The 115,089-nt window shown below is 51.3% G+C and carries 106 protein-coding genes and 3 pseudogenes (2 of these 109 only partly in view); 40 read left to right on the top strand and 69 right to left on the bottom strand.

What is annotated here, in order from left to right; translation table 11 throughout:
• Positions 1 to 55: pseudogene (locus OGX66_RS24660) on the bottom strand (LacI family DNA-binding transcriptional regulator); its annotated part reaches 32 nt to the left of the window's first position; the annotation flags it as partial.
• Between OGX66_RS24660 and OGX66_RS23170 the strand changes: the two are divergent.
• Positions 54 to 194: pseudogene (locus tag OGX66_RS23170) on the top strand (glucarate transporter); the annotation flags it as partial. The pseudogenes OGX66_RS24660 and OGX66_RS23170 overlap by 2 nt on opposite strands.
• Positions 195 to 244: 50 nt before the next feature.
• Here the strand turns inward: OGX66_RS23170 and OGX66_RS23165 are convergent.
• Positions 245 to 862 carry a glutathione S-transferase family protein gene (locus OGX66_RS23165; protein WP_003020128.1) on the bottom strand — a complete coding sequence of 206 codons (618 nt, stop codon included), beginning with the start codon at positions 860 to 862 and terminating at the stop codon, positions 245 to 247.
• A 112-nt stretch (positions 863 to 974) separates the two neighbouring features.
• Between OGX66_RS23165 and OGX66_RS23160 the strand changes: the two genes are divergently transcribed.
• Together OGX66_RS23160 and OGX66_RS23155 are read left to right on the top strand one after the other, a co-directional pair.
• On the top strand, positions 975 to 1,895 hold the full coding sequence (locus OGX66_RS23160) for a LysR family transcriptional regulator (RefSeq protein ID WP_270921818.1): 921 nt from the start codon (positions 975 to 977) through the stop codon (positions 1,893 to 1,895).
• Positions 1,896 to 1,993: 98 nt separating this feature from the next.
• Complete coding sequence (locus tag OGX66_RS23155) at positions 1,994 to 2,983, top strand: zinc-dependent alcohol dehydrogenase family protein (RefSeq protein ID WP_136345646.1); 990 nt, start codon at positions 1,994 to 1,996, stop codon at positions 2,981 to 2,983.
• A 331-nt stretch (positions 2,984 to 3,314) separates the two neighbouring features.
• On the opposite strand, the gene OGX66_RS23150 is transcribed toward OGX66_RS23155, so the two are convergent.
• The 10 genes from OGX66_RS23150 to OGX66_RS23110 form a co-directional block, all read right to left on the bottom strand.
• Positions 3,315 to 3,695: a hypothetical protein gene (locus tag OGX66_RS23150; protein ID WP_174500878.1), complete on the bottom strand. Its 381-nt coding sequence runs from the start codon at positions 3,693 to 3,695 to the stop codon at positions 3,315 to 3,317.
• Between the two features lie 15 nt (positions 3,696 to 3,710).
• On the bottom strand, positions 3,711 to 4,889 hold the full coding sequence (locus tag OGX66_RS23145; protein ID WP_136345648.1) for a hypothetical protein: 1,179 nt from the start codon (positions 4,887 to 4,889) through the stop codon (positions 3,711 to 3,713).
• A gap of 2 nt (positions 4,890 to 4,891) precedes the next feature.
• Entirely contained in the window at positions 4,892 to 5,245 is a 354-nt protein-coding gene (locus tag OGX66_RS23140; protein ID WP_229235644.1) for a hypothetical protein, read from the bottom strand.
• A gap of 331 nt (positions 5,246 to 5,576) precedes the next feature.
• Positions 5,577 to 6,350 carry an amino acid ABC transporter ATP-binding protein gene (locus OGX66_RS23135; protein ID WP_136345649.1) on the bottom strand — a complete coding sequence of 258 codons (774 nt, stop codon included), beginning with the start codon at positions 6,348 to 6,350 and terminating at the stop codon, positions 5,577 to 5,579.
• Positions 6,334 to 7,260 carry an amino acid ABC transporter permease gene (locus OGX66_RS23130; protein WP_003843709.1) on the bottom strand — a complete coding sequence of 309 codons (927 nt, stop codon included), beginning with the start codon at positions 7,258 to 7,260 and terminating at the stop codon, positions 6,334 to 6,336. The genes OGX66_RS23135 and OGX66_RS23130 overlap by 17 nt, the downstream gene beginning before the upstream one ends.
• A gap of 9 nt (positions 7,261 to 7,269) precedes the next feature.
• On the bottom strand, positions 7,270 to 7,779 hold the full coding sequence (locus OGX66_RS23125) for a GNAT family N-acetyltransferase (RefSeq protein WP_003843710.1): 510 nt from the start codon (positions 7,777 to 7,779) through the stop codon (positions 7,270 to 7,272).
• A 10-nt stretch (positions 7,780 to 7,789) separates the two neighbouring features.
• Positions 7,790 to 8,722, bottom strand: coding sequence for an ABC transporter substrate-binding protein (locus OGX66_RS24655; protein WP_136345650.1), 933 nt, complete (start codon positions 8,720 to 8,722; stop codon positions 7,790 to 7,792).
• A 12-nt stretch (positions 8,723 to 8,734) separates the two neighbouring features.
• Positions 8,735 to 10,048, bottom strand: a complete 1,314-nt coding sequence (locus tag OGX66_RS24650; protein ID WP_167736293.1) for an LLM class flavin-dependent oxidoreductase — start codon at positions 10,046 to 10,048, stop codon at positions 8,735 to 8,737.
• A gap of 25 nt (positions 10,049 to 10,073) precedes the next feature.
• Positions 10,074 to 11,195: an amidohydrolase gene (locus OGX66_RS23115; RefSeq protein WP_048232077.1), complete on the bottom strand. Its 1,122-nt coding sequence runs from the start codon at positions 11,193 to 11,195 to the stop codon at positions 10,074 to 10,076.
• The gene (locus tag OGX66_RS23110; RefSeq protein ID WP_136345652.1) at positions 11,195 to 12,193 is read right to left on the bottom strand and encodes an MsnO8 family LLM class oxidoreductase; all 999 of its coding nucleotides are present in this window, start codon (positions 12,191 to 12,193) and stop codon (positions 11,195 to 11,197) included. The genes OGX66_RS23115 and OGX66_RS23110 overlap by 1 nt, the downstream gene beginning before the upstream one ends.
• 507 nt (positions 12,194 to 12,700) lie before the next feature.
• Between OGX66_RS23110 and OGX66_RS23105 the strand changes: the two genes are divergently transcribed.
• Together OGX66_RS23105 and ansP are read left to right on the top strand one after the other, a co-directional pair.
• Positions 12,701 to 14,242, top strand: a complete 1,542-nt coding sequence (locus tag OGX66_RS23105) for a methyl-accepting chemotaxis protein (protein ID WP_136345653.1) — start codon at positions 12,701 to 12,703, stop codon at positions 14,240 to 14,242.
• Positions 14,243 to 14,521: 279 nt separating this feature from the next.
• Complete coding sequence (gene ansP, locus OGX66_RS23100; protein ID WP_003843715.1) at positions 14,522 to 15,964, top strand: L-asparagine permease; 1,443 nt, start codon at positions 14,522 to 14,524, stop codon at positions 15,962 to 15,964.
• A gap of 41 nt (positions 15,965 to 16,005) precedes the next feature.
• On the opposite strand, the gene OGX66_RS23095 is transcribed toward ansP, so the two are convergent.
• From OGX66_RS23095 to OGX66_RS23080, 4 genes are all read right to left on the bottom strand, one after another.
• Positions 16,006 to 16,227, bottom strand: coding sequence for a YgdI/YgdR family lipoprotein (locus OGX66_RS23095; protein ID WP_003843716.1), 222 nt, complete (start codon positions 16,225 to 16,227; stop codon positions 16,006 to 16,008).
• A 137-nt stretch (positions 16,228 to 16,364) separates the two neighbouring features.
• Positions 16,365 to 17,426, bottom strand: coding sequence for a 7-bladed beta-propeller protein YncE (yncE, locus tag OGX66_RS23090; protein ID WP_003020161.1), 1,062 nt, complete (start codon positions 17,424 to 17,426; stop codon positions 16,365 to 16,367).
• A 264-nt stretch (positions 17,427 to 17,690) separates the two neighbouring features.
• Positions 17,691 to 18,725: an NADPH-dependent curcumin/dihydrocurcumin reductase gene (gene curA, locus OGX66_RS23085; RefSeq protein WP_049015567.1), complete on the bottom strand. Its 1,035-nt coding sequence runs from the start codon at positions 18,723 to 18,725 to the stop codon at positions 17,691 to 17,693.
• Positions 18,726 to 18,783: 58 nt separating this feature from the next.
• Positions 18,784 to 19,359, bottom strand: coding sequence for a helix-turn-helix domain-containing protein (locus OGX66_RS23080; protein WP_003020168.1), 576 nt, complete (start codon positions 19,357 to 19,359; stop codon positions 18,784 to 18,786).
• Between the two features lie 37 nt (positions 19,360 to 19,396).
• On the opposite strand from OGX66_RS23080, the gene OGX66_RS23075 reads away from it, so the two are divergent.
• Positions 19,397 to 19,915 (top strand): GNAT family N-acetyltransferase, encoded by a 519-nt coding sequence (locus tag OGX66_RS23075; protein ID WP_088902240.1) that lies wholly within the window; start codon positions 19,397 to 19,399, stop codon positions 19,913 to 19,915.
• Positions 19,912 to 20,361, top strand: coding sequence for a DMT family transporter (locus OGX66_RS23070; RefSeq protein WP_286512303.1), 450 nt, complete (start codon positions 19,912 to 19,914; stop codon positions 20,359 to 20,361). The genes OGX66_RS23075 and OGX66_RS23070 overlap by 4 nt, the downstream gene beginning before the upstream one ends.
• Before the next feature lie 60 nt (positions 20,362 to 20,421).
• Here OGX66_RS23070 and OGX66_RS23065 read toward each other — a convergent pair whose 3' ends face one another.
• Together OGX66_RS23065 and OGX66_RS23060 are read right to left on the bottom strand one after the other, a co-directional pair.
• Positions 20,422 to 20,655, bottom strand: coding sequence for a YdcY family protein (locus OGX66_RS23065; protein ID WP_003020183.1), 234 nt, complete (start codon positions 20,653 to 20,655; stop codon positions 20,422 to 20,424).
• Positions 20,656 to 20,672: 17 nt separating this feature from the next.
• Positions 20,673 to 22,271 carry an ABC transporter substrate-binding protein gene (locus OGX66_RS23060; protein ID WP_103798224.1) on the bottom strand — a complete coding sequence of 533 codons (1,599 nt, stop codon included), beginning with the start codon at positions 22,269 to 22,271 and terminating at the stop codon, positions 20,673 to 20,675.
• 282 nt (positions 22,272 to 22,553) lie between these two features.
• Between OGX66_RS23060 and OGX66_RS23055 the strand changes: the two genes are divergently transcribed.
• From OGX66_RS23055 to OGX66_RS23045, 3 genes are read left to right on the top strand one after another with little or no spacing between them, the layout of a single operon-like run.
• The gene (locus tag OGX66_RS23055) at positions 22,554 to 23,861 is read left to right on the top strand and encodes an SrfA family protein (RefSeq protein WP_071696126.1); all 1,308 of its coding nucleotides are present in this window, start codon (positions 22,554 to 22,556) and stop codon (positions 23,859 to 23,861) included.
• Positions 23,862 to 23,865: 4 nt separating this feature from the next.
• Entirely contained in the window at positions 23,866 to 26,847 is a 2,982-nt protein-coding gene (locus OGX66_RS23050; RefSeq protein ID WP_032935685.1) for a virulence factor SrfB, read from the top strand.
• On the top strand, positions 26,844 to 29,006 hold the full coding sequence (locus OGX66_RS23045) for a virulence factor SrfC family protein (RefSeq protein WP_136345657.1): 2,163 nt from the start codon (positions 26,844 to 26,846) through the stop codon (positions 29,004 to 29,006). The genes OGX66_RS23050 and OGX66_RS23045 overlap by 4 nt, the downstream gene beginning before the upstream one ends.
• Positions 29,007 to 29,025: 19 nt before the next feature.
• Here the strand turns inward: OGX66_RS23045 and OGX66_RS23040 are convergent, their stop codons facing one another.
• Positions 29,026 to 29,199, bottom strand: coding sequence for a GhoT/OrtT family toxin (locus OGX66_RS23040; protein WP_003020198.1), 174 nt, complete (start codon positions 29,197 to 29,199; stop codon positions 29,026 to 29,028).
• Positions 29,200 to 29,391: 192 nt separating this feature from the next.
• Between OGX66_RS23040 and yncL the strand changes: the two genes are divergently transcribed.
• The gene (yncL, locus tag OGX66_RS23035; protein ID WP_071524268.1) at positions 29,392 to 29,487 is read left to right on the top strand and encodes a stress response membrane protein YncL; all 96 of its coding nucleotides are present in this window, start codon (positions 29,392 to 29,394) and stop codon (positions 29,485 to 29,487) included.
• A 120-nt stretch (positions 29,488 to 29,607) separates the two neighbouring features.
• Here the strand turns inward: yncL and OGX66_RS23030 are convergent, their stop codons facing one another.
• Positions 29,608 to 30,387, bottom strand: coding sequence for an AraC family transcriptional regulator (locus tag OGX66_RS23030; RefSeq protein WP_032939116.1), 780 nt, complete (start codon positions 30,385 to 30,387; stop codon positions 29,608 to 29,610).
• Between the two features lie 101 nt (positions 30,388 to 30,488).
• Here OGX66_RS23030 and OGX66_RS23025 point away from each other — a divergent pair, with 101 nt between their 5' ends.
• Positions 30,489 to 31,616, top strand: a complete 1,128-nt coding sequence (locus OGX66_RS23025; RefSeq protein WP_136345658.1) for a multidrug effflux MFS transporter — start codon at positions 30,489 to 30,491, stop codon at positions 31,614 to 31,616.
• A gap of 193 nt (positions 31,617 to 31,809) precedes the next feature.
• Here the strand turns inward: OGX66_RS23025 and patD are convergent, their stop codons facing one another.
• The 6 genes from patD to OGX66_RS22995 form a co-directional block, all read right to left on the bottom strand.
• The gene (gene patD, locus OGX66_RS23020; protein ID WP_003020201.1) at positions 31,810 to 33,237 is read right to left on the bottom strand and encodes an aminobutyraldehyde dehydrogenase; all 1,428 of its coding nucleotides are present in this window, start codon (positions 33,235 to 33,237) and stop codon (positions 31,810 to 31,812) included.
• 21 nt (positions 33,238 to 33,258) lie between these two features.
• Positions 33,259 to 34,065, bottom strand: coding sequence for an ABC transporter permease (locus tag OGX66_RS23015; RefSeq protein ID WP_003020204.1), 807 nt, complete (start codon positions 34,063 to 34,065; stop codon positions 33,259 to 33,261).
• Positions 34,055 to 34,999: an ABC transporter permease gene (locus tag OGX66_RS23010; RefSeq protein ID WP_270921819.1), complete on the bottom strand. Its 945-nt coding sequence runs from the start codon at positions 34,997 to 34,999 to the stop codon at positions 34,055 to 34,057. The genes OGX66_RS23015 and OGX66_RS23010 overlap by 11 nt, the downstream gene beginning before the upstream one ends.
• A complete protein-coding gene (locus tag OGX66_RS23005; protein WP_003020210.1) occupies positions 35,000 to 36,016 on the bottom strand; it encodes an ABC transporter ATP-binding protein in 1,017 nt (338 codons plus the stop codon).
• A gap of 16 nt (positions 36,017 to 36,032) precedes the next feature.
• On the bottom strand, positions 36,033 to 37,178 hold the full coding sequence (ydcS, locus tag OGX66_RS23000; RefSeq protein WP_003020212.1) for a putative ABC transporter substrate-binding protein YdcS: 1,146 nt from the start codon (positions 37,176 to 37,178) through the stop codon (positions 36,033 to 36,035).
• Positions 37,179 to 37,506: 328 nt separating this feature from the next.
• A complete protein-coding gene (locus OGX66_RS22995; protein WP_088902237.1) occupies positions 37,507 to 38,916 on the bottom strand; it encodes an aminotransferase-like domain-containing protein in 1,410 nt (469 codons plus the stop codon).
• A 408-nt stretch (positions 38,917 to 39,324) separates the two neighbouring features.
• Here OGX66_RS22995 and OGX66_RS22990 point away from each other — a divergent pair, with 408 nt between their 5' ends.
• The 4 genes from OGX66_RS22990 to OGX66_RS22975 all read left to right on the top strand — a co-directional run bounded on the left by OGX66_RS22990 (position 39,325) and on the right by OGX66_RS22975 (position 42,283).
• Positions 39,325 to 40,728, top strand: coding sequence for a cytochrome ubiquinol oxidase subunit I (locus tag OGX66_RS22990; RefSeq protein ID WP_061549145.1), 1,404 nt, complete (start codon positions 39,325 to 39,327; stop codon positions 40,726 to 40,728).
• The gene (cydB, locus tag OGX66_RS22985; RefSeq protein ID WP_270921820.1) at positions 40,728 to 41,738 is read left to right on the top strand and encodes a cytochrome d ubiquinol oxidase subunit II; all 1,011 of its coding nucleotides are present in this window, start codon (positions 40,728 to 40,730) and stop codon (positions 41,736 to 41,738) included. Before OGX66_RS22990 ends, cydB begins: the two co-directional genes overlap by 1 nt.
• On the top strand, positions 41,738 to 41,863 hold the full coding sequence (locus OGX66_RS22980; protein WP_003020230.1) for a DUF2474 domain-containing protein: 126 nt from the start codon (positions 41,738 to 41,740) through the stop codon (positions 41,861 to 41,863). Before cydB ends, OGX66_RS22980 begins: the two co-directional genes overlap by 1 nt.
• 189 nt (positions 41,864 to 42,052) lie before the next feature.
• A complete protein-coding gene (locus OGX66_RS22975; RefSeq protein ID WP_003020233.1) occupies positions 42,053 to 42,283 on the top strand; it encodes a DUF2554 family protein in 231 nt (76 codons plus the stop codon).
• Positions 42,284 to 42,286: 3 nt separating this feature from the next.
• On the opposite strand, the gene OGX66_RS22970 is transcribed toward OGX66_RS22975, so the two are convergent.
• Both OGX66_RS22970 and OGX66_RS22965 read right to left on the bottom strand, forming a co-directional pair.
• Positions 42,287 to 44,248, bottom strand: a complete 1,962-nt coding sequence (locus OGX66_RS22970) for a peptidase U32 family protein (RefSeq protein WP_088902236.1) — start codon at positions 44,246 to 44,248, stop codon at positions 42,287 to 42,289.
• Positions 44,249 to 44,327: 79 nt separating this feature from the next.
• The gene (locus OGX66_RS22965) at positions 44,328 to 44,864 is read right to left on the bottom strand and encodes a helix-turn-helix domain-containing protein (RefSeq protein ID WP_003836127.1); all 537 of its coding nucleotides are present in this window, start codon (positions 44,862 to 44,864) and stop codon (positions 44,328 to 44,330) included.
• A gap of 104 nt (positions 44,865 to 44,968) precedes the next feature.
• Here OGX66_RS22965 and OGX66_RS22960 point away from each other — a divergent pair, with 104 nt between their 5' ends.
• Positions 44,969 to 46,135, top strand: coding sequence for a benzoate/H(+) symporter BenE family transporter (locus OGX66_RS22960; protein ID WP_003020244.1), 1,167 nt, complete (start codon positions 44,969 to 44,971; stop codon positions 46,133 to 46,135).
• Here the strand turns inward: OGX66_RS22960 and OGX66_RS22955 are convergent.
• Positions 46,118 to 46,987 carry an AraC family transcriptional regulator gene (locus tag OGX66_RS22955; protein ID WP_003836123.1) on the bottom strand — a complete coding sequence of 290 codons (870 nt, stop codon included), beginning with the start codon at positions 46,985 to 46,987 and terminating at the stop codon, positions 46,118 to 46,120. The two genes, OGX66_RS22960 and OGX66_RS22955, sit on opposite strands and share 18 nt — an antisense overlap.
• Positions 46,988 to 47,172: 185 nt before the next feature.
• Between OGX66_RS22955 and OGX66_RS22950 the strand changes: the two genes are divergently transcribed.
• Entirely contained in the window at positions 47,173 to 48,081 is a 909-nt protein-coding gene (locus OGX66_RS22950; protein WP_088902235.1) for a DMT family transporter, read from the top strand.
• Positions 48,082 to 48,118: 37 nt separating this feature from the next.
• On the opposite strand, the gene OGX66_RS22945 is transcribed toward OGX66_RS22950, so the two are convergent.
• The 3 genes from OGX66_RS22945 to tehA form a co-directional block, all read right to left on the bottom strand.
• Positions 48,119 to 48,790, bottom strand: a complete 672-nt coding sequence (locus OGX66_RS22945) for a DUF3313 domain-containing protein (protein WP_003020253.1) — start codon at positions 48,788 to 48,790, stop codon at positions 48,119 to 48,121.
• 168 nt (positions 48,791 to 48,958) lie between these two features.
• On the bottom strand, positions 48,959 to 49,555 hold the full coding sequence (gene tehB / locus OGX66_RS22940) for a tellurite resistance methyltransferase TehB (RefSeq protein ID WP_003836119.1): 597 nt from the start codon (positions 49,553 to 49,555) through the stop codon (positions 48,959 to 48,961).
• A complete protein-coding gene (gene tehA, locus OGX66_RS22935) occupies positions 49,555 to 50,556 on the bottom strand; it encodes a dicarboxylate transporter/tellurite-resistance protein TehA (RefSeq protein WP_003020259.1) in 1,002 nt (333 codons plus the stop codon). The genes tehB and tehA overlap by 1 nt, the downstream gene beginning before the upstream one ends.
• 113 nt (positions 50,557 to 50,669) lie before the next feature.
• Here tehA and ydcK point away from each other — a divergent pair, with 113 nt between their 5' ends.
• Positions 50,670 to 51,650 (top strand): YdcK family protein, encoded by a 981-nt coding sequence (gene ydcK, locus OGX66_RS22930; RefSeq protein ID WP_049015549.1) that lies wholly within the window; start codon positions 50,670 to 50,672, stop codon positions 51,648 to 51,650.
• On the opposite strand, the gene rimL is transcribed toward ydcK, so the two are convergent.
• Positions 51,642 to 52,187 carry a 50S ribosomal protein L7/L12-serine acetyltransferase gene (rimL, locus tag OGX66_RS22925; RefSeq protein WP_057064305.1) on the bottom strand — a complete coding sequence of 182 codons (546 nt, stop codon included), beginning with the start codon at positions 52,185 to 52,187 and terminating at the stop codon, positions 51,642 to 51,644. The genes ydcK and rimL overlap by 9 nt on opposite strands.
• A 218-nt stretch (positions 52,188 to 52,405) precedes the next feature.
• On the opposite strand from rimL, the gene alr reads away from it, so the two are divergent.
• Entirely contained in the window at positions 52,406 to 53,632 is a 1,227-nt protein-coding gene (gene alr, locus OGX66_RS22920; protein ID WP_088902234.1) for an alanine racemase, read from the top strand.
• A 66-nt stretch (positions 53,633 to 53,698) separates the two neighbouring features.
• Here alr and OGX66_RS22915 read toward each other — a convergent pair whose 3' ends face one another.
• The 4 genes from OGX66_RS22915 to OGX66_RS22900 all read right to left on the bottom strand — a co-directional run bounded on the left by OGX66_RS22915 (position 53,699) and on the right by OGX66_RS22900 (position 58,306).
• Entirely contained in the window at positions 53,699 to 53,923 is a 225-nt protein-coding gene (locus tag OGX66_RS22915) for an HP1242/YdcH family protein (RefSeq protein WP_003020276.1), read from the bottom strand.
• Between the two features lie 167 nt (positions 53,924 to 54,090).
• Positions 54,091 to 55,746, bottom strand: coding sequence for a glucan biosynthesis protein D (locus tag OGX66_RS22910; RefSeq protein ID WP_003836107.1), 1,656 nt, complete (start codon positions 55,744 to 55,746; stop codon positions 54,091 to 54,093).
• Positions 55,747 to 55,939: 193 nt separating this feature from the next.
• Positions 55,940 to 57,283, bottom strand: coding sequence for a 2-oxoadipate dioxygenase/decarboxylase HglS (gene hglS / locus OGX66_RS22905; RefSeq protein ID WP_003020282.1), 1,344 nt, complete (start codon positions 57,281 to 57,283; stop codon positions 55,940 to 55,942).
• A gap of 120 nt (positions 57,284 to 57,403) precedes the next feature.
• Positions 57,404 to 58,306, bottom strand: a complete 903-nt coding sequence (locus OGX66_RS22900) for a manganese-dependent inorganic pyrophosphatase (protein ID WP_088902232.1) — start codon at positions 58,304 to 58,306, stop codon at positions 57,404 to 57,406.
• 231 nt (positions 58,307 to 58,537) lie between these two features.
• Between OGX66_RS22900 and pcaQ the strand changes: the two genes are divergently transcribed.
• Positions 58,538 to 59,461, top strand: coding sequence for a pca operon transcription factor PcaQ (pcaQ, locus tag OGX66_RS22895; RefSeq protein ID WP_088903348.1), 924 nt, complete (start codon positions 58,538 to 58,540; stop codon positions 59,459 to 59,461).
• A 40-nt stretch (positions 59,462 to 59,501) separates the two neighbouring features.
• On the opposite strand, the gene OGX66_RS22890 is transcribed toward pcaQ, so the two are convergent.
• The 6 genes and pseudogenes from OGX66_RS22890 to OGX66_RS22865 form a co-directional block, all read right to left on the bottom strand.
• Positions 59,502 to 61,190 carry a methyl-accepting chemotaxis protein gene (locus OGX66_RS22890; RefSeq protein WP_049000740.1) on the bottom strand — a complete coding sequence of 563 codons (1,689 nt, stop codon included), beginning with the start codon at positions 61,188 to 61,190 and terminating at the stop codon, positions 59,502 to 59,504.
• Between the two features lie 169 nt (positions 61,191 to 61,359).
• A complete protein-coding gene (locus OGX66_RS22885) occupies positions 61,360 to 62,478 on the bottom strand; it encodes an S-(hydroxymethyl)glutathione dehydrogenase/class III alcohol dehydrogenase (protein ID WP_003836086.1) in 1,119 nt (372 codons plus the stop codon).
• A 32-nt stretch (positions 62,479 to 62,510) separates the two neighbouring features.
• Entirely contained in the window at positions 62,511 to 62,786 is a 276-nt protein-coding gene (locus OGX66_RS22880; RefSeq protein ID WP_003020296.1) for a metal/formaldehyde-sensitive transcriptional repressor, read from the bottom strand.
• Between the two features lie 121 nt (positions 62,787 to 62,907).
• A complete protein-coding gene (locus OGX66_RS22875) occupies positions 62,908 to 63,366 on the bottom strand; it encodes a DUF302 domain-containing protein (protein ID WP_174329258.1) in 459 nt (152 codons plus the stop codon).
• Positions 63,367 to 63,400: 34 nt separating this feature from the next.
• Positions 63,401 to 64,000 carry a reactive chlorine resistance membrane protein RclC gene (gene rclC / locus OGX66_RS22870; RefSeq protein ID WP_071696153.1) on the bottom strand — a complete coding sequence of 200 codons (600 nt, stop codon included), beginning with the start codon at positions 63,998 to 64,000 and terminating at the stop codon, positions 63,401 to 63,403.
• 176 nt (positions 64,001 to 64,176) lie between these two features.
• Positions 64,177 to 64,352, bottom strand: a pseudogene (locus OGX66_RS22865) (DUF4113 domain-containing protein); the annotation flags it as partial.
• Positions 64,353 to 64,527: 175 nt separating this feature from the next.
• Here OGX66_RS22865 and fdnG point away from each other — a divergent pair.
• The 3 genes from fdnG to fdnI are packed head-to-tail and all read left to right on the top strand — an operon-like array spanning position 64,528 to position 69,124.
• Complete coding sequence (gene fdnG / locus OGX66_RS22860; RefSeq protein WP_270921821.1) at positions 64,528 to 67,578, top strand: formate dehydrogenase-N subunit alpha; 3,051 nt, start codon at positions 64,528 to 64,530, stop codon at positions 67,576 to 67,578.
• Between the two features lie 12 nt (positions 67,579 to 67,590).
• A complete protein-coding gene (gene fdxH, locus OGX66_RS22855; protein ID WP_003020306.1) occupies positions 67,591 to 68,478 on the top strand; it encodes a formate dehydrogenase subunit beta in 888 nt (295 codons plus the stop codon).
• Positions 68,471 to 69,124, top strand: a complete 654-nt coding sequence (fdnI, locus tag OGX66_RS22850; protein ID WP_003020312.1) for a formate dehydrogenase-N subunit gamma — start codon at positions 68,471 to 68,473, stop codon at positions 69,122 to 69,124. Before fdxH ends, fdnI begins: the two co-directional genes overlap by 8 nt.
• 109 nt (positions 69,125 to 69,233) lie before the next feature.
• Here the strand turns inward: fdnI and OGX66_RS22845 are convergent, their stop codons facing one another.
• The 3 genes from OGX66_RS22845 to cybB all read right to left on the bottom strand — a co-directional run bounded on the left by OGX66_RS22845 (position 69,234) and on the right by cybB (position 71,627).
• The gene (locus tag OGX66_RS22845; RefSeq protein ID WP_048232098.1) at positions 69,234 to 70,502 is read right to left on the bottom strand and encodes a Y-family DNA polymerase; all 1,269 of its coding nucleotides are present in this window, start codon (positions 70,500 to 70,502) and stop codon (positions 69,234 to 69,236) included.
• A 2-nt stretch (positions 70,503 to 70,504) separates the two neighbouring features.
• Complete coding sequence (locus tag OGX66_RS22840) at positions 70,505 to 70,924, bottom strand: translesion error-prone DNA polymerase V autoproteolytic subunit (protein WP_003020321.1); 420 nt, start codon at positions 70,922 to 70,924, stop codon at positions 70,505 to 70,507.
• A gap of 172 nt (positions 70,925 to 71,096) precedes the next feature.
• Positions 71,097 to 71,627 carry a cytochrome b561 gene (gene cybB / locus OGX66_RS22835; protein WP_044700084.1) on the bottom strand — a complete coding sequence of 177 codons (531 nt, stop codon included), beginning with the start codon at positions 71,625 to 71,627 and terminating at the stop codon, positions 71,097 to 71,099.
• A 189-nt stretch (positions 71,628 to 71,816) separates the two neighbouring features.
• On the opposite strand from cybB, the gene gap reads away from it, so the two are divergent.
• Both gap and OGX66_RS22825 read left to right on the top strand, forming a co-directional pair.
• Positions 71,817 to 72,818, top strand: coding sequence for a type I glyceraldehyde-3-phosphate dehydrogenase (gap, locus tag OGX66_RS22830; protein ID WP_003020325.1), 1,002 nt, complete (start codon positions 71,817 to 71,819; stop codon positions 72,816 to 72,818).
• A 126-nt stretch (positions 72,819 to 72,944) separates the two neighbouring features.
• Positions 72,945 to 73,871 (top strand): alpha/beta hydrolase, encoded by a 927-nt coding sequence (locus tag OGX66_RS22825; RefSeq protein WP_003843756.1) that lies wholly within the window; start codon positions 72,945 to 72,947, stop codon positions 73,869 to 73,871.
• Positions 73,872 to 73,912: 41 nt separating this feature from the next.
• Here OGX66_RS22825 and aldA read toward each other — a convergent pair whose 3' ends face one another.
• The 3 genes from aldA to hrpA all read right to left on the bottom strand — a co-directional run bounded on the left by aldA (position 73,913) and on the right by hrpA (position 80,338).
• Positions 73,913 to 75,352, bottom strand: coding sequence for an aldehyde dehydrogenase (gene aldA, locus OGX66_RS22820; protein WP_257665797.1), 1,440 nt, complete (start codon positions 75,350 to 75,352; stop codon positions 73,913 to 73,915).
• Between the two features lie 205 nt (positions 75,353 to 75,557).
• Positions 75,558 to 76,355: a YdcF family protein gene (locus tag OGX66_RS22815; protein WP_257665796.1), complete on the bottom strand. Its 798-nt coding sequence runs from the start codon at positions 76,353 to 76,355 to the stop codon at positions 75,558 to 75,560.
• An 80-nt stretch (positions 76,356 to 76,435) separates the two neighbouring features.
• Positions 76,436 to 80,338: an ATP-dependent RNA helicase HrpA gene (gene hrpA, locus OGX66_RS22810; RefSeq protein ID WP_270921822.1), complete on the bottom strand. Its 3,903-nt coding sequence runs from the start codon at positions 80,336 to 80,338 to the stop codon at positions 76,436 to 76,438.
• A 201-nt stretch (positions 80,339 to 80,539) separates the two neighbouring features.
• On the opposite strand from hrpA, the gene azoR reads away from it, so the two are divergent.
• Entirely contained in the window at positions 80,540 to 81,145 is a 606-nt protein-coding gene (azoR, locus tag OGX66_RS22805; protein ID WP_003843763.1) for an FMN-dependent NADH-azoreductase, read from the top strand.
• A 43-nt stretch (positions 81,146 to 81,188) separates the two neighbouring features.
• Here azoR and OGX66_RS22800 read toward each other — a convergent pair whose 3' ends face one another.
• The 10 genes from OGX66_RS22800 to OGX66_RS22755 form a co-directional block, all read right to left on the bottom strand.
• Complete coding sequence (locus OGX66_RS22800; protein WP_003020344.1) at positions 81,189 to 81,380, bottom strand: hypothetical protein; 192 nt, start codon at positions 81,378 to 81,380, stop codon at positions 81,189 to 81,191.
• Positions 81,381 to 81,478: 98 nt separating this feature from the next.
• On the bottom strand, positions 81,479 to 81,880 hold the full coding sequence (locus OGX66_RS22795) for a hypothetical protein (protein ID WP_286512289.1): 402 nt from the start codon (positions 81,878 to 81,880) through the stop codon (positions 81,479 to 81,481).
• The gene (locus OGX66_RS22790) at positions 81,856 to 83,160 is read right to left on the bottom strand and encodes a phosphatase PAP2/dual specificity phosphatase family protein (protein WP_058842672.1); all 1,305 of its coding nucleotides are present in this window, start codon (positions 83,158 to 83,160) and stop codon (positions 81,856 to 81,858) included. The genes OGX66_RS22795 and OGX66_RS22790 overlap by 25 nt, the downstream gene beginning before the upstream one ends.
• Positions 83,150 to 84,910, bottom strand: a complete 1,761-nt coding sequence (locus OGX66_RS22785) for a bifunctional alpha/beta hydrolase/class I SAM-dependent methyltransferase (protein WP_088902227.1) — start codon at positions 84,908 to 84,910, stop codon at positions 83,150 to 83,152. Before OGX66_RS22785 ends, OGX66_RS22790 begins: the two co-directional genes overlap by 11 nt.
• Positions 84,903 to 85,544: a lysophospholipid acyltransferase family protein gene (locus OGX66_RS22780; protein ID WP_032935643.1), complete on the bottom strand. Its 642-nt coding sequence runs from the start codon at positions 85,542 to 85,544 to the stop codon at positions 84,903 to 84,905. Before OGX66_RS22780 ends, OGX66_RS22785 begins: the two co-directional genes overlap by 8 nt.
• Positions 85,545 to 85,547: 3 nt before the next feature.
• Positions 85,548 to 86,465 carry a phosphatidate cytidylyltransferase gene (locus OGX66_RS22775; protein ID WP_048232106.1) on the bottom strand — a complete coding sequence of 306 codons (918 nt, stop codon included), beginning with the start codon at positions 86,463 to 86,465 and terminating at the stop codon, positions 85,548 to 85,550.
• Complete coding sequence (locus OGX66_RS22770; RefSeq protein ID WP_088902226.1) at positions 86,462 to 87,067, bottom strand: CDP-alcohol phosphatidyltransferase family protein; 606 nt, start codon at positions 87,065 to 87,067, stop codon at positions 86,462 to 86,464. Before OGX66_RS22770 ends, OGX66_RS22775 begins: the two co-directional genes overlap by 4 nt.
• Before the next feature lie 107 nt (positions 87,068 to 87,174).
• Complete coding sequence (locus OGX66_RS22765; protein ID WP_088902225.1) at positions 87,175 to 87,501, bottom strand: YdbL family probable chaperone protein; 327 nt, start codon at positions 87,499 to 87,501, stop codon at positions 87,175 to 87,177.
• 7 nt (positions 87,502 to 87,508) lie between these two features.
• Complete coding sequence (locus tag OGX66_RS22760) at positions 87,509 to 87,700, bottom strand: YnbE family lipoprotein (RefSeq protein WP_003020350.1); 192 nt, start codon at positions 87,698 to 87,700, stop codon at positions 87,509 to 87,511.
• Positions 87,697 to 90,336 (bottom strand): YdbH family protein, encoded by a 2,640-nt coding sequence (locus OGX66_RS22755; RefSeq protein ID WP_049000719.1) that lies wholly within the window; start codon positions 90,334 to 90,336, stop codon positions 87,697 to 87,699. Before OGX66_RS22755 ends, OGX66_RS22760 begins: the two co-directional genes overlap by 4 nt.
• A 615-nt stretch (positions 90,337 to 90,951) precedes the next feature.
• Here OGX66_RS22755 and OGX66_RS22750 point away from each other — a divergent pair.
• Positions 90,952 to 91,941: a 2-hydroxyacid dehydrogenase gene (locus tag OGX66_RS22750; RefSeq protein ID WP_003020354.1), complete on the top strand. Its 990-nt coding sequence runs from the start codon at positions 90,952 to 90,954 to the stop codon at positions 91,939 to 91,941.
• A gap of 112 nt (positions 91,942 to 92,053) precedes the next feature.
• Complete coding sequence (gene hslJ / locus OGX66_RS22745) at positions 92,054 to 92,473, top strand: heat shock protein HslJ (protein ID WP_003840829.1); 420 nt, start codon at positions 92,054 to 92,056, stop codon at positions 92,471 to 92,473.
• Between the two features lie 13 nt (positions 92,474 to 92,486).
• On the opposite strand, the gene OGX66_RS22740 is transcribed toward hslJ, so the two are convergent.
• A complete protein-coding gene (locus tag OGX66_RS22740) occupies positions 92,487 to 92,753 on the bottom strand; it encodes a putative hemolysin (RefSeq protein WP_003020360.1) in 267 nt (88 codons plus the stop codon).
• Between the two features lie 274 nt (positions 92,754 to 93,027).
• On the opposite strand from OGX66_RS22740, the gene nifJ reads away from it, so the two are divergent.
• The 5 genes from nifJ (at position 93,028) to ttcA (ending at position 100,057) form a co-directional block, all read left to right on the top strand.
• Positions 93,028 to 96,552, top strand: a complete 3,525-nt coding sequence (gene nifJ, locus OGX66_RS22735) for a pyruvate:ferredoxin (flavodoxin) oxidoreductase (protein ID WP_270921823.1) — start codon at positions 93,028 to 93,030, stop codon at positions 96,550 to 96,552.
• Positions 96,553 to 96,918: 366 nt separating this feature from the next.
• Positions 96,919 to 98,049, top strand: a complete 1,131-nt coding sequence (ompC, locus tag OGX66_RS22730; RefSeq protein ID WP_003843927.1) for a porin OmpC — start codon at positions 96,919 to 96,921, stop codon at positions 98,047 to 98,049.
• Positions 98,050 to 98,194: 145 nt separating this feature from the next.
• A complete protein-coding gene (locus OGX66_RS22725; RefSeq protein ID WP_003020366.1) occupies positions 98,195 to 98,407 on the top strand; it encodes a KTSC domain-containing protein in 213 nt (70 codons plus the stop codon).
• Positions 98,408 to 98,488: 81 nt separating this feature from the next.
• Positions 98,489 to 98,923, top strand: a complete 435-nt coding sequence (gene uspF / locus OGX66_RS22720; RefSeq protein ID WP_003020369.1) for a universal stress protein UspF — start codon at positions 98,489 to 98,491, stop codon at positions 98,921 to 98,923.
• Between the two features lie 198 nt (positions 98,924 to 99,121).
• Positions 99,122 to 100,057: a tRNA 2-thiocytidine(32) synthetase TtcA gene (ttcA, locus tag OGX66_RS22715; RefSeq protein WP_003833209.1), complete on the top strand. Its 936-nt coding sequence runs from the start codon at positions 99,122 to 99,124 to the stop codon at positions 100,055 to 100,057.
• Between the two features lie 93 nt (positions 100,058 to 100,150).
• Here ttcA and dbpA read toward each other — a convergent pair whose 3' ends face one another.
• The 4 genes from dbpA to OGX66_RS22695 all read right to left on the bottom strand — a co-directional run bounded on the left by dbpA (position 100,151) and on the right by OGX66_RS22695 (position 104,243).
• Positions 100,151 to 101,524 (bottom strand): ATP-dependent RNA helicase DbpA, encoded by a 1,374-nt coding sequence (gene dbpA / locus OGX66_RS22710; RefSeq protein ID WP_057101443.1) that lies wholly within the window; start codon positions 101,522 to 101,524, stop codon positions 100,151 to 100,153.
• A gap of 28 nt (positions 101,525 to 101,552) precedes the next feature.
• Entirely contained in the window at positions 101,553 to 101,720 is a 168-nt protein-coding gene (ynaL, locus tag OGX66_RS22705) for a proline-rich small protein YnaL (RefSeq protein ID WP_008322343.1), read from the bottom strand.
• A 275-nt stretch (positions 101,721 to 101,995) separates the two neighbouring features.
• Positions 101,996 to 102,979 carry a zinc transporter ZntB gene (gene zntB, locus OGX66_RS22700; RefSeq protein WP_003020379.1) on the bottom strand — a complete coding sequence of 328 codons (984 nt, stop codon included), beginning with the start codon at positions 102,977 to 102,979 and terminating at the stop codon, positions 101,996 to 101,998.
• A gap of 154 nt (positions 102,980 to 103,133) precedes the next feature.
• Complete coding sequence (locus OGX66_RS22695; protein WP_016150306.1) at positions 103,134 to 104,243, bottom strand: methyl-accepting chemotaxis protein; 1,110 nt, start codon at positions 104,241 to 104,243, stop codon at positions 103,134 to 103,136.
• A gap of 411 nt (positions 104,244 to 104,654) precedes the next feature.
• On the opposite strand from OGX66_RS22695, the gene OGX66_RS22690 reads away from it, so the two are divergent.
• Complete coding sequence (locus OGX66_RS22690) at positions 104,655 to 106,769, top strand: putative bifunctional diguanylate cyclase/phosphodiesterase (RefSeq protein ID WP_270921824.1); 2,115 nt, start codon at positions 104,655 to 104,657, stop codon at positions 106,767 to 106,769.
• 67 nt (positions 106,770 to 106,836) lie between these two features.
• Positions 106,837 to 108,069 carry a GGDEF domain-containing protein gene (locus tag OGX66_RS22685; protein ID WP_003843938.1) on the top strand — a complete coding sequence of 411 codons (1,233 nt, stop codon included), beginning with the start codon at positions 106,837 to 106,839 and terminating at the stop codon, positions 108,067 to 108,069.
• Between the two features lie 12 nt (positions 108,070 to 108,081).
• Here the strand turns inward: OGX66_RS22685 and smrA are convergent, their stop codons facing one another.
• Positions 108,082 to 108,645, bottom strand: a complete 564-nt coding sequence (gene smrA / locus OGX66_RS22680; protein ID WP_003843940.1) for a DNA endonuclease SmrA — start codon at positions 108,643 to 108,645, stop codon at positions 108,082 to 108,084.
• Positions 108,646 to 108,870: 225 nt separating this feature from the next.
• On the opposite strand from smrA, the gene ogt reads away from it, so the two are divergent.
• From ogt to uspE, 3 genes are all read left to right on the top strand, one after another.
• Positions 108,871 to 109,386 (top strand): methylated-DNA--[protein]-cysteine S-methyltransferase, encoded by a 516-nt coding sequence (ogt, locus tag OGX66_RS22675; RefSeq protein ID WP_049003283.1) that lies wholly within the window; start codon positions 108,871 to 108,873, stop codon positions 109,384 to 109,386.
• Positions 109,387 to 109,580: 194 nt separating this feature from the next.
• Positions 109,581 to 110,333 carry a fumarate/nitrate reduction transcriptional regulator Fnr gene (gene fnr, locus OGX66_RS22670; protein ID WP_003020397.1) on the top strand — a complete coding sequence of 251 codons (753 nt, stop codon included), beginning with the start codon at positions 109,581 to 109,583 and terminating at the stop codon, positions 110,331 to 110,333.
• Between the two features lie 151 nt (positions 110,334 to 110,484).
• Positions 110,485 to 111,435 (top strand): universal stress protein UspE, encoded by a 951-nt coding sequence (uspE, locus tag OGX66_RS22665; RefSeq protein WP_003840808.1) that lies wholly within the window; start codon positions 110,485 to 110,487, stop codon positions 111,433 to 111,435.
• A 48-nt stretch (positions 111,436 to 111,483) separates the two neighbouring features.
• On the opposite strand, the gene OGX66_RS22660 is transcribed toward uspE, so the two are convergent.
• Positions 111,484 to 111,744, bottom strand: a complete 261-nt coding sequence (locus OGX66_RS22660; protein WP_003020403.1) for a DUF2534 family protein — start codon at positions 111,742 to 111,744, stop codon at positions 111,484 to 111,486.
• 244 nt (positions 111,745 to 111,988) lie between these two features.
• Here OGX66_RS22660 and OGX66_RS22655 point away from each other — a divergent pair, with 244 nt between their 5' ends.
• The gene (locus OGX66_RS22655; RefSeq protein WP_003020406.1) at positions 111,989 to 113,020 is read left to right on the top strand and encodes a mechanosensitive ion channel family protein; all 1,032 of its coding nucleotides are present in this window, start codon (positions 111,989 to 111,991) and stop codon (positions 113,018 to 113,020) included.
• Positions 113,021 to 113,056: 36 nt separating this feature from the next.
• On the opposite strand, the gene OGX66_RS22650 is transcribed toward OGX66_RS22655, so the two are convergent.
• The 3 genes from OGX66_RS22650 to OGX66_RS22640 form a co-directional block, all read right to left on the bottom strand.
• Positions 113,057 to 114,109 (bottom strand): NAD(P)-dependent alcohol dehydrogenase, encoded by a 1,053-nt coding sequence (locus tag OGX66_RS22650; protein ID WP_181640936.1) that lies wholly within the window; start codon positions 114,107 to 114,109, stop codon positions 113,057 to 113,059.
• Between the two features lie 43 nt (positions 114,110 to 114,152).
• Positions 114,153 to 114,560 (bottom strand): cupin domain-containing protein, encoded by a 408-nt coding sequence (locus OGX66_RS22645; RefSeq protein ID WP_044710869.1) that lies wholly within the window; start codon positions 114,558 to 114,560, stop codon positions 114,153 to 114,155.
• Between the two features lie 333 nt (positions 114,561 to 114,893).
• Positions 114,894 to 115,089 carry the 3' portion of a VOC family protein gene (locus tag OGX66_RS22640; protein ID WP_003840800.1) on the bottom strand. Its footprint extends 188 nt past the window's final position, so only the last 196 of its 384 coding nucleotides appear in the window; the start codon falls outside the window, past its right edge; it ends in the stop codon at positions 114,894 to 114,896.

Below are 115,089 nucleotides of genomic sequence, written 5' to 3'. Positions count from 1 at the left end.
TCGGGCGCACCAACTGCGGGCTATTTAGCGCCCTGCTCACCCTCATGGGTGACAATCCCCAGTCTTTTGATTACGCCATTCTGTACGTCGGTTCGATGGGGCTGATTGGCCTGATTTCTTATCTGTTTATCGTGGGTCCATTGGATCGTATTACGCTGACCCTTCTGTCGCGTAATTTAACCTTATGGCGATAGTTCGCCCGCTGTTCCGGGATTTGCACTCCTGCGGAACAGCGTTTTTTTATTCAAATAATCTTATTGTTTTTCAGTACAGTACGTAGCCTCGGATGCTGACAAACTGCATCAGCGATAGCGCTAATATTCGGCGTGTTGTCCTGAAACCAGTCATGCCCTGGCCCCCAGGTGCGCATAACGGCAATATATACGTCCAGTAGTGTTAGCTGATCCCCGAATGCGTACGGCTCGGCGTTTAGCTGATCGTTCAGCCACATATAGAGGGATTTACGGTACTCAATGCAGTTCTTTTTCAACTGCGCCGGGGAGTCCGGTACCCAGCGTTCTGGATAGTCGGCATAGGTAAACGTGGGATAGACATTTGCCACCAGCCATATCAACAGACGCTGAAACTGCTGGCGTTCGGCGTGTCCAACGGGTGGTGAAAGTTCAGGGCGACGATCGAGGATCATCAGCGCGATCGCCGCCGTTTCCGTCATCACACTGCCATTTTCCAGTACCAGCGTGGGCACCTGGCATAGTGGATTCATCGTCTTAAGCAACTCCCGCTGAGGGCCGTCACTGTCAAAACCGTCGACATTAATAAAATGATAAGGGATCTCCGCCAGTGTGAGCATCACTTCACTGATGGCCGATCCCCAGCCCGGTACCCCATAGACCTTAATCATGCTGCAATCCCCAAAGTTAAAACCCTAAGTGTAGAGCAGCATTCGGCAACCTATGCAGACGTGATTATTACTTTCATAATAACAATGGTCGAATACCGGGGGAGAATAAGCAATGCGTTCCAGTATGTTTGAATATATGAACATTTTTGTACAGGTTGTTGAGCAAGGTGGATTTGCCAGAGCAGCAGACGTGTTACACCTGCACCGCCCTGCAGTGACCAAAGCTATCCATCATCTTGAAGACGATCTGGGAGTAAAGTTGCTTAACCGCACGACTCGTAAAGTGAGTCTGACAGAAGAAGGTGACGCTTTTTACCAACGCACAAAAATCCTGCTCAGTGACGTTGATGACATCATGGCTTCTTTCTCACCCACTCGCCCTCCGCGCGGAAAACTCAGGGTGAATGCCCCCCTGTCGCTGGCTCACTCGGTATTAGTCCCGGCCCTGAACGATTTCCAGTCGCGCTACCCGGATATTGAGATTGTCCTCACCTCCACCGACCGCAGAATCGATCTGCTTGCCGAAGGTATCGACTGCATGATTCGCATTGGCGAGTTACAAGACTCTTCTCTGATTTCACGGCGGCTTGGCGAGGTAAAAATGGTGACATGCGCGTCACCGGATTATCTGCAACAACATGGCGTACCGCAGACACCAGAGGATTTATCCCGACATCAGGCAATTAACTTTTTCAGTGAACGTCATCGTGAAGCACTGGAATGGTCCTTCGTCCGCGAGGGTGAAACCGTGTCGTTTATCCCCGCAGGTCACATCAGCGTTGATAACTCCGACATCCTTTTGACAGGCTGTTTATCCGGACTCGGTATCATCCACGGTGTGCACGCGGTACTGGCCCCCTGGATCCAGTCGGGCCAGCTCGTTGAGGTGCTGGCTGATTATGCCGGGGAATCAAAACCGGTTTCTGTGCTTTACCCCGACAGACGTCATCTTGCCCCCCGTGTTCGGGTGTTTATTGACTGGCTGTGTGCGCTTTTTACCGAGCAAAAATCGCGCCTACAGGGATTATTATAATCTAAGTAATAGTGAAGTTCCGCAACGGCGGTTTTTCACCCTCATCTGAGCCGTTAAATTGTGCAGACCCAATACAGAACAATTTACAGAGGTTTGCTATGTCTAAGGTCGTGGTTTTTAATCAACCAGGCGACGCTGACGTCCTGACAATCCAGGATATGCCAGTTTCTGCTCCTCGTGCGGATGAAGTTCAGATACGCGTACGCGCAATCGGCATTAACCGTGCGGAAATTATGTATCGTACCGGCCAGTATATTTACCAACCCAAATTTCCGGCTCGTCTGGGCTATGAGGCTTCTGGCGTTGTTGAATCCGTGGGAGACAACGTGCGTGAGTTTGCACCTGGCGATTACGTTAGCGTCATCCCGGCTTTCAGCTTCCATGAGTATGGTATGTACGGTGAAGTCGTCAATGCTCCAGCCCATGCTGTCGTAAAACATCCTGAGAATCTTAGCTTCGAGGAAGCAGCGGCGAGCTGGATGATGTATGTGACCGCTTTCGGTGCGCTGGTTGAATATGCGGATATTCAGCCTGGTGATAACGTGCTGATCAATGCTGCTTCCAGCAGCGTCGGACTGGCGGCAATTCAGATTGCTAACATGCGGGGAGCAAAACCGATTGCGATGACGCGCACCAGTGAGAAACGTGCCCAGCTTCTGCAACTTGGCGCGGCAGAGGTTATCGCCAGCCAGGAGCAGGATCTGGTGGCGGAGATTAACCGGATCACTGACGGCAAAGGTACCCGCGTGGTCTTCGATCCGGTCGGTGGCCCTGGCGTGGCAAAAATTGCCCAGGTGATGCCTGCCGGCGGACTCTTTTTCCAGTATGGCTCTCTTGATGCGCGTGATTTGTCGATTCCGGTAATTGAGATACTCGGTCGCCATCTGACCTTCCGCGGCTATGAGATTTTCGAAATCACCGCGGACGCAGAAAAACTTTCGCGGGCGAAACGGTTTATCTTTGAAGGATTACAGTCCGGCAAGCTCAAACCGCTGATTGATAAAACCTTTGCCTTTGATGATATCGTTGAAGCACATCAATACATGGAAGCCAACGGTCAGGTGGGCAAAATCGTCGTCACCCTGTAATCCTTGTGCGGCACAGTCTTGTGCCGCAATGTAACTCAAAGCACTTTCGGGTGCGCGTGTGATGTGGATGATTCAGCACCTAATATTGTACGTTAATGCTATTTTATGACCATCAAGAAATGAGTAAAATTACCGTTTCTGATTGCCGGAAAAGTGTCTGAATGCGGCATATCTGGAAGGGGTTGCACCCTATCGCATCTATACGGGGTCAGTTTGGATATCGGAAATTATTGTTAAGGTTGTTTTTTAACCACTCAGATGTGAGAAAACCGCTCTCTGAGCGGGTTCTCGTATCTTGATGGGCGATGCTGAGAGCGCCTCTCAAACGATCTTAAGAAGATCCTTCTGAATCTTTGACCGTAATAGTATAGGTTTTATCGAACTCTCCTGATTTTGAAAACATTCCGCCACCTAAGCCCCCATGTACTCGCACTTTAGCTATGCCTGCTTTTGTTGGTGTCCCTCTAATCTGGATACAATTATTGAATTCATTATCATCACAATACTGTAGGTGAAGCCCTAAATTATCTGGATGAATATCTCCAGCAATAGCTTGTTTACCATAAAGATCATAAGAAAGAACTACCCCACCAAATATATTAATTTGGTTATAATAGGGAATGCCAACAGTTGCATCATTAAGTACCTCCCTTTCTGGAGTGAATTCTGCCTGCAACGAACAGGCAGATAGTAATAATAAAGGCAGAACCAAAAAAATTTTCCCATTTTATTTCAATGGCTTGAAAGCCATTCCTCCAAAAAACCTGTTGATAAAAAATTGCAAATCTTTTTTTGGTTTTATCCAGTTTTTTTCCTTTCCCCAAGAAAACAATTCCAAACTAATATATCCATTAGGATCTTGCATGACTGAACCATTCCAAACAACCCAGTGTGTAGGTAATGTTGTTTTATTTGTACTATTTACAAGAAGTCCATCATTTATCAATGTTACGACTTTATAATCTTGCTCAATATATTTATTTAAATCTCTGATTCCCTGAACACCCGCCTGAGTAATACCGACATTACTAAAGACCATTTTATAGCCGACCTTTTCAAACCATTCTGCCAAAATTTGCCAAATTGTGATACCAGCAACTGGAGAATCAAGAGTATCAAAGCTCAGCATTGTATTCTCTGAATCCCTGAGTCCAGCAAGCGTCATCCAGTCTGTACCGACTATCTTCGGTCTGCCGTCATCATAGTAAAATACACCTGTAGGATGCCGACAGCCTTTACCTGGCGAAATTATTAAATTACCTATTTTAGTTTTTCCGTATCGCCAGAGTTCACGGGCAGCTTGCGCATACACATCAGGGCGATCCTTTTGCAGGCAGTAAAAAAATGCAGCAGGTCCACATACACTTGCAGCTATTTGATTAGGGAAATCAAATCCGTTAAATCTTTCTTCTATTTGACGTTCTACTAATTTTTTATCAAAAGAATCCCTGGAATTACCAATAGGATATTCTTTCGCTATAAATGGTCGCTCCTCGCGGGTTATAGTAACTAGTTTCGTTTCGCCCCCCTGACTATCAGGTTTAGGTGTGCCTGCCGATTCAAAATAACAGAGATTTTCACGTTTCGCCTCAGAGCACGCCTTACCTGTACTAAATTCTGCAAGCGTATACATCTTTGTGAAAGGTTTTGGAGTAACACTGTGGGTATGCAGCATCGTCTTACGATAAAGCGTCATTTCCATAATGTAGATAGTTGATAGAGGCTCGTTTATATCTTCAGACATATGTATCTGAGTTTGGTGGTTATCCTTAAATTTCTGCTGTCTCACATCTATCAAATAATATTTATTTCTGTCGGTATCCATACGATAAATACATAGATCATATAATAAAGAGTCTGCGGGAACATTAGAGCGAATGCTGGTGCTAAGCGGGTAAACAGCCATAATTAATCCATTAATATGTGCAGGTTAATATTTTCAGCGGATTCAGCATAATGCCACTCTGTCATTCCTTGGCTATCTGTATTCCTCGTTTCTGTATGGCCGTCCGGGAGTATGAGAACATACCGGCAATCCACCATCAGTCTGCCGTCATCATCTGCACACTTAAAACGAATACACTTTCTGCTGCTGACATCCTGTGAGCTCTGCATCATTATCGATAATTGACTGGTGTCGAGGGTGGTTAAAGTGCCCGCTCCACTGCTGGTATATTGTGTGGCTGTACCAAAAACATAGTGATTGGGGCCGCCACACAACACCCTGTCGCCAGTAGCTACATATGCTTTACCATTTTCCATCCAGTCCAGTCCAGTGCAGAAGCAGTAATAATTTCTCCATAACTTGTTTTATCGCCGAGACAGGCCAGTGCTCTTACCATTTTCAATTCCTTAGTTAAAAAGTGGTAATACTCAATGGCATGATACATAACATATGATTTAAGCAAAGTTTTACTATGCTTTCTCACAACTTCACTAAGGGTGATATATTCCAGACCCAAGTCATTATTCACCTGATAATAAAATGATTTTTCGATAATTATTCACTGAAGAGTCTTACTCAAAAGGAAGACTAATTTAGGATTAACGGACATTCATATTTTCTTGTTAATTTCACCCTTTGGACGCGGTCTCAAAGCACTTTCGACAAAAACTGCTGGGTGCGCGTATGGCGTGGATGATTCAGTACCTGCTCGCTGCTGCCCTGTTCGACGATTTTGCCATCAACCATAAACACCACCTGATCCGCCACTTCCCGAGCGAAGCCAATCTCGTGCGTCACCACCACCAGCGTGGTTCCCGACTTCGCCAGCGCTTTGATGACATCCAGGACTTCGCCCACCAGCTCAGGATCCAGTGCAGATGTAGGCTCATCAAACAGCATGACGCGCGGATTTAGCGCCAGTGCACGGGCAATAGCGATACGCTGCTGTTGACCGCCAGATAAGTGACGCGACCAGGCATCGGCTTTATTGCGCAACCCTACCGCATCTAGCAGCGTTAATGCCCGCTCGGTGGCGGCTTTACGCGATGCCAGTCCGTGCGCAATGGGCGCTTCAATCAGGTTCTCCAGCACCGTTAAGTGCGGGAACAGATTAAAGTTCTGGAACACATAGCCGACGTTAACCCGCTGGCGCAAAATTTCCGCCTCTTTCAGCTCATACAGCTTGTCTCCCTGCAGACGATAGCCAATGTAATCGCCATCGATTTGAATAAAACCCTCATCGACGCGTTCCAGATGGTTGATGGTACGCAGGAGTGTGGATTTCCCTGAACCGGACGGCCCGAGAATGACCGTAACCGTTCCGGGAGGGATCTCCAGCGACACATTATCCAATGCTTTGTGGCGACCAAAGTATTTGCTGACGCCGGTAATAGAAATATGACCTTCAGGCGAGAGGGACATGGACGGCCTCCTGCTGTGGACGTTGACGACTGCGTTTTTCTGCACGGCTCACCCGGACGGTGTTGATCGCTGAACGTCGTTCGCTGCGTGCCAGCGCACGTTCGACCAGATGCTGAATAAGCGACAGGATGCTGGTGATCACCAGATACCACACCGCACCCACCATCAGCAGCGGGATCACTTCCTGCGTGCGGTTGTAGATCATCTGGATGGTGTAGAACAGCTCCGGCATTGCCAGCACGTATACCATCGCCGTCCCTTTCGCCAGGCTGATGATTTCATTGAAGCCAGCAGGCAAAATGGTGCGCAGCGCCTGCGGCAGAATAATCCGCAGCGTACGTCGCCCTGCCGGTAAGCCCAGTGCTGCCGCTGCCTCGTACTGACCGTGATCAACCCCCAAAAATCCACCACGTATAATCTCAGCGGTATAGGCGCTTTGCACCAGCGTCAGGCCAACCACCGCAGTGGAAAACTGACCGAGTACATTGATGGTCTCAAAACTTCCCCACTGAATGGGAGTAAACGGAATACCAATCGTCAGCGTGTCGTATAGATAGGAGAAGTTGTACAGAACGATTAGCACCACAATCAGTGGTAACGAACGAAACAGCCAGATGTACCCCCAGGCCAGACAGTTCAACAGCCAGGAAGATGAAAGCCGCGCCAGCGCCAGCAGACCGCCGATGAGAATACTCAACAGCGTCCCGATAAGTGTCAGTAACAGCGTTTGTCCAAGACCAGACAAAATCACCGGATCGAAGAACCAGCGGGCAAACACACTCCATTCCCAGCGCGGATTAAACGCCACAGACTGGAGAATCACCGCCAGGGCAAACAAAGCAATGACCGCGCCAACGGTGCGCATGGGGTAACGCGCCGGTACGACTTTAATGCTATCTGTCGTTTTCATCTTCTCTCCTCAGGCGATTCTGGCCTGACCGGCAATAGTCAGCAGTTTGGTAAAGCGCAGCCGTCCATCAAACGGTGGCTGGCTGTACTCTTCGGGATTGCGCGTCGTATCAAATTGCGGATCGTAGCCCTGGCTTAAATAAAGTCTGACGGCCTCCGGCTGGCGAAATCCTGTGGTCAGATATATCCGGCTGTAGCCCGCGAGTAGCGCCCGACGTTCCAGTTCCTGCACTACACGCGCCGCAAGTCCCTGCTGACGCAGGCTGCTTTTTGTCCAGATACGCTTAATCTCGGCAGTGTCCTTGTCGTAAGGTTTGTAAGCCCCGGTGGCGATAATTTCGCCGCCACGCTCCAGGATCACAAAAAGTCCCTGCGGTGCCAGATACCATTCGGTCAGTTCCACTTCAGCGTCACGAGAAAAATAATCGCCATAGCGGGCAGCATACTCACCGAACAGACCGTTCAAAATGGGCTGTAGCTCGCTGGCTTCAGGTGAGACCACGCGAAATTGATCGCTCACGATGACCTCCTTAATCGCCTAAACCGGCCGGGTTGATTTCAGATTGCGGAATGCGTTCCACCCCTTCTCCCCAGCGATTCAGCACCTTGTCATAATCGCCGTTGCCAATCACGCCGTTGAGGGCGGTTTGTACCGGCAGAACCAGACCGCTGTCCTTTTTCAGCGTCACAGCGATGTGTGCCGCTTTTGGCCAACCACCATCAACACTACCCACCAATTGCGTTTTACCGTTGAGTGCAGCTTTCCATGCGCCGATTACATTAGGACCGAAGTAGGCATCGGCGCGGCCTGACTGTAGGGCCAGGGTTTGCGCGGCATCATCTTTCGTATACACCGGCGTAAACGGCTGTAACCCTTTCTTAACGTTCTCATCGTTCCAGGCCAGCAGGATGGCTTCCTGGTTCGTCCCTGAACCAACGATAATGCGCAGTCCAGCGATATCTTCCGCCTGCTCGATTTTCTTCAGCTTGCTACCGGTTTTGACATAAAAGCCAAGAGAGTCCTTCCGATACGTCGCGAAATCGAATTTTTCTTTGCGTGCTTTGGTGACGGTAATATTGCTGATCGCGGCATCGTATTTGCCGGAAGTGACGCCCAGCGGCCAGTCTTCCCATGACGTAGGTACGACGTTGAGTTCCAGCCCCAAACTGTCAGCCACCAGCCGCGCGATGTCCGCCTCGCTGCCGATCAGCGTCTTATTGTCATCGGCAAAGACGGTCAGCGGCGGTTGACTGAGCCCGGCAATCGCCACGGTGAATTTGCCCGGTACGGCCAGGTGCAGATTTGCAGGCAATTGCGCAATCGCCTGCGGATTCTTTGCCGTATTGATCGGCGTTTTATTGGCTTCCAGACTTACGCCCGTGCCGTTAATCGTCACATCATTTGCCCAGATAGTCGCGCTGAAAGCCAGCGACAGCGCGAGGAATACTGATTTTTTCTGCATAGCGTTTTTCTCTTATTGTGCGAATTGATTTGCAGGTGTCGTTAATCCCAGGCTTGCGCGCAGGGTCGTACCGGGATATTCATGGCGGAACAGGCCCCGCGCCTGAAGCACAGGGACAACCTGTTCGACAAAACGCGGGAAGGTATCCGGCGTTCCGCCCTGGATAATAAAACCATCTGCGGCTTTCTCGTCGAACCACTGCTGCAGGCCGTCGGCGACCTGTTCCGGCGTGCCGCTGAAACGCGGACGTGGGCTGGCCGCTTCAAGAGCAACCTGACGGAGTGTTAAGCCACGCTCGCGCGCGTTGCGTTTGATCTCATCAGTCGTACTGCGAAAGCTGTTTTGTCCGAGAGAGCCAAGATCCGGGAACGGTGCGTCCAGCGGATATTGGGCAAAATCATGATGTTCAAAGTAGCGGCCAAGATAGTTCAGCGCGTCGGTAACGGAGACCAGCGCAGCGGTAGTCTGATACTGCTGCTCAACGTCCTCTTCGCTGTCGCCAACAATAACGCTGACGCCCTGGAATATATGCAGTTGATCGGGATGTCGTCCGGCATTTTCCAGCTGACTTTTTACATCCTGATAGAACGCCTTAGCCTCTGCCAGCGACTCCTGATGGGTAAAAATGGCATCAGCATGCTGCGCCGCTAATTTCTTGCCATCTGCTGAAGCTCCCGCCTGAAATATAATCGGACGACCTTGTGGCGTACGCCCAATATTTAACGGCCCGACGACCTGGAAATAATCTCCATGATGGTTTAGCGTGTGCAGTTTATGCGGATTAAAAAATTCCCCGCTTGTTTTATTACGGGTAAAAGCATCGTCTTCCCAGGAATCCCACAGTCCTTTCACTACCTGTAAATATTCATCGGCAATACGATAACGCTGGGCATGCTCCGGATGCTGAGCGCGAGAATAGTTTTTTGCCGATCCTTCCAGAGGCGACGTAACCACGTTCCAGCCCGCACGCCCGTTGCTGAGATGGTCCAGGCTGGCGAACTGTCGTGCGGTCGTAAACGGCTCGCTGTATGATGTGGACACTGTGCCAACCAGTCCCAGATTCTGGGTGATGCTGGCCAAAGCGGATAATACTGTTAGCGGCTCAAAACGATTTAAAAAGTGCGGGATTGATTTTTCATTAATATACAGACCATCGGCGACAAAAATAAAATCCAGCTTCCCTTTTTCCGCAATAAGCGCCGTCTCTTTGACAAACTCAACATTAATACTGGCATCGGCCTGAGCCGCCGGGTGGCGCCATGCGGACATATTTCCCGATGCGCCATGCAGAATAGTTCCGAGCCGTAGTTGCCGATTTTCAGCCATAATAACCCCTACCCAACAGGTAAACTTAAAGGTGTGCGAATGCCGTTTTTGCTAACTGCGCAAAGTAATGTGCGGCAGGTTCAATTAAACGTTCGTCTGGATTAAATCCCGGGTGATGTAATCCGTATTCACTGGCGCTGCCAATACTGACAAATGCGCCTGGCGTATTTTGCAGGTAGACGGCAAAATCCTCCCCGCCCATATGCAGGTCAGCATGGTGAGTTGTGTAGCCTGACTGTTTCGCCACCGTGGTGGCGATATCGGCCCAACGCGCATCGTTCACCAACGCGGTCGGCCCCGCATGCCAGATAACGTCTATTTGTGCGCCAAAGGCATGGGCAAATCCGGCAGCGATGTCATTAACCCGTGCTTTAACCTGCTGCTGTACCTGAGTCCGGTGCGTTCTGAGCGTCCCTTCCAGCTCAACGGACTCTGGCAGTACGTTCCATGTATTTCCTCCCTGAATACGGGTCACGCTGAGTACCACCGAATCCAGCGTGTTAACGTCGCGACTGGCAACGCTTTGCAACACGGTTACCAACTGGCTGGCAAGCAGGATGGCATCTTTGCCTTCATGCGGACGCGCCGCATGTGCGCCCTTGCCATTTATGCGCAGCACGAAGCGATCGACATTGGCATAGAACGCACCGCCGCGTGTTGCAAATTCGCCCACTGGCAAACCGGGCTCATTGTGCATACCAAAAATAGCCGCTACGTTTTGCAACGCACCGGCGCGGATCAACGTTTTTGCGCCGCCGAAACTCTCTTCAGCTGGTTGAAACAAAATACGTACTCGCCCCGGTAAGGTTGTTTCCTGTTGTTTAAGCAGCAGTGCTGCACCAAGCATCACGCTGGTATGGACGTCATGCCCGCAGGCATGCATCACGCCCGGTGTGAGGGAGCGAAACGGAACATCGGCGCTTTCTTCTATCGGTAGCGCATCGATATCCGCTCGCAGCGCGATGACATCTTCTCCCTTGCCGATTTCCGCGACCAGACCGGTTTTCAGCTCGAACGGCAGAATGTCGACATCCGCAGCGTGCAACCAGGCCTGAATGCGCCCGGTGGTTGCTTCCTCCTGCAGGGAAAGCTCCGGGTGCTGATGTAATTCACGACGCCAGTTGATAAGCGTTGAGCTGAGGGTCATCAGAGCACCTCCACGGCATTATGGACTTGTGCCAACAAACGCAGCGATGTCAGACGTGCGTGGCCCTCCGCCACTGGCGTGTCGATAATAAACTCATCAATACCAAATTGCGTATGCAGAGCATTCAGCTTTACCATCACCTCTTGAGCGGTGCCGTGTAACAACGCCAGTTCACGACGCGCGATTTTGCGTGGCGAACTACCCGCCTGTACGGCGAATGCCAGGGCTTGCTCTTCGCTGGCGACTGTAACGCGTTGACCATTTTCCAGCTCAACGCCCCAGATTTGCACGTTTTCCGCCAGTTGCGCAGCGGTATCGTGACTGTCAGCCACAATCACCTGAACGGCGACTATCGTCGGGCGGTCGCTGTGGGTCTGCCAGAAGGACAAAACCTCACGTAATAACGTTTTGTCACCGTTGAGGTGCGCAGCGAAGATAAAATTCCAGTCGGATTGCGCTGCTAACTGTGCGCTTTGCACACTGGCTCCGAGTACAAATCCTTCTGGCGGTATTGGTGGGATTGGCGTCGGGAATACCGTTTCCCCGCTTTCCGTTCCATTCAGCGCCAGCCAGCCGTTAAGCTGAGAAAGCTGATCGGCAAAACTGCCTTTTTCTTCCTGATGCAGTCCATGCTGTAACGCCTGAGTCGACAACGGTAACCCGCCAGGGGCCTTCCCTACGCCGAGATCGACACGTCCAGGAGCCAGTGATGCCAGAAGATTGAAGTTTTCCGCCACTTTGTACGGGCTGTAATGTTGCAGCATCACGCCGCCGGAACCAACGCGGATACGCTGGGTTTGCCCGAGGATCCAGGCGATCACCAGCTCCGGCGATGGACTGGCCAGCTGTGGCGTATTATGGTGTTCCGCGATCCAGAAACGATGGTACCCCCACTCTTCCGCCAGTTGCGCCAGGCGCAACGTCCGGGAAAGCGCAGTCGCGGCAGTTTCACCTTCCCCGATGGGGCTTTTATCCAGAATACTCAGGCGATATGACATGTTACGAGCCTATGTTTGTTAACATGTCTTTATTATTAATTTATCAAATAGCCATACTGAAACATTTAATTCACATTTACTCAGCTAAAAAGTAGATAACAAACCCTGCAGCAGCCAGGGTTAAAATTTGGATCGCCCTGTACCGCTAAACTGAAAAACACCCGCAATTAATAGCCTACAAAATATAATAGGGTCGTTGATATCACGGTAATAACATCAAAATCTTTTCATGCCAGTTTTCTTTTTTCGAAATGGTTTTTTAGCGCAATTTACGTTAAGTCAGTTTAAACGACTTGTAACGTTATGCGCTTGTATTAATTGTTTCACTTTTATGACGCGGGATGAATGATTTACATGGAAATTTTTATTTTAACTACTTCCACAGAAATGATGATTAGTAGAGAATGCAACGTTTCTTATTAAAGCGGTTGAAAACAGATTTCTAATATCCCCCGATTTTATTGCGGGGATTTTTGTATGGATTATACATAGCATCATGGGACCTCTATGAAAAGTAACATGCCCGTTACACAAATTGAGCACGCACTTAACGATAAAGCGACGCTGCTTTCTACGACGGATAAAGAAAGTCATATTACCTACGCCAACTCCGCATTTATTGATGCCAGCGGATTTAACGAACAGCAATTAATGGGCGAACCGCATAATATTATTCGCCATCCTGATATGCCTCCCGCGGCGTTCGCCGATATGTGGTACACGCTACAGCAGGGAGACAGCTGGACGGGAATGGTGAAAAACCGTCGGCAGAATGGCGACCATTACTGGGTTCGCGCCAACGTTACACCGGTCTGGCACAATGAAAAGCTCACTGGCTACATTTCAGTGCGTACCGTTCCTTCGCGCGATGAAATAACTCAAAGCGAAAGTTTATATCAAAAAATTAATAACCAGCAGTTTAAAGGGTTTCGACTTTTTAAAGGCATTATCATTCGCCGCGGCATATTGTCATGGGCATCAATGTTTAAATGGCTGAGCATTAGCCAGCGCGTCAATTATTCTTTAGGGGTAATCGCCCTGCTCGCTGTGCTATTTCTTTTTGCTCCTGTTAATCCATTTATTCAGGCGGGAGGGTTGCTGTTCTTATTTCTGATGCTTGCTATTTACCTTAAGTATCAAATTTGTCAGCCAGTTAATACGCTACTGATGCAAATGAAGAAAGTGGTATCCGGGAGAAAACCTGATAACTGTCATTTAAATCGAGTGGATGAGATCGGAATGCTGATGCGTCTGGTTAATCAGTCCGGGCTTAATCTGAATTCACTGGTCGATGATGTCAGTACGCAAATATCCGGTATTCGCGCTATCAGTCAGCGTGTATCAAAAGAAGGTACGGCGCTGCATAAGCGTTCCGAAGAAACCTCCGCCGACCTGCAACAAACCGCTGCCGCCATTGAAGAAATTGGTAGCGCGGTACAGCAAACTGCTGAGACTGCAGCACATACTATGACCATGGCCGATAAGACCAGCGCCAATGCGGCAGAAGGCGGCGATATCATGAAACAAACTATCGCCATGATGCAGGCGATATCGCGTGACAACGGGCAGATCGTCGACATCATCGGCGTCATTGATAGTATCGCCTTTCAGACCAATATTCTGGCGCTCAATGCCGCGGTCGAGGCCGCGCGAGCCGGAGAGTCAGGACGCGGTTTCGCCGTTGTGGCGGCAGAGGTCCGTAATCTGGCACAGCACTCAGCGTCTGCAGCAAAAGAGATCAAACAGTTGATTGAGAAGAACGTCGCCAACGTGAATAGCGGCGTCAAAATGGTAGAACAAACGGAGACGCATCTTACCGGGATGATTGGCGATGTCCTGCAGATGTCGATGATGATCAAAGATATTAGTCTGGCGACACGTGAGCAAACCCTGGCGCTGGATCTGATTAACGATTCGATTTCACGCGTAGGCACCATGACACACAATAATGCCGAGATGGTAGAGCGTGTCACCGATGCTACCGCCGATCTGACTCAACGTTCATCGCGCTTACAGCAGGCCGTTCAGGTCTTTGGCGTATCAGCATAACCTTACGGCGCTTATCGGGTGATTGTCTCGATAAGCGCACTCCTCTCCAGGTATTTACGCCCTTCTCTTTTATTGGCTGAATCGAGGCCACACCGCGCCAGTGCAGGCTGTACAAAAATGCTGAATTCTTGTTATCGAGGCTTTGCGGAACAGAACAATTGAATGTAGGATGCTCGGCCGGCAGTTTTCCCCCGTAACACAATGAAGGGTAAGGCTGTTTTCGCCGCAGCAGGTGCGGCAAAAAGGATTTGTATTTTTGTCAGGTCAACAGGAAAAGTAATGAACACAAACAACACGCAAGCCGCGGAACAACATGCGGCGAAACGACGCTGGTTGAATGCCCACGAAGAGGGGTATCACAAAGCGATGGGAAATCGACAGGTACAGATGATCGCCATTGGCGGCGCAATTGGTACCGGGTTGTTTTTAGGGGCTGGCGCGCGCTTGCAGATGGCTGGTCCTGCTTTGGCGCTGGTTTATCTGGTGTGCGGTATTTTTTCGTTCTTTATACTGCGCGCGCTTGGCGAACTGGTTTTACATCGCCCTTCCAGCGGCAGCTTTGTCTCCTATGCCCGTGAATTTTTAGGTGAGAAAGCCGCCTATGTGGCTGGCTGGATGTACTTTATCAACTGGGCGATGACCGGCATTGTCGATATCACCGCGGTGGCGTTGTATATGCATTACTGGGGCGCATTTGGTGATGTACCGCAGTGGGTATTCGCCCTCGGCGCGCTGGCCATTGTCGGCACCATGAACATGATCGGCGTGAAGTGGTTCGCGGAGATGGAGTTTTGGTTTGCACTGGTCAAAGTGTTGGCGATTGTGATTTTCCTGGTGGTGGGTACCGTCTTTTTAGGCACTGGAAAACCATTGGATGGTAACGCCACGGGTTTTCACCTGATCACCGACAACGGTGGATTCTTCCCACATGGCCTGCTGCCAGCGCTGGTACTGGTTCAGGGGGTGGTTTTCGCGTTTGCCTCCATTGAACTGGTGGGCACCGCTGCTGGAGAATGCAAAGATCCACAAACCATGGTGCCGAAAGCGATCAATAGCGTTATCTGGCGTATTGGTCTGTTCTATGTGGGTTCTGTCGTGCTGCTGGTTCTGTTACTGCCGTGGAATGCCTATCAGGCAGGGCAAAGCCCGTTTGTTACCTTCTTCTCCAAACTGGGCGTGCCGTATATCGGCAGTATCATGAATATTGTGGTGCTCACCGCGGCACTTTCCAGCCTTAACTCTGGGCTGTACTGCACCGGACGTATTTTACGTTCAATGTCGATGGGCGGATCGGCGCCGAAATTCATGGCTAAAATGAGCCGTCAACAGGTACCCTGGGCTGGGATCCTCGCCACGCTGGTCGTCTATGTCGTCGGGGTATTTCTGAACTATCTGGTGCCGTCGCAGGTGTTTGAGATCGTGTTGAACTTCGCGTCGTTGGGCATTATTGCGTCGTGGGGCTTTATCATGGTCTGTCAGATGCGTCTGCGCCGGGCCATAAAAGAAGGTAAAACGGCAGACGTTAGCTTTAAACTGCCGGGCGCTCCGTTTACCTCGTGGCTAACCCTGGTGTTCCTGTTGAGCGTGCTGGTGTTGATGGCGTTTGACTATCCAAACGGCACCTACACTATCGCGTCATTACCGTTGATTGCCATCCTGCTGGTTGCAGGCTGGTTCGGCGTGCGTAAGCGCGTCGCGGAAATCCACCGCACCGCGCCGTAATGGCTGAAGGCCTGACAGGTTAACCCTTCAGGCCTTCTTTTTTAGTTCGCTTCAATCAACTGCGCTACATCGTTGCTGTTAATTTCCCGCGCGTTCCCATCCTGATCGGTATAGCTGGTCATTCCCGTATCTTTATCCAGTTTTGGCTTACCCTGGGTGGTAATGGTTTGCCCGCTTTTGGTCGTCATGACGTAATCGGTGGTGCATCCTGCCAGGGCAAACAGCATTACGCCTGCACAAAGACAGATAAATGGCTTTTTCATGGTATTCCCGTGTTATTCAGTTAGCCGTTGAAGGCGTAGTGTAAGTCCCTGAAGTGGGTCGGGCTACTGGCGGGGTGTAACGAGGCGTATCGTGGGGTTTAGAGAAATGACAGGAGGGGTTTCCCCCTCCTGATTTTTTACAACGCAATACGAATAACATCGTCCGGCTGGGTAGCTTCCTGCTCGCGGGTAGATTTCTGTTTCACACTGACGTACAGGGTTTTACCATCGGCAGAGAGCGCCAGGCTATTCGGGAATGTTGGGGTCTCGAATGTTTTGACGACTTTATAGCTTTTCGCGTCGATCACACTCACTTTACCGGCCTGGCGATGAGTCACGTAGGCTTCATTACGCGTCGGGTTGAACAGCACGGCAAGGGATTCCGGCGCGGCGACTTTTGCCAGTACGTTGCCGTTACGGGTGTCGATTACCAGCACTTCCGCCGCTTTAGAGTCGGTGACAAATGCACGGTTGCCCGCTGTGTCCAGGCTCAGGTTGATAAAGAAATGCTCTTTCCCATCATCCAGCAGTTTTTTGCGGCTGAGAATTTTGTTAGTGGTGGTATCGATGGTAATGAATTCACCGTCCGCATTGGCGGTGTACAGGCGCTTAGCCTTGCTGTCGACCGCCAGAGCGGTGCTCATTTTGCCGGTATTTTGAATGGTGTCCTTCAGTTTAATGGCATCACCGTCCACCACCCAAATCACGCTCTCTTTACCAATACCGCTAATGTATACCGTGTTAGTGGCGTCATCTGCGGCCAGCTCACGCGGCTGCAGCGGGCGAACATCTTCAGAACGCTTACGCGCATCCAGCACCAGACGTCCTTTCACCGCGCCCGTTTTAGCATCCATCGCCGTTACCGCGCTATTTACCGTGTTGCCGAACCACAGCGTTTGCGTGGCGTTATTGATGGTGGCACCAAACGGTTTGAGATCGTTATGAATCACCTGAGTCACTTCGAGGGTGACCGGGTCAAGGCGGTAAACCACCCCGCCGGTATCCAGTTTGCGGCTCTGTGAGGTCGCCAGCCACAGCGCGTTCTCTTGTTGGCTGTACGCCATTTCATAAGCGCCTTTACCGACGGCTTTGCGCAGCAGTTCTTCTGCAGCCTGCGTAGTAAAAGATGATGCAACGAGCAGTGAACCTAACAGTAAAGAACCACGCAGACGCGGTGAAAACAGATGACGTAAAGACATGACGACTCCCTTTGATAAATTCGTTTGTTACTGCTTCACATAGCTTCAATGAGCAAAATCATGGTTTTGCCCTTTTAAGAATGAGAATAGTAATCATTATTTATCTCAATGTGGAGTATTTATTCGCTTTCGGGTTGTAACCTTCTCATTTTCTCCATGAATAATCGCTTTTCATCCAGATAACGTCATTGGCATTTTACCTGGCCTACATTTCGTACGAAGCAGGCCTGGTTACAGACATTCACCGTCTTCCACTCTTACGCATCAATCCTCAGCAAGACGAATAACTACCTTGCCGAAGTTTTTGCCGGTCAGCAGACCGATAAAGGTTTGTGGCGCATTTTCCAGACCGTCGGTCACCTGCTCGCGGTAGTGGATTTTGTCCTCTTTAAGCCAGCGCCCCATCTCCCGCTGAAACTCCTGAATGCGGTGACCATAATCCTGACCAATGATAAAACCCTGCATCCGGATACGCTTTTTCAGCAGCGTTGCCATTAACAGTGGTAATCTGTCAGGTCCGGCCGGAAGCGACGTTGCGTTATAACCACTGACCAGGCCACAAAGCGGAATCCGCGCAGAAGTATTGAGCAATGGCAGAACGGCATCAAATACTTTTCCGCCGACGTTTTCATAATAAATATCAATTCCTTGCGGGCAGGCTTTTGCCAGTTGTTGCGCAAAATCTTGTGCGTGGTGATCGAGGCAAACATCAAAGCCCAGCACCTCTGTGGCATGTCGGCATTTCTCTGCCCCACCAGCCACACCTATTACCCGACAGCCTTTAAGCTTACCGATCTGCCCAACCGTTGCGCCAACCGGCCCGGTTGCGGCGGCTACCACCAGCGTTTCTCCCGCTTTCGGCTGACCGATATCCAGCAGGCCCATATAAGCGGTAAACCCCGGCATACCCATAACACCCAGCGCCCAGGAGGGATGTTCGGGATGAGCGCCAAGCTTCACCAGTCCGTTACCGTCGGAGATGTCATAGTCCTGCCAACCGCTGTAGCTCAATACCCATTCGCCTGGCTGGTAGTCCGGATGGCGGGATGACACCACGCGACTTACGGTACCACCCACCATAACACCACCAATCTCTACTGGTGGTGAGTAAGATGGCTCATCGCTCATGCGGCCACGCATGTAGGGATCGAGGGAAAGATAAACAGTGCGCAGCAAAACCTGGCCTTCGCCCGGGGATGCCACCTCATCTTCTTCAAGACGGAAGTTCTCTGGGACTGGCGCGCCATGTGGACGGGAAGCCAGTACCCAGCGACGGTTACGATTAGTCTGTTGACCCATGATGTGCTCCTCTGCTTTTGGCATGAATCCATCAATAGTAGCAGTCTGCGCCTGCTATTTAGCTGACGACGTGGTTTAACCGCACAACCAGGTAAACGCAGGGTTTCGCGGTTTCATTGATAAACCGACAGTCATTCGGCGGGCCAAGTTCCAGGCAATCACCTGCCTGCATTTCATGGCGTATGTCCCCTTCCACAAAAACTAATTCCCCCTGCTGTAACCAGATAAGTTGTCTGGCCTGCACATAGGAAGAAGCTGGCATCGGGATATCACTTCCAGCGGGTAATTCAATCTGCACCAGATCGATAGGTAGATCGCTGCGCGGTGAAACATGGCGGCGCAGATAGTGGCTTTGCGGGTCGTGCCAGACGGGCTGGTCAGCGAAGCGCAGCAGCTTGCCCTCCTGCATTTCAGCCCGCGCAATCAGGGTAGACATGCTGATGCCAAACGCACCGGAAAGTCTACCCAGCAGCGTCGCCGTTGGACTACTCTCGCCGCGTTCTATTTTATGGATCATGGCCCGCGACACGCCCGCGCGCTCGGCAAGTTCCGTGAGTGACCAACCGCGAGATTCCCGCTCAATGCGAATTCTTGCACTGATCCGTTGATTTATGCTGTCTTCAATAGTATTCATATTGTAATACTATAGTGAACAAGCCCTGAGGTTCAACATGTCAATTCGATTTGCCAGCAAAGAAGACTGCGCCGCCATTGCAGAAATCTACAACCATGCGGTACTGCATACGGCGGCTATCTGGAATGATCAAACGGTCGATGCCGAAAACCGTATTTCCTGGTATGAATCCCGACAATTGATGGGGTATCCGGTACTGGTGAGTGAAGAGAATGGCGTGGTTACGGGATACGCCTCCTTTGGCGACTGGCGTAACTTTGATGGCTTCCGTCATACCGTTGAACATTCGGTGTATGTCCATTCAGAACATCAGGGAAAAGGACTCGGACGAGCACTACTCAGCAGACTGATAGACGAAGCCCGCGCATGCGGCAAGCATGTAATGGTGGCAGGGATTGAGTCTCAGAATCAGGCATCACTGCATCTGCACAGCTTGCTGGGCTTTAAAACCACCGCGCAAATGCCACAGGTTGGAACCAAATTTGGGCGGTGGCTGGATCTGACTTTCATGCAGTTGCAGTTAGACGATCGTCGTGAACCGGATGACCTTAGATGAACCAGACGCTGACCCTCTCCTTTCTGATTGCCGCTGGTATTGGTCTGGTGGTGCAAAATACCTTGATGGTACGCATCACGCAGACGTCCTCGACGATCCTTATCGCCATGTTACTTAACTCGCTGGTCGGGATTGTGCTGTTTGTCAGCATATTGTGGTTTAAGCAAGGTTTAGCAGGGTTTGGTGAATTGGTTTCCAGCATACGCTGGTGGACACTCATCCCCGGCTTGTTGGGATCGTTCTTTGTTTTCGCCAGCATTAGTGGATATCAAAATGTAGGCGCTTCCACGACGATTGCGGTACTGGTTGCCAGCCAGTTAATCGGCGGGCTGGTGCTGGATATTCTGCGCAGTCACGGCGTGCCGCTGCGGGCGCTGGTGGGGCCGGTCTGTGGTGCGGTACTGCTGGTAGTCGGGGCATGGCTGGTGGCGAGACGTTCGTTTTAATTGCGCTTATCCGACCTACAGAACGCGCCTGTAGGCCGGATAAGATCCGGCGAGGAAATATCAAAGAATAGTGCCGCCTTTGGTCAACTGTTCGCGACGGGCTTCCATATCTTCTTTATGCTGACGGCCATGATGGGCGATAGCCGTACGCAAACGCTGTTGCTGGGTATAGCGGTCTTCCCGGCTCAACGCGACATCATCGCTGAGCTCAATCAGCAATTCATTCATATGCGTAATGACGCTCTCCTCAATGGCGGCGTCAACACGTGCGCTGACCTCATCCAGATGCGACATAACCTCTCCTTAACTCATTAATTTAATTTTGCTTTTGAAAAATCACTGCCCATCAGGCTAACGCTGTATCCGCTGACGTTGCTACGCGTAGCGTAGAACGTTTTACCGTTTGCCAGGGCTATCCAAGGAGCCTGCTGGTAGAAAATCTCTTGTGACTGCTGGTAAAGCGCGGCGCGCTCTTCCGGTTTGCTCACCAGTTTCGCCTTTTCAACCAGCGAATTATACTCTTTATCGCACCAGCGCGCGGCGTTAGATCCGGTTTTTATGCTGTCGCAGCCCAGCAGCACATCCGCGAAGTTATCCGGATCGCCGTTGTCTGACATCCAACCAAACAACGCGGTGTCATGCTCACCTTTACGCATTCCGGAGAGATATTCACCCCACTCGTACGATACAATTTTCGCCTTCACGCCCACCTTTGCCCAGTCGCTCTGGATCATCTCGGCAATCCGTCGGGAGTTCGGGTTGTATGGGCGCTGGACCGGCATTGACCACAGCGTCGCTTCAAAGCCATTTTCCAGCCCAGCCTGCTTCAGTAGGTCTTTCGCTTTTTGCGGGTCGTAAGCGTAATCCTGCAGATCTTTATTGAACCCCAGCATATTCGGCGGAATCGGTGATTTTGCCACCGTACCAGAACCTAAAAAGACAGCGTTAATAATGGCCTTTTTGTCCGTTGCGTAGTTCAAAGCCTGACGCACCAGTACGTTATCAAACGGTTTTTTCTCGGTATTAAACGCCAGATATCCAACGTTCAGCGCGTCAACCGAATGCAGCGTCAAATCTTTATTCTTTTTAATCTCGTCAAACTGTACGGGCGCAGGTGCTGGGATTATCTGGCATTCATTGGTTTGCAGTTTTGCCAGCCGCGTCTGGACGTTTGGCGTGATTGAGAAGATCAGGTGTTTCGTTGGAACGGCGCCATCCCAGTAGTTAGGGTTGGCAAGATAGCGGATTTGCGAGTCCTGCTTGTACTGCTGCAGCACGTAAGGCCCGGTGCCAATAGGCCAGTTGTCGACGTTTTCCGGTGTACCTTTTTTCAGCATCGCGTCGGCATATTCCGCAGAGAGAATCGAGGCAAAATCCATTCCCCAGTCGGCAAGAAACGCAGCGTTAGGTTCATTCAGGACAAACTGAACGTGATAATCATCGAGCTTCTTAACTTCTTTAATCAGTTTATCCAGACCGACATCGTTAAAGTATTCATAGCTTCCCTGAGAAACCTTGTGATACGGATGATCGGCATCCTTCTGCCGTAATACCGAGAAAATCACGTCGTCAGCGTTGAAGTCGTGGGTCGGTTTAAAGAATTTATTACTGTTGAATTTCACGCCTTGACGCAGGGTAAAGGTGTAAGTCTTACCGTCGGGAGAAATCGTCCAGTCCGTTGCCAGAGATGGTACCGGGGTATTCTTTACCGGATCAAAGTTGATGAGTCGGTTGTAGAGCACTTGTGAACTGGCCACAAATGAGGGACCGGAACTGGCAATTTGCGGGTTAAATGACTCCGGCGATGCTTCAGAACAATAGATGATGGTGTCAGTATTGGCCGCGAACGCAACGCCTGACGGTATGACGGTGCTGATAGCCAGCGCGAGTAACGTTTTCCTTGCAATCATGGTTATAAGCCTTCTTATTTTATTATTAACCGAGATATCAGAGCATAGCTGACAAAAACTGACCAATAACAAATCACTATCAGGTTATTCTAATCCGGTGTATTTCGCTGAATAATTCATCACCCTAAGCGAATTAATTTCCCTTAAGTCTTTTTCAAAACGTCAAGATTTTTCCCGGCACTCTATGCCATGAAAATTAGCCCCTTTTTGCCTCTCTTTCTCCGTTTGCTCGTTTTTATAAAACGTAAAGTAGATACGTGAAGAAGTCTAAGGGGTAACAACGTGGCAAAAACTCTCTTGCGCAGCGGCAATTTGGATGACTATCAGGCCGTGGGCGGCGGTGGCCAGGCCGTTTTTGATTCAGCATTGCAAATTCGTGAAACGCTTCGTCTGCGTAAACAGCAGGCGATGGTGGATTGTTTGGCGATCCCACAAATTAACGACAACGGCGATCGGGTTGACTGGTATTCCCCGATAGAAGGGAAAGCCGTGGCGTGGAAAGCCGCTGATGAAGAAGCACGTTTTCGTGCGCTGCGCTATCTGGGAAGCACGCTGGAAAATGCGGCGGCTCTGAGCCGTAAAAGCCTGCAGTCGGGAAAAACCTCCCTACAGCTGTTTGGCTCTCTGCTCGAAAAAGCCATCCAGTTTCCCGGTGAAAACCACGTGTTTCTGGTTGATGGCAAACCCGTTATTACGTTCTGGGGCTTCGTCAATCTGAATGAAAATCCCCGCGACGATGTGCTCGATTGCCTGCGACTTGCCGATATTCCTCCTGTCGTTACCGTAGCAGAGCCGGAACAGGAAGAAGAAATCCCCCCGGAAATCACCTTCGCCGAGGCTGATGCGCCTTTATTGACGCCAGTCGTCGAGCTGGCTAAACCGGCTGAACCTGAGCCACAGCCACCGGTTATAGTTAACGAACCGGAGGTTACACCGCCGCTGGCACAAGAGAAACCTGCGCGCCGCCTGCCGCTGTGGAGCCTGCCCGTTGCCGCAGTCATCATTGCCGCCATCGTTGGGCCGCTGCTGTGGAAGCAACAGACCACCCAGCCCGTACCCGCAGCCGCCGCTGTTGAAGTCGCAAAGATTGATATGGCACCGCTGCCAGCACTGGCATCTGCTCTGCCTTTGCATCGTGCTGAAGTGACTCCAGCTGCGAAGAAAGAGAAACCTGTAGAAGGACCGGTGGTGATCGCCGCGATTCCAAAAGATGCGCTGGTGATGGATGCCAATCAGATGAAGGCAGGAACGACGCGTTTCCTCAATGGTAACTGGCGCGTCCTGGTCGATGTTAAAGATCCGGTGAGCGGCAAAGCGCCGTCGCTGCGCTATCAGATCCAGGCCAATAAAGGCACTGCTCGCGTAGTTCATGGTGACAATATTGTTTGTCGTGCCGAGATTTTCTCCGGTTTGCACCAGTCGGGTGAATTAATGATTAAGAGTCGCGGCAATGCTCGTTGTACAGACGGGTCACGTTATCCGATGCCTGAAATTACCTGCAAAGCGGGAACCAACGACGTCGCCGCCTGTACCGCGCGTTATGACGATCACGCGGAAATCCCTCTGACAATCAAAAAGATAGGTGCCTGATTCTATGTTGGTGAATCTGTGTGATTACAAGCAGAGCGTGACGCTCATCGCCAATAGCGGTGTTCAATTCCTGGATTTTGGCCTGACGCCGCAGGAATCTGCACACCATGGCCGCTTTGTGCGCAAAACGGCAAACGGTCCCCTGCTACGGCTGGATTTCGATCTGGCAACGGGTCGCTATACCTTGCCTGGCAGCACTGGCGGTCAGCCCGAAGTGGTGAAGCCGGAAAGTACCCAGACGCTGCATTATTCGCTGGATGTCCTCGACGGTGTCTGGCTGCCGCTGCCGTTTCTGCGCTTTAACCCACCGCGCACGTTTGTTGAAGGCCCGGATAACTGGGCGCGCGTGCAGGTACGAAAACTGGCGCAACCCGACAGCGCGGGCAACACCCACCGCGTTACCGTGGCGCTGGATAGCCAGCTCACTGAAAATGCCCCTGCAGCGTTAACACCTAATGAGAACGACCTGCTCAACGGGACACGATTCGCGCTGGCCTGGCATGACAATGAAATTGCTGATTTCCTTGACCAGACCTGGATTGACGGCTGGTTGCGCGAATCTTTTATGCACCATGTCACCCAACATGAGAATCGCTCAGAACAAGAGATCCAGCTGGCGCTGCGTAACTTTGAATACCAGGCGCACTGGCTGAATGTGCTGACTCTGTTAGGCGAGCAGCTTTCTGTCCCGGAAGTGAAACTGGTTACGCATACCCTTAGCACACCCGCTATTCCCGTCGATCTTATTTTAGATATCGGTAATACCCATACCTGTGGCGTCCTGATTGAAGATCACGGGGATGCCAATGACGGGCTGCGTCAGACCGCTGAATTGCAGGTCCGTTCGTTAAGCGAGCCGCAGTTCCTCAACGATCCGCTGTTCACCAGCCGGCTGGAGTTTTCCGAAGCGCGCTTTGGTAAGCAGCATTTTTCCGTTGAGAGCGGACGTGATGACGCCTTTATCTGGCCGTCGATTGTGCGTGTGGGTGATGAAGCCCGTAAGCTGGCGATGCAGCGTATGGGCACCGAGGGCAATAGTGGGATCTCCAGCCCGCGCCGTTATCTGTGGGATGAAACGCCGGTGTTACATGACTGGCGCTTTAGCCAGATGAATGGCAAAACCCAGCGCGAACCGCTGGCTACCGCCTTCCCGCTGATGAACCTGATGAACGATGACGGGCAACCGCTGTTCAGCCTGCCGCAGGACGATCGTCTGCCGGTATTCTCACCGCAATACAGCCGCAGCACGCTGATGACGCATATGTTATGCGAAATACTGGCCCAGGCGCTGGGGCAAATTAACAGCGTAGCGACGCGGTTGCGCCTCGGATTCCCGGCATCTCCTCGTCAGTTACGGACGCTGATCCTGACCCTACCGTCGGCGATGCCCAAACAGGAGCGCGAGATTTTCCGCCTGCGCATGTTTGAAGCTATTGCCCTGGTCTGGAAAGCAATGGGCTGGCACCCGCAGGATGAAGACTTCACTACCCGTAAACAGCAGGAAAAGAGTGTGGTTCCCGTACCTGAAATTCAGATGGAATGGGATGAAGCCAGCTGCGGGCAACTGGTGTGGCTGTATAACGAGGCTATCTCTCACTACGATGGCCACACCGAATCATTCTTTAACGCCCTTGCCCGCCCGGACCGTTTGCCGGAACCCGGTGAGACTAAAGGCCGTGCGCTGCGCGTGGCATCGATCGACATTGGCGGCGGGACAACGGATATGGCCGTCGTTCATTATCAGCTTGATGACGGCGTTGGCGCGAACGTCAAAATTACCCCGCATTTGCTGTTCCGTGAAGGTTTTAAGGTGGCGGGCGATGACATGCTTCTGGACGTGATTCAGCGCTGTGTGTTGCCTGCGCTGCAAACCCGCTTACAACAGGCTGGCGTGACCGATGCCGCTGCATTGCTGGCCACGCTGTTTGGCGATTCCGGTCGCATCGATACCCAGGCGATTTTGCGTCAACAAACGGCATTGCAGCTCTTTATGCCGCTCGGTCATGCGGTACTCAGTGCCTGGGAACAAAGCGATATTAACGATCCGGTCGCTGGTCTGCATGCCACATTCGGAGAACTCCTGAGCCAACGACCAACGCGCAACGTAATGAACTACATCCAGCAGGCTATCGACCATGCGTTGCCAGCAGGATCGCCAGCGTTTGATGTTCTGAGCGTGCCGTTGCAGGTACAGTTCAGGCAGTTACAAGAAGCACTGTTAGCGGGGCAATTTACCCTGACTTCCCCGCTGCACGCGGTTTGTGAGGCTATTTCACATTATCGCTGCGATATTTTATTAGTGACCGGCAGGCCCGCCTGTTTACCGGGCGTACAGGCGTTGATCCGCCATCTGCAACCTGTTCCGGTTAACCGTATGATCTGGATGGATAACTACCGCGTGCATGAGTGGTATCCGTTCAGCCAACAAGGGCGGATTGGTAATCCCAAATCCACCGCGGCAGTCGGCGCCATGCTGTGCAGCCTGGCGCTGGATTTGCGTTTGCCGCGTTTTAACTTTAAAGCTGCCGATATCGGCGCTTACTCGACCGTACGTTATCTTGGCGTGCTGGATAACACGGTCAATACCCTGCGCGATGAGAACATCTGGTATCACGATATTGATCTGGATAAACCCGGTGCGAAGCTGGATGCCCGGTTGCACTTCCCGTTACGTGGCAACGTGACGTTAGGATTCCGGCAACTGGCAAACAGCCGCTGGCCTGCCACGCCGCTGTATACGCTCAGCATAAATTCCGCCGAACTGGCAAAAACCATCGCCGGAGATGGCGTGTTGAATGTACGGCTGCAGCTACGCGGCGGCAGCAAAGAAAGTGGCCCAGAATTCTTCGTCCTGAGCGATGCCTGGTTACAGGATGGCACCCCCGTTGCCGCCAATGCCTTAACGTTAAAACTGAATACGCTGGCAGACCGTCGCCATAGCGGAAGCCATTACTGGATCGATAGCGGGAGCGTGTACCTGAAATGAGTAAGATGTTAAATACCGCGCAGGTCGCCATCGAGTGGGTGGTAGATACCCGTCAACGTGCGGCGCGTCTTGATGATGAAGCGGATGCCCTGCTGGCACAGCTTACGCTAGCCGCAGTGAGTGAATTTGCGCTGGAGACAACCTTTTCATCGCAAGGATGTATAGGGTTATACGGACATTCACAATCGGCAAAAGCACATCTGCTTGCGGCATTGTGCAGCAATGCCACTGGCAAAGTGAATATTGTTACTCCGGATCGCAGCTTTGATTATTTCTCGCATATTAATCCTGGCCATGCGCCAACCAATATGGTGATCCGCTTTACGCGCGATGAAAATCAGCATGATAGCGAATGGCCGTTGCGTCTGCGGTTACTCAGTGAAGCGGAACTGGTACAGCTATTTATCGCCCAGTTCAGCGCGCTCCCGGATAACCGGCAGGTCGAGAAATCGATTATTGAGGCGCGCCTGGAAAAATGGCAAACGCTGCGTCAGCGTCACCCTGTGCCGGGCATTACCGCACATGATGTTGCGGCAATCGGTCGTTTCTGGCGCTCCTGCGTACCGGCAAACCAGCAGCAAATTGACGATGCGCTATGGCACCAGTTTGCCACGTTGCTGCCCGCACTGGATCTGACTACCCGGGCAAACGCTTGGGCACTACTGTGGGGAGAACAACCAGAGCTGACGCAGCAGTGGCTGACGCTGGCGCACACGTTGCAACAAACCGGACACGCGCAAGAATTAGCGGCCCCGCTGAGTCTGCTGGTTGATCATTTTGGTTTACCTGCTGAAAGTTTCCTGACCCAGGTGGCATTGACCGGCAATAATGAGGCGCAAAGCGATGTGGTGGTTCATCCGATTGAAAATCATCAGTTGCTCAATGCAGTTAGCCTTTCTTTGTCGTCACTGGCGCTGCTCACGCGCGAACTGATCCTGACGGTTGAAGACGCGGTGCTGGAGAATGTCGATCTGCTCGATATTCCCCTCGCCCCGGATACTCATCCGCATCCACTGTGGCAGGCAAAATTAGGCTGGATGCTGGAACATTACCGCCAACACCTGCAACCGGATGTGCTCTTAATCTGCAACGCTGTCTCTACCCGCGCCCAGACGCCCGCCATCACCCGCAAGCTATTGGGCTGGGTTAACGATACTCAACCCGTCCACGATGCCGCATTGCCAGGCGTGGTCTGGGCCATTACCCCGCAGGATGCGCGTTTTAGTACCCAGCAAAATCTTGACGAATCCGTGCAGCAATTAATGGGCAAACCCGGACTGCACTGGGGCACGCTGCAGGCGCTGGATAAACACAGCTTACAACGCCTCGTCGAATGGTTGACTCAGGCAACTTCACCACAGCAGCGCCTGGCCAGGCTGACCTCCCTGCGTGAACAGCACCAGCAGCGCGTACGCGAAACCCTAATCGGCTGGATTAATCCCGTTGAGACCGAATCGGCAAGCAATGAGTCAGTGATCCGCCAGCTACAGGCTCAGGCGGCAAAGCATGGCGAACTGCTGGATGGTTTGCTCCCGCCGATGCGCATTTTTGAGTCGCTGCTGCGTATTCAGCAACCGCGCGAGGAGCAGGTAAGTGGTTTATTTAATGAAGAGATTGACCTGTTTGCCGAAGTGCGTGACACAATGCACTCACCGGAAAGCCAGGAGACCGGATATCAGGCACACAAAATGTGGATTAACCACGTGCGCCAGTGGTGTCGCGATGAAAATAATGCCCGCCGTTTACGACTCGATCCCCGTACGTTAAGGCAGGTTGCCGACATCCTCGTCACCACCAGCTATCGCCTGGAGATGCCGCAACGCTTACAGCGCATTATGCAGCGCGAAAACGTCTGTGCCGCGCAGCTATACGCCGATATCGGTGATTTTATTACTTGGCTTGGATTTGCCGACGTTGCAGAGGAGCAGCGCCCTGCCAGCAGGATCCAGAAAGGATCGGCTATTTTTAGCGCGCCGAAGCAACAGCCGATGTTACGCCTGACGAAGCTGGATGAACAACCTTCGCACGGCGCAAGCCGCTACGTATACGACTGGCTGGTCGCTTTGTATACCCGTGCGAATGAGAACGTGGGGTATCAGCATCCACAGGATGTCAGCGAAGTCGACAAAAAGCGATTGGATGCCCTGCTTTCCGCCTGAAGCGGCGTTTACGCCGTCATCAGAAGAGAGAGAACATTAACGCGACGGGAAAACTCATCGGCCAGGTCGCACCGACTAATACCGCGCTGAGAAAGCGAATTCGCTTTTTATCGCGGGAAAGAAACCAGGTGATGATTGCCGTGATAACGGCCATCACCGCATAAAAAACCAACATTTTTTGGTACAGAGACATGTAAGGCATCCGGGCCGAAAGGTGAAATCGCGCGCAATATGCTCTTTTTCATGACCCACATCAAGTTTTATTAATTAATTTAAGAAAAGTGGCTGTAAAACAACCCATTTTCATTATGTTCAGAATTCGTACTATTGCGGATAGTTATAACCCGTACTATACCCATATGGGTTAAAACGAAAGGTGGCACAAATGAATGTTTCCAGTAAAACGGTGGTGCTGATAAATATATTTGCTGCTGTAGGACTTTTCAGTCTGATTTCCGCAAGGTTCGGCTGGTTTGCTTGATGTGGTTCTTGTTTGATTAATTGCAGCGTCCATTGGCAGAGAGGGACTTCTCTCTGCCATTAGTAAACTATTTTCCCATTCTCGCACTGCCGGGTAAATTATCCTTAGTATGTAATACCCCTAATCCTTCTGCGGCATTATATTGCCCGAATAACGGCCTGGTGTTGTGCCGGTATGCTGATGGAAGAAAGCAATAAAAGCACTGTCGCTGACAAACTCCAGATATTGCGCGACCTGGCTGATATGGCATCCGTCAGCCAACATCTCCATGGCTTTTAACAGCCTAAATTGCTGCCGCCAGTCCTGATAATTCATCCCGGTATCCCTGATAAATATTCGACCTATTGTCCTTTCGCATGCCCCAACCTGTCGGGACAATTGATTCAGTCGTGGTGGCAGTTCGCCCATGCGTAATCCTTCAAGCCACACGTTAAGCCGCGGATCTGAGGGATACTGCAATGTCCAGTTTTCACTGTGGGCGGCACGCATTTCCTCACAAAATACGGTGATGAGACTGGTCTGCTGCGCGGCAGGCATCTCCCATGACCAGAAAGACATACGTTCTATCACCTCAAAAAAGAGAGGGTTAACGTCGACTATCTGCAGCGGTAAATCAGATAACGGCAACGTGGTTGAGAAGTACAAAGAACGATAAGCCATCACGCCGCGCATTATGGCGCGATGTACCGTACCGGCTGGGATCCAGACCGCACGACGTGGCGGTAGCAGACACAACGCCTGTTCCAGCTCAATCGTAATGCTTCCCGCTGCCGAATAAAGTAGCTGATGACGAAGATGGCTGTGCCGTCCTGAATCGTGTACGCCCATCTCGGAAGCAATCCCGATTACCGGTTTATCAAAGCTGTCCGCATCAAAAGCATCATCCGGGGCAATTTTCATCTTCTGTCCGATATCTGACATTTATAGTCCTGATAATGGTAATGCGACATTTTCCTTTCAGCAATAATGCCCACCTGTTTTCTGTTTCTCTAGATATTGCTATGAACACATTTCATCGACCGCCGCTGTGGCTTCTCACACTCCTGATTATGTTTCCACAACTGGTGGAAACCATTTACAGCCCGGCATTGCCAGGTATTGCGACGTCTTATCACGTCAGCAGTGAGCGCGCGGCTCAAACACTCTCCGTTTATTTTGTTGCCTTCGCCGTCGGCGTGGCGATGTGGGGATGGCTGAGCGACTGCATCGGGCGACGCCGGGCGATGATGGCTGGACTCCTGTGCTACTCCACGGGTTCCCTCATGGCCGTTGTTGCCACTGATTTCAGCGTTCTGCTGCTGGCACGGATGGTCTCGGCCATTGGAGCTGCTGCCGGATCTGTAGTGGTACAGACCATGCTAAGGGACAGCTATGAATCAACTGCGCTATCCCGCGTCTTTTCTGTGATGGGTGCCGCGTTGGCATTGAGTCCGGTTTTCGGTCTGCTAAGCGGAGGATGGTTGGTCAGTTTGTATGGTCATACCGGGGTATTTATTGCCCTTGTGCTGCTGGCGCTGCTACTGCTGATGCTGACCGTGACCATGCTGCCAGAAACCCGGCCCGAACATACGCTCAGACCAAGGCTTGCTGCGCTACTCTCCCGCATGGCGCGTGACCATGAGCTGTGGAAAAACGCCATACTGGTTGCTCTACTGAACACCATGCTGTTTAGCTATTACAGCCTGGCGCCGTTTCTTTTTGGGCAATTGGGATGGAGCTCCAGAGCCTTTGGCTTGACGGGGTTGCTACTTGCGTTTGCTTCTCTGTCGGGTAGCCTGCTGAACCAAAGACTGTTAACGACAGGTCTGACGCCGGAACAACTGGTACGTTATGCCTGTGCGCTGGCAGCGTTGTCAGGTCTCGTAGCGTGGTGCTTACAGCACTCTGCGTGGATCCTGATTCCGGTGTTCGGCGTGGTGATTGCCTATGGTATCGCCATTCCCAATGTGCTGAGTCAGGCGCTGCGTCATTATCGTGAACAGGCCGGAGCCGCGGGGGCATTGTTTGGATTAAGCTATTACCTGTTGCTGGGAATGATGCTGGGATTTGCAGGCATGGTGCAACAACTGGGGCTAGTTCTGAGCGTCTGTGCCCTACTCGCCTGGCTTTGCAGCCTGGGCCGCAGATAAACCCGATGGCGCTCCTGAAAGCACAAAGCCCCGACATTCAACCGGGGCTTTGTTGTATCAATTAGCCTGACCTCGCGGATATTTCCAACTTACCGCCGTCCGATGGCGACGAGGCCAGTGGCGCGAATAGTATAGACACACGTTTGCCGATATTTAGCTATCCGTGCCCCATTTACCGCTCGCGCTTAAAAGATTACTCATGCTTGATCATGACATGGCGAACAATAGTGTAATCTTCCAGCCCATAAACCGACATATCCTTGCCATACCCAGACTGTTTTTGCCCACCGTGCGGCATCTCGCTAACCAGCGTGAAATGGGTGTTGACCCAAGTGCAACCATATTGCAGGCGAGCGCTAAAGCGATGCGCACGCCCAACATCCCGGGTCCAGACGGAAGATGCCAGTCCGTATTTCGAATCATTTGCCCACGCCAGCACCTGATCTTCATCATCAAATACGGTCACGCTGACCACCGGGCCGAAAACTTCCCGCTGCACGATGGCATCTTCTTGCTTCGCCCCGGCCAGCAGCGTTGGGGCAAAGTAGTAGCCTGCGCCATCCACTTTCTTGCCGCCGGTGATAACTTTGATATGCCCCAGGGCTTTGGCCTCATCGACAGCTTTAGTCACGCGATCAAGATGTGCCTGCGAACTTACCGGTCCCAGTTCCGTCGATTCGTCGTTCGGCGCACCAATTTTCAGGCTGGCAACCGCGGCGCCGAGTTTCTCAACCAACGCGTCATAAATGCCTTTTTGGGCATAGATTCGACAAGCGGCGGTACAGTCTTGCCCGGCATTGTAATAACCAAAGGTCCGCACGCCGCTCACTACCGCATCCAGATCGGCATCATCAAAAATGATCACCGGAGCTTTGCCGCCCAGTTCCATATGTGTGCGCTTAATTGACGGCGCGGTGTGCTGAATAATGTGTTCACCGGTTGCAATGGAGCCAGTCAGAGAAACCATGCGGACTTTTTCATGGCCGGTGAGCGGATCGCCCACCGTTTTACCGCGACCAAACAGGACGTTGATAACGCCAGCCGGGTAAATATCTTTGGCAAATTCGGCCAATTTAAGCGCCGTCAGCGGGGTAATTTCTGATGGTTTAATCACCACACAGTTTCCCGCAGCCAACGCTGGAGCCAGCTTCCACGCTGCCATCATCAGCGGATAGTTCCACGGTGCAATAGAGGCCACCACGCCGAGCGGATCACGGCGAATCATCGACGTATGTCCTTCCAGATACTCCCCGGCCGCCTGTCCTTGCAGAGTTCGAGCAGCCCCGGCAAAGAAGCGAAAAACGTCGACAATTGCTGGAATTTCATCGTTGAGGACACAGTGCAGTGGCTTACCGCAGTTAAGTGACTCCAGCTCAGCGAAGGTTTGCGCGTTATCGGCAATAGCGTCCGCCAGTTTCAGCAGCAGTTCAGAGCGGACTTTCGGCGTGGTTTGCCCCCAGGTGGCAAACGCGGTGTCTGCCGCACGCACCGCGGCATCAACTTGCATGGCTGACGCCTCAGCAATCTCCAGAATGAGTTCACCAGTGGCAGGGTTATAGACTGGCTGCTTTTCACCTTCACCGTTGACCAGCTCGCCATTAATCAGTAATTGATGTTGCATAGCAATTTCCCATATCGTCGTTTATTTACCGTTTCCGGCGAGAGTGTCGCCTTCACGCGTTAGCCACCAGGCCCCTAAAATTGGCAGTGTTGTCACCAGCATTACCAGCAATGCCACAACGTTGGTGACCGGCACATCCCGTGGACGGCCCAGTTGATTAAGCAGCCACAGCGGAAGTGTTCTTTCATGTCCGGCGGTGAACGTTGTCACGATGATTTCATCAAACGACAAGGCAAACGCCAGCATCCCGCCCGCCAGTAGTGCCGATGCCAGATTGGGCAGCACGACGTAACGAAAGGTTTGCCAGCCGTTGGCGCCAAGATCCATAGACGCTTCAACCAGACTCCATGAGGTACGGCGAAAACGCGCCACAACGTTGTTAAACACCACCACCACGCAAAACGTCGCATGGCCCACTACGATCGTGAGAAAACCCGGTTCCAGGTTGATGGTTTTAAACGCCGTCAACAGCGCAAGGCCGGTAATAATGCCCGGCAGCGCGATCGGCAACAGTAGCAACAGCGATATTGCACTTTTGCCAAAAAAGTCCCTACGCCACAGCGCTGCCGCGGCCAGCGTCCCCAGAACAAGGGCAATAGCGGTCGACAACGCAGCGATCTTAAGTGACAACGTCACAGACTCCAGGATATCGCTACGCTGCGCCGCAACGCTAAACCACTTCAGCGTTAATCCCTGCGGTGGAAAACTAAAAGCAGCCTCCTCAGTATTAAAAGCATAGGTGGCGATGATGAGGATGGGAAAGTGCAGGAAAATAACCCCGCCCCATGCCGCCAGTTTGAGTAACCAGGGCGCGCGTTCAGAGTGCATCGAAAGCTCCCAGACGCTTCACGAACGCCAGATACAGTGCGATTAACACAATCGGCACCAGAGTAAATGCCGCCGCCATCGGCATATTGCCGATCGCCCCTTGTTGCGAATACACCATGTTGCCGATGAAATACCCCGGCGGTCCCACCAGCTGTGGCACGATAAAGTCGCCCAACGTCAGAGAGAAGGTAAAGATAGATCCCGCCGCGATACCGGGTATTGCCAGCGGAAGGACTACATAGCGGAAGGTTTGACGCGGACGCGCGCCCAAATCAGCGGAGGCCTGTAACAGTGACGGCGGAAGTCTCTCCAGCGCGGCCTGTACCGGCAGGATCATAAACGGCAGCCAGATGTAGACGAACACCAGAAAGCGCCCTAAGCCTGACGTCGACAACGTATTGCCGCCTACCGCAGGCAGCGTCAGGAACGAAAGCAGTAGCGGCTCCAGCTCAAGATGGGTTAAAAACCACTGCGCCACACCGTCTTTAGCTAACAGCAGCGTCCACGCATAGGCTTTAACGATGTAGCTGGCCCACATTGGCAACATTACGGCAATGTAAAAAAAGGCTTTCATTTTGCCGCTGGTATAGCGCGCCATATACCACGCCATCGGAAACGCCAGAATCGCGCTGGCAATGGTGACCGCCACCGCCATCGTCAGGGTACGCAAAATGATGTCGTAGTTAGCAGGATTAAACAGCGCCTGCAAATTCGCCAGCGTCAGGTCCGGCGTGACCGACATGGTGAAATCGTCGAAGGTATAAAAACCTTGCCACAACAGCGTCAGTAATGAGCCGAAGTAGACAATGCCAAACCACATCAGTGGTCCAAGGAGCAGCAAAAACAGCCCTATCCCCGGATTACGCCAGAAGTAACCTGAGATCCGGTTCAGGCTTGTCGACTGTGGAGGCGAATGTAAGACGTTCATAGCCATTCACCTCTCCTCAACCAGCGGGACCATCACGTCGCGGGACCACGATGCCATCACCTGCTGACCCGGCGACAACGTAGACGGTAGCATTTCTCCCGTCAGGTTCGCCTGGCTAACCAGCAGTTTTTCCCCTCCGGCGAGTTTCAGTTCAAACCGCGTCGCCGCCCCCTGATACTGCACCGCCTGAATAACACCCCGGGCCTGGACTTCTCCTCCGGCATCATTCAAGCGAATGTGTTCGGGACGTAGGGAGAACATACCCTGTAGCCCACAAACGTTCGCCGACATCGTCGCATCAAAGACATTTGACGTTCCGACGAAACTTGCCACAAACGGCGTCCGCGGACGCATGTACAGTTCACGCGGAGAATCCACCTGTTCGATGCGACCGTTATTAAACACCGCCACCCGATCGGACATCGACAGGGCTTCACCCTGATCGTGGGTGACAAAGATGAAGGTGATGCCAAGGGATTGCTGTAATTTTTTCAGCTCTAACTGCATCTGCTCACGCAGTTTGAGATCCAATGCCCCGAGCGGTTCATCCAACAGCAGGACGCGCGGTTCATTGACCAGCGCCCGGGCAATCGCCACACGCTGACGTTGCCCACCGGAAAGCTGCGACGGTTTACGTTCATAAACAAAACCGAGTGCGACCTTATCCAGTGCTTCACGTGCTTTCGCGTGGCGTTGTTTTTTATCAATGCCTTTAACCATCAGCCCATAGGCGACGTTGTCGAGGATCGACATGTGCGGGAATAACGCGTAATCCTGAAATACCGTATTGACGTCCCGTTCCCAGGGCGGCAATTCGCTGGCCTGTTTACCAAAAATAGTGATCGCGCCGCCTGACAGTTGCTCAAACCCGGCAATCAGGCGCAGACAGGTGGTCTTGCCGGAGCCGGATGGCCCCAGCATAGAGAAAAACTCACCGTCGTTAATCGCAATACTCACCCCATCCACTGCACGAACATCCCCATACAAACGCGAGACGTTATGAAACTCCACTGCGTACGTCATAAAACCCCCAGCGGAATTAACGACCACCCATAATGGCGATGTAATCCTGCGTCCAGCGACTGTAAGGAACGAATTTTCCACCTTCGGCAATCGGCGTTTTCCAGAAGGCAATTTTGTCGAAATAGCTATAGCCGTTGGTTTCACAGCCTTTTTCACCCAGTAACGGGCTGGCTTTACAACCTTCAGGCACCACTGGCAGAGAACCAAACCAGGCGGCTACGTCGCCCTGTACTTTCGGGGTTAATGACCAGTTCATCCATTTGTAAGCGCAAACCGGGTGTTTCGCTTCACTGTGCAGCATGGTGGTATCAGCCCATCCGGTAACCCCCTCTTTTGGGAAGACCGTGGCAATTGGCTGACCTTCGCCTTTCAAGGCGTTAGCCTGATAAGGCCAGGCGCTTGACGCCACTACGCCTTCGTTTTTGAAATCGCTCATTTGCACGGTGGTATCGTGCCAATAGCGATGGATCAACGCGTGCTGATCGCTCAGGACTTTGATCACCGCCTGATACTGTTTTTCAGTGAGCTGATAGGGGTCGGTAATACCCAACTGCGGCTGGGTGGCTTTAACGAATAATGCGGCGTCGGCAATATAGATCGGGCCATCGTAAGCCTGAACGCGACCTTTATTGCTTTTCCCGTCAGGCAGATTTTGTTCAACGAATACCACGTTCCAGCTGTCCGGCGGCGTTGGGAAGGTTTTGGTGTTATACATCAGCAGGTTTGGTCCCCACTGGTATGGCGTACCGTAAACTTTACCGCCAACGTTAAACCACTCCCCTTTTACTACTCGCGGATCAAGGGTTTTCCAGTTAGGGATCAGCGCAGTATTAATCGGCTGAACGCGTTTTCCCATTATCAGGCGCAGTGAGGCATCACCAGAAGCGGTTACCAGGTCGTAACCGCCTTTAGCCATCAGGCTGACCATCTCATCAGAGGTGGCCGCCGTTTTTACATTGACCGCACAGCCGGTATCTTTCTCAAACTGCGAGACCCAGTCATATTGTTTATCGGTTTGCCCACGTTCGATATAACCCGGCCAGGCAATAATATCCAGGCGGCCTTCCGGTTTATCTAATGATGTGGGGGGTTCGGCTGCCTGCGCAGTCATCAGCGTCATGCTGAAGGCACACAGGCTACTGAGGGCAAGTTGCTTGCTCATAACGTCTTACTCCTGTCGAAAAAATATTGAGCGGCAGCCTTGCCGTAAATATATGTCCTTTTCTAAAAATAGTCGGGGTGTTGTAAGCGTTCCTGCTGGTGCAAGGAAATTTAATCAGGTTGTGAGCTAACGCTCATTACGCTACAGACTCTGACCTGGGGGGTAATCTTCTGGAGTATAGACAAGGAGTTAGACGCAGAGGTGGCAATAGTATTAACTATTGATATTTTGTATGGCCGCACCCGATATAAATAATACCGTGGTTCAGCATTCACTATTTCGAAAATAAGAATGCGCTATTCATTTATATTGAATAGCGCGTTATGGTTTATTTCATCATTTCACGAATTAATTTGCCAAGCTGTTTTACGGCCTGCTCTTCGCGCTCTCCCCAGTGCCACGCAGTATTAAAACGAAAAAAACGTGTCCAGCTTCCCGAGGTCGAGAACATTTTCCCCGGCGCAATGCTGATGTGGTGTGCCAGCGCATGGGTACTGAGCACACCAGCATCAAGCGGTTCCGGCAGCTCCAGCCACAGAAAATAACCGCTGTCGTTGTGGTGAATTTTGACTTCCGCCGGAAGATGACGCAGCAGCGTTTGCCAGGCCTGTTGTTTACGTTCCGCCAACTGCCGACGCAAGCGTCGCAAATGCGCGTCATAGCGCCGGGTTGAAAGATAATCAACAAGTGCAAGCTGCATGGGCGAACTGGTAGATAAAGTACTCATTAGCTGGAGCCGCTGAATACGCCGGGCATGTTTCCCTGCTGCCACCCAGCCAATACGAAATCCTGGCACCAGACACTTCGAGAAAGACGAACAATGCAGAACGCTGTCGGCGCGATCCCAGGCTTTGGCAGGTAGCGGTTTTTCGCGGCCAAAGTACAGCTCGCTGTAAACATCATCTTCAATCAGCATTACGTGGTATTTTTCCAACAAGGCAACCAGATGCGCCTTTTTCTCTGCGCTGAGCGTAAAACCCAGCGGATTTTGGCTGTTGGTCATTAGCCAGCAGGCTTTTACCGGGTACTCCTGTAACGCCTGCTCCAACGCGGCAAGATCGATCCCCTCGTTAACGTCGGTGGCTACCGACAGCGCCTTCAGACGTAATCGCTCCAGGGCCTGCAACGCTCCGTAAAAACAGGGGTTTTCGACAATCACCCAGTCACCCGGTTCAGTGACAGCTTGCAGGCTCAGGTTGAGGGCTTCCAGCGCGCCGGTGGTGATGACGATTTCATCCGGTGAAATGGTCATCCCCTGTTGAGCATAGCGACGGGCAATGGCATGACGCAGCTCAGCATTCCCCGGCGGCAGGTTTTCAATCACACTCATGGCGGTGGCGGTTTTACTCACCTGCGCCAACGAGCGGTTCAACTGTTGAAGTGGAAACAAACGCGGGTCGGGGAATGCTGAGGCAAAGGGCATCACTGACGCATCCCGGCTGGCCTGCAACATATCAAAAATATAGGTATTGATATCCACCGCTTCGTCGCGCATGACCTGTACCTGCGGCGCTGCCAGTTCACGTTCGGGGCGCGCGGCGACATAATAACCAGACTGCGGCCGGGCGATAATCCGCCCCTGGCTTTCCAGCAACTGGTATGCGTGTCCGACGGTCATAAAACTCATTCCGCTGCTGACCACTTGCTCACGCAAGGAAGGCAAGCGATCGCCTGGCTGCCATACGCCAGACGCAATTTGATCGCGAATTTGCTCTGCCAGTCGCTGGTACTTTTTCATTTTTGATCCTGATTACCGGTGTCGGTGACAATCACTGTGTATATCAGTTTACATAATCAGGGTGTTTTTTATAACTGTTATAGTTAACAGTTTTACAACATCGTTAACGCCAGCTCTTTGCCTGGTGATTTTTGATTCAAGGAAGGCATTCAGCAGAAGAACCTTTATACACACAAAGTAAAGATTTATGATTACCTTTTAATTACCTTGCTATTAATATTGCAGAATTACTAACGTGGGGAGGACGCTATTTAATAACAGGAATCCAGCTTCCAGATTTCATATCAGCGTGTACAACCTATAACAGCACTGCAACTGTTATGGTTAAAAAGAACTGTTCTGTTTCTGCCCCGCATTGCTTCTCAGGCTTAGAATTGCGCCAAATCAATTTTGCCTGCGGAGTTAAGCATGTTCGGTCTTGACGCGTTTCACCTGGCGAGGATCCAGTTCGCGTTTACGGTATCCTTTCACATCATCTTTCCGGCCATTACCATCGGCCTCGCCAGTTATCTGGCAGTACTTGAGGGGTTATGGCTAAAGACGAAAAATCCCACCTGGCGTTCGCTATACCATTTCTGGTCGAAAATATTCGCCGTAAACTTTGGTATGGGTGTAGTTTCCGGGCTGGTGATGGCTTATCAGTTCGGTACCAACTGGAGTGGTTTTTCCGAGTTCGCCGGTAGCATCACCGGGCCGCTTCTGACCTATGAAGTGCTCACCGCCTTCTTTCTTGAAGCGGGCTTCCTTGGGGTAATGCTGTTTGGCTGGAACCGGGTTGGCCCAGGGCTTCACTTCTTTGCCACCTGCATGGTCGCACTGGGTACCATTATTTCAACCTTCTGGATCCTCGCCTCTAACAGCTGGATGCAGACACCGCAAGGCTATGAAATAGTTAACGGCCAGGTCGTTCCCGTTGACTGGCTCGCCGTTATTTTCAATCCTTCATTCCCTTATCGTTTACTGCATATGTCCGTTGCCGCTTTCCTCAGCAGCGCGTTGTTTGTTGCAGCGTCAGGTGCATGGCATTTATTGCGCGGGAATAACACCCCGGCTATTCGCGCAATGTTCTCAATGGCGCTATGGATGACGTTAATCGTCGCCCCGCTGCAGGCTTTGATTGGCGATATGCACGGTTTGAATACGCTGAAGCATCAGCCGGCAAAAATTGCTGCGATTGAAGGGCACTGGGAAAATCCGCCCGGCGAACCAACCCCGCTACTACTTTTCGGCTGGCCGGATATGGAGCAGGAACGCACCCGCTATGGGCTGGAAATTCCTGCCCTGGGCAGTCTGATCCTGACCCATAGCCTGGACAAACAGGTCCCGGCACTAAAAGAGTTTCCTAAAGAAGACAGGCCTAACTCAACGATGGTGTTCTGGTCGTTTCGCATAATGGCCGGGCTAGGCATGCTGATGATCCTGCTGGGCGCTTTTGCCCTGTGGCTGCGCTATAAGCAGCGTTTATACACCTCGCGCCCTTTCCTGCGCTTTGCCTTGTGGATGGGCCCCTCAGGTCTGATTGCCATCCTTGCCGGTTGGGTGACCACTGAAGTTGGCCGTCAACCGTGGGTGGTTTACGGTCTGCAACGTACGGCGGATGCGGTTTCCGCACATGGTGATTTACATATGAGCATCAGCCTGCTGTCCTTCTTTGTGGTGTACAGCTCAGTGTTTGGTGTGGGTTACAGCTACATGATACGCCTGATCCGCAAGGGGCCACATGAAGATGACCCAACAATTCCGCCAACCGGCACGCCTGCCCGGCCGCTTTCGGCTGCCGTCCTTGATTCTCAACCGGAGGCTCATCGCTAATGGGTATCGATTTATCAGTTATCTGGTTTGTGATTATCGTGTTCGCCACGCTGATGTATATCGTGATGGACGGTTTTGATCTCGGGATTGGCATTTTATTCCCCGCGATTCAGGACGCTGATGACCGCGATGTGATGGTTAACAGCGTCGCTCCCGTATGGGATGGGAATGAAACCTGGCTGGTGCTGGGCGGGGCCGGGTTATTTGGCGCGTTCCCGCTGGCCTATGCGGTGATTGTCGATGCGCTGACGATCCCATTGACCCTGATGCTAATCGGCCTGATTTTTCGCGGCGTCGCGTTTGAGTTTCGCTTCAAGGCCACGCCGGCGCATCGACCATTCTGGGATAAAGCCTTTCTCAGCGGTTCAATTCTGGCGACATTCACCCAGGGCGTGGTGGTGGGTGCCGTACTCAACGGATTTTCCGTTACCGGACGCAGCTACAGCGGCGGTCCTTTCGACTGGTTGACCCCGTTCACGTTGTTCTGCGGCGTTGGCCTGGTTGTAGCCTATGCCCTGCTGGGGGCGACATGGCTGGTGATGAAAAGTGAAAATCCGTTGCAGGATAAAATGCGTCGCGTGGCCAAAAAACTGCTGCTGGCAATGTTGATTGTGATTGCCATTATCAGCCTGTGGACACCACTGGCGCATAGCGCGATTGCCGAGCGTTGGTTTAGTCTGCCCAACCTATGGTTCCTGATGCCGGTTCCGCTACTGGTTGCGCTTATCAGCATCTGGCTGTGGCGTTCGCTGGGGCAACATAACTGCCATACGCTGCCTTTTGTATTGACACTGGGGCTGATTTTCCTCGGGTTTAGCGGGCTGGGGATCAGTATCTGGCCACACATCATTCCGCCGTCCATTACGCTCCGGCAAGCGGCGGCTCCGGCGCAAAGTCAGGGCTTTATGTTGGTTGGCGCACTGCTGATTATCCCGATAATCCTGGTGTACACCTTCTGGAGCTACTACGTTTTCCGTGGCAAAGTTCAACATGGTGAGGGGTATCATTGATGCAACAAACAATCTGGAAACGCCTGATGTGGCTGGTGATCCTCTGGGGCGGCAGCGTGCTGGCCCTCGCCGCTGTTGGCATGTTCTTTCGTCTCCTGATGACGGCCGCCGGATTTAAGTCCTGAATCTGTCCCTGATAACACCCGGGCAGCGCTGCACTGCCCGGGTGTTACAAATCCCAACATCGACTAAACAAAAATGTAAAAAACATCGAAATGACAAAACAGAGATTGTCATTATCCCGATTAAAATATTGAATAGTCACCAGGCGAAATTATCGCCAATTCCGCAGCTAACGTACCAGAGGGTGCATGATGTTTAAGAAAGGGTTAACAGTGTTATTGCTGGCCAGCGCGCTTTTTTCCGGTCAACTTTTCGCTACTAATCAGGGACATGAATATCTTCAGGTGCAGGATGCCGATCATTTACTACGACACACGGCCGACAGCGATGAGCTGCGAGTGACGGCGGAAGAATCCGCCGCCGATCTTCGTGAACACCATCACTGGCAAAAATCACGCAAACCCGATACGCATCTGAGCTAACGATTAACCTTTACGCTTCGGCAGTGTCTTCATCAGTTCTTCCGGACTGACCGAAGCCACAACGCTACCCGGCAACGGCATCTTCAGAATGTGATGTTTCATCTTGCCGATCACGTGCATTTCGCACGGTCGGCAATCAAATTTCAGCGTCAGGACTTCATCGCCGTTAACCAGTTGCATCGGTGTCGCTTTCCAGCTCTTGATGTTCCCTTTCGCCTGTTTCGGACACAGGTTAAAGGCGAAACGCAGGCAATGTTTGGTGATCATCACCGGTACTTCGCCCTTTTCTTCATGCGCTTCATAGGCTGCATCAATCAACTGAACGCCATAACGGTGATAAAACTCACGCGCTTTTTGGTTGTAGACGTTAGCCAGGAAACTCAAGTGCGTTTGCGGATAAACCGGCGCTGGCTGGGATACTGGTTTGCGGCTACCGCGCTTATAGCTTTGCAGGCGCGCTGCATCCAGCATATCAACGGCTTCACGTCTTAACTGATTTAGTTGACCGTTTGGCACGAACAGCGCGCCCGGCAGATTCACCTGAATATTGCGGGCGTAGTACATCGTCTGCCCAAGTTTTGCCAGTCCGTCCTGCAGGTTACTCAACGCTTTTTCCGCATTGTTCGCTTCCTCAAACTGGCCATCCAGCGTATGGGTGATGCTCACGCCCTCTTCACTGGTGAGCGTCAGAATCAACTGCTCCTGCCAGCCGCCGAGCTCAATATCGATCGCAACACGGCGTTCACTGGAGGTTTTGGTTAACGCTTGCTGCCAGTTATGATCGAGGTTGCGATTCAGCGGATGATGCGGACGCACTTTGTGCAGATCGGCAGGCATTTCATTCGGCCATACCCGATAACGATTGTTCCCCGTTTTTTCCACGGTGTTGGCGCGGAATCCAACAACCTCACGTTTGATTAACACGTTCAGGCCATCCCCGTTAGCCAGCGGTTCTGTCACCTCAACATCGAGATGATCTTTCGCCACCTTCAGGACTTCGCCGACCGGCAAACCGATAAACTTTGGTGAGTCGAATGCGCCGATATCCCCTTTACGGGCATTCACAAAATAATCGGTGCTGCCACGATGGAAGGTTTTCTCCGTGGATGGGGTAAAGAAATGTTCGGTACGTCCCACTGATGAACGGGCCAGGTCGCCGCGCTCTTCAATGATGGCATCGAGCATCTGGCGATAATGCGCGGTAATATTCTTGACATAACTCATGTCCTTATAGCGCCCTTCAATTTTGAAGGAACGCACACCTGCGTCAATCAATGCGCCGAGGTTGGCGGTCTGATCGTTGTCTTTCATCGACAGCAGGTGTTTTTCATAGGACACCACACGTCCCTGATCGTCTTTCAGGGTATACGGCAGACGGCAAGCCTGGGAACAGTCGCCACGGTTTGCACTGCGTCCGGTTTGCGCATGTGAAATATAACACTGACCTGAATAGGCAACGCACAGCGCGCCGTGAATGAAAAACTCAATGGTCGCATCGGTAGCCTGATGGATGGCGTTAATTTGCTCAAGGCTCAGTTCGCGCGCAAGGACAATCTGGGTGAATCCGACATCAGCAAGAAATTTCGCCTTCTCAACGCTGCGAATATCACATTGGGTGCTGGCATGCAGTTCAATCGGGGGAATATCCAGTTCCAGGATCCCCATATCCTGTACGATCAGAGCATCAACACCGGTCTGATACAAATCGGTAATTAACCGCTGCGCGGGTTCCAGTTCATCATCGTGCAAGATAGTATTTAGCGTCACAAAGATTTTCGCCCCATAGCGATGGGCGAAAGGCACCAGATCGGCGATATCTTTCAGACTGTTACTGGCGTTATGACGCGCGCCAAAACCCGGTCCACCAATGTAAACGGCATCTGCGCCGTGCAAAATGGCTTCGCGCGCAATGGCGGTATCCCGAGCCGGGCTTAACAATTCAAGGTGATGAGGCTGCTGGCGCATACAGTTGTTACCATCCACAAGCGGTAAAAATGGCGGCTATTGTAGTCACAAGCGCAGCTTTTCGGAATAGTTTTCCCGATTAACTGCGCGGGTAATGGATCAGCGAATGAAAATGCACCGTTTGTTCGCTGCTGTTACGGTAACTGTGTGCCATATCTCCGGCGAAACGGACACCCTCACCAGATTTAAGGGTGCGCCACTGCCCCTCAATACACATATCCAGCAGACCATTAATCACCACCACGTGCTCTATTACGCCGGTCTCATGCGGAGTAGATTCACTGAGCGCGCCGGGCGCCAATAGTATCGAAAAATGATCGAAGCACAGTTGAGGATCCCACGGGAACAACGGCGTGACGACCATTGCCTGCTGCTGGGGATCGAATGTTAGCGTGCCGTCTGACTCTGGTGGTGAAATAAACGTTGAAAACGGGACGTTCAGCCCAGTGGCAATTTTCCACAATGTCGCCACCGTTGGACTGGATTCATTACGTTCAATCTGCCCCAGCATCGCTTTTGAGACGCCAGTTTCCTCCGCCAGACGCGAAAGACTCCATTCCCGCTGGTGACGTAATGTCCTGAGCGTTGTGGCCAGATAGTGGGTTAAGTTGTCCATTTTCTCCTTCGTCGCTCTCCTTACTCGGGGCTACAGTTTAGCACTTGTACGCTATAACGCACAGTGCTACAGTGATTGACCGTTATAACGCACACGGAGTGAATATGCGTGCATTCTCCATCCCCCTGCCCACTGTATTATCGGGTTTTGTGGCGGTCCTGGTTGGCTATGCCAGTTCGGCGGCCATTATCTGGCAAGCGGCACTCGCCGCAGGTGCGACTACCGGGCAAATTGCAGGCTGGATGACCGCACTGGGGTTAGCAATGGGGGTCAGTACGCTGGTGCTGACATTGTGGTATCGCGCTCCTGTACTTACCGCATGGTCAACGCCCGGTGCCGCGCTGCTGGTGACGGGCCTGCACGGGGTATCTATTCAGGATGCCATCGGTGTTTTTATCGTGGCTAACGCGCTGATTGTGCTGTGCGGCGTAACCGGACTATTTGCCCGCCTGATGAAAATCATTCCCCACTCGCTGGCATCAGCCATGTTGGCTGGGATCTTACTGCGTTTTGGTTTGCAGGCATTTAATAGCCTGAACAGTGAGCTTATTTTGTGCGGTAGTATGCTGGTGGCATGGCTGGTGCTAAAAGTTATTGCCCCAAGATATGCCGTTATCGCTGCGATGTTAGTGGGTATTGCCATCGCCTTGATGAAAGGTGACATTGTCACTAATGATGTTAATCTGTCACCGGTTATCCCAGCGTTTATTACCCCGCACTTTTCATTAGCCCACAGTATCAGCATTGCACTACCGTTATTTCTGGTCACTATGGCTTCGCAAAATGCCCCTGGTATTGCGACCATGAAAGCATCAGGATATTCGTTACCCGTTTCCCCTCTGATTGTTTTTACGGGTCTACTGGCGCTGCTATTTTCACCTTTTGGCGTCTATTCCATCTGCATCGCCGCCATAACCGCCGCAATTTGCCAAAGTCCTGAAGCGCATCCGGATGCAAATCGGCGCTGGCTCGCCGCAGCGGCAGCAGGCGTCTTCTATCTTCTGGCTGGGGTGTTTGGCGGTTCGGTTACAGGACTGATGGCAGCCCTGCCCGTAAGCTGGATCCAGATGCTTGCTGGTCTTGCATTACTCGGCACGATTAGCGGTAGTTTATATCAAGCCTTACATAATGAAGCTGAACGCGATGCGGCCATCGTGACTTTTCTGGTTACGGCCAGTGGTCTGACGGTATTTGGCATTGGGTCTGCATTCTGGGGGCTGGTTGTCGGCGGTATTTGCTACGCAGTGTTGACGTTATTTCGCCGCGCGTAGCTGCGTTGGTGTTTTACCTGTCACTTGTTTAAACCGGTTACTGAAATGACTCGCCGAACTAAATCCGCAGGCCATTGCAATATCCGACAGGCTGCGTGATGAATAACAGACCAGTTGCTGCGCTAGCGCCATACGGCGTTGCATGACGTACTGATGCGGCGCCATATTCATCGACTGGCGAAACATTCTGGCAAAATGGAATTCGCTTAGCGCTGCTTCACCAGCCAGATCGCTCAACGTTATGGGATACGCCAGATGTGCTTCAATATAGGCCAGCACGTTACGCAAGGTGGCAGGTGCAAGCCCTCCGGTGACAACGGGAAGCCGCCATTGAACGTTGCTGTAATGCTGGATCAGATGCGTTAACAGTAGTGAAGATGCCGCGCTAAGCGTGAGGTGATTAGCGGGTTGCAGCCAGTCGTTACCAAGCAAAAACTGACGGTAAACCGCCGTGATCCCCGGGTCACTGCCAAAAGTATGCTCGTCCAGCGTGAAGCTATAGGGGCTTTTGTCCCAGACTTTTTCACCCACTTCGCGCAGGTGAGCGTCGGTACAATAGAGATGAACAAAGGAAAGATCGTCACGAATATCCCAACTGGACTCACTCTCTTTTGGCATCAGGCAAAAACGATCCGGTCCGCCGCCATTCTTCCAGCCTCCCGCCGTTTTGTGATAACTCTCGTAGCCATCCGCGATGTATAAACTGAGCGTGTGGTGATCGCAATACTGGGTAATGGTGTCGCGCTTGTTTGACCAGGCAGCCAGTTGGATCCCCGAATGTAACGCAACCGACTCGTGCAGCACGGCATTGTGTTTGCGTAAGTTTTCAAAGGCACCATAGGGCTGAGACATACCATCACATTCAAAATAAGTTAGCAGGCTTTCAGTCTATATCAGCTACATATCGTTAACAGCTTCCTTTTCACCTTTACACTAAAAAAAGCGCAAGATTTTGCAAGTCCACCGCAAGCCGATGAAAGCCCCCTGCTACCCGACGTGGCACAGTGTGCGCCTGAAGACCAAAAAGAGAGAGTTGTATGAACGGACTGTTGTACTGTCTGGTGGTGGTGATTTGGGGAACGACATGGATTGCGATTTACCTGCAACAAGGCCCGGTTGCGGCGCCAGTTTCCATCTTCTGGCGCTTTGCCATCGCCAGCACCGTGATGATAGCCATCCTGCTGATCAGCGGGAAATTGCGTAAGCTTTCCGGACGCGACCATCTGTTTTGTCTGTTACAAGGTGGATGCGTTTTTTGCTTTAACTTCTGGTGTTTTTACACTGCCGCTGCGTGGATCAATACCGGTCTTGAATCCGTCATTTTCTCGATGGCGGTCCTGTTCAATGCGGTTAATAGCTACCTGTTTTTTGGTCAAAAACCACCAGGACGCTTTTATGTTGCCGCCGGGCTGGGGCTGACAGGTATCGTCACCTTGTTCTGGCAGGATTTGGTCAACAGCGGGTTGAATCACTCGCTGCTGCTGGGGATTGGTTTAAGCGCCCTCGGCACTTTTGGTTTCTCACTGGGCAATATGATAAGTCTGCGTCATCAGAAAAAAGGTCTCGAGGTGATGACCACCAACAGTTGGGCGATGCTGTACGGCACCGTGTTGATTGCTACCATTGCGCTGGTGCGCGGCGACAGCTTCACGCCACATTGGACCTTCAGTTATCTCAGTGCGCTGTTGTATCTGGCTATTTTTGGTTCGGTAATCGCCTTCGGCGCCTATTTCACGCTGGTCGGACGCATTGGTCCCAGTAAAGCGGCATACAGTACACTGCTTTTTCCACTGGTGGCGCTAACGCTGTCTACGTTGTATGAAGGGTATGTCTGGCAGGTTAATGCGATTGTGGGATTAGTATTGATTTTGCTGGGGAATCTGGTGATGTTTGCCCGACCAGAAACGCTGATGGGTAAACTCGTATATCGTCGCCGGGCGGCATAAAAAAACGCACCATCCAGGGATGGTGCGTTCTTCGTTATTATTGTTTTTTATTTACGTCAAACATGGAAGCATCAGTCGCCATGTCATCAACAACTTTCTTCAACGTTTCGAACGCCATCGGCGTACTTTCGTTGTTCAGGTCTTTACCTTCACCCTGACGTACAACTTTAATGACAGGTTTATTGGTTGCCGCATCAATCAACTCACCTTCGAAAAAGAGGTGCGTGTCCATGGTACGGTGCCCCGTCGCCATTTGCGTACCCGCAACGAGCAGTGCAACCGGGACCACTTCATAGAACTGCAGCCCTTCTTTGCTGGTAGCAACACCGGTGATTGCCCCGCGGAAAATCAGACTGCGCGAGCCTGGCGTCGTAACCAGCGGTTTACGTTTTGCCAGGGCAGTTTTCATTTGGGTATTGGTATAGCTCAACAGCTTATCAAGAACCTGCTGACCGACCTGGGTGGTTGGTTTAGGAACCGGATAATACGTGATCGGGTTATAAACGATGTTATCGTATTTAGACTCATTAAAGTTGGGATCAACCCAACGCAGCACCGGCTGTCCGGTTGCAGATTTTGTTTCCTTCAGGCCTGAGTAATCTTTTAAAAAACCTGAATATTTATCAGGCTGCGTAATTTTTGAAGCACAGCCTGATAACGCCAGTAAACCCGTAAGCACTGCAACTTTAAATAAAGTTTGAGCACGCATGGAACGATCCCTTAGTATTTGCAGATATGCATCTGAAATAATAGCAAAAGGAAATCATTTTGGATGAACTAAAAATGGTAAGGCCCGCACAATTTTATCTTAACGTTTTCTTAATATTCAGCACGAAAAAAATGCTGAACGTAGAAAGAGTTATCACAAATGGGCAGGTCAGACCGTTTTACGCGCCAGCATTGTTGCAAAGCGTAGTTTAATTCGGTTGCCGTGCTCATCCGTACGATGAAGTTCACCTACGTCTTCGTTATATTTCAGCAGATCCCAACCTGTGTAGTAGCGGCGTAACTCCCCTGTTTTAAACGCAAACGGGAACCCAACGGTACACGGAAAATCATCGGTATCCATTGCCGCGACGATCAGGTTATACCCACCAGGATTGGTGCAGCGCTGCATATTTTCAATCAGGCCCGGGATGGTTTTCGCGTCCAGGAACATCATCACCACGGTAGAAAGAATAAAATCATATTCACCGTCAAAGTTTAGCGCATTGAGATCCGCCACCTCAGCGTGCAGATTAGTCAGCCCTTCCGCGTTTTTAATGCGTTCCAGATTGGCGATGCTCATCGGATTCTTGTCCCATGCGGTAACGTCATAACCGTTGGCCGCCAGGTACAGACTGTTACGGCCATTCCCGCAGCCCAGATCTAACGTTTTGCCCGGGGCAACAATTTTCGCCGCGTCGACGACATCGGAATGCGTGCGGGTCAAATCATATTTCTCAGTAAAGTAGTTTTCGTCACAACGGATCATTATTTATCCTCAGATTTCAGTAATGCAGCACGTTCGGTGCGAATAAGCAGTTTTCCCTGCATCAGCAATGCAAACGTACGTATCAGTAATAGCGCAATGATAAAATTGGTAAAAATAAACAGCGGGATCGCCAGCGTATGAAAAAAACCTGACTCGCTGCCGTGCCCTAAATGCAGCCCCGTAGTCGCCAGTGCCGACACGCCGAACGAGAAGCTCCAGAAAGACGCATTAAACGGCTGTGACAAATACCACGGCATCAGGCGTAGCATAAACAGAAGTTGCAGCAGACCATAGCCGAACAGCATTTTGGCTAACGTATCTCCCTCGCCACCGTTCACACTAAGCCACGCACTACAGGCGACCAGCGCAGGCGCCAGTTGTATACCAAGTGAAGTCCGTAAAACCGTTGGCAGCTCGCCGCAGCTTCGTAAACGCTGCAGAATAACCGGCTCGAGGCTGAGCCAGGAAAATACCCCTGCGCCCAAAAACACCAACCCGGCATCGTTGAAGCCAAGCGCACCACAGGCCATGGCGCTGATAAAGTTATTGGCAACGGTTGGCAGATACAGGCCCGGTGTGGTGGCCTCTTCCGGGTGCTCGCCACGCCATAATCCAGCCGTTTGCCAGGCTGCATACGCCAGCTGTATCACCACGCCGATGCTGAACAACACAATTGCCAGCGGTCGATACCACGGGACAAAACCAATCGCGACCAGCATCGTTGTAGCCGGAAACAGACTGACAAAACTGCTCATCACCGGATGACGAATTTCCGCCAGTACGCTATGAGGAAAACGCAGTAAACGACTAATAAAGGCCAGCGTCAACAATCCCCAGATGACCATCGCAAGGATCACTAAACCGTCGCCAATCCAGTGGCTTACAGGCCATACCTGGCTGGCATATCGCCACGCGAACCCCATCCCGATGATGCCCAGTACCATGCCAAAATAACCGGCCGGAAGATTGAGGACTCGCTCACTTTGCTTGCTCTTACTCATTTTGTTTATTTTTTAAAGTATATTTGAAATGCATTTTATGGAATTTCCACGAATTTAGCCAGTGCGGAAAACTTTGCTACGTTTAACTAAGGTGCGCAACATGGAAATGAGCTATGACCAAATATCGTCTGGGCGATGAACCTCGCGCCTTTAGTTACCAGGATAATGGCAATAAAAAGAGCGTATTACTACGCCAGATAATTGCGCTCATTGATTTTAATGATGTTAAAGCCGGTACGCTCGGTGGCTGGATTGATGATGAAAGCGTGCTTTCGCAAAGTGGCGATTGCTGGATTTACGATGAGAATGCGCTCGCGTTTTCCGGCGCGACGATATCCGGAAATGCCCGTATTACACAGGCAAGCGTGGTCAGAGATGGCGCGCAGATTGGTGATGCAGCCTGGATTGACCGAGCAGAAATCAGCCATAACGCGCAAATACGTGACAACGTCACCATTCGGGATTCTGTTGTTCGCGGTGAGTGCCTTCTCTGCGGTGATGCGCGCGTTGTGTGTGACTCTGAAATTATCGCCGCCAAAGGACTAACTCGTGAAAACGACCAGCTCCTGCAAATTTACGATCGGGCGACAGTCAGCAATTCACGCGTGGTGCATCAGGTGCAGATCTATGGTGATGCGATGATTAACTATGCCTTTATAGAACATCGGGCTGAAGTTTTTGATTTTGCACGGGTAGAAGGTAACGAAGAGAATAATGTCTGGATCTGCGATTGCGCTAAAGTCTATGGACATGCGCGTGTCATCGCCGGAACTGATGAAGACGCCATTCCTACCCTGCGCTATAGCTCGCAGGTGGCGGAACACGCGGAGGTTGAAGGTAATTGTGTGCTGAAGCACCATGTGCTGGTCGGGGGGCATGCAAAATTACGCGGCGGCCCAATTCTGCTGGATGGGCACATCCTGATTGAAGGCCACGCCTGTATTCTGGGTGAAGTGCTGATCGAGCATCATATTGAGATAACCGGTCAGGCCCAAGTTGAAGCCTTTGATGGCGATGCGATCCATCTGCGCGGGCCAAAAGTGATCAACGGCGAACAACGTATTACGCGCACCCCTATCGCCGGTTTATTCTGAGGAGTCATCAATGATGCGGGCATAGAGATTCACATCATAGTAATCGCCATTGAGGAACTCCGCTTGTCGTAAGCATCCTTCCAGTTGGAAGCCATTGCGCAACGCCACCTGGTTGCTCTTGACGTTATCTACACGACATTTAATCACGAAGCGGCGAATCTCCTGGCGCTGCGCATAATGCTGAATCAATGCCTGTAACGCCTGAGACAGAATACCTTTGCCCTGGTGATCTTCGTCCAGCCAATAACCTATATAAGCGGCTCTGTTCAGCGGTTCTATCTGGTTAAACGAGATAACGCCAGCCACCTCCCCTTGTTCGAAAATAAGGAACATTTTGGCGTAGCCGCGCTGATGCAACATCATATTGCCCTGCACATTCTTGCGGGTGTCCTCCACAGAAGTCACAAACTGCGGCCAGTTCAGGGACTGCTGGAGCCAGACTTTATTTTTAAGCACCAACTGATGCAGAGGGATGACGTGTTGTTCTTCGACGGCACGCAGTTCCAGCGCGTCACTAACGATAATTATTTCTGACATGTTTATCTCCTTTACAATCGTAAACGGGGCATTTCTGACTGGCAGTAGCCGATATTACTCTGTTTAGAGTCGGGGAGGTCTTATTTTTATGCAGTAACAGCAATCACTTAGAAAGAATCTCTGGCGTGGAACCCGTTACTCTGGTGATCCGGGTATCCCCTCATGGATAGACCGTAATGATGACAATAACACTTTCACTTTATTGCTAAGGAGCAAGCATGGCAGCACCTTTGGGTCGTTTAGCACTTATTCCGCTTTTACTGATTACCGCCTGTCACCAACCCGTTTCCTCCACTCAAGCAGGCCCCGTTCACTTTGCAGTCAATCAGCAACAGGTCGTGGATAATACCACGCTGGAAATTTCCCGTAGCGCACTGGAATATAACATTCATAAAGTTCAGCAACTGCTGGCAGATAAAACCCGGATGTGCGCCATTCTTAAAGGAGACGCGTATGGCCACGATCTCTCACTGGTAACACCGGTGATGATGCAAAACGGCGTGCAATGTATTGGCATCGCCAGCAATAAGGAGATTAGAACCGTTCGCCAGTCAGGCTATACATCACAGCTCATGCGCGTTCGCAACGCGACGGAAAAAGAGATGCGCCAGGCAGCGGACTTCGATACCGAAGAGCTGATCGGTAATCTGGATATGGCTAAGCGTCTGAGTGCCATTGCTCAGGAGAAAGGTAAAATCATTCGTATTCATCTGGCACTGAACTCTGGCGGTATGTCGCGTAACGGTCTGGAAGTCAGTACCGCTGCAGGTCTGGAAGAAGCCCGCGCCATTTCCGCATTACCCGGCCTGAAAATTGTTGGCATCATGTCGCATTTCCCGGAAGAAGATGCTGCGGTGGTTAGACGCGATCTGGCCCGTTTCAATAAGCAATCGGCCCAGGTACTGAAAATTACCGGGCTTAAACGCGAAGATGTCACCCTGCATGTCGCGAATACGTTCGCCACCCTGACCGTTCCTGAATCCTGGCTCGACATGGTTCGTGTTGGCGGTATTTTTTATGGCGATACCATCGCCAGCACCGAATACAAACGCGTCATGACATTTAAATCCGCCATCGCGTCGGTAAACCATTACCCCAAAGGAAACACCGTCGGATATGACAGAACCTATACCCTTAAACGTGATTCCGTTCTGGCCAATATCCCGACAGGTTATGCCGATGGTTATCGCCGTGTATTCAGTAACGCGGGACACGTGCTGATCCGCGGCCAGCGGGTTCCGGTACTGGGTAAAACATCCATGAATACCGTGATCGTCGATGTGACCGATTTACCGCAGGTTGCATCTGGCGATGAAGTGGTGCTGTTCGGTAAACAGGGAAATGCGCAGGTTAGCGCAGAAGAAGTCGAAGAAATTAGCGGCGCGCTGTTCACTGAAATGTCGATCCTCTGGGGGGCGACGAACAAACGCGTGATGGTCGATTAACGCCTAAAACAGGAAGGGCTTCCTTTTCTCGCTGGAAGCCCTTTTACACAGCAAGCGCCATTCTACTTAGCTCTCACTGACACTCTCTCTTTGCAAAATTTTGAGCAAATCTTCCTTCAGGTGGAGTTTCTGTTTCTTAAGACGAACAATGTCCAAGCTATACCCCCGACCATCCGAACCTTCCAGTCTGGAGATCTCATGATCAAGGCTGTTGTGTTTTTCGAATAAGGACAGAAAGCGAGGGTTCTCGGATTTCAGTCGGGAAATAAGGTCTCTGTATTCTGGAAACATACTTTCTCCCTGTTAGTGGACAAGAACGTGTATAAGAAATACACACTCACAGAGTACCCATTTGCCATACAGAAAAATGCGAACAGGATCGAGTAAATTGTGTACAGAGTCGTTATGAGGATGAATGCAGATACGGCTCCCCATCAGGAGAGCCGTAAAGAGAGTGATTAACGCATCTCGCGGTCGTCAACATACTGACGTTTATCCGGCGCTGGTGGGAAGTACTGATACAGCCAGGTTTCGCTGATGGCGTCACCCTGACAACGCAGGAACATACGCATATCTACCGGATCGGTTGAGTCAGAGGTCGGATACCAGTCAAACTGTATGCGATAACCGTCGATTGGTTCCACGTAGAGGATCTCAATCTGTTTCGCTTCACCGCTTGAGAGCGTAATCACCGGTTCAATGCCTTTCGGCGCAGCAGCTTTTAGATCGCCACCAACAAAATCAACGGCAAAACGGCGCGCCCATTTTTCCGGGTAGTGCTCGCCCGGTGCCCATCCTTCCGGAAAACCGCCCATGCCTGTCCGGGTCGCCATCACACGAGCCAGCGGTGAACGCACCGGTGGCTGAGCGCTCCAGTACAGGCGATATTTGAATTCCAGCTCATCGCCGGCTTTGATCTTCTTCTCAGGCTGCCAGAAGCAGACAACATTATCCAGCGTTTCGCCGGTCGTCGGGATCTCCATCAGGCCGATGGTCCCCTTGCCCCACTGGTTGCGCGGTTCGACCCACAGGCTTGGACGCTTGTTATACCAGCCCATGATGTCCTGGTAATGGGAGAAGTCGCGATCGAGTTGCAGCAAGCCAAACCCTTTCGGGTTGTTATCGGTATAGGCGTTGAACTGCAGCTTTTGCGGGTTATTCAGCGGGCGGCAGATCCACTCGCCATTGCCCCGCCACATCGCCAGACGATCGGAGTCATGAATTTGCGGGTGAATAGTGTCGCACATTCGACGCTCATTGTTACCGCAGCTGAACATGCTGGTCATCGGCGCAATGCCGAGCTGCTTGATGTCTTTGCGCGCATAGATGTGGTTTTGCACATCCATAATCACCTGCGTTTTCTCGCAGTGGATCACGAACTTGAATGCACCGGTTACGCTTGGGCTGTCGAGAAGTGCATACACGGTAAAGGAGGTTGCGCCCGGTTTAACCGTCTCGAACCAGAAAGAGGTGAAATCAGGAAATTCTTCTTTGCTGTCGGTGTAGGTATCTACCGCCAGACCGCGGGCCGATAAACCGTACTGATAGGTGTCATCCACGGCGCGGAAATAGCTGGCTCCCAGGAAAGAAACGACATCGCGGCGGGCCAGTTCTGGCGCTTTAAAAACACGGAACCCGGCGAATCCGAGGTCAGTCTGCCCTTCCAGCTGTTTGGTATCCACGCCCGCATCGTTATATTTAAACAGTTCCGGACGGAAGTGAATTTCACGCGCCATATGCGTACTGCCATCAACCGAGAACATGCGTACACGGCGACGAAAACCCATTCCCACGTGGAAGAACTGCGCATCAAGCTGACGATTTTCAACGTTGTTCCACAGAGACTGCTCTGCGTCATATTGAATGCTGTTATAGGCCTGCGGCGTCAGTTTCGCCAGCGTGTCCGGTAACGCGCGCGGTGCGCCGCCCCAGGGTTTCTGTGCTAAGTCATGGGCCATCGATTGCAGAACGGAAAAATCAAAACGTACGGTTTTTCCGTCTGCAATGTCAGACTCTGCCGCAAAGGCGGCGCGGGAAAAGAGTGATGCAATACCACTGGTTCCGCACACGGCGGCCATTGCCATTGAACCTTTAATAAATCGTCTGCGATTCATGCCTGAAAGTGAGTCCTTCTGGTCGTGTAAATGGTCCCGCGCCGGTCAAAATCAGCGGCAAGAGAGTGCACATTTCTGACCGCTCACTCTAGACAAAATTCATTAATAATCCAATTGTTGGTCGCCGATTATCTGTACAAAATCGAAAATATTTTATGTCGATGGGAACAGACCGAATCCCATGTAAATTCCATTAAAGTAAACCACACCGACGTTTACTTCGCTCTTGCGCTTCCTGATACAGCGCAAACTCATCATAAACCGCGCAACCCAGCGCCTGTTCAAACGCGTCGCGGCTGGAATTCCCGTGGCTGCGAGCCTGCGTTTCATTCCCCAGATTGGACTGGAAAATCCCTGCGGCGCTCACCGGTAAAAAATCTTCGTAAGTGATGGGTTGCGCAACCAGCCACCCTCGCTCAATGAGCGGTTGCGGGTCGTCATCCGGACGGATTGCCTGGCGATGCGCTTCGCCTGATGGCGTCAGCCGATAACGAAACCAGGCGAGTCCCTGCTGGCGCAGCAGAAACTCACTGTCCGGGAACGCCTTGAACACCTCCTGAAGATGTAACTGGTGCGTCAGATTGTCTTTCCCCGTTCCCGCTTTATTCAGCAATTCGTCGTATAACGCTCTGCCTTTCGGCGTCAGGGCCACACCGCGCTGTTCGATTTCACCGAAACGTGCCGTGTGAGTGCCGCGCATTTCACCGGCAAACAACACCGGTTCTTCCAGCGCTTTGAAACTCGTCTGACGTAATAAAATGGGCACCTCGCGGCGTGGCGGCCCTTCAATCAGTATTTTCGGTTCAATGCCGCATTCCGGCATCATCGACTGCACCCGGTCGATATCCAGCGTACGCGGCGTCAGGTGGTTGATATGGCAACCGGGGAAACACACTACATCGGCAATCAGCCGGTGTTCGTTATGCAATGCGTGATAGGTCTCTTCATCGACCGTGGCGTGCTGATGCCAGCGGAATGTTTCCAGCGCTTCATGCACAAACTCTTGCGCCTGTTCAGATGTAAAACTGCCCTGCGCATCAAATTCATCCAGCAGCTCGTGACAACGGCGAGTGAAAATATCGCGTTTCGCGAGGATCTCAGCGGCTTTTTGCCGCAGCGCGGCGTTTTCGATTAGTTCGAGCCGTAATAACGAGGTGAATACCCGAAACGGGTTGCGCGATAGCGAGGCATCGTCGATGGGACGAAAGGCTGTGGAATGTACGGGGACGCCTGCCTGGGAGAGATCGTAATAACTCACCGGATACATGCCCATAACGGCAAACATTCGGCGCAGCGTAGAAAGCTCCTGCGCGGTCCCCACTCGAATAGCGCCATGGCGCTCAACGTTTAGCCGGGCCAGTTCATCCGCATTCGCCAGTTTTTCATGCAGCGTCGGATTATTTTCCAGTACCGCCAGATTCACATCAGCGACAAGTTCCAGCAACGTGCCGTATTGCGGGACTTCCTGCTGGTACATTGCTGACATTGCCTGCGAAAATTGTTCCCGAATCTCATCTGCCGTGATGGTGTTCGCCATAATGTCATGCCTCCAGTGAATATTACCTGGAGTGTAGAAAACACCGCTGACTCCGGTGGGAAGAATTTACAAAGTGTGACCCCGCGTAAACTTCCCACCCATATAAACGATGAACAGTACCTACTGACGGGGTTTCAAATGACTTTCCAGCCAGGGGAGCATCTGTTTTTTACGGCTAAGCATACCTTCTACCTTGCAGGGTTGCGGGATGTCTGAAAGTTCTGCTCCAGCAAACCACAGGCTGGTGTCACCCTGATTGATGTCGGTGAGCATCAGCACGACCAACGCAGCATTCTTTTCCTCTGCATAGCGCGCCATTTCCTGACGGAGATCGTCCAGCACCGCATCCACCTGTTGCAGCGCATACAGTTCAAGCTGCGCTACACAGACTGAATGTCCATGGATGGTGAAGGTTTTAATGTCTTTCTGCAAAAGTTCGCGGGCGCTCATCCCTTCCACGCTTGTTTTGGCTGACAGCAGGTCGCGACTGAAAGCGTCAAGATCCACTCCGGTTTTTTGGGCCAGCGCATCAACCGCCAGGCGATCGTCAGTGGTGGTCGTTGGTGAACGAAGCGTTACAGTGTCACTCAATACAGCGCCGAGCAGTAAAATAGCCTCAGCGGAAGATAACTGGTTGCGTTCATCTTCCGTCATCAGTTGCCACAGCAGGGTTGCGCTACTGCCGACGGGCTTCACCCACACTTCCGGTGGCAGACGGGTGACTAACCCACCAAGTCGGTGATGATCGATAATTCCCACCACGTTACTTTCTGTCAACGATTCCGGCCCCTGGGCAGGCTCGGTGAAATCGACCAGCCAGACATCACGATCGGTCAGTTCAAACGTCAACCGTTCAGGCATCGTCAGCCCCGCATGCTCAAAGATAAACTGCGTTTCGCGGTTAGGCTCGCCCAAACGCCATGCCGTCGCCTGCTGGCCACGTAAGCTAAGCCAACGCGCCGTCATTGCGGCGGTGCAGATGGCATCGCTATCGGGATTAAGGTGCCCTATTACATGTATCATTCATCAGTGCCTTGTGAAGAGAAATCGTTCAAAAGTAAACAATAACCAAAGTATAACGACTGAACATACTCCCTTCCATGATCCCACCACCCAGCAACGCTGTACAAAACATAAGCAAAATAAATCAGTTGTAAGTAAAACATGATAAATGTTAATAATATTTTGCTATCAGGTTATCAAAAACAAACAACTTTACTTGTCACCGATACGGCTCTGTTTTTAACATCGCTTATGGAAAAAAATGTTCTGTTCAATCAGCGCATTCGCTTGCGCCATCTTCATACTTTTGTCGCCGTTGCACAGCAGGGAACGTTGGGGCGCGCGGCTGAGACCCTTAACCTGAGTCAACCGGCTCTCTCCAAAACGCTAAATGAACTGGAGCAACTGACCGGGACCCGGCTCTTTGAGCGTGGCCGCCTTGGCGCGCAGTTAACGCTGCCAGGAGAGCAGTTTCTTACCCACGCGGTAAGAGTGCTGGATGCGCTCAACACTGCCGGGCAAGCGTTAAATCAGCGCGAAGAATCGCAGGCTGATGTCGTACGGATTGGGGCCTTACCCACCGCGGCACTGGGCATTCTGCCTGCGGTAATTGGTCCTTTCCACAAGCAGCAAATGGAGACCACGCTGCAGGTTGCCACCATGAGTAACCCAATGATCCTGGCGGGTTTAAAGTCCGGAGAAATTGATCTCGGCATTGGTCGCATGGCCGATCCGGAATTAATGGTCGGTCTGAATTATGAATTGTTGTTTCTGGAATCACTTAAACTGGTCGTGCGCCCTAACCACCCGTTGTTGCAGGAAACCATCACGTTAAGTCGGGTAATGGAGTGGCCGGTGGTGGTTTCGCCAAAAGGAACCGCGCCTCGCCAGCACGCAGAAGCATTGTTGCAAAGTCAGGGCTGTAAAATGCCGCCAGGCTGCATTGAAACACTGTCAGCATCGCTTTCCCGCCAACTGACGGTTGATTACGACTATGTATGGTTTGTCCCTTCAGGTGCGGTTAGAGAGGATTTACGCCAGGCGACGCTGGTATCGTTGCCGATACCTACCCACGGGGCGGGTGAACCCATCGGGATTCTTACTCGTGTCGATGTGCAACTCTCTCAGGCCGCGCAGATCCTTATCGCCGCAATACGCAAAACCGTACCATTTTGATGCCAAAAATAAAGGGACCAGATGGTCCCTTTATTGATGATTAAAACGTTTCCCAATTATCGCCGCTGGCCGTTGCCGCCTGCGGATGTGAATGACCCGGCGTAGTAGTTACCGGAACGCGTTTAATTGCGCTTGTCCCGGTTAAACGGAATGTGCCGACGGCTTCCGTTAAGCGTGCGGCCTGCTCTTCAAGAGAGGCCGCAGCAGCCGATGCTTCTTCAACCAATGAGGCGTTTTGCTGTGTGACCTTATCCATCTCTGAAATCGCCTGGCTTACCTGGACGATGCCCCGGCTTTGTTCATCAGAGGCCGCCGCAATTTCCAGCATAATGTCGGTCACGCGTTTTACCGCATCGACAATATCTGTCATCGTATTGCCCGCAGCGACCACTTCTCCGGAACCCTGGTCAATCAGTCGGACTGATTCGCTGATCAATCCTTCTATCTCTTTTGCCGCCTGGGCGCTGCGGCTTGCCAGCGTACGCACCTCACTAGCCACCACTGCAAACCCACGCCCCTGCTCTCCTGCCCGCGCCGCCTCAACCGCCGCGTTCAGCGCCAGGATATTGGTCTGGAAGGCAATGCTGTTAATAACGGCGGTAATTTCAGAGATTTTCTTCGAGCTGGTTGAGATATTGCCCATGGTTTTCACCACACCAGAGACCATCTGACCGCCCCGGCTGGCCTTGCCGGACGCATCTTCCGCCAGCGTACTCGCATGATGCGCGTTGTCGGCGTTTTGCTTCACCGTAGCCGTCAGCTCTTCCATGCTGGCCGCCGTTTGTTCAATCGCCGCGGCCTGTTGTTCGGTACGTGAAGACAGATCGGTATTACCCGCCGAAATCTCACTGGTACCGCGGTAGATTTCTTCCGCGCCCTGACGTACCGTGCCCACTGTTTTCGCCAGCGACCGTTGCATTGTCTGCAGATGACGGCTCAGGCGCCCAATTTCGCTGCGCCCGGTTGGTTCCTCTGGCATTGTCAGGTCCCCTTCTGAAATTTGCTCAATGCGCTGGGCCGCACGTAACAGAGGATGAATAACGGTACGGCGCAGAACAATAAACGTCATCACGGTCAGTGCCAGCGCAAGAACGAATGCCCCCAGCATAAACGCCATGCCAAGCTGTGTACGTTGGTGCGCCTGTTCGCTTAAATGATTCGCCCTGGCGGTACGAATATCGATCGCCTTTAACAATACCTTGTTGTAAGCAGAGTCCAGCGGTCTGGCCTGTTCATTTTCATGGTTGATGATTGCTTCGAACATGCCGTTTTTAGCGTACTTGAGCATAGGCTGTAAGCCATCAATATAGGCTTTGAAATTGGCGCTCAGTTCAGCGTCTAACGCCTCTCCGGCAGTAGTTTTCACCGCACGAGCCATATAAGTATTGAAACCGTCCTGCGATTGCTTAATACGTTTTTCTGCCTCGGCAATATTGGCCTTCATGTCATCCATTTCAGCAATACGGCTCGCCGCACCAGCATGGATCATGTTGATGCGCGCGGTGCGTAAGTGGTTAGAGCTGTTAGATAACCCCATCCGGACCTGAATCTCATCGGTTACATCGCGCTGATCGCGATCGGCCTGCATAAGAAAATAACCTGCCAGCCCGGAACTTAAGGCGAATAGCAGAAGGATGCCACCGAGAATGGAGGAAAACAGCGGAACCAGCCGGATTTGATGCAGAAAGCCCAGTTTATGCAGGGCTTGCATCGATGTAGTGTTGTCCATGACCGTCGACTCTCTTGTAGGGTTTATGCGTGAAAACACGCCCGTTAGATAGTCATCGGCAATCCGGGAAGTTTACTTACCGTGAAAAGCGCCGGATTCGTCACACTTTCACAACATAATTCTAAAAAATTCAGGAAAGTGCCAGCGGTGAAATCCGCTGGCCAATGAATCAGTTATCACCAAAATGGATAACGGTACGGATGGATTTACCCTGATGCATTAAATCGAACGCTTCGTTAATCTGCTCCAGAGGCAGGCGATGCGTAATAAACGGATCTAACTGAATTTTTCCGCTCATTGCTTCTTCGACCATACCCGGCAACTGAGTGCGCCCTTTTACGCCGCCAAACGCGGAACCGCGCCACACGCGACCGGTTACTAACTGGAACGGACGTGTTTTGATCTCCTGACCGGCACCCGCCACCCCAATGATGATGCTTTCGCCCCACCCTTTATGGCAACACTCCAGCGCCGCACGCATCACGTTAACGTTGCCGATACACTCAAAGCTAAAGTCCACGCCACCGTCGGTGAGCTCAACAATCACGTCCTGCACCGGCTTATCGTAATCGTTCGGGTTGATGAAATCGGTCGCGCCCATTTCACCAGCCAATTTGAATTTCTCCGGATTGGTATCAACAGCCAGGATACGCCCGGCTTTTGCCTGCACCGCGCCCTGAATCACCGCCAGGCCAATACCGCCCAGACCAAATACGGCTACGGTATCGCCTTCCTTCACTTTCGCGGTGTTATGGACCGCTCCGATACCGGTGGTCACGCCACATCCCAGCAGACACACTTTATCCAGCGGAGCCTGCGCGTTAACCTTCGCCAGCGAGATCTCTGCGCAAACGGTATATTCGCTGAAGGTACTGGTGCCCATATAGTGATAAATCGGCTCGCCGTTATACGAGAAGCGCGTTGTGCCATCAGGCATCAGACCTTTGCCCTGTGTCGCCCGCACGGCCTGACACAAGTTAGTTTTACCCGATTTACAGAACTTGCACTCGCCGCACTCTGCGGTGTACAGCGGGATCACATGATCGCCCGGTTTCAGGCTGGTGACGCCTTCCCCCACTTCAACCACAATGCCGCCGCCTTCATGGCCCAGTACCGCCGGGAACACGCCTTCCGGATCGTCGCCTGAGAGGGTAAAAGCATCAGTATGGCACACGCCGGTGTGGGTAATTTTAACCAGCACTTCACCTTTCTTTGGTGGTGCGACGTCGATTTCAACAATTTTTAACGGTTGGCCGGGGCCAAATGCAACTGCTGCACGTGATTTCATTTGTCTCTTCCCATTATTGCAAGGTGATGGTGTTATTTTAGATAAGCACGCAGAAGATGGCCGATCTCAGCCATGCGCACAGCTCGCTGGTCTGGTGTTGTCTCCCCACTGACCAGTTCATCTTTCAGGTGGATCTCAACCATTTCGCCCATCAGACCATTGGATGCGCCGCGTACGGCGGCAATTTGTTGCAGGATCGACAGGCATGGTTCGCCAGATTCCAGTGCGCGCTCAAGCGCATCAACCTGACCGCGAATACGGCGTACACGAGTGAGAATGCGTTTTTTATCTTCGGGTGAATGCGGCATACGCCCTCCATATACTATAGGGGGGTATACTATCAGAATTTTTATGTAATTGTAAAAAACTAACAGCTATTTAATGAGGGGGTGACGACCAGGCCTCGTCAGATGAGCCCTGGTCGCCAGGTCACTGAATGGCTTTCTGAACTAATTTTTCCAGATTTTTTAAGGGTTGAATTGCCGCAGTATCTGGTCCATAAGTCTGTAATATCTCAACCGGATGATATCCAACGACTACACGTCCATCCGACTCTTCCCGAATCAATACTCTAAAGGGAAGGTCGAGCGCCATATCAGGATATGCCTGCATTAATGATGTGCCACCTTTAGGATTGCCAAAAATAATGACGGTTGTGGGTAACATGGTTAGTCCAGCATTTTTAGCCTCTTTCGCATGATCAAATTCGCCAAAAAAAACAAGATTATTACTCTCAATGGCAGCGATGAGATGCTCTCTGGTCTGCTGGTAATTATAAGTACTATACGTTTTGATCATGGTATTCCCGGTGTTGGCAGCATGACTGGTTACCGTCATAAGCAGATACAGTGCAACTGTGATAAATATATTTTTTAGAGACCGAAGCATCACAACATCCTTAATTTAACGATAGTCTGGAAAGCTATCTAAGACCAGCGGATACTTTGCCGGTATAATCTCTCTCGTGCTGATTCTGTGCAAGGATACACTTGGCAGAATGCACCATCGCAATAAGACCCGCAGCCATCATTATCGTGTCTTTTAAGACCAGTCGCCCGGCGCCAGAAAGATAGGGAAACCCGGTGTGATAATCCTGGCCACTTACCCATGTTTCTGGTGTAAATATCAGGAATGTCAGAGTGACAAAAGGAGTTAAGAAGGCAAGTGTTGCCCCCCAAAAGCCGATTTTTGGTGATACATAATGAGCAAGAATTAATAATGAAAAAATGACTTCAACAATACCAAGTCCGGTAGAGTACCCATAAGTATTATTCGCATGATGCCATGCGCGGTTAGCCTCTATTAATTCGCCCTCATGGTTCATAAACTGAGTATAATTACTCGGATCGTTATAAAAGAAAGACATAAATGGGCTATTAGCTACAAAAGGAACGATGCTATCTGCTTCATAGGGAATGAACTTCAACAATCCTATCCACATAAATACAATGGCAATAGAAATGCGACAAAGATTTATTCCCACGTTTTCTTTCGTTGAAACATATTGGTATAGTTTATCCATCATATCCAGAGGTCCTGTGTTGTAGAAATCACGACCTTTATAACCTTGTTATTTATATGCCTATATGTTCAGGAATCTATAATTTTTGTTTGATCGTCTGGATAGGTCAAAATATAGACTATGGATAAGTTCGGTTGAGTGGAATGAACTCCTTGTTTTTCAGTTTGGCTATCAAACTACTTGCAGCAACTCATTGTATAACGTGGTGAAAGCATGTCTCTCTTCATCGCCCACGGTTGCTGTATCCCTTGTCCGGCAAAGTAGAGCGTTCCTTTACCCTTTTCCCTGATACCTCCATCAGTTTATCGCTGTTACGCCGCGGCGTTAGGTTGTCGTCAAAAAGATTCAGTTCACCGTACGTATCGGCAACCAACCTGACATGATCAATTTTTACCAATCCATACCCCAGGCTTACAGCATTAATATGCTCCCACGTCAATAACCACTAAAAGTTAATGGTTTATAAAACAATTTAACCTTACAATAACCATACTTTTTCATGTCTTAAGTTTAAGCTGGAGAAAAAAATGGAGCTCAGCCGGAGGCAGTTCTTTCGAATCTGCGCGGGCGGTATGGCAGGAACAACTGTTGCATCTCTCGGATTCTTATCATCTTTTTCCGTTCACGCGGAAACCCGTCAATACAAACTCTTAAAAGCAAAAGAGACACGTAATAACTGTACGTACTGCTCAGTAGGCTGCGGCATGCTGATGTACAGCCTTGGCGATACAGCCAAAAACGTCAAAGAAAGTATCTACCATATTGAGGGCGATCCGGATCATCCGGTGAGCCGTGGATCGTTGTGCCCTAAAGGCGCTGGCGTGCTGGATTATATTCATAGTGAAACCCGTCTGCAGTATCCCGAATATCGCGCACCGGGTTCGGATAAATGGCAGCGTATTAGCTGGGATGATGCGATTAATCGTATTGCCCGACTTATGAAAGATGACCGCGATGCCAACTTTATTGAGAAAAATGCCCAGGGCGTTACCGTCAACCGATGGTCCACCACGGGCATGCTATGCTCCTCAGCGGCAAGTAATGAAACCGGGATCCTCGACGGTAAATTTGCTCGCGGACTAGGTATGGTCGCTATCGACTGTCAAGCACGGTTATGTCATGGCCCCACCGTTGCTGCTCTTGCACCAACGTTTGGACGTGGTGCGATGACCAACAACTGGGTCGATATTAAAAATGCCAACGTAGTGCTTATTATGGGCGGTAATGCCGCTGAGGCACATCCGGTAGGCTTTAAATGGGTAGTCGAAGCGCAAACTAAAAACGACGCCACCGTGGTGGTAGTCGACCCGCGTTTTAACCGTAGCGCCGCCGTCGCCGATCTGTATGCGCCAATACGCGCGGGTTCCGACACCGCATTCCTGCTCGGTGTAATCCGTTATCTGCTCGAAAACAACCAGGTGCAGCACGACTATGTGCGCCATTACACCAACGCCAGCCTGATTATCCGTGATGACTATCAGTTCGACGACGGCTTGTTCAGTGGCTATGACGATAAAAAGCGCCAGTACGATAAATCGAGCTGGTTCTATCAGCTTGACGAACAGGGTAATGCCCTGCGTGATGAAACATTGTCTCATCCACGCTGCGTGTGGAATTTGCTGAAAGCCCACGTCGACCGCTATACGCCAGAAATGGTTAACCGGTTGTGTGGGACCTCAGTGGCAGATTTCAATCGTATCTGCGAAATTCTCGCCAGCACCAGCGTGCCTGACCGCACCGCTACTATTCTGTATGCGTTGGGTTGGACACACCACTCCGCCGGGGCACAGATTATCCGCGCCGCCGCTATGCTCCAGTTGCTACTGGGCAATATAGGCATGGCGGGCGGTGGCGTTAACGCCTTACGTGGCCACTCCAATATTCAGGGCTATACCGATCTTGGCTTGTTGTCGACGAACCTGCCGGGCTATATGCCGCTGCCGTCGGAAAAACAGCCAGACTACCAGACCTATATTTCGCAAATCACGCCGCCTGCGCTAGGCGTGAATGAGGTCAATTACTGGCAAAATACGCCGAAGTTCTTTGTTAGCATGATGAAAAGTTTCTGGGGCGACAATGTAACAGTGGAAAATAACTGGGGCTACGACTGGCTACCTAAATGGGATCGCCTGTATGACGTAATGACCCAGGCTGAATTGATGCTCGAAGGGAAGATTAATGGTTACATCGTTCAGGGCTTCAATCCGCTGGCGGCGTTTCCAGATAAAAACAAATCAACTCGCGCGCTTTCAAAACTGAAATATATGGTGGTTATCGATCCGCTGGTCACTGAGTCGTCCAATTTTTGGCAAAATCATGGCGAGATGAACGATGTAAACCCGGCAGATATTCAGACCGAAGTTTTCCGTCTGCCCTCTTCCTGCTTTGCTGAAGAAAATGGTTCAATCGCTAACTCAGGGCGTTGGTTGCAGTGGCACTGGGCTGCGGCAGAACCACCAGGTGAAGCCTTACATGACGGGAAGATCCTTGGTCGCCTGTTTATGCGGCTGCGCGAGTTGTATCAACAGGAAGGTGGAGCGAATCCGCAACCCTTGTTGAATATTGCCTGGAATTATAAAGATCCCTACGACCCACACCCAGAAGAGATTGCGCGTGAAGCAAATGGCCAGGCGCTTGAAGACCTTTATGATGACAAAGGCCAGCTTATAGCCAAAAAAGGCCAGCAGCTCAGCAGCTTTGCACAGTTGCGCGATGACGGCTCGACCAGCAGTTTCTGCTGGGTCTACTGCGGAAGCTGGACAGAACAAGGCAACCAGATGGCCAATCGCGACAACAGCGATCCGTATGGTCTGGGCTGCACACCGGGCTGGGCGTGGTCATGGCCTGCCAACCGCCGTATTCTCTACAATCGCGCTTCGGCCGATCCATCAGGAAAACCGTGGGATCCCAAACGAACCCTGCTGCATTGGAATGGCAAAAAATGGGCCGGTATGGACGTAGCCGACTACGGCCAGGCCGCACCGGGCAGCAACGTTGGTCCGTTTATCATGAATCCGGAAGGCGTGGCGCGTCTGTTCTCCATCGACAAAATGAACGACGGGCCATTCCCGGAACATTACGAACCCATTGAGTCGCCTATTGGTACCAACCCGCTGCACCCGGATGTTGTATCCAGCCCGGTTGCGCGTATCTACCATGACGATATCGCCAATATGGGTAAAGCGGATGCCTTCCCGTACGTCGCCACAACTTACTCCATTACCGAACTGTTCCGCCACTGGACCAAACATGCGCTGCTCAACGCCATTGCTCAACCCGATCAATTCATCGAAATCGGTGAGGCGCTGGCGAGCAAAAAAGGCATTGCGGCAGGTGATACGGTGAAAGTGATGTCGAAACGCGGCTTTATCAAAGCGAAGGCGGTGGTCACCAAACGTCTGCAAACGCTGACGATCGATGGTAAGCAAGTCGATACTATCGGTATCCCTTGTCACTGGGGCTTTGAAGGCGCCACACGCAAAGGGTTCCTCGCCAATACGTTAACGCCATCGGTGGGTGACGCGAACTCGCAAACACCGGAGTATAAAGCGTTTCTGGTCAACATCGAGCGAGCGTAAGGAAGGGAACTCATGGCTATGCAATCACAAGATATTATTAAACGCTCGGCGACGAACAGCATCACGCCGCCGCCCCAGGCGCGGGATTACCGTGCAGAAGTGGCAAAATTAATTGATGTCACTACCTGTATTGGCTGTAAAGGCTGTCAGGTCGCCTGCTCAGAGTGGAACGATATTCGCGATGAAGTGGGCTACTGCAACGGCGTCTACGACAACCCGACCGATCTCAGCGCTAAGTCCTGGACGGTGATGCGCTTTAGCGAAACCACCCAGAACGACAAGCTGGAATGGCTGATCCGCAAAGACGGCTGCATGCACTGCGCCGATCCCGGCTGTTTGAAAGCCTGTCCATCCGCTGGAGCAATCATTCAGTATGCCAACGGGATTGTCGACTTTCAGTCCGAGCACTGTATTGGCTGTGGCTACTGCATTGCTGGCTGCCCGTTCAATATTCCGCGACTTAATCCCGAAGATAACCGGGTCTACAAATGTACGCTGTGTGTTGACCGGGTCAGCGTGGGCCAGGAACCGGCCTGCGTGAAAACTTGTCCGACCGGCGCTATCCAGTTTGGCACCAAAAAAGAGATGCTCAATGTAGCGGAAACTCGCGTGGCGCAGTTGAAAAAACGCGGCTATGCCAATGCGGGCATCTACAACCCACAAGGGGTCGGCGGCACCCACGTGATGTATGTACTTCATCACGCGGATCAACCATCGCTGTACCACAATCTGCCGGATGAGCCAAAAATCGCCGCACCAGTGAACCTCTGGAAGGGGATTTTAAAACCACTCTCCGCCGCCGGATTTATCGCCACCTTTGCCGGGCTGATTTACCACTACGTGGGAGTCGGCCCAAACAAAGAGACGGATGATGATGAAGAGGAGAACGGTCATGAGTAAAAGCAAAATGATTCTGCGCACCAAATTCATCGACCGTGCTTGTCACTGGACGGTGGTAATAAGCTTCTTCCTGGTGTCGCTTTCCGGTATTGCGCTGTTCTTCCCGACGTTGCAATGGCTCACCGAAACTTTCGGTACACCGCAAATGGGGCGAATTCTACATCCGTTTTTCGGGGTGATGATTTTCATCGTGCTGATGTTTATGTTCGTCCGTTTTGTACACCACAACATTCCCGATAAACAGGACCTTCCCTGGATTAAAGGGATCGTTGAGGTACTTAAAGGCAATGAGCATAAAGTCGCTGATGTGGGGAAATACAACGCAGGGCAGAAAATGATGTTCTGGAGCATCATGAGTCTAATTCTGGTATTACTGATTACCGGCGTTATTATCTGGAGGCCCTACTTTGCCCATTATTTCTCAATTAACATTGTTCGTTGGAGTTTGTTAATCCACGCGACAGCAGCCATTGTGCTGATCCACGCCATTCTGATCCATATGTACATGGCGTTTTGGGTAAAAGGTTCAATTAAAGGTATGATCGAAGGGAAAGTGAGTCGACGCTGGGCGAAGAAACACCATCCTCGCTGGTATCGTGAGGTTGAACTTACTGAAGAAAAAGCACCGGAATTAGAGTCTAAATAAAATCAATAAGACCGCTGTTATTCAGCGGTCTTATTCTCTCAATGGCCCAGTGATATGCTGCGGTGCTGCGAGACCTGATTATCAGGCGAATAAAAGGCCCTCCCAGACCCTATCCAACCCGCAGCAAATCACTGTATCTCGTGGTATAACGCGGTGAGAGCATATCTCGCTTCATCGCCCACGGTTGTTGTATACCTTGTCCGGCAAAATAGAGCGTTCCTTTACCCTTTTCAGCATTGAGCGTATCCAGAACGGCCATCAGCTTATCACTGTTATGCCGTGGAGCGTTGTCATCAAAAAGATTCAACTGTGCAACACCTGAGCTAAAAAAATCGCCCAGCATGACCCCTGCTTTTTGATAACGTAGCCCCTCTCGCCATATTGCATCCAGGCTACATGTGGACGCCCTTATAATTTCCCGACTATCCTGGGTTGGTGTCAGCAGTTTTATCGATGCGCTGTTACCGTAATACGGTTCATTCAGGGAAAATGGGCTGGTTTTGATAAACGTAGAGATAAACCGGCAGAACTGGTGCTCTCTGCGCAGCTTTTCCGCAGCACGTGAAGCATAGGTACAAATTGCCTCTCGCATCGCGTTGTAATCCGTGAGTTTTTCACCAAACGATCTTGAGCAGATAATTTCCTGCTTAACTGGCGCAAACTCCTCCAGCTCCAGGCAAGGTTCACCGCGCAATTCCCGCACAGTGCGCTCAAGCACAACATTGAAATGTTTGCGGATAAAGCGAATATCGGTATCTGCCAGGTCGCAGACCGTTTTAATGCCCATAGCGTCAAGTTTTTTACTGATACGGCGTCCAACACCCCAGACTTCATCAACCGGAAGCGCAGTCATCAGCTTACGCTGGCGCTCAATATTCGAGAGATCCACCACCCCGCCAGTCTGTTCCTGCCACTTTTTGGCAGCATGGTTAGCCAGCTTGGCCAGGGTTTTGGTCTGGGCGATACCGACCCCAACCTTGAGGCGTGTTTTTTGTAAAATGGTTGCTCTGATTTCCCGACCAAAATCCGTCAGATCCCGGCAGTTTCGCACGCCCGTTAAATCGCAAAAGGCTTCATCAATACTGTACATCTCCACACGCGGCGACAGCTCCTCCAGAATCGACATCACCCTGCTGCTCATATCCGCATACAATTCGTAGTTCGAACTAAAACAGAACACGCCATAGCGCCTGAACAGATCTTTCTGTTTGAAATATGGTGCACCCATATTAACGCCAAGCGCTTTTGCCTCCGCACTACTGGCAATGACACAGCCATCGTTATTTGAAAGAACGACAACGGGTTTGCCCTTCAGATCGGGCCGGAATGCCGACTCACAGCTGGCATAAAATGAATTAACATCCACCAGCGCAAACATAATCAGCCCGCAGATTTAATGATGAATGTCACCACGCCAAATATATCCAGCGTGTCCTCGCTGCCGATCATGATCGGCGCGTAGGCGCTGTTCTCTGGCTTCAACATCACCACAGGATGCAATTGCAGGCGCTTAACGGTGAATTCGCCTTCAATAGCAGCAACCACAATGTCTCCGTGGGCCGCTTTTCTGGCACTGTCGACTACCAGCAAGTCGCCAGCACCGATCCCTGCCCCCATCATGGAGTCGCCAGACGATTTAACAAAATAGGTTGCGCTGGGATGCTGCACCAACAGATCGTTGAGATCGATACGTTTCTCAACGTAATCCTGCGCAGGAGAGGGAAAACCGCAGGGCACGAGATCGCTAAATAGCGGGAAGTGTTTGATTTCGCGGTGTTCAACTGGCTGGAAAAACAACATAATAATCTGCCTCTCATGTAACTGTGTTTATATACAGTAGTTTTAATGAAGACAGTGATCAAGTGACAAGTGTGGCGAATTGAGCGTTGTTTAACCATCTTGTCGATAAGCTTTTATGATGTCTGGAAAAATAATCGGCTAAAAAAATGCCCCACATTTGCGGGGCATTACCTCAGGAGCGTTTTCGCGGCATCATGCGCAACAACGTATTGTCCTTCCAGAAATAGTGATGCATCAGGGCAGCACCAGCATGCAGAGCAATAACAAAATAACCCAGATTTGCCAGCGTCACGTGCCAGGACTTCAGCATATCCACTAAATCAAAGTTGGCCTCTGGCGCATGCGGCATAACGATGCCGAATGCAATCCACGGGTTACCCCGGTTGTACATCATCACCAGCCCAATAATCGGCAGGACAATAAACAACAGATAGATAACCAGATGCCCCAGATGCGCCATTCCGGTCATCATCGGCTTCGGTTTTGGCACAATCGGCGGAGCCGGGTATTTCAGCCTGACCAGCAGACGCGCCACCATCAGCGTTAAAATAGTGATACCGCAGGAGACGTGCACCATGTTGAACAAGGGGCGATAGCTGCGCGGGAAAAATCCGCGAAACTCCATGGCGCTGTACGCCACAATAACCAACAAAAAGACCAGCCAGTGAATACCGATTTGCAGGCCAGAATACTTATTCCCCATAACACTTCCTGAATAAAAACAATAATGCGTCAACATAACGGGCTTTTGTTAAAAATTCATTAACTTTTGTTCACCCATTTTCAGTCGCTTACGCTTAACCGCAAGAACCGCTATTGCCGAGGATGCCTGTCTGGACTAAGCCTGGTAGGGAAAATATGTCGTACCGCCTCATCCTGACAGGAGAAAACCATGAGTAAAATTGGCATTAACGGTTTTGGTCGTATCGGTCGTCTGGTATTGCGTCGACTACTGGAAGTCAAAAGTAACGTGGAGGTTGTGGCCATTAATGACCTCACCTCGCCCAAAATTCTCGCCTATCTGTTAAAGCACGATTCAAACTACGGCCCGTTTCCCTGGAGCATCGACTTTACCGAAGACGCGCTGATTGTCGACGGTAAAAAAATCGCGGTTTACGCAGAAAAAGAGGCCAAAAATATTCCGTGGAAAACGACTGGCGCTGAGATAATCATCGAATGCACCGGTTTTTATACCTCGACAGAAAAAGCCAACGCGCACCTGGATGCAGGGGCCAAAAAAGTGCTGATATCCGCCCCGGCTGGCGATATGAAAACCATCGTCTTTAACGTCAACGACGATACAATGGATGCGAACGATCGGATTATCTCGGTCGCATCGTGCACCACTAACTGCCTCGCACCGATGGCGAAAGCCCTGCACGACAGCTTCGGTATTCAGCTTGGCACCATGACCACCATCCACGCCTACACGGGAACGCAGTCGCTGGTTGATGGACCTCGCGGGAAAGATCTGCGCGCCTCACGGGCAGCAGCGGAGAATATCATTCCCCATACCACCGGAGCCGCCAAAGCCATTGGTCTGGTCATTCCGGCATTGAGCGGAAAATTAAAAGGCCACGCCCAGCGTGTTCCGGTGAAAACAGGATCCGTCACGGAACTGGTATCGGTATTGGGGAAAAAAGTCACTGCTGAAGAGGTCAACAACGCGCTGAAAAAAGCCACGCAAGACAATGAGTCATTTGGTTATACCGATGAGGAAATCGTCTCGTCAGATGTCATTGGCTCGCATTTCGGTTCGGTATTTGATGCGACACAAACCGAAATTACCGAAGTGGGCGATCTGCAACTGGTAAAAACAGTCGCCTGGTACGATAACGAATACGGTTTTGTCACCCAACTTATTCGTACGCTGGATAAATTTATCAAGCTCTAATGTTCTGGCGGAGGCTCGCCTCCGCCCTCTTTCATTTTCCGCGAATTCAATACGTTGTGAGTCTCTCCCCGTTTTCGATTCACTGACTGTGCTATAGCTAACCTTTGCCACTGAGGGAGCATAGTAATGGAAGCACTGAGTCGTGAAACGTTAGAAAACATGATGGAGCAAGCCGTTGCTAAGGCCACCACCGTCTCATTCTGGCCGCAGGGTGAAGCCCCCGGAGCAAAAAACAGCGATGCGGTGTTTACGCCTGAACCCCGACATACAGGAACATCTCAGTATGATCGTGCGGTCACCGGTATTCGCGCCCCGGAAATTACCGTTTATGCCCCCGCAAAACCTAACGGCATAGGGATCCTTGTCACGCCAGGCGGCTCTTATCGTCGCGTGGTGATGGATAAAGAAGGCAGCGTACTGGCACCGTTCTTTAATGCTCGCGGTTATACCCTGTTTGTGATGACCTACCGTATGCCGGGTGATGGCCATGAGGAAGGCGCAAACGCGCCGCTGGCCGATGCCCAGCGCGCCATGCGCTACATTCGCGCCAACGCCCATGAATGGAAAATTAACCCTGATCGTATCGGTGTGTTGGGCTTCTCTTCCGGTGGTCACGTGGCCGCCAGTCTGGGAACCCGGTTTGCCGAAACGGTTTATATGCCGATAGATAACGTAGACGAGCAACCTGCGCGCCCTGCGTTTATGGCACTGGTGTACCCGGTTGTCACTCTGCGCGAAGACATCGGTCACTCGGGATCTCGTCTTGAGCTGGTTGGCGCTAAGCCCGAAAAGGAAGATCTGCGCCACTATTCTCTGGAAGAACGCGTGGATAGCACAACGCCGCCGACATTCCTGCTACACGCCATTGACGATCCGGCGGTGAAGGTAGAAAACAGCCTGGTCTTCTTTAATGCGCTACGTGAGCAGGGCGTTCCGGTCGAAATGCATCTGTTTGAACGCGGTAAGCACGGATTTGGTATTCGCGATGCGCAAGGGTTACCGCTGGCCATCTGGCCGGAAATGATGATGAACTGGGTAGCCACTAAAGTGTGAGGATGGCGCCGGGTGGCGTACAGACTCACCCGGCGAAAAACTTAGGACTGCAGATACACCACTTGCGTTTGCAGGTATTCGTTCAGACCATGTTTACCATCAGCCCCGCCAATCCCGGACTTACGCCAGCCAGCGTGGAAGCCCTGCATCGCCTCGAAGTTTTCACGATTAATATAGGTTTCGCCAAACTTCAGCCCCTTAATCGCCTTCATTGCCGTATTCAGATTCTGCGTATAGATCGATGAGGTCAGACCGTAGTCGCTGTCATTGGCCATTGTCAACGCCTGTTCCAGCGTATCAAACGCCACCACCGGCAGCACCGGACCAAACGTCTCCTCGTGCATAATCGCCATCTCCTGGCGCACGTCTAACAGTAACGTCGGCGGGTAGTAATAACCTTTGCCGACAACAGCCTTACCGCCCAGCGCCACTCTGGCCCCTTCCTGCACCGCTCGTGCGACTTTCTGCTCCACACGATCCAGCGCAGCGGCGTTAATCAGCGGCCCCATCGCAATGTCATTGCGTTCGGCCGGATTGCCAAACTGCACGGCTTTCATCGCCTCACCCAAACGATTAACGAACTGGTCATAGATACCTTTCTGAACGTATACGCGCTCAGCACAGTTGCATACCTGTCCGGTATTGATCACCCGCGAGTCAACAATGGCCTTCACCGCCAGCTCAAGATCAGCATCGTTCATCACGATAGCCGGAGCTTTACCACCCAACTCCAGACAAACTTTAGTGATGTTTTTGGCCGCTGCGGCCATAATTTTCTCGCCCGCACCGACGCTGCCGGTCATACTCACCATCGCCACCTTGGGGTTTCCGGCCAGCTCCTGACCGACCGTTTCACCGCGTCCCAGCACCAGATTAAAGACCCCACGCGGTAAACCAATGTCATCAACAATTTTGGCAAAGGCGATGGCGTTATTCGGTGTGAATTCACTCGGCTTAATGACAATGGTATTCCCCGTCAGCAAGGCGGGAGCCAGTTTGCGGGCAATCAGGAAAAACGGGAAGTTCCACGGCAGAATGCCCGTCGTCACGCCCAGTGCACGCTTAAACAGCAGGATATTCTCACCCGGGCGATCGCTTTGCAGGATCTCACCTTCATAGCGACGCGCCCACTCCGCCATGTAATCGATATAGTCGGCGGTAAACGCGACTTCAACGTCAGCCAGTTGTCGAATTTTTCCACCTTCCGCCACAATCAACGCGCTGATTTCATCGGCTCGCTGGCGGATACCCGCAGAAATTTTGCGTAACCAGTTTGCCCGTTCAATGGCAGGCAACGCTTCCCATTGCGGCTGAGCGCGATCCGCGGCATCGATCGCTTTACGCGCGTCTTCGGCACGCCCATCGGGAATACGCGAGATAATCTCTTCCGTGGCCGGATTGACGACATCAATCCAGGCGTCATCGTGCCAGGTCACAAACTGCCCATCGATATACATAGGATGTTGTACGGGTACTGACATGCGGCTCTCCTGTGATTGATTTGTTTTTAACAAGTAAAACTATTGTTAATTAATATCAATCATGCATGGCGCATTATCGCTGGAGTGGCGGTTCTGTGAACTGCTTCATAAAAGCGTCTGGAAAAGTGATGATGAAGAGGAAAAATAGGTGGGCTTTCTGCCCGTTTGCCGTAAAACGCCGACAAACGGGCAGAAGGGATTACGATTACAGAGAACGGCTCTCAAGTAAGTCGGTCAGCGCGGTATCATTTTTTAGCTGCTGCCAGGCTTGCTCAACCTTCTGAGGAATATCAACATGGGCGATAAAATCGCAGCCGCAAGGCCCGTAGCCGGTTGCATCATCACGCAGGCGCGGAAGCTCACCGGTAATGAGAGACAGGTAACGATCCACCGACCACAAACCTTCGGCGGTCGGGGCAAAATCCACGCCGTCGCCCTGCTCAGTCAACTCGGGGACAAAACCGGGGAAACTGATCCAGCGCGGGGCCTGAGGGTCGTCACGCGTGACGCGTTCAAATGTCGCCATGGTGCGGCGCTGCATAGTAGGGTCCTGCACCACAATGACGGTCTCCATGGTTTGGGTCGCCTGACGCAGTAACGCACAGCTAAACCGGGCGTTCTCCCCACAGTTGGTGGACTGATCCTCTACCCAAATCTTCTCACCTGGAATGTGCCAGAACTGGTGCGCGATATCGGCAAGGATCGCCGCTTCCGCGCGACCAGTGGTACGAATCGTGTGGTAGCGTGGATGCTCTGCGATGGCAGCATACAGAAAGGTCGTTGAGTGACCGATACCACCGCTAATCAGTAGGGGAACCTGTTGCTCTTTCGCTATCCGACAGGCTGCATCGATGGTCGGGATCACTGCGTTCCCGGCCAGAATCACGCAATCTGTCTGCACCGTAATATTTTCAGCGAAATCATTTTGCGCCAGCCATTGCCCCACGGTGTTAATCGCCGCAAGGGTGCTAGCGGAAAGTGGCGGAAACTGTCTCATGTTCATGACTCCTGGAATTTATGCTTTACCGGATACAGATGCCGGATGGCGACTACGCCTTATCCGGCCTACGGTCCAGCACTGCGTTAACCCGTAATCTGATCCATTGCCTGCAGGATACGCTTATCCGAAATCGGATACGGCGTGCCAAGCTGCTGGGCAAAGTAGCTGACGCGTAGCTCTTCTATCATCCAGCGGATCTCTTTGACATCGTCATCTTCGCGGCGCGCGGGCGGCAGTTTATTGAACCACTGCTGCCAGGCCTGCTGCACGCTGTCCACTTTCAGCATCTGCGCGCGATCGCGGTGCGGATCGATGGCCAGTTTCTCCAGCCGTTTTTCAATCGCCTGCAAATAACGCAACGTATCGCCCAGACGTTTGAAACCGTTGCCGGTAACAAATCCGCGATACACCAGTCCGCCCATTTGCGCTTTGATATCCGCAAGCCCCAGCGCCATGGTCATATCCACGCGCCCTTTCAGACGTTTGTTGATATTAAACACTGCGGTCAGGATCTGTTCGACCTGCTTCGCAATCTCCACCACCGTATCGTTCAGTTCAGCCCGCACTTTTTCATGCAACGCCGCAAAGCCTTCTTCGGTCCACACCGGACCACCGTTGGCGTCAATTAACTGATCCACACCGCAGGAGATACAGTCGTCTATCAAATCCAGAACTTTACCGTACGGGTTAAAGTACAGTCCCAGCTTGGCTTTATTGGGCAGCTTCTCGTGCAAATATTTGATTGGCGAAGGAATATTCAGCAGCAACAGGCGGCGTAAACCGCACCACATCGCCTGCTGTTGTTCCAGCGGATTATCAAACAGTTTGATGGCAACGCTGTCACGCTCATCGACCAGCGCCGGCCACGCTTTTACCTTATAGTTACCGCGTTTTTGTTCGTAACTTTCCGGAAGTCGGCCGAAGCTCCAGATGTGCAATCCACTCTGTTCGATACCGTCATCGGCCACCGCAGACAATGTTTCCTGAACTTTGCCCTTCAGCGCATCTTTCAAATCCTGTAGCGAACGCCCTTCCTGCAGCTTCTTGTTCTTATCATCCACCACCCGGAAGGTGATTTTTAGGTGATCGGGCACCTGATCCCAGTGCCAGTCTTCACGGTCAACGGTGACGCCGGTCATGCGGCGCAGTTCACGCTCCAGCGAGTCCAGCAGCGGCATTTCCAGCGGCGTCACTCGGCCTAAAAACGCTTCCGCATAGTTCGGTGCGGGTACAAAGTTGCGTCGTACCGGTTTTGGTAACGATTTAATCAGGGCGATCACCAGTTCGCGGCGCAGCCCTGGAATTTGCCATTCAAAACCGCTCTCGTCGATCTGGTTGAGCAGCGGGAGTGGAATATGTACGGTCACACCGTCCGCATCGGCTCCGGGTTCGAACTGGTAGCTCAGGCGCAGCTTAAGGTTACCCTGATGCCAGAAGTTCGGATAATCCAGCTTACTGATTTTCTCCGCGCCCTCTTTGATGAGCATGCTCTTTTCAAAGTTGAGCAACTCCGGGGTTTCACGGCTGACCTTTTTCCACCAGCTATCAAAGTGACGAGCAGAAACCACCTCATGGCTGATACGTTGGTCGTAGAACTCAAACATCGTTTCGTCATCGACGAGAATGTCGCGGCGGCGTGATTTGTGCTCTAACTCTTCCACCTCCGCTCGTAGTTTCAGGTTATCGCGGAAAAACGCATGGCGCGTTTGCCAGTCACCTTCCACCAGCGCATGACGAATGAACAGTTCACGCGATAACGCAGGATCGATCTGGCTGTAATTCACCTTACGGGCCGCAACAATCGGTAAGCCGTAGACCGTGACTTTTTCTGTCGCCATCACAGCACCCTGCGCGCGTTCCCAGTGCGGCTCACTGTATGAACGTTTGATCAGATGCTGGGCTACCGGCTCCACCCATTCAGGATCGATACGCGCGGCAATGCGTCCCCACAAGCGGCTGGTTTCCACCAACTCCGCTACCATCGTCCACTTCGGCGGTTTTTTGAATAAACCTGACCCCGGGAAGATCGAGAAGCGAGCGTTACGCGCCCCGGTAAACTCCTGTTTATCGGTATCTTTCATCCCGATATGAGACAGTAAACCGGTCAGCAACGCGACGTGGATCTCCCGATATTCAGCAGGTTCGCTGTTAACCGGAATACCCAACTCTTTCACCACCTGGCGCAGTTGTGTGTAGATATCCTGCCACTCTCGCACGCGCAGATAGTTCAGAAAGTCAACTTTGCACTGGCGACGAAACTGGTTTGACGACAACGCTTTTTGCTGCTCGCCGAGATAGTTCCACAGGTTCACAAACGCGAGGAAATCAGACTCTTTGTCGTGGAAACGGCGGTGCTTCTCGTCGGAAGCCTGCTGCTTGTCCATTGGACGCTCGCGCGGATCCTGAATGGACAGCGCCGAGGTAATGATCATCGCCTCACGTACGCAGCCATGTTTTTGCGCTTCCAGCACCATGCGCGCCAGACGCGGATCCACCGGCAGTTGCGACAGCTGACGGCCCAACGGCGTTAACTTGTAAGCGGTTGCCTGTTCGTCGGTGGTTATCGCCCCCAGCTCTTCGAGCAGGCGTACACCGTCCTGAATATTGCGCTTATCCGGCGCTTCAACAAACGGGAACGCCGCGATATCGCCCAGCCCCAACGCGGTCATCTGCAAAATAACGGATGCCAGGTTGGTACGCAGGATCTCCGGGTCGGTAAACTCCGGACGCGACAGGAAATCGTCTTCGGAATACAGACGAATACAGATCCCTTCCGAAACACGACCGCAGCGGCCTTTACGCTGGTTGGCAGAAGCCTGCGACACCGGTTCAATCGGCAAGCGCTGAACTTTGGTGCGGTAACTGTAGCGACTGATACGCGCGGTGCCTGGATCAATGACGTATTTGATTCCCGGAACGGTCAGCGACGTTTCTGCCACGTTGGTCGCCAGCACGATACGGCGACCACTGTGCGACTGGAATACACGGTTCTGCTCACTGTTTGAAAGACGCGCATACAGCGGCAACACTTCGGTGTGGCGTAAATCCAGTTTATTCAGGGCATCGGCGGTATCACGGATTTCACGTTCGCCGCTCATGAAGATCAGAATGTCGCCCTGACTTTCACGGCCTAACTCATCTACGGCATCAAAAATCGCCTGAAGTTGGTCACGCTCGGTGTCATCTGCATCTTCAACAATCGGGCGATAGCGCACTTCCACCGGATACGTTCGGCCGGAGACTTCGATAATCGGCGCGTTATTGAAATGCTTTGAAAAACGTTCAGGATCGATGGTCGCCGAAGTGATGATAATTTTTAGATCCGGGCGACGCGGCAGAAGTTCTTTCAGATAGCCGAGCAGAAAGTCGATATTCAGACTGCGTTCATGCGCTTCATCGATGATGATGGTGTCGTACTGCATCAGCAGTCGATCCTGCTGGATTTCCGCCAGCAGGATACCGTCCGTCATCAGCTTGACCATGGTGTTATCACTGACATGATCGCTGAAACGAACTTTATAACCAATACAGCCGCCCGGCTCGGTCTGCAGCTCTTCCGCAATACGGTTCGCCACGGTGCGCGCCGCCAAACGACGCGGTTGGGTATGGCCGATCAGCCCTTTTACCCCGCGCCCCAGTTCCATACAGATTTTGGGTAACTGGGTGGTTTTCCCCGAGCCGGTCTCGCCAGCAACAATCACCACCTGATGATCGCGAATTGCGTCCAGAATATCCTGTTTTTTCTGGCTGACGGGCAGGTTTTCCGGATAGCTGATTTCCGGACGCGCCGCTTCACGCAGCACAACTTTACCGGCTGCCTGCTCAATCTCTTTCGCCATCTCCTGGTAAATGGCCTGTTGTGCATCAGGATTTTTAACCTTCTTCACACCGTGCAGGCGGCGGGCAAAATGCTGTCTGTCACGCAGCATCAATGAATCCAGCTGTTGCTGCAACATGTTGAAGGTTAATTTTTGTTGTTCTGTCATAGCGTTAAAAGGCAGTGCTCTGCCGGGTTAAATCTCTTTTAGATGATGGGTATAGAGTACCACATCGGCGCTTTTCATGTGTTGTTCAATAATTTCGAACATAGGATTCGATATATTGCGCTATCACTGCGACAGGATTGTGAATAAAGTGTCAACAAGCAACGGGGCTCTCCCCCTTCAAACACATAAAAGGAAACACCCATGAGCAAGGTATTAGTTCTTAAATCCAGTATTCTGGCAGGGTACTCTCAGTCTGGTCAGTTGTCTGATTATTTTGTTGAACAGTGGCGTGAAAAGCACTCTGCTGATGAAATCACTGTCCGTGACCTGGCAGCAAATCCTGTACCGGTACTGGATGGCGAACTGGTGGGTGCGATGCGCCCGAGCGATGCACCGCTGACGCCGCGTCAGCAGGAAGCGCTGGCGCTGTCCGATGAGCTGATTGCTGAGCTGAAAGCGCATGATGTGATTGTTATCGCCGCGCCGATGTACAACTTCAACATCCCAACGCAGTTGAAAAACTACTTTGACCTGATTGCCCGCGCTGGTGTGACTTTCCGTTATACCGAGAAAGGCCCGGAAGGTCTGGTGACGGGTAAACGCGCTGTGGTGCTGACCAGCCGTGGTGGTATCCACAAAGATACACCAACCGACCTGATCACGCCGTACCTGAACGTATTCCTGGGCTTTATCGGCATCACCGACGTGAATGTCGTCTTTGCTGAAGGTATTGCTTACGGCCCGGAAGTGGCGTCTAAAGCACAATCCGACGCGAAAGCCGCTATCGACAGCGTAGTTGCTGCCTGATAATTCCCCCTCTCACCGTCCGGTGAGAGGGTTTCTCCGGCACTTACTTCTTTACCTGTACCCGTATCTGTTTGCCGTGAATGCGATTAATATCACGCCAGATGGTTGCATAATCCCTGCATTTCGCCAGATTCTCTTCCCAGCAATGAAGCAAAAATTGTTCAGGCTCCGCGACATCCCGGCTTAACAGTTTGAATACCCAACGATTCCAGACATACCACTTGAGAAGCCACATGATTTCACCCCACAACGCGACCGGTGTTGGACTATATCAGCATCCATTTTATGCCGTGTGGCAACTATTGCGATGTCGATGAGTAATTTAGATGGATGCTACACAAGCAGTACCAGCCAGACAGCCCACAGAACAATAACCAAACGAAGCGTGTACCGACACTGTTGCAATGCGCCTGACTGCCGGTCGGCCAGCGTTAACGTTTTCAGTCGCTCACGACGCCAGATAAAGCACAGCGCATCGCCTGCCTGCACATTGTTATGTGCAGTGATCAGCGAAAAATAGCGCTCGTCGAGCCATAATCGCCAACAGCCAAACCAGACAATGGCGCACAGCAGCGCGATAATGGCACGCAGGATACCTGGCGGTGCGGCAAAGAGCACCCACACCATCGGAGCGAGGGAAAAAAGCAGGATGAAGCGCCAGCTTGCCAGCGTGCGCCGCAGCAAACCATGCCGAAGCATCTCATCTTCTGTTACGTTGTCACTTTCCGTTGCCATTGTTGCAGCATCTCCAGATGTTTATCAGTCAGCACCACCTGCGGTCGACACGCACGGATCTGTGCCACGGCCTGCTCTACCGTGGTTGCATGGCCATGGCGTAACAGCCACGCCGCAATCACCATCGCACTACGCGATAGTCCTAAAGCACAATGCACCAGCACCGTACCCTGCGTCTCACGCAGGGTCTCCAGACTGCTCACCGCCTGCTGAAGTTCAGCTTCATTCGGGATCACTAAATCCAGCATTGGTACGCAGTGATACGTTCGTGAGGCCGTCGCCCGTCCACGAGGAAACTCAAAGGTCACGTCCAGTACCGCATGTTGTGCTGGCTCCTGGCGCGGAAAACTACCGAGATACACTCCGGGTACCACCGAACTTACCGCAGGCAAACGGCGGGTAAACCAACGCATCGACAGCCACATTCCTGCTCGCCATGGCAATGACAGCCAGTAAACAGCAGGAGGGAGTCGGCCCTGCGAATCTTTCGCCGTCGTTGCCGCACCGAATCCAGCGTAGCCGCACCCGGCGATCAATAACGCCAGCGCAGGCCATAACAACCATGGCGTCAGCAACACTGCGGCAATGAAACATACTACCGCCCCCATCAGGTATCGCCGCAGCAACCTCACGCGCGCTGCATCCGGTTTACACCAGCGCCAGCGGCGTCGTTCCGGTACCATCCAGTCAATCAACATTCCTGCCGCCAGTCCGGTAATAATATCGATAAAATGATGTTGCCAGGTGGTAAGAACGGATATGGCGATCAGCAAAAACCAGCTATCACAGAGTCTGCGCCAACCGCCTGACAGATAGCGACTGAAATGCCGCCACAACAGCCAGCAGAGAATAATATGCAGTGATGGCGACTGGTTATATGGCAGATCGAACTGCTCCAGTTGTGCAAACAGCCAACCCGCCGCCCCCGTCACTTCGGGACGCGTAAAGCTAAACTGCAACGGAAACAGTAAAAAACCACCGCAAGCAATCACCGATGCCAGTACCAGCCGGAGCACCAGTCGACGCTGCTCGAAACGCGTGGTGCAAATAAACAGGGATAATCCGTAAAACAGATCCAGACTCCAGTAAGGAAGAATGGTCCATGGAATAAAAGGAATGGTCGACTCCCAGTTAAAAACGATACTTCCAACGTTCTGATATTGCGCGTCTTGCCAGGCGGTAAACTGATTTACCTTGCCATACGTAAGGAAAAAAAAGGGCGCCAGCAGCAGTAACCAACCGACTGCCTGCACCATGACTTTACGCTGCTCAGGAAGCACGACGCACCGCCATGGAAACGGTGAAAATTCCCCACTCATCAATCAGTTGCGTACACTTTTCAAAACCCGCCTCACGAACCAGCGCATCCATTTCCCCCTGCGTACGCACACGCATCACCCACGCTTTACCGTCTTTATGGCTGGTCAGCGACCAGGCGATCGTTTTTAGCTGTGGATGCCAGGGCTGCCCGGTATAGATCAACACGCCCCCCGGCGCTATCGCCTCTGCCAGCCCGGCCAAAGAGTTATTGACCAGCGTGTTATCAGGAAAGAGCTCGTATAAACCGGAGACAATTCCTAATGTGGGACGAGGCTCCAGCGCTGCCAATTGTTCGCGGTTGAAGGCATCACCTTGTTCAAAGTGCACAATGTCAGTCATGCCTCTGCTGGCGATCATTTCGCGACCTTTATTCACGTTCAGCTCACTGTAATCGCGCAATAAAATTGAACTTATCGCAGGTTCGCCTTCCAGCGCATCGAGTACATAGCGTCCATGTCCGGCAGCAATATCCACCACATGCACTGGCGCGCCCTGCTCCGCCAACTGTGCGACTGCCTGGCTAATCAGCCTCTGCAAATGAACCTTACGCTGGCGGATCCCCTGCCAGCCGACATTGTTCAGGTAGTTTTTGTCAATTAAACGCCCCAACGCACTGCTGCCCTGAGGCTGGTTGCGATAGACATAATCCAGCGTACTACCGGAATCAAAACCGGTGTCAAATCCCAGACGTACGCCCGTAGATTGCGTCCCCAGAAGCTTCATGCCATAGCGCAAACCGCGGTACGCTAGATCTTCAAGAGAATACGGCTCAGGTCCGCCATTGAGCATCCGCCAGGTATCCGCTCCCGGGCTCCAGCGGTCTTCGTTACTGTAATCAAAACGCTGCGCCGGCGTAGCATAGAGCGTCGTAATAAAATCGCGCATTTTATCGAACGCCAGGTGCCGATCTTTTTCGCCCAGCGTGTCGTGGTAAAAACCCGGCAGCACGTGCAATTCTTTAAGTGGGTTTCTCAGACGTTGATAAAAATCAATCTGCGGCTGGCGATGCACAACGAAATCATCCGCGGACACCAGCAACTGTACAGGTAACGTAATGGCAGCGGCATCGCTGACAATTCGCTCTGCCGTTTTGTAGAGATCCAACAGGATGTTTACCGCAATGGCCCGGGTGATCTGAGTATCAAGGTTAAAGCTGGCCACGCGATCAACATCGTGCGTCAGGTATTTGCCTTTAACATAAGAATTAACGAAGAACAGGCCACGCAGCCGGTGCAGTAACGTTAAGCCCTGGCGGGCAAACGGCACATACAATTTCACTTTGAAAGCCGGTGACGCCAGCACCAGTCCACGAATATCAGGCGCATAGTCATGTGCCCAGGTTGCAGCCAGTACCGCGCCTACGCTTTGGGCTACGACGACCACATCTTCCATTGCGGCCTGGCTGTCTGCTGCGGCGAAACGTACGAATTCTTCAACATCCTGCACCGAGCGCGCCAGCGAGGGGCTATAACCACGCTGGCCCGGCGAGTGTCCGTGACCACGTGCATCCCAGGCATAGAATACGGTGTCCGGCATCGCCAGTTCGTCCACAATATGCTGCAGCCGCCCGGAATGTTCGTGTCCACGATGGAACAGAACAATCACTTTGGGTGTCATGCCCGGCGCAGGCGCAGGCCAGTGACGATAAAACAGCACGGTGTTATCGCTGGTCAAAAAATGTCGCTCGTCTGGCACTCGTGTATTATTCATGTGGCTGCATTCCTGTGGTTTGTTGCTGTAGCAGCAACAACTGCTGCCTGAGTTCGTCCATGAAGCGGTGTTTATCATCATGAAAACGCAATGATCTGCCAATATTGACGTCAATAAACAACGGCAGCGGTATACGATTCCCTTTCGCCATTACGTGTTCCGTCCCACGTAGCCAGACGGGAATAATCGGCACGTCCGACACTCGCTGGCTCAGATGCCATAACCCAGATTTAAGTGGTGACAGTTTTCCCGGCTCGCCGCGCGTGCCTTCCGGGAAGAGGATCAGGATCTTGCCGTCGCGTAATGCCTGTTCACACTGCGCCAGTGGATTGGTTTCTCCGCCCTTACGCGAAATGGGAATAATGTTGAGTATATTCAGCGCAAACCAGGCCATCACCTTATTACGCAGGAAATAATCAGCAGCAGCCACAGGATGAATAGACGCCTGGCGGCGTAGCGGAAAGAGCGAAAGGAGTGCAAACACGTCCATATGGCTGTTGTGATTGGCGACAATAATCGCCGGGCCGCGAGTGGGTAGACGCTCCCGATGCCTGATACGCAGCCCAAGCCACAGCCATATCACTGGCCAGACAATGCAAAGCGTAAACAGCGTTCGCAGAATTGAGTTCATCATAAGTTAGTAGCAAAAGTAGCGGATGAAATGGAAAAAAACAGGAGCGGTGAAGATCAGTGAATCCAGTCGATCAAGAATGCCACCATGGCCTGGCAGCAGTGTTCCGCTATCCTTCACGCCGATATCACGTTTTATTGCCGACATCACCACATCGCCACAAAAACCGCTGAGGCCGATAATAAAACCTGCCAGCAGCGACAACGGTAAGTTTAATGGTGTCATGACTGGCCCAAGCACTGCCGCCATCAGCGTAGTCGTTACCACGCCGCCGACCAGTCCCGCCAGCGTCTTGTTAGGGCTGACCTTAGGCATAACCTTGATACGCCCAATCGATTTGCCCCACAGGTACTGCGCAATATCGTTGAATTCCGTTAACCCCACCAGGAAGAGCACCAGTAATGCGCCAGTTTGTTTGCCATCATCAGGTAGCACCAGCAAAAATGCGACATGGCTGAACGCAAATACGGTGGTCATCAGGCTCCAGTGATGCTGCGAGACAAAACGTAAGAAGCCCTGCGTATCACCCGCAATCACCATACGAACCGGTAAGAATAAGAATGCATAGACCGGGATAAAGACGACAAACATGCCGTACCAGTTGATGCCAATCAGCCAGTAGTTAATCGGAATAGCAATGAACATCCACAGCAGCGGCATGCGATCGGTTTGACGCGACGGTGCCAGCGTCAAAAACTCCTTTAGCGCCATAAAACTCACTAACGCAAAAAAGGTTAACGCTAGCCAGTGTGGACTTAAAATAGCCAAAGAAAACAAGACGATGATTACCCACCAGGTGCGGATGCGTAACGTCAGTTCCCGCCAGTCTTTACCGGGTCGTCGCCACACCAGTAATCCATTCACCACCGTTGCAATCAACAGCAGCGCAAAAATGACCGCGAGTGACTTCTCTAACAGCATCATTTCACGACCTCGTTACGCAATGCACTTTTACAGCGATTAATTACCGTCCATAGCAGTAAGAGCGTAGCAATACCCCAAAGCACATTGTTCCACTGCACAACCTGTGGCCACAGCGCCAGTGCCAAACCCCACGCACCAAATACCAACGCTCTGTCGCTTTTACCCAGCGGTCCGGCATAGCTGCGGACGCCATTAATCGTTTGTGCCAGCACGCCGCAAAACTCCGTCATCACCGCACAGAACAGCATCATCATAACCAGTAATAAGTTACTGTCGGGGAGCAGCATAAACGGCAGGTAAAGCGCAATGTCGGAAAGAATGTCTCCGCTTTCATTGAGAATGGCCCCAAGTCGCGATTGTTGGTTGCATTCCCGCGCCAGCATGCCGTCCAGCGCATTGAGCGCCATCCGTATAAACAACACGATGGGAAGGAGAACAAAACACTCAGGTTGGGGGAAAATAACCAGCACTGCACCGGTCACAAAAGAAAGCGCCATCGCGGTAAGGGTAACGTGATTTGCCGTGACGCCTTTTTTATGTAACCAGAACATGACAGGCCGCAAAAGCGCCTGAAAGGCGGGCTTTATCTGATAAAGCGTCATCATCACTCCTTGATAATTTGTTGATTTAAATATAGTGGATTAATTAACCGTTGCCGCCTATTACTTTTTATGGGAGTAACTGAATAAATTGAGTTAATAAAAATACGCTATTGTTTTTTCAACCACTTACCATTTATACCCTGGACGTATTCACCCGGTTTAGCGCGAGCAACCAGCTTTTGCCCAGCCATTTTTGCTACTTCATCTGGCGGAATATTATTGCTCTCTGCCACTTGTTGATAGCTGGCGTTGCGCGCTTTATTAATTTCACTCACCAGTGCCTGCGTTTCGGCATCGGTTTGCAATGCAACCAGATAGCCATTGAGCGTTTCCCCTACTCGACCCTGAGCTCTGGCTTCATTCAGGGTCAATGCCCACGCATTGCTACTGAGTAAACTCAGGACAATCAGCGCCACTGCAAACTGTTTTCTCATCATGACCTCAGAACAAATCGCTGCGCGATTTCAATAAGCTTTCGACGTCTTTATCAACTTTGATATGGATCTCATGCTCGATTTTGACGTTCATATTAATAGTGATGGGCTCTTTTGGCGCAGCCACTTCGATTCTGGGAGTGCACCCTACCAGCAGAGATGAAGCCAGCAGACCCAGCATGGCAGCTATCGTTTTCATTGTTGTTCCTCACATTCTTTGTCTTCCGGGCAATGGGTTTCCGGCAGCGCTGCATTTTGTTCAAGCCATGCCTGTAAATTGTCGCCAAAACGCAAGCTGCGCCATAGCGTAAAGACGTTTTCCTCGTGGGTATAATTCAAATTAACTGTACCTACTTTGCCATCCACCCGACTATTGCCAGTCACGGTTGACTGCATGGTTAAGACACCGAGGTTATCCAGATTTATTTTCGTCCACGAATGGCTTATTTCCATATAACGCAGCCAGTTAATGGCCGCCCCCGCCGCCATGTTATCTTTGACGACCGCATCAGCGGTATCCTTATCAATACGCAACGTCATCGGCCCTGGATTAGTCAACCAGCCGTCTTTAATGATCCATTTTTCATTATCCAGCCATAATGGCAACGCGCCACTGACCGGGCCAGACATGGCGAACTGTTTGGGGTTAACCGCACTGATAAGCTCGCTGGAAGAGATATTCTGCACTCGCAATAAGGCCGGATCGTGCTGCGGCATCCGCAGTTGCTGCATGATGATTTTACCCCCCAGCAGATCAGCGCTGACATCGCTCAACAGTAACGGGTTGTTTTCACTCCAGGGGTACGCCCCCTGCAGATCGGCGGCGATATTTTTCACCGTCACCTGATTCACCACTTCCGCAATACGCAGTGAAATAGGTCCACGCGTACCCAGTTGCCATGCACCTTCACTAAACCGGAAAGGCAATACAAAATCGACACCGTTGATTTGGTTATCGGGCATCCAGGCGCTACCGCCTTTTAACACTCCATGACCGCCCGCTTCAAAGCCCTGCTCCGGGGCTGCCGAAAACGCGACCTGCGCATACAGCTCACCTTCTCGTAGCTTCATTTTCCAGTCAGGTGGGATCAGAGGTTGGAATACGGTGAGCGATTGTTTTGGCCACCAGGCCTGTCCGCGCAGGCGGATACCGTCCCAACGACCATTCAACTGTACGGGCCCAATCGCCCCAGCGTGAAGCTGGCCTTTGAACTGGAAGATTGTCGGATCGCTACCATCGACGCTGAACTTCAGCGTCGATGGTGGTAACACGCTTCCCCCGGTGAAGGTGGTGTTCCCTGCGTCCAGCGACAGCGCGCCGCTAAATGTCGGTTTGGTTGCATCCCGCACCCAGACTATCGGTTCGTCCATCACCAGACGTGGGTTTTCCACCTTCATCGTGCCGTATTGCAGATGATCAAATCCGGTGGAAAGATCAAATAGCTTCAGGGTGTTGTCATGCCATTCCCCCTTACCCGCTACGTCCCAACGGGCATGCATCGGCGTAAAGCTGCCTTCACCCCAATATCGCCACTGCCAACGACCAGCATCAGGAAGAAAATCATTTGCCAGGCCATCCAGATGCAGTTCAAAGCCCCCCATCTGGTTTTCATGCGCACGTAAAATAGCCTGCAGACGCCCATCCACACCGCGTTGCGTGACTTTTACCCCTGCCAGCGGCCAGCGAATCTCGTCAATATCCAGCGAATCAATCACCCGCCCACGTGAGCGCAGCAGCGCCCCTGGCTCGAAAGCCAATTGCGGATCGTTCAGACTTCCGGTGAGTCTCGCGGGTAATTTCGCGTAGAAGATCAGATCGCCCTGTTTCGCTTCACCGGTCAACTGTAGCGGCATCTCGCTACTATCCATGCCAAGCTTACCCGGCCCCAGCGTTAATACGGCATTTCCTTTACCGGCGTCGCCATGCGTCAGAACGTTCAGACGCCCACTCACCACCGCGTTTTCCAGTCCTGCCTGCCAGTTTTCAACTTTCATGCCCAGCCGGCCACTTAACGGGAATCCCTGATAAGGCCAGTTCCAGCGTCCGTCGTTGATGGTCAGTTGCTGGCGTGTTATTTCCCAAGGAAGGTCAAGCAGCGGATCGGCATTATCCCGCGCCATGACGATCAGTTGTCCGCTGTTTTGTTGCCACTCCAGTTCGGCGTCCACAAGCGTAGGTTCTTGCGGCAAACTTAACGTCGCAACCGCATGACCGCTTACCGGCAGTCCATCGGGCACCAGTGGCATAGTGAATTCACCGACCAGTCTTACCGGCGGCTGGCCTTCAAATGCCGCAACATCCAGCTCAGTTACTGTGAGGTTTTGCCCGTGCAAACGCCCCTGGAATTTAACTTTTTCCCCCTGGTAACGCAGCTGTTGAGTGGAGGGAGTGAGCGAGAGTGACAGTTTTCCCTGCCATTCCTGCCATGGAGAGAGAATAAGTTTGTCGATGTTAATCCAGGTATTAGGCAGCATTGACTGCCATTCAGCCAGCGTTTTGGGCGCTACTGGCGACGGCTCTGTCTGTGGCAATTTGGCCAGGCAAGCTGAGTCCAGCTCGATGGTCCCGACATTCAGCAACCAGCGGCTGGGGTGAGACAGATCCGCCTGAGTAATACGCGCTAGCGGACAATCTTCAACCAGATAGCGGAGTTCAGGTATATGTAACCCATGCCGTGTCAGCCGCGGGCTCTCGTCCAGCGCGATGCGTGTTCCAACGGGTAACCAGATACCCACCAACGTAGGCACCCACAGGCCAAGCGTCATCACTAGCGTCAGCGGCACGAGAATCAATAATAAGAGGAGTGCCAGAACGGCTTTATATTTACCCTTCATGGGTAGTTAATATCCTGATTTAGCAAAAATTTAAGCCGGTTTAGGCCTGTATTGTGGCATGTTTAACTGGATATGCCCACATTAAGGATAGATAACCGTTTTATAGGCACGCTGTTACACGTGCCGTCGGGGATATTAAGATTCAGACTCAATGGGGCCTCAGTTGTCCATCGCTATGTTTAGGTCCTATACGACCAGCTTCTATCAGAATTTCTTCAATGAGTTCTTCGAGGCACTCCCTACCATGATGATCGCAGACCAGATGTACCTGCCGGGAAATCTCATCAGGTTTCATACCATCGCATAATGCCGCCTTCAGCATTAAGGTGGCCCATCGTTTTGCTTCAGAGTGAGTTAGCATGACTCCTCCCGATATTTGCTACCTGTATAAGCGTAGCTGTCAGGATGTGATTCGGCTGGCTTTTTAACCACGTTGTCTATACCGGCATGAGCTGGATGAAAATTCTCCAGTTGTTGAAAACGCGTAATCTGCCCACACTAACCAGATATACGTTGGAATTATTCATTACGTCTATGACTATCAATAACTTTTTATATTTTGTAAAATAATTTGAATTGGATTAATGTGACGTCAAAATCACTGGAGAAAGTCTTATGAAACTCGCCATCTATAGTACAAAACAGTACGACAAGAAGTATCTGCAGCAGGTTAACGAGGCTTTTGGTTTTGAACTTGAATTCTTTGACTTTCTGCTGACGGAAAAAACAGCCAAAACCGCCCATGGCTGCGAAGCCGTGTGCATTTTCGTCAACGACGATGGTAGCCGCCCTGTTCTGGAAGAGCTGAAAAAGCATGGCGTGAAATATATCGCGCTACGTTGCGCCGGGTTCAACAACGTCGATCTCGACGCTGCAAAAGAGCTGGGTATGCAGGTCGTACGTGTGCCAGCCTATTCACCGGAAGCCGTCGCTGAGCATGCGATTGGCATGATGATGACGCTGAATCGCCGCATTCACCGCGCTTATCAGCGTACCCGTGATGCCAACTTCTCTCTTGAAGGGCTGACCGGCTTTACCATGTATGGCAAAACGGCTGGGGTGATCGGTACCGGTAAAATCGGTATTGCGGCCCTGCGGATCCTGAAAGGTTTTGGTATGCGCCTGCTGGCGTTTGATCCCTACCCAAGCGCTGCTGCGCTGGAGTTAGGCGTTGAATATGTCGATCTTAAAACGCTATTTGCCGAGTCCGATGTCATCTCTCTGCACTGCCCGTTAACACCGGAGAATTATCATCTGCTCAATCACGAAGCCTTTGAGCAAATGAAAAACGGCGTGATGGTTATTAACACCAGTCGTGGTGCATTGATCGACTCGCAAGCCGCTATCGATGCGCTGAAAAACCAGAAAATTGGTTCTCTGGGTATGGACGTGTATGAAAACGAACGCGATCTGTTCTTTGAAGATAAATCCAATGACGTGATTCAGGATGATGTGTTCCGTCGTCTGTCGGCCTGTCATAACGTGTTGTTTACCGGGCACCAGGCGTTCCTGACCGCCGAAGCGTTAACCAGCATTTCTGAGACTACGCTACAGAATCTGGCACAAATCTCCAAAGGCGAAACCTGTCCAAACGCCCTCTTCTGATTTCCGTGCTCCCCTGGATTCAGGGGAGCATTTTCAGACAATCACCGATGATAAAACACTCAGTATCATTATTATATTGAATGTATTCCCGTCACAAACCCAGAGAAATAGAATGAAGAAAGTTGTCACGTTGATTGCGCTCAGCATGCTGATGGCTGGCTGTGTGAGCAATGGAAAAGTGTCCGTCAATCGCGAACAGTTGCAGCATCACCGCTTCGTTTTGCAGAGCGTCAATGGCAAGCCGGTAACCGTCGCCAATAACCCACCTGAATTAAGTTTCGGTGAAAATATGACGGTGTCGGGAAAAATGTGTAATCAGTTCCATGGTCAGGGCAAGCTGTCCGACGGTGAATTAAAAGTGAAAGACATGGCAATGACGCGCATGATGTGCGCCGATCCACAGCTTAACGCGCTCGACGGCATCGTCAGCGAGATGTTTAAGCAAGGCGCACAGGTTGATCTGACTGCTGACCAGTTAACACTGGCTACGGCAGAACAAACGTTGACGTTTAAACTGGCAGATTTAATGTAGTAAAAGCAGTGGCTCAATAATTCCCACAGCTTCCGGCGGCAAGCGACTGCTCACTACAGCGTTTGCCGTTAGGTAATGCACACATGCCGATGGCAGAACCATCCAGTTGGCGTGCCACGGAGAGCGAACCTCCAATCATGGCGCAATTTGCCTCTCCAGAACTGGACATTGCGGCCTTCATCCCCGGTGCGACATGAGCGGCGGTTGCCTGCTGAACAGGTTCACTGCTGCACGCCGATAATAATAACGCGGCACACCCTACCCAAAACGCTGCGCGCATCTTACTCCCCTCTGAAAATTAACCAAACGACACAGCCATAAATAATAGGCAGCGGAAACATTGCCGTCGAGAGGCAAAATGCGCATTTATGCGTGCTGTTTACATTTTCTGGCAATTTTTTGGCTACTCCTTTGATCAAACCATTCATTCTGATTATTCCCAGGACACAAAAGCGAAAATCTGTCTTTAGCGCTTTTGCTAAAATAGAAGGATAACTACAGGATTCGCCGCAGTTACGCGAGTCCCTCTTTTTGCGCAATGTAAGGGTGTCAGTATGATCACAATTGACGGTAATGGTGCGGTTGCTTCAGTCGCATTTCGTACCAGCGAAGTTATCGCCATCTACCCGATTACGCCCAGTTCGACGATGGCTGAACAGGCAGATGCCTGGGCCGGAAACGGGCTTAAAAACGTCTGGGGAGATACCCCTCGCGTCGTAGAAATGCAGTCAGAAGGCGGCGCAATCGCGACCGTTCACGGTGCATTGCAGACCGGTGCGCTCTCTACGTCGTTTACCTCATCGCAGGGCCTGTTGCTGATGATCCCAACGCTGTACAAACTGGCCGGTCAGTTGACGCCATTTGTGCTGCACGTTGCCGCGCGTACCATTGCTACTCATGCGCTGTCTATCTTCGGTGACCATTCCGACGTAATGGCAGTGCGCCAGACAGGGTGCGCGATGCTGTGTGCCAGCAGCGTACAGGAAGCACAGGACTTTGCGCTCATTTCACAAATGGCCACTCTGAAAAGTCGGGTTCCGTTTATTCATTTCTTTGATGGTTTCCGCACATCGCATGAAATCAATAAAATTGTGCCGCTGGCCGATGACACGATCCTCAGCCTGATGCCGCAAGCTGAAATTGATGCGCATCGTGCCCGCGCGCTGAACCCTGAACATCCCGTTATTCGCGGGACATCTGCGAACCCGGATACCTACTTCCAGTCGCGTGAAGCGACAAACCCCTGGTACAACGCGGTTTACGAAAACGTCGAACAGGCGATGAACGACTTCGCCGCGGCGACGGGCCGCCAGTATCAACCCTTTGAGTATTACGGTCATCCACAGGCGGAACGTGTCATTATCTTGATGGGTTCTGCAATTGGTACCTGCGAAGAAGTCGTCGAAGAGTTACTTGCTCGTGGAGAGAAAGTTGGCGTCCTGAAAGTTCGGCTGTTCCGCCCATTCTCTGCCAAACATTTACTGCGCGCCCTGCCGGAAACCGTACGCAGCATCGCCGTTCTGGATCGCACTAAAGAGCCGGGTGCCCAGGCAGAACCGCTGTATCTGGATGTAATGACCGCGCTGGCGGAAGCCTTTAACTGCGGCGAGCGGGAAACCCTACCGCGCGTAATTGGCGGGCGTTATGGCCTTTCTTCCAAAGAGTTTGGCCCGGACTGCGTCATGGCGGTCTTTACTGAGCTGAGTAGCGCGAAGCCGAAACCTCGCTTTACGGTTGGTATCTATGATGATGTCACCAACCTGTCACTACCGCTACCGGAAAACACCCTGCCCGGTACCGCGAAGCTCGAAGCGCTGTTCTACGGTCTGGGCAGTGACGGCAGCGTGTCGGCCACCAAAAATAATATCAAGATTATCGGTAACTCGACGCCGTGGTATGCGCAGGGTTATTTCGTGTATGACTCGAAAAAAGCAGGCGGTCTGACGGTTTCTCACCTGCGCGTCAGCGAGCAGCCTATTCGATCAGCGAATCTGGTTTCACAAGCCGATTTTGTTGGCTGTCACCAACTGCAATTTATCGATAAGTATCAGATGGCCGAGCGCCTGAAACCAGGCGGGATCTTCCTGCTTAATACTCCTTACAACGTGGATGAAGTCTGGGCGCGTTTGCCGCAGGAAGTTCAGGCAGTACTGAATCAGAAGAAGGCCCGTTTCTACGTGATTAATGCGGCCAAAATCGCTCGCGAATGCGGTCTGGCAGCGCGTATTAACACCGTTATGCAAATGGCATTCTTCCATTTGACGCAAATCTTACCCGGCGACAGCGCGTTGGTTGAATTGCAGGGTGCGATTGCGAAAAGCTATAGCAGTAAAGGTCAGGATCTGGTTGAACGTAACTGGCAGGCGCTGGCTCTGGCGCGTGAATCCGTCGCCGAAGTGGCACTCCAGCCAGTTGACCCGCACAGCGCTAACCGCCCACCGGTGGTTTCTGATGCCGCGCCGGATTTCGTGAAAACCGTTACCGCGGCAATGCTCGCCGGTCTGGGTGATGCTCTTCCCGTATCCGCGCTGCCGCCAGACGGCACCTGGCCAATGGGCACCACGCGTTGGGAAAAACGCAATATCGCCGAAGAGATCCCCATCTGGAAGGAAGAGCTGTGTACCCAGTGTAACCACTGCGTTGCCGCTTGCCCGCACTCGGCAATCCGCGCCAAAGTGGTTTCACCAGAAGCGATGGAAAACGCCCCTGCCAGCCTGCATTCTCTGGATGTGAAATCACGCGATATGCGCGGTCAGAAATATGTCCTGCAGGTTGCGCCTGAGGATTGCACCGGTTGTAATCTGTGCGTCGAAGTGTGCCCGGCGAAAGACAGGCAGAATCCGGAGATCAAGGCCATCAATATGATGTCGCGCCTTGAGCATGTTGAAGAAGAAAAAGTTAACTACGACTTCTTCCTCAATCTGCCGGAAATAGACCGCACTAAACTGGAACGCATTGATATTCGTACCTCACAGTTGATAACGCCGCTGTTTGAATATTCCGGCGCCTGCTCGGGCTGTGGTGAAACGCCGTATATCAAGCTGCTTACGCAACTGTACGGCGACCGCATGCTGATCGCCAATGCGACCGGCTGTTCATCGATTTATGGCGGTAACCTGCCCTCAACGCCGTATACCACCGACGCTAACGGTCGTGGGCCCGCGTGGGCAAACTCACTGTTTGAGGATAACGCCGAGTTCGGTCTGGGCTTCCGTCTGACGGTAGATCAGCACCGTGTGCGCGTTATGCGTTTATTGGAACAGTTTGCCGATAACATTCCGGCTGAACTGAATGACGCCCTGCACGCTGAAGCGACGCCAGAAGTACGCCGTGAACAAGTTGCCGCGCTGCGCCAGCACCTGAAAGATGTCGAAGGCGCACAGCAGCTGTTAACCGATGCCGACGCGTTGGTCGAGAAATCCATCTGGCTGATTGGCGGCGACGGCTGGGCTTACGATATTGGTTTTGGCGGTCTGGATCACGTCCTGAGTCTGACCGAGAACGTCAATATTCTGGTGCTGGATACTCAATGTTACTCCAACACGGGTGGACAAGCGTCGAAAGCCACACCGCTCGGGGCTGTCACCAAATTTGGCGAACACGGCAAGCGCAAGGCGCGTAAAGATCTTGGCGTCAGTATGATGATGTACGGGCACGTGTATGTTGCACAGATCTCTCTGGGCGCACAGTTGAACCAGACGGTGAAAGCGATTCAGGAAGCAGAAGCCTATCCGGGTCCGTCGCTGATTATCGCCTATAGCCCATGTGAGGAGCACGGTTATGATCTCGCGCTAAGCCACGATCAGATGCGCCAGCTGACGGCGACCGGATTCTGGCCGCTGTACCGCTTTGATCCGCGTCGTGCAGATGAAGGTAAATTGCCGCTGGCGCTGGACTCTCGCCCACCGTCAGACGCGCTGGCCGAAACATTGCTTAACGAACAGCGCTTCCGCCGCCTGAATGCCCAACAGCCAGAAGTTGCTGAGCAGTTGTGGAAAGACGCCGCCGCCGATCTGCAAAAACGCTACGACTTCCTGGCCCAACTGGCAGGTAAAGCAGAAAAGAGCGGTGCCGAGTAATACATTTATCTCAGTATTTGCCTGGAACCAAAAAAAAAGCCCGAACAGTTGTTCGGGCTTGTCAATTTATTCGCTGGCTAATTAATAATTACCATCAATATACCAACGAAAAATAAAACGTGACAATAAAGGCATATAACACGCGCAGAATAGCCCAACAAAATTCAATTGTATAATTTTTATTTTATATATTTTCACGCAACACATTCATCGCAATTATCATCATTTCCGTAGAATTATTTATTTAAGGTTTTACTTAAGGCGTAACAATTCATATTTATCTCTTTACGGAACTTCTCCTTTAGCATGCTTTTACTCCCTACATGGGTAGTCACAGGTTAATAAAAAAACTAAAGGATTATTTCAATGAACAGAAAAGTACTGGCTCTCATAATTCCTGCCCTGCTGGCTGCAGGCGCTGCTCACGCTGCTGAAGTTTATAATAAAGACGGCAACAAATTAGATCTCTACGGTAAAGTAGACGGCCTGCGTTATTTCTCTGATGATGCCAACAAAGATGGCGATCAGACTTATGTTCGTGGCGGCTTCAAAGGTGAAACTCAGATCAACGATATGCTCACCGGTTACGGTCAGTGGGAATATCAGGTCAATGCCAACACCACTGAAGGCAACCGCAACAATAATTTCACTCGTCTGGCCTTTGCCGGTCTGAAATTCGGCGACTACGGCTCATTCGACTACGGCCGTAACTACGGCGTACTGTACGACGTAGAAGGCTGGACCGATATGCTGCCTGAGTTCGGCGGTGACTCCTACACCTATGCTGATAACTTTATGACCGGCCGTGCTAACGGCGTAGCAACTTACCGTAACACCGATTTCTTCGGTCTGGTAAACGGTCTGAACTTTGCACTGCAGTATCAGGGCGCAAACGAACAAGCGGGTGATGAGCAGGAAGGTACCGGTAACGGTAACGGCGGCGACCGTAACGTTCAGAACTCTAACGGCGACGGCTTCGGTATCTCCTCTACCTACGATCTGGGTATGGGCGTGAGCTTCGGTGCGGCATACTCTACTTCTGACCGTACTAACGAGCAGGTTAACGCAGGTAAAGCTGGCGGCAACGTTGCTGGCGGTGATACCGCTGACGCATGGACTACCGGCCTGAAATACGATGCCAACAACATCTATCTGGCAACCATGTACTCCGAAACCCGTAACATGACTCCGTACGGCGACAGCGGCGTAGCCAACAAAACCCAGAACTTCGAAGTCACTGCACAGTACCAGTTCGACTTCGGTCTGCGTCCGGCTGTGTCTTTCCTGATGTCTAAAGGTAAAGACCTGAACGCTACCGACGGTGACAAAGACCTGGTTAAATATGCTGATATCGGCGCTACCTACTACTTCAACAAAAACATGTCCACCTATGTTGATTACAAAATCAACCTGCTGGACGAAGACGACAGCTTCTACACTCGTAACAACATCTCTACTGATGACGTAGTTGCATTAGGTCTGGTTTACCAGTTCTAATCCGTCAGCCCGCTGGCAACAGCGGGCTCTCTTTATGTTCTAACAATTCTGTTTTATCCAGATCAAAACATTATATCTGTTGCGTTAAAACATCTCTCTGATAGATGATATCTTGCATTAAGACCTGTAGTAGAGGATACCTGCAATGAATCATCATCCTGTAAAATCATCCCGTATTGCATCCGTCGGCTATGACGAATCCTCTCACACGCTGGAAATTCGCTTTCACCAATTGGCTACCCTGCAATATCAGCCTGTCCCTGCCCGTATTTTTCGTGATTTCCTGAGCGTGGTCTCGAAAGGTCGATTTTACGACGGCGTAATAAAAGGCAAGTTTCCTGAAATCAAAATAAAGTGATGCCAAAATGTGATCTTTGTCATTGTACATAAAGTGCCATTACGCGGTAAGCTTTAGGTGGATACTTAAACAGGAGGTTTTATGAACAGAACGATTCTTGTACCCATCGATATTTCAGACTCAGAATTAACTCAACGCGTTATTGCCCATGTTGAAGCAGAGGCCAAAATTGACGATGCGCAGGTCCATTTTCTGACCGTAATTCCGTCACTGCCCTACTACGCTTCTCTGGGACTGGCCTACTCGGCAGAGTTACCGGCCATGGACGATCTGAAAGCCGAAGCAAAATCTCAACTGGAAGAGATTATCAAGAAGTTCAATATCCCAACGGACAGAGTGCACATTCATGTCGCAGAAGGTGCGCCGAAAGATAAGATTCTGGAGATCGCCAAAAAATTACCGGCTGATATGGTCATTATTGCCTCACACCGACCTGACATCACCACCTACCTGCTGGGCTCTAACGCCGCAGCAGTAGTGCGTCATGCGGAGTGTTCGGTACTGGTAGTCCGCTAAGCTTTCAGGCCCGCACATCGCTGCGGGCTTTTTGTTTCTACCACTTATACCCCACGATTCCTGTCCTAAATGTGCTGACATTTTTCCCGCTTATCCGTACCATACACGCCACAGTTTTTATATCAGACTTCTTTTGCCGGACTATCCGGCGTGATGCATACTCTTCTGATGCCACACTATGAATTGAGCCTCTATTAAATGTCGCAAAATCAAGATATTAGCAAGAAAGAACAATACAACCTGAACAAATTGCAAAAACGTCTGCGTCGTAACGTGGGCGAAGCCATTGCCGACTTCAATATGATCGAAGACGGCGATCGCATTATGGTGTGTCTTTCCGGCGGGAAAGACAGCTATACCATGCTGGAGATCCTGCGTAATTTGCAGCAAAGCGCCCCGATCAGTTTTTCCTTGGTTGCGGTTAACCTCGATCAAAAACAACCCGGCTTCCCAGAGCACATTCTGCCGGAGTATCTGGAACAGCTGGGCGTTGAGTACAAGATTGTTGAAGAAAACACTTACGGGATCGTCAAAGACAAAATCCCTGAAGGCAAAACGACCTGCTCGCTCTGCTCTCGCCTGCGTCGCGGCATTCTGTACCGTACGGCAACCGAGTTAGGTGCCACCAAGATTGCGCTCGGCCACCATCGCGACGACATCCTGCAAACGCTGTTTTTAAACATGTTCTACGGCGGAAAAATGAAAGGTATGCCGCCGAAGCTGATGAGTGATGACGGTAAGCACATCGTGATCCGTCCGCTGGCTTACTGTCGTGAGAAAGATATCGAGCGCTTCTCCGAAGCGAAAGGTTTCCCGATTATTCCGTGCAATCTGTGCGGCTCACAGCCTAACCTGCAGCGTCAGGTCATTGCTGACATGCTGCGTGACTGGGACAAACGCTATCCAGGTCGGATTGAAACCATGTTCAGTGCGATGCAGAACGTTGTGCCTTCACATCTGAGCGATATCAATCTGTTCGATTTTAAAGGCATTAAGCACGGTTCAGAGGTTGTGGACGGCGGTGATTTAGCGTTCGATCGTGAAGAGATCCCGCTACAGCCTGCGGGCTGGCAGCCAGAGGAAGATGATGCTCAACTGGATGAGTTACGCCTGAACGTGGTGGAAGTGAAGTAAGGCGATTTTGTAAACGTCTTATCAGGCCTACAACGAGCATATACCCGTTGTAGGCCTGGTAAGCGGAGCACCATCAGGCACTCCAATGGGTATTTATTTCAATAAACGAACTCGGCAAGTCTTGCCTTTAATCTTACCGTTTTGCAATTGTTTCCACGCCTTGTGCGCTATGTTCTGGCGAACGGCGACATAGACGTGTGCCGGATGAACGGCAATTTTGCCGATATCGGCGCCATCCAGGCCAATATCACCGGTCAGAGCCCCCAGAACATCACCAGGACGCATTTTAGCCTTTTTGCCACCATCAATGCATAACGTCGCCATCTCTGCTTCCAGCGGCAGGATGGACACGTTAGCTGGCGCTGGCAGCCAGTTCAGCTTCAATTGCAGCATTTCAGAAAGAATATTGGCACGCTGCGCTTCTTCCGGCGCACAGAAACTAATCGCCAGACCGCTGTTACCGGCTCGCGCGGTACGTCCGATACGATGGACATGAACCTCCGGATCCCACGCCAGTTCGAAATTAACTACCAGTTCGAGTGATTTAATATCCAGGCCACGTGCGGCCACATCGGTAGCAACCAGAACGCGTGCGCTGCCGTTGGCAAAACGCACCAGCGTCTGGTCGCGATCGCGCTGTTCAAGATCGCCATGCAGTGAAAGTGCGCTTTGCCCCGCCGCATTCAATGCGTCACACACGGCCTGACAGTCTTTTTTGGTGTTGCAAAAAACGACGCATGAAGCAGGCTGGTGCTGGCTGAGCAATTTTTGCAGCAGCGGAATTTTTCCGTGGCTGGAGGTTTCGAAAAACTGCTGTTCAATCGCCGGTAACGCATCGACCGTATCAATTTCAATGGTTAATGGATTTTGTTGCACCCGGCCACTGATGGCGGCAATGGCTTCCGGCCAGGTCGCAGAAAACAGCAAGGTCTGGCGAGAAGCTGGTGCAAAGCGAATGACATCATCAATCGCATCGCTAAAGCCCATATCCAGCATGCGGTCGGCTTCATCCATAACCAGCGTATTCAGGGCTTCCAGAGAAACGGTGCCTTTTTGCAGGTGGTCGAGTAAACGCCCCGGCGTGGCGACAATAATATGAGGTGCATGCTGCAGAGAGTCACGTTGTGCACCAAAGTGCTGCCCACCGCATAGCGTTAAGATCTTGGTGTTTGGCAGAAAGCGCGCTAAACGACGCAGTTCACCCGCCACCTGGTCGGCAAGCTCTCGGGTTGGGCACAGCACCAGTGACTGCGTCTGAAACAGCGCAGCATCAATGTGCTGTAATAACCCGAGACCAAAGGCCGCCGTTTTGCCACTGCCGGTTTTAGCCTGCACGCGAACATCTTTCCCCGCCAGGATTGCCGGTAATGCGGCAGCCTGAACAGGCGTCATTTCAAGATAACCCAGCTCGTTAAGGTTCTCGAGTTGGGCAGCAGGTAAAACATTCAGGGTTGAAAAAGCAGTCACAATTTAATCTCGCGGTAAAAACTCACATTCAGCAGGCGCGTATCCTCGCAGATCTGCGCCTACGATGCGACAATTTAATAGGTTCTTCATCCGGCGGCGGATCCGGCATTGGCTGCGGACGAGGAATGGGATCGGGAATGGGAACCGGGTCAGTCGGGAGCGAATCCGTGTGCGCAGTTGCAATCAGACAGGTCATATACTCCTCCAGTCATTCAGGTTGACTCTTTTAGGGTAGACGCTGATTTCCTGCAGGCAAAAAAAAGCCGACTAATCTAAGCCGGCGTCGTACGAATCAATTGTGCTATGCAGTAATTCAAAAAAGGAAGTAAGACAATATGGAGCGCAACGCCCATCGCTTGACGTTGCATTCACCTGCGAGAGAGATATTGCCCCGAATAGGTAGATGGTTTATTGACCTCGCTCAAAATTCAGGACGTTTTCATGCGCAAAAGTCACTAAAAAACGTTGTTGTTACAACCATTTACTACGATGCAACCATAAAGTAACACCACCAATCAGGACCACTAACAGAATACAAAAAAGTGAGAAACCGAACTGCCAACCACCGCCGGGGATACCGCCGAGGTTAACGCCGAAAAGCCCGGTTAAGAATGTGCTGGGAAGAAAAACCATTGCCATCAATGACATTGTATACGTTCGACGAGCCAGAGACTCCTGCATCACCTGCGCAATTTCATCCGCCATGATACCGGTCCTGGCAATACAGGCATCGATTTCATCCAGCCCTCTCCCCAGCCTGTCAGCGATATCCTGCATCCGTCGCCGATGGTCGTCAGTCATCCAGGACAACCTTTCGCTCGCCAGGCGGGCATAGACATCACGCTGTGGCGCCATATAACGGCGCATCACAATTAACTGCTTACGCAGTAATGCCAGGAAGCCACGCGGCGGGATCTGCTGATCGAGCAGGTTATCTTCCAGATCGATAATTTTGTCGTGCAACTGTTCGATAAATTCGCTGGCATGATCGGTCAGCGCATCACAAACATCCACCAGCCAACCGCCACAATCAGCCGGCCCTGTACCTTCCTGGAGGTCGCTGACCACATCATCCAGTGCCAGCACTTTGCGCTGACGCGTTGAGACAATCAGACGTTCATCCATATATAAACGCATCGCTACCAGTTGGTCAGGCCGCTCGTCGGTGCTGCCGTTGATACAGCGCAGCGTGATTAACGTACCTTCTCCTACCCTGCTGACACGCGGGCGCGTGCTTTCACCCGCCAGCGCATCACGCACGTTATTGGGAAGTAAGGGCGTTGTCGCCAGCCATTGCGCACTTTCAGGATGAGTATAATTAAGATGCAGCCAGCAGGGATGCTGAGTGTCGATAACATCGTTATCTTCCAGTGGTTTCACCCCACCACGCCCATCCAACAGCCAGGCAAACACGGCATCCGGCACATTAACATCCGTTCCCTTAATGGCTTCCACAGCGCCTCCACAAACATTCAGCTTTTTTCGTTAGTCTAGCCGTCAGAATATGTTAAGCAATATCTCATTGTCCCATTGTGCTGAAATGACTCATAAAAGTATCTGATAACAAAAAAAGCGCCGACAAATGTGGCGCTTGTTGCGAGGCACCCTGTTAAGCCCGCTGGCGTCTCTCAGATTCAAAAGCGTGACTTAAACGAAACTTGTGCGTTCGCGACTGGAGGTCAGTCACTTGATTTTTCAGAATATCCGAAGAGTCAGACAGTTCATCCACCATAATGGCGTTACTCTGGGTAACGTTTTCCAGTTCCGCGAGCGCATGAGTAATACTGATGATCCCTTTCTCCTGCTCCTGCGTAGTGGTTAATATCTCGCCCATCAGTTGGTTTAATTGCCCGGCGCCACCAACAATATCCTGCATATTTTTTTCAGCTTCACGCACAATAGCCGCGCCTTGCTGAACGTTTTCATGAGTTTGGGCAATCAGATGTTTAATATTCTTAGCGGCATCTGCGCTACGGTGCGCGAGCATTCGTACCTCTCCGGCCACCACGGAAAAACCTTTACCATGCTCTCCCGCTCTCGCCGCTTCTACGGCGGCATTCAATGCCAGAATATTTGTCTGGAATGCAATACCATCTATCAGGGTAATAATTTCTGTCATCTGCTGGGCGCACTCGGTGATCGACTGCATATTGGTTGCGACCTGCACCATTAAATCACCGCCCTGCCGGGCAGATAGTGTTGCAATATTGGCCTTAGCACTCGCCATTTGCGTATTCTCTGCATTGTTACGCGTGCTGACCGCTATTTCATCCATGTTGGCAGCCGTTTGCATTAATGCTCCGGATTGCTGCTCTGTTTTTACCGATAACTCAGCGCTGCGTTCCGCGAGCTGTTCAGAGAGCGCCATCGCCGTTTGCGAAGATGTTCTGATCTCATTAACGAGTGTTGAAATATTACTTGATAAACTATTAATGCCCGGTATTAATCTTCCCGCACAGTTATTGCCAAACTCTGGAATACTAATCGCCAGATTCCCGGAGGTTACCTCCTCAATGCTTCTTTTAACCGTATTAATTGGCACGACTAAATATTTCGTCATGTACCACCACAAACATAATATAGAAGTAAAACTGACCAAATTAGTTCCAATGATAATTACCGGGGGAGCGGAAAATATTATTTCAAAAACATTGAGAGCGACCGCCGTAATGAGCAGAAATAAAATAATAAAGGTTCTGACGCTAATATCATTTAACATTTTAGTCCTGTGCGCTAAGAAATAACGTGGATATTATTTTTTATAGCATCTGCAATGCAAATTTCCATAACGCGGAGACGAAAGACGAACTTTCAATGAGAGTCTGCAATCCTTTCACTTAAGACAGGTAATCACACTATTAATTTACATTAACCAGGTGTTTTATCCTACAAAGGATGAGACTGTCGCTTGTCGTTAGATTATTGTGATGACAAGCACGTCGTGTGCATAAAATGCACAGAATTATAAATCTTATGAATATTTGTATAAGTAAAGGTCTATCATTTTCGATGTTTGCCCCTTCCCTCTAATAGTCATTGTAAAAACACAAGAACATCCCAGGTTTTATCAGGTTAACTGGACAAAACCTGCTAAATTTATCATCACGTCTTTTTTTTGATAGGTAGTAAGATGTTGCACGTGTCGTGGGACCCTGTATTGATTGGGATTTCCTTTATTGTCGCGTTTATTGCCTCCTTTATTGCCCTCGACAGTGCGGGCAAAGTGGCAATTTCCAGCAGACGTGAATCTACCTTCTGGCGACTCTCTGGCGGCGCTACGCTGGGTATGGGGATCTGGTCGATGCATTTTATCGGTATGCTGGCCATGAAAATGAGTATGCCAATAAATTACCATTTATCCCTCACCGCGTTTTCGTTCTTTATTGCGCTCATTTCTGCGACAGTCGCCATCAATATCGCCATTTCTGGTAATACGCTATCAACAAAACGCCTGCTCATTGCTACCAGCATATTAAGTGCCGGTGTTGTTACAATGCACTACGTTGGTATGTATGCCGTTATCGAACATGTGGCTATAACCTGGGATCGCTCGCTGATCCTGCTCTCCGTGATTATTGCCGTCGCTGCGTCTGGCGTGGGTTTGTGGCTGGCCTTTCACTTACGCCAAAATAGCCGTCGAGCGCTAATAAATCGGCTTATTGCTGCCTTTATTATGGCGCTGGCAATAGCCTCTATGCATTACACCGGTATGGGAGCAGCTACGTTCACCCATTTTGGACACACTGCGCACGATGGTCTCAGCACGCTGGAACTTTCTATCTGGGTCTGCGCCGTCACGCTTGTTATTTTGGGGATCATGCTGGTGGTTTCGATGGTGGATTCGCAACTCCGTACCTCCCGACTGGCTGACAATCTGCATCAGTTGAACTGCCAGCTTGAGCATCAGGTTCACTTCGACGCGCTGACCGGTCTCGCTAATCGTACGCAAATAGACACCTGCTTACTGGCCTGCCTGCGGCATTCTAAACTGCATCAGCAGCATTTCGCGTTGGTATTTATCGACCTCGATCGTTTTAAAGTCGTTAACGATACCTGGGGACATCACATTGGCGATCAGCTACTGATAGCCAGTACACAGCGAATCTTCACTTGCCTTGATGACTCAATGACGCTGGCAAGACTGGGGGGCGATGAATTTATCCTGCTGATTCCAGACTGCAACCAGCAGGATATCTCCGCCCTGCTGACGCGGATTGCCGATGTGATCGGTGAACCCTTTACCTTGTTCGGACATACCATTCGGGTTTCGTTAAGTGCGGGGAGCAGTATTTACCCTGAGCATGGCTCAACGCTGCATGAGCTAAAAGTGAAGGCCGATATGGCGATGTATCATGTCAAACAGGCGGGCAGAAACGGCTGGGCTATTTATCATCCGGAAATGGAAGCTATCGCGGATACACCGCCGACATTTTTACAAGAATTGTCGCAAGCACTTGAACGCAACCAGTTTGAGCTATGGTATCAGCCTAAATATACCGCTGGAGATCATTTCCTGACCGGTTTTGAAGCATTATTACGCTGGCATCATCCGGAACGCGGCATGCTGCTGCCAGCCGAATTTCTTTCTGCGTTGGAAGATACGGGCCTGATTATTCCCGTTGGGAAATGGGTTATCCAGCAGGCATGCCTGCAGTTGCATCAATGGAAATTACAGGGAAATACAGAATGGACGCTCGCCGTTAACCTCTCACCCGCCCAGTTTGAACAGCATGATATTATTGATGTTGTTTGTAACGCCCTGGCGCAGTATCAACTGTCACCTGCTTGCCTCACGCTGGAACTCACTGAAAGCACCGCCCTTAAAAATTTGAAACGCAGTGTGGAAGTCCTGAATGCTTTTTCTGCTTTGGGGATCACCGTATCTATTGATGATTTCGGTACAGGTTATTCAAATATATTGATGCTGAAGTCTCTTCCGGCGCGCGAATTAAAAATTGACAGGATATTTGTCAAAGATATCAGCGAGAACAGCAAAAACACAAAAATTGTGTCTACCATTATTGACATAGCTCACTCCATGAATATGCGTGTGGTGGCAGAAGGAATAGAAACCCAGGAACAGGAAATACTCCTTTCTCAGATGGGGTGTAGCATGCTGCAAGGTTTCTTGTTTGCAAAACCGCTGCCAGCACATAAGATTCATGAACTGATACAACAAGAAAACAGTATCAAGCAAAAGCCAGTTGTACACCCCTTGTCTCACCGGCAATCAATAACATTGTGAGACGTAATATCTAAAAATATTCGCCATTTAACAGGCAACACAGCAGATAAAGATAACGGGATTATCGATGAGCACAACCGAGCTGCATTCACTGGATTTATTAACCTTTCCGGTGTGGATTGTTTTGCCACATACCGAAGAGCTGGTGTTCGCTAATAACGTTGCACGGGAGCTAATGCAGGGTCTCTGTTTTTCCCCGCTCCGCAAGGGAACATTTTCAACGCATGCTCAAAATGACTTAACCATGTATCTCAGCGACTTGCGAAATCATCACCATGTAGTGGAAATTCTCACGGTTTACCGCGACGGTGAAGAGATTGCGATGGCAAGTCGCCTTTCCATTAAACCCCTGCCTGGCATGGGTGAAGTCATCCTTTTCGAAGGCATTGAGACGCCTGCTGCACAGGGTCTGAAAGCGAGCCGTTCAGCAACCTATCAGCGGAAAAAACAGGGATTTTATGCGCGCTTCTTCCAGACTAATTCCGCGCCAATGTTACTTATTGATCCGTCCCGCGATGGGTTGATCGTGGATGCAAACCTCAGTGCGCTCAATTTTTATGGATACACTCATGATGTGATGTGTCAGAAACATACATGGGAAATCAATATGCTGGGCCGCCATATACTTCCGGTGATGCATGAAATCGCCCATCTGCCCGGCGGCCATAAACCTTTGCATTTTGTCCATAAACTGGCTGATGGGACTTCCCGTCATGTGCAAACCTACGCCGGACCGATCGAAATTTACGGTAATAAACTGATGTTGTGCATTATTCATGACATTACCGAACAAAAGCGGCTGGAACAGGAGCTGGAGCGTGCGGCCCTGCGAGATGTTTTAACGGGATTACTTAACCGCCGACATTTTTATCAGGTAACCGAGCCGGAACAGACGCATGCGATATCATTGACGCAGGACTACAGCCTGTTGTTGATCGATACGGATCGCTTTAAAAGCATTAACGATCTGTTTGGCCATTTAAAAGGCGACGAAGTGCTTTGTGCTCTGGCACGCACCCTGGAATCCTGTGCGCGAAAAGACGATCTTATTTTTCGCTGGGGTGGTGAAGAATTTGTGCTGCTCCTGCCGCGAACGTCGCTGGATGTCGCTCTCAACCTAGCAGAAGTGATCCGTGCGACAGTGGCAAAGGTGACTCTCCCTGGCCTTCCCCGCTTTACCGTCAGCATTGGTGTAGCACGGCACGAAACAAATGAAAGTATCGATGAGTTATTCAAACGTGTTGACGACGCGTTGTACAAAGCCAAGAACGAAGGCAGGAACAGAGTGCTGGCCGCCTGATGTTTACGTCGTTCAGCGACTACGTTTAGCGTGACGCTCCCAGTTATCCTGTTTTGCCTGCGCGGTTTTACGCAATGCCACATAGCATGCCCCGCTGCCGCCGTGATGCGGCAGTGCGGCGCAGTATGCTTGCACGTCGTCAAATTCCGTCAACCAGCGCGCTACGTAGCTGCGAATAATATTGGCATGAGAATTATCGTCACGTCCCTTGCCGTGTATCACCAGCACGTTACGCAACCCTTCTTGCTGCGCCTGCAGAATAAAGCTAAAGAGCATCTGACGACATGTTTCAACAGGTTGGCGAATAAGATTAAGACTCGCCTGCTGCGGGTATTTTCCGTTTCGCAGCTTGTCAGTCACACCGTTCTGTAAACCTTCGCGACGAAACTCGAGCGGCACACTTAACGGGACAATATCGAGAAATCCCGTCGAGAGAAAATTATCCAGTTGAAGCGTATCGATACGCGCCGGAGTGCGAAGATTGCGCATGGGCTGCCAGTGTACATCGGTATGGCTTTTCAGCGGTTGAACATCCCCCATAGCGTCAAGAAACAACGATGCATCATCAAGGTTCATGTTTCATCCTCCAGCGTATTGCGACGGGCATTATCATAACCGCGCACTATTATACCGACAACTATACCGGTAACGCTTTACGGTTATTTCCAATAATTAACCGGATCCGTCGCGCTGAACCGATCTACTCACGACAAGTTGATATCCATTTTTAGAGGTATAGCTGCGACGGTCACTGGCGTGATAATGTGTAGCCTCGCCTGAATGCTGTAATGAGAGAAACGGATGCTTAACTTACTGGAAGACACCATCGACACGCCGCTGGGCCCGCTGTGGGTTATTTGTGATGAGCAATTTCGCCTGCGTGCAGTGGAATGGGATCAGCACAGCGATCGCATGGAACAATTGCTTGATATTCATTACCGCACAGAAGGTTATCAGCGCATTACCGCCAAAAACCCAGGTGGATTAAGCGACAAACTCGCTGAGTATTTTGCCGGAAACCTCAGCATCATTGACACGCTTGAAACGGCAACCGCAGGGACGCCTTTCCAGCGTGAAGTCTGGCAAGCGTTACGCACTATCCCCTGCGGGCAGGTCATGCATTATGGTCAACTGGCCGAAAAGTTGGGTCGCCCCGGTGCTGCAAGAGCCGTCGGCGCAGCTAATGGCTCCAATCCAGTAAGCATTGTGGTCCCCTGTCATCGCGTCATTGGACGTAACGGCACCATGACCGGATATGCCGGTGGCGTACAACGAAAAGAGTGGTTATTGCGCCACGAAGGTTATTTGCTACTCTAGACTCCAGGCAATTAATGCCTTATCCATCACACTTCCGCATAATGCGACCCCAAATTAATTGTGGCTAATCAAGCAGATACAAATATTCACTCCAGTTATGCCTGAATTATTCTCTCTTGGGAGTAGCTCAGGCTTACGTGCTCACCAAAAAGATGTTAAAATTGACAAATATCAATTACGGCTTGAGCAGACCTATGATCCCGGAAAAGCGAATTATACGGCGCATTCAGTCTGGCGGTTGTGCTATCCATTGCCAGGATTGCAGCATCAGCCAGCTTTGCATCCCGTTCACACTTAACGAGCATGAGCTTGACCAGCTCGATAACATCATCGAGCGCAAAAAGCCTATCCAAAAGGGGCAGACGCTCTTTAAAGCAGGTGATGAGCTTAAATCACTCTATGCTATCCGCTCCGGAACGATTAAAAGCTATACCATTACCGAACAAGGCGATGAGCAGATTACTGGCTTCCATCTGGCGGGCGATCTGGTCGGTTTTGACGCGATTGGCAGCGGACATCACCCGAGCTTTGCTCAGGCGCTGGAAACCTCGATGGTATGCGAAATTCCTTTCGAAACCCTTGATGACCTGTCCGGCAAAATGCCAAATCTGCGTCAGCAGATGATGCGTCTGATGAGTGGCGAAATCAAAGGCGACCAGGATATGATCCTGTTGTTGTCGAAGAAAAACGCTGAAGAGCGCCTGGCGGCCTTTATCTACAATTTGTCTCGTCGCTTTGCCCAGCGTGGATTCTCGCCTCGTGAATTCCGCCTGACCATGACCCGTGGCGACATCGGTAACTACCTCGGTCTGACGGTTGAAACCATCAGCCGCCTGCTGGGTCGTTTCCAGAAAAGCGGTATGCTGGCGGTGAAAGGCAAATACATCACTATTGAGAATAGCGACGCGCTGGCAGTTCTTGCTGGCCATACGCGTAACGTTGCGTAATCTTTCCGCAAGCATCTCTGTTATCCTTCTGTCAAATCGCTAAATTATCCCGATTTATTGATCTGGCAGGAGGTTATTCCCTGTTTCAAACCACATTATTGGGTTACTCTTTTAGTTACAAACTGCGATGACAGTTGTAAGGAGACCCTGTATGGCTATGTATAAAAATATGCTGGTCGTCATCGACCCGAACCAGGACGATCAACCAGCATTACGGCGAGCTGTTTATTTGCATCAACGGATTGGTGGCAAAATTAAAGCCTTTTTGCCGATCTATGACTTTTCCTATGAGATGACTACCCTGCTGTCGCCCGATGAGCGTACGGCAATGCGTCAGGGGGTTATCAGCCAGCGAACTGCATGGATACGTGAACAAGCGAAATACTATATCGAAGCAGGGATCCCTCTGGAGATTAAAGTGGTCTGGCATAACCGACCCTTTGAAGCCATTATCCAGGAAGTCATCAGCGCCAAGCATGACCTGGTCCTCAAGATGGCGCACCAACACGACCGCCTCGAAGCCGTAATATTTACGCCAACCGACTGGCATTTATTGCGTAAATGTCCAAGTCCGGTATGGATGGTGAAAGACCAACCATGGCCTGAAGGGGGTAAAGCACTGGTTGCAGTAAACCTCGCCAGTGAAGAGGCTTATCACAACGCGCTCAATGAAAAACTGGTCAAAGAGACGCTACAGCTTGCAGAACAGGTTAACCATACCGAAGTGCATCTGGTAGGCGCCTACCCTGTTACGCCAATCAACATCGCGATTGAACTGCCTGAATTTGATCCCAGCGTTTATAACGACGCAATCCGTGGACAGCATCTGCTGGCCATGAAGGCGCTACGCCAGAAATTCAGTATTGATGAGAAAGTGACGCACGTTGAAAAAGGCTTACCTGAAGAGGTCATTCCTGATTTAGCCGAGCACCTACAGGCAGGTATTGTGGTATTGGGGACCGTCGGACGTACCGGTATTTCTGCCGCGTTCCTTGGTAATACCGCGGAACAGGTTATCGATCATCTACGCTGTGACCTGCTGGTCATCAAGCCAGATGAATATCAGACGCCAGTTGAACTGGACGACGAAGAAGACGATTAACCACATAATAAAATGCCGGATGGCGATATCATCCGGCATTTTAAACGCCTAGTGTTGCTCCTCGCCGCCGAGGAAATAGATACCAAGCGGGATAGCCAACAGAATCGTAAACACCATGCTGTAGACACAAATCATTGCAGATTGAATGGCATACATTGAAGCGGTCCAGTCGGATAGCGGAATGTCATACTGTTCAATAACGCCGCCGATCGTCGCGCGCGTCACGACCGACGCTGCGATAATAAACACTCCAAGCAGGCACAACAAAAATTTCCGTCCCTTCGCTGTTTTCAGCTTAGCCATGATCATAGTACTGTCCTTTTGCAGATGAAAACCTTGTTACTTTGCGCTAACAATACCATGACATCAACTGACTGTCTGCTACATAAACCGCATACAGGGTTGACGTCAGCATTATTTCGCTGAAAATAACGCTGATTGCATTATTTATCTCTCCTTTTGATTAATGATCTGACCGCCCTAACTGAGTAAAATATCCGGGGATTAAGATGTCAGATGATATTTAGATAACATGGAGTTGCCAGGAAGAATCATGATCGCTGAACTGTTTATGAATAATGCGTTTAATTTGACGGTAATTCTCAGTTGCTGTGCCGCGCTGGTCCTGATGAGCGTCTGGTATCATCGTGAAGAGCGTCGCTGCAAAGGATTCATATTTCATGCCGCACAATTTTTTGTCTATGCCATTATCATTGGGACGTTTGGCAGCATTGCTAATAACGTTATCGAAAGTTACAGCCTGAAATTTATCTCCCCCAGCGTGGTCGACTTTATCTGCACCTCATTGATTGCGTTAATCCTGACCATTAAACTTTTTCTGGTGATTAATCAGTTTGAAAAGACGCAGATTAATAAAGGTAGAGATATCACCAGCGCGAGGATCCTGTCGCGTATCATCAAGATTACCATCGTGGTTGCCATCATTTTACTGTATGGCGAACACTTCGGTATGAGCTTATCCGGCCTGTTAACCTTTGGCGGCATCGGCGGTATCGCTGTGGGTATGGCGGGGAAAGATATTCTGAGCAACTTCTTCTCAGGCATTATGCTCTATTTCGACAGACCGTTTAGCATCGGCGACTGGATCCGCTCCCCGGACCGCAATATTGAAGGCACTGTGGCCGAAATTGGCTGGCGAATGACTAAAATAAACACCTTCGACCATCGTCCGTTGTATGTGCCAAACTCGATTTTCTCCTCCATCAGCGTAGAAAATCCAGGGCGCATGACCAACCGGCGTATTAAAACGGTGATCGGGTTACGATATGAGGATGCCGATAAAGTCGGTGCTGTTGTCGAGTCGGTCAGAGAAATGCTGCAAAACCATCCAGGAATAGACCAGAAACAAACTCTGTTGGTCTATTTTAATGAATTTGCCGATTCATCGTTGAATATCATGGTGTATTGCTTCACGAAAACCACCGTCTGGAAGGAATGGCTCGCGGTACAGCAAGACGTTTATTTAAAGATTATCACGATAGTCCAGGCAAATGGCGCCGACTTTGCGTTCCCCAGCCAGACGCTGTATATGGATAATCCTGAAGCATCGCCGTCGACACACTAACAAAAAAAGACGCGGAAATCCGCGTCTTTTTTGTACTTATTTCAATGAGGCAATATCAATTACAAAGCGGTATTTCACATCGCTTTTCAACATCCGCTGCCAGGCATGATTAATATCCTGAATATTGATCACTTCAACATCGGCGGTAATACCATGCTGACCGCAAAAATCGAGCATCTCTTGCGTTTCGGCAATACCGCCGATAACTGAACCCGCCACAGACCTACGTCCAAGGATCAGGGGAACCGTATTCAGAAACGGATCCAACGCACCGAGATAACCAACCAGCACCAGCGTACCGCTTAGTGCCAGGGGTGGGATATACGGGTTCAGGTCATGAACGTAGGGCACAGTATCGATAATCAGATCAAACTGATTCGCTGTCGCTTTCATCTGCTCACTGTCAGTGGAAAGCACAACATGACTGGCACCCAAACGTCTGGCATCAGCTTCTTTGCCCGGTGAACGCGTAAACAGCGTAACTTCCGCGCCCAGTGCATTTGCAAGTTTGATTGCCATATGCCCAAGTCCACCCAGACCGACAACCGCGACTTTACTGCCCTCGCCTACCTGCCAGTGGCGCAGAGGCGACCATGTCGTGATCCCGGCGCAGAGCAGCGGTGCCGCACCGCGTAAATCGATCCCTTCAGGGACCTTCACCACAAACTTTTCAGTAACGACAATTTTGTCAGAATAGCCGCCGAAAGTGGGCAAACCGTCATGACGGTCGATATCGTTATACGTTAGCGTGTTGCCTTCTTCGCAATATTGTTCCAGCCCTTGTTCACAGGCGCTACAGTGTTGACATGAATCAACCATGCAGCCTACCCCTGCGAGATCGCCCACGTTGAATTTCGTTACCGATTTACCAACATGCACCACGCGGCCAATGATTTCATGCCCTGGTACCATCGGATATTTAGCACCGCCCCAATCGTTGTAGGCGTTGTGGATATCCGAGTGGCAAACACCGCTGTATAAAATATCGATAACCACATCATCTTCACGCGGGTCACGACGAACAAAACTATGGGGGACTAAATCTTCTTTCACTGCCAGAGCAGCATAACCCTTCACGTTCATGACCATTGAGATCTCCTCAGGGATTAGGTGTTACCAGAACCAGCATAGTTCAGGGCAGCAGGTTGTACTCAGCGTCGCTAACCGGTTCCAGCCATTCGTTCGACGCGCCAGGGGCCGGGATTTCCACGGCGATATGGGCAAACCAACTATCACGCGCAGCGCCGTGCCAATGTTTCATTCCCGCGGGAATATGCACGACATCACCGGTTTCCAGCTCGCGCGCCGGTTGATTCCATTCCTGATACCAGCCTCTACCACCGGTCACCAGCAATATTTGTCCGCCCTCATGATGAACATGCCAGAAGTTACGACAACCCGGTTCAAATGCGACATTGCCAATTACCACACCTTCCATGGAGAGCATGGTCAGATAGCTATCACCAGTGAAATACTTCGCATAAGCTTCATTTTTCTCGCCTCGCGGAAAGACGCTGTTACCATCAAATTGTTCGTTCATAGTGACTCCAGTATGAATAATGTCTGCGGTGTTCGTGCAAAACATTCATCAAAAACCGTACGGGCATAGCAGGACAGGCCGTTCAGACTGCGAGGGAAACCGCAGTATGCTTAGAGCTGTGCTTCATTGAGCGTGAGTCCCGCATCCAGTTGGTATTGCATATTCGACTCTCCAGAGCGGTGGCAACATTGCACCACCGGGGGCTGAAAACAGTAAAATTATAGAGACTCGACGTGTCGGTGATTAGAGAGGAAAAGAAGGACAAACTTATGAGCTGAGTTCATCAATAATAAGCAGCAGGTACTCTTTATTTGCAGGTTACTGATTGATGACTTACGCCACAATCTCGATTAAATTGCCGTCAGGATCTTTTATCACCGCTTCGTAATAACCATCGCCCGTAGTGCGCGGACCTGAGACTAATATCCCCTGTTTCTGCGCTTGCATTGCAACGGCATCAACATTTTCATTGCCGCCAACAGAAATGGCGAGGTGTACCCATCCGCAACAATTATTGTCAGGTTGCTGC

Source organism: Citrobacter sp. Cf072 (assembly GCF_030334485.1).
Lineage (GTDB): Bacteria > Pseudomonadota > Gammaproteobacteria > Enterobacterales > Enterobacteriaceae > Citrobacter > Citrobacter freundii.
Note: the sequence above shows the minus strand (reverse complement) of the source record. Positions and strands in the feature narration are given on the sequence as shown.

What these genes read in the sequence shown, in the direction of transcription:
- OGX66_RS23165 (WP_003020128.1), bottom strand. Translation starts at nt 862, where the DNA reads ATGATTAAGGTCTATGGGGTACCGGGCTGGGGATCGGCCATCAGTGAA.
- OGX66_RS23160 (WP_270921818.1), top strand. Translation starts at nt 975, where the DNA reads ATGCGTTCCAGTATGTTTGAATATATGAACATTTTTGTACAGGTTGTT.
- OGX66_RS23155 (WP_136345646.1), top strand. Translation starts at nt 1,994, where the DNA reads ATGTCTAAGGTCGTGGTTTTTAATCAACCAGGCGACGCTGACGTCCTG.
- OGX66_RS23145 (WP_136345648.1), bottom strand. Translation starts at nt 4,889, where the DNA reads ATGGCTGTTTACCCGCTTAGCACCAGCATTCGCTCTAATGTTCCCGCA.
- OGX66_RS23140 (WP_229235644.1), bottom strand. Translation starts at nt 5,245, where the DNA reads ATGGAAAATGGTAAAGCATATGTAGCTACTGGCGACAGGGTGTTGTGT.
- OGX66_RS23135 (WP_136345649.1), bottom strand. Translation starts at nt 6,350, where the DNA reads ATGTCCCTCTCGCCTGAAGGTCATATTTCTATTACCGGCGTCAGCAAA.
- OGX66_RS23130 (WP_003843709.1), bottom strand. Translation starts at nt 7,260, where the DNA reads ATGAAAACGACAGATAGCATTAAAGTCGTACCGGCGCGTTACCCCATG.
- OGX66_RS24655 (WP_136345650.1), bottom strand. Translation starts at nt 8,722, where the DNA reads ATGCAGAAAAAATCAGTATTCCTCGCGCTGTCGCTGGCTTTCAGCGCG.
- OGX66_RS24650 (WP_167736293.1), bottom strand. Translation starts at nt 10,048, where the DNA reads ATGGCTGAAAATCGGCAACTACGGCTCGGAACTATTCTGCATGGCGCA.
- OGX66_RS23115 (WP_048232077.1), bottom strand. Translation starts at nt 11,195, where the DNA reads ATGACCCTCAGCTCAACGCTTATCAACTGGCGTCGTGAATTACATCAG.
- OGX66_RS23110 (WP_136345652.1), bottom strand. Translation starts at nt 12,193, where the DNA reads ATGTCATATCGCCTGAGTATTCTGGATAAAAGCCCCATCGGGGAAGGT.
- OGX66_RS23105 (WP_136345653.1), top strand. Translation starts at nt 12,701, where the DNA reads ATGAAAAGTAACATGCCCGTTACACAAATTGAGCACGCACTTAACGAT.
- ansP (WP_003843715.1), top strand. Translation starts at nt 14,522, where the DNA reads ATGAACACAAACAACACGCAAGCCGCGGAACAACATGCGGCGAAACGA.
- OGX66_RS23095 (WP_003843716.1), bottom strand. Translation starts at nt 16,227, where the DNA reads ATGAAAAAGCCATTTATCTGTCTTTGTGCAGGCGTAATGCTGTTTGCC.
- yncE (WP_003020161.1), bottom strand. Translation starts at nt 17,426, where the DNA reads ATGTCTTTACGTCATCTGTTTTCACCGCGTCTGCGTGGTTCTTTACTG.
- curA (WP_049015567.1), bottom strand. Translation starts at nt 18,725, where the DNA reads ATGGGTCAACAGACTAATCGTAACCGTCGCTGGGTACTGGCTTCCCGT.
- OGX66_RS23080 (WP_003020168.1), bottom strand. Translation starts at nt 19,359, where the DNA reads ATGAATACTATTGAAGACAGCATAAATCAACGGATCAGTGCAAGAATT.
- OGX66_RS23075 (WP_088902240.1), top strand. Translation starts at nt 19,397, where the DNA reads ATGTCAATTCGATTTGCCAGCAAAGAAGACTGCGCCGCCATTGCAGAA.
- OGX66_RS23070 (WP_286512303.1), top strand. Translation starts at nt 19,912, where the DNA reads ATGAACCAGACGCTGACCCTCTCCTTTCTGATTGCCGCTGGTATTGGT.
- OGX66_RS23065 (WP_003020183.1), bottom strand. Translation starts at nt 20,655, where the DNA reads ATGTCGCATCTGGATGAGGTCAGCGCACGTGTTGACGCCGCCATTGAG.
- OGX66_RS23060 (WP_103798224.1), bottom strand. Translation starts at nt 22,271, where the DNA reads ATGATTGCAAGGAAAACGTTACTCGCGCTGGCTATCAGCACCGTCATA.
- OGX66_RS23050 (WP_032935685.1), top strand. Translation starts at nt 23,866, where the DNA reads ATGTTGGTGAATCTGTGTGATTACAAGCAGAGCGTGACGCTCATCGCC.
- OGX66_RS23045 (WP_136345657.1), top strand. Translation starts at nt 26,844, where the DNA reads ATGAGTAAGATGTTAAATACCGCGCAGGTCGCCATCGAGTGGGTGGTA.
- OGX66_RS23040 (WP_003020198.1), bottom strand. Translation starts at nt 29,199, where the DNA reads ATGTCTCTGTACCAAAAAATGTTGGTTTTTTATGCGGTGATGGCCGTT.
- yncL (WP_071524268.1), top strand. Translation starts at nt 29,392, where the DNA reads ATGAATGTTTCCAGTAAAACGGTGGTGCTGATAAATATATTTGCTGCT.
- OGX66_RS23030 (WP_032939116.1), bottom strand. Translation starts at nt 30,387, where the DNA reads ATGAAAATTGCCCCGGATGATGCTTTTGATGCGGACAGCTTTGATAAA.
- OGX66_RS23025 (WP_136345658.1), top strand. Translation starts at nt 30,489, where the DNA reads ATGAACACATTTCATCGACCGCCGCTGTGGCTTCTCACACTCCTGATT.
- patD (WP_003020201.1), bottom strand. Translation starts at nt 33,237, where the DNA reads ATGCAACATCAATTACTGATTAATGGCGAGCTGGTCAACGGTGAAGGT.
- OGX66_RS23015 (WP_003020204.1), bottom strand. Translation starts at nt 34,065, where the DNA reads ATGCACTCTGAACGCGCGCCCTGGTTACTCAAACTGGCGGCATGGGGC.
- OGX66_RS23010 (WP_270921819.1), bottom strand. Translation starts at nt 34,999, where the DNA reads ATGGCTATGAACGTCTTACATTCGCCTCCACAGTCGACAAGCCTGAAC.
- OGX66_RS23005 (WP_003020210.1), bottom strand. Translation starts at nt 36,016, where the DNA reads ATGACGTACGCAGTGGAGTTTCATAACGTCTCGCGTTTGTATGGGGAT.
- ydcS (WP_003020212.1), bottom strand. Translation starts at nt 37,178, where the DNA reads ATGAGCAAGCAACTTGCCCTCAGTAGCCTGTGTGCCTTCAGCATGACG.
- OGX66_RS22995 (WP_088902237.1), bottom strand. Translation starts at nt 38,916, where the DNA reads ATGAAAAAGTACCAGCGACTGGCAGAGCAAATTCGCGATCAAATTGCG.
- OGX66_RS22990 (WP_061549145.1), top strand. Translation starts at nt 39,325, where the DNA reads ATGTTCGGTCTTGACGCGTTTCACCTGGCGAGGATCCAGTTCGCGTTT.
- cydB (WP_270921820.1), top strand. Translation starts at nt 40,728, where the DNA reads ATGGGTATCGATTTATCAGTTATCTGGTTTGTGATTATCGTGTTCGCC.
- OGX66_RS22980 (WP_003020230.1), top strand. Translation starts at nt 41,738, where the DNA reads ATGCAACAAACAATCTGGAAACGCCTGATGTGGCTGGTGATCCTCTGG.
- OGX66_RS22975 (WP_003020233.1), top strand. Translation starts at nt 42,053, where the DNA reads ATGTTTAAGAAAGGGTTAACAGTGTTATTGCTGGCCAGCGCGCTTTTT.
- OGX66_RS22970 (WP_088902236.1), bottom strand. Translation starts at nt 44,248, where the DNA reads ATGCGCCAGCAGCCTCATCACCTTGAATTGTTAAGCCCGGCTCGGGAT.
- OGX66_RS22965 (WP_003836127.1), bottom strand. Translation starts at nt 44,864, where the DNA reads ATGGACAACTTAACCCACTATCTGGCCACAACGCTCAGGACATTACGT.
- OGX66_RS22960 (WP_003020244.1), top strand. Translation starts at nt 44,969, where the DNA reads ATGCGTGCATTCTCCATCCCCCTGCCCACTGTATTATCGGGTTTTGTG.
- OGX66_RS22955 (WP_003836123.1), bottom strand. Translation starts at nt 46,987, where the DNA reads ATGTCTCAGCCCTATGGTGCCTTTGAAAACTTACGCAAACACAATGCC.
- OGX66_RS22950 (WP_088902235.1), top strand. Translation starts at nt 47,173, where the DNA reads ATGAACGGACTGTTGTACTGTCTGGTGGTGGTGATTTGGGGAACGACA.
- OGX66_RS22945 (WP_003020253.1), bottom strand. Translation starts at nt 48,790, where the DNA reads ATGCGTGCTCAAACTTTATTTAAAGTTGCAGTGCTTACGGGTTTACTG.
- tehB (WP_003836119.1), bottom strand. Translation starts at nt 49,555, where the DNA reads ATGATCCGTTGTGACGAAAACTACTTTACTGAGAAATATGATTTGACC.
- tehA (WP_003020259.1), bottom strand. Translation starts at nt 50,556, where the DNA reads ATGAGTAAGAGCAAGCAAAGTGAGCGAGTCCTCAATCTTCCGGCCGGT.
- ydcK (WP_049015549.1), top strand. Translation starts at nt 50,670, where the DNA reads ATGACCAAATATCGTCTGGGCGATGAACCTCGCGCCTTTAGTTACCAG.
- rimL (WP_057064305.1), bottom strand. Translation starts at nt 52,187, where the DNA reads ATGTCAGAAATAATTATCGTTAGTGACGCGCTGGAACTGCGTGCCGTC.
- alr (WP_088902234.1), top strand. Translation starts at nt 52,406, where the DNA reads ATGGCAGCACCTTTGGGTCGTTTAGCACTTATTCCGCTTTTACTGATT.
- OGX66_RS22915 (WP_003020276.1), bottom strand. Translation starts at nt 53,923, where the DNA reads ATGTTTCCAGAATACAGAGACCTTATTTCCCGACTGAAATCCGAGAAC.
- OGX66_RS22910 (WP_003836107.1), bottom strand. Translation starts at nt 55,746, where the DNA reads ATGAATCGCAGACGATTTATTAAAGGTTCAATGGCAATGGCCGCCGTG.
- hglS (WP_003020282.1), bottom strand. Translation starts at nt 57,283, where the DNA reads ATGGCGAACACCATCACGGCAGATGAGATTCGGGAACAATTTTCGCAG.
- OGX66_RS22900 (WP_088902232.1), bottom strand. Translation starts at nt 58,306, where the DNA reads ATGATACATGTAATAGGGCACCTTAATCCCGATAGCGATGCCATCTGC.
- pcaQ (WP_088903348.1), top strand. Translation starts at nt 58,538, where the DNA reads ATGGAAAAAAATGTTCTGTTCAATCAGCGCATTCGCTTGCGCCATCTT.
- OGX66_RS22890 (WP_049000740.1), bottom strand. Translation starts at nt 61,190, where the DNA reads ATGGACAACACTACATCGATGCAAGCCCTGCATAAACTGGGCTTTCTG.
- OGX66_RS22885 (WP_003836086.1), bottom strand. Translation starts at nt 62,478, where the DNA reads ATGAAATCACGTGCAGCAGTTGCATTTGGCCCCGGCCAACCGTTAAAA.
- OGX66_RS22880 (WP_003020296.1), bottom strand. Translation starts at nt 62,786, where the DNA reads ATGCCGCATTCACCCGAAGATAAAAAACGCATTCTCACTCGTGTACGC.
- OGX66_RS22875 (WP_174329258.1), bottom strand. Translation starts at nt 63,366, where the DNA reads ATGCTTCGGTCTCTAAAAAATATATTTATCACAGTTGCACTGTATCTG.
- rclC (WP_071696153.1), bottom strand. Translation starts at nt 64,000, where the DNA reads ATGGATAAACTATACCAATATGTTTCAACGAAAGAAAACGTGGGAATA.
- fdnG (WP_270921821.1), top strand. Translation starts at nt 64,528, where the DNA reads ATGGAGCTCAGCCGGAGGCAGTTCTTTCGAATCTGCGCGGGCGGTATG.
- fdxH (WP_003020306.1), top strand. Translation starts at nt 67,591, where the DNA reads ATGGCTATGCAATCACAAGATATTATTAAACGCTCGGCGACGAACAGC.
- fdnI (WP_003020312.1), top strand. Translation starts at nt 68,471, where the DNA reads ATGAGTAAAAGCAAAATGATTCTGCGCACCAAATTCATCGACCGTGCT.
- OGX66_RS22845 (WP_048232098.1), bottom strand. Translation starts at nt 70,502, where the DNA reads ATGTTTGCGCTGGTGGATGTTAATTCATTTTATGCCAGCTGTGAGTCG.
- OGX66_RS22840 (WP_003020321.1), bottom strand. Translation starts at nt 70,924, where the DNA reads ATGTTGTTTTTCCAGCCAGTTGAACACCGCGAAATCAAACACTTCCCG.
- cybB (WP_044700084.1), bottom strand. Translation starts at nt 71,627, where the DNA reads ATGGGGAATAAGTATTCTGGCCTGCAAATCGGTATTCACTGGCTGGTC.
- gap (WP_003020325.1), top strand. Translation starts at nt 71,817, where the DNA reads ATGAGTAAAATTGGCATTAACGGTTTTGGTCGTATCGGTCGTCTGGTA.
- OGX66_RS22825 (WP_003843756.1), top strand. Translation starts at nt 72,945, where the DNA reads ATGGAAGCACTGAGTCGTGAAACGTTAGAAAACATGATGGAGCAAGCC.
- aldA (WP_257665797.1), bottom strand. Translation starts at nt 75,352, where the DNA reads ATGTCAGTACCCGTACAACATCCTATGTATATCGATGGGCAGTTTGTG.
- OGX66_RS22815 (WP_257665796.1), bottom strand. Translation starts at nt 76,355, where the DNA reads ATGAACATGAGACAGTTTCCGCCACTTTCCGCTAGCACCCTTGCGGCG.
- hrpA (WP_270921822.1), bottom strand. Translation starts at nt 80,338, where the DNA reads ATGACAGAACAACAAAAATTAACCTTCAACATGTTGCAGCAACAGCTG.
- azoR (WP_003843763.1), top strand. Translation starts at nt 80,540, where the DNA reads ATGAGCAAGGTATTAGTTCTTAAATCCAGTATTCTGGCAGGGTACTCT.
- OGX66_RS22800 (WP_003020344.1), bottom strand. Translation starts at nt 81,380, where the DNA reads ATGTGGCTTCTCAAGTGGTATGTCTGGAATCGTTGGGTATTCAAACTG.
- OGX66_RS22795 (WP_286512289.1), bottom strand. Translation starts at nt 81,880, where the DNA reads ATGGCAACGGAAAGTGACAACGTAACAGAAGATGAGATGCTTCGGCAT.
- OGX66_RS22785 (WP_088902227.1), bottom strand. Translation starts at nt 84,910, where the DNA reads ATGAATAATACACGAGTGCCAGACGAGCGACATTTTTTGACCAGCGAT.
- OGX66_RS22780 (WP_032935643.1), bottom strand. Translation starts at nt 85,544, where the DNA reads ATGATGAACTCAATTCTGCGAACGCTGTTTACGCTTTGCATTGTCTGG.
- OGX66_RS22775 (WP_048232106.1), bottom strand. Translation starts at nt 86,465, where the DNA reads ATGATGCTGTTAGAGAAGTCACTCGCGGTCATTTTTGCGCTGCTGTTG.
- OGX66_RS22770 (WP_088902226.1), bottom strand. Translation starts at nt 87,067, where the DNA reads ATGACGCTTTATCAGATAAAGCCCGCCTTTCAGGCGCTTTTGCGGCCT.
- OGX66_RS22765 (WP_088902225.1), bottom strand. Translation starts at nt 87,501, where the DNA reads ATGAGAAAACAGTTTGCAGTGGCGCTGATTGTCCTGAGTTTACTCAGT.
- OGX66_RS22760 (WP_003020350.1), bottom strand. Translation starts at nt 87,700, where the DNA reads ATGAAAACGATAGCTGCCATGCTGGGTCTGCTGGCTTCATCTCTGCTG.
- OGX66_RS22755 (WP_049000719.1), bottom strand. Translation starts at nt 90,336, where the DNA reads ATGAAGGGTAAATATAAAGCCGTTCTGGCACTCCTCTTATTATTGATT.
- OGX66_RS22750 (WP_003020354.1), top strand. Translation starts at nt 90,952, where the DNA reads ATGAAACTCGCCATCTATAGTACAAAACAGTACGACAAGAAGTATCTG.
- hslJ (WP_003840829.1), top strand. Translation starts at nt 92,054, where the DNA reads ATGAAGAAAGTTGTCACGTTGATTGCGCTCAGCATGCTGATGGCTGGC.
- OGX66_RS22740 (WP_003020360.1), bottom strand. Translation starts at nt 92,753, where the DNA reads ATGCGCGCAGCGTTTTGGGTAGGGTGTGCCGCGTTATTATTATCGGCG.
- nifJ (WP_270921823.1), top strand. Translation starts at nt 93,028, where the DNA reads ATGATCACAATTGACGGTAATGGTGCGGTTGCTTCAGTCGCATTTCGT.
- ompC (WP_003843927.1), top strand. Translation starts at nt 96,919, where the DNA reads ATGAACAGAAAAGTACTGGCTCTCATAATTCCTGCCCTGCTGGCTGCA.
- OGX66_RS22725 (WP_003020366.1), top strand. Translation starts at nt 98,195, where the DNA reads ATGAATCATCATCCTGTAAAATCATCCCGTATTGCATCCGTCGGCTAT.
- uspF (WP_003020369.1), top strand. Translation starts at nt 98,489, where the DNA reads ATGAACAGAACGATTCTTGTACCCATCGATATTTCAGACTCAGAATTA.
- ttcA (WP_003833209.1), top strand. Translation starts at nt 99,122, where the DNA reads ATGTCGCAAAATCAAGATATTAGCAAGAAAGAACAATACAACCTGAAC.
- ynaL (WP_008322343.1), bottom strand. Translation starts at nt 101,720, where the DNA reads ATGACCTGTCTGATTGCAACTGCGCACACGGATTCGCTCCCGACTGAC.
- OGX66_RS22695 (WP_016150306.1), bottom strand. Translation starts at nt 104,243, where the DNA reads ATGTTAAATGATATTAGCGTCAGAACCTTTATTATTTTATTTCTGCTC.
- OGX66_RS22690 (WP_270921824.1), top strand. Translation starts at nt 104,655, where the DNA reads ATGTTGCACGTGTCGTGGGACCCTGTATTGATTGGGATTTCCTTTATT.
- OGX66_RS22685 (WP_003843938.1), top strand. Translation starts at nt 106,837, where the DNA reads ATGAGCACAACCGAGCTGCATTCACTGGATTTATTAACCTTTCCGGTG.
- smrA (WP_003843940.1), bottom strand. Translation starts at nt 108,645, where the DNA reads ATGAACCTTGATGATGCATCGTTGTTTCTTGACGCTATGGGGGATGTT.
- ogt (WP_049003283.1), top strand. Translation starts at nt 108,871, where the DNA reads ATGCTTAACTTACTGGAAGACACCATCGACACGCCGCTGGGCCCGCTG.
- fnr (WP_003020397.1), top strand. Translation starts at nt 109,581, where the DNA reads ATGATCCCGGAAAAGCGAATTATACGGCGCATTCAGTCTGGCGGTTGT.
- uspE (WP_003840808.1), top strand. Translation starts at nt 110,485, where the DNA reads ATGGCTATGTATAAAAATATGCTGGTCGTCATCGACCCGAACCAGGAC.
- OGX66_RS22660 (WP_003020403.1), bottom strand. Translation starts at nt 111,744, where the DNA reads ATGATCATGGCTAAGCTGAAAACAGCGAAGGGACGGAAATTTTTGTTG.
- OGX66_RS22655 (WP_003020406.1), top strand. Translation starts at nt 111,989, where the DNA reads ATGATCGCTGAACTGTTTATGAATAATGCGTTTAATTTGACGGTAATT.
- OGX66_RS22650 (WP_181640936.1), bottom strand. Translation starts at nt 114,109, where the DNA reads ATGGTCATGAACGTGAAGGGTTATGCTGCTCTGGCAGTGAAAGAAGAT.
- OGX66_RS22645 (WP_044710869.1), bottom strand. Translation starts at nt 114,560, where the DNA reads ATGAACGAACAATTTGATGGTAACAGCGTCTTTCCGCGAGGCGAGAAA.